Genomic DNA, 112,349 nt, shown 5'->3' with positions numbered 1-112,349 from the left:
CGACGACGGCGACATTTCCGGCACCCGGGTCGTGGCCGAGGGCGAAGCGCCTTCGGCGTCCGACTGGTGCCCGGCCAATGTGTGCGACTGAACGGAGGCGAGGATGATTCGCAAACCGATGACGATCCCGGCGGCGGTCCTCGCGATGCTGGTCGCCGCGCCGGCCGCGTCGGCGCAGACCGGCGCCGCCGGCCCGCCGGATCCGTGCGAGCGCGGACCCGGGGCGTTTCCGGCCGCGGCCGAGAATTCGCGGGAGGTCCGCGACGCCGACGCCCGGCGCGCGGCCGAGCGGCGGGCTCAGGCCCTGGAGGAGAAGGGACCGCGCTCGGCCGCCGCCGAACGCGCGAACCGCCGGGAGGCCGAACGCTGCGGCGCCGGCGCGTTGCCTTCGTCGGAGGCCGGGCCGGATCGGCGCCGCGGCGCCCCCGATCGCTGAGGCGCCGCGTTAACGTCGACCGGTCGAATCGGCGGACGGCTGAACGCGCCGCGCGTCTTCGACGGCGTCAGCCGTCGGCCTTCTCCACGCCCCACCGCGGCGCGTGGAACGCCCAGGCGTCGGCGATGATGGTCTCGGGCGTCGAGCGCGCCGGGCGGAAATCGAGCAAGTCCCGAGCCCGGCCGACATCGGCGTACAGCCGGGCGACGTCGCCCGGCCGGCGCGGATTGATCTCGTGGGGCACGGGCCGGCCGGTCGCGCGCTCGACGGCGTTCAGGATCTCGCGCACGCTGAAGCCGGCGCCGGTGCCCAGATTGCACACGATCTCGGGCGTTCCGCCGATCAGGCGCTTCAGCGCGGCGACGTGGGCGTCGGCGAGATCGGCGACGTGGATGTAGTCGCGGACGCAGGTCCCGTCGGGCGTGTCGTAATCCTCGCCGAACAGCCGCATCGCCTCGCCCAGTCCTGCGGCGGCCTTGAGCGCGTTCGGGATGAGATGCGTCTCGGGATCGTGCTCCTCGCCGATCTCGCCGTCAGGGCTGGCGCCGGCGGCGTTGAAATATCTCAGCGCGGCGTAGCGCAGGCTGTGGGCGCGGGCCGCATCGGCGAGCATCTGCTCGACGGCGCGCTTGGTGCGGCCGTAGACGCTCGCCGGCTTGAGCGGCTCGGCTTCCGAGATCGGCAGCGCCTCCGGCTCCCCGTAGACCGCGCAGGTCGAGGAGAACACGATCGACTCGCAGCCGGCCCGGCCCATCGCGGCGAGAAGCGAGGCGCTGCCGGCGACGTTGTTGTCCCAGTATTTGAGCGGCTCGCGCTCGCCCTCGCCGACCTCGATGCTGGCGGCGAAGTGCATCACCGCGGCGGGCCGGTGCTCGGCGAAGGCGGCGTCGAGCGCGGCGACGTCGCGGATGTCGCCGCGCACGAGCGGCCCCCAGCGCACGGCGTGTTCATGACCCGAGGACAGGTCGTCATACACGACCGGCCGGTATCCGGCCGCGTGAAGCGCCTTGCAGGCATGCGAGCCGATATAGCCCGCACCGCCCGCGACAAGAATGGTCTCGGCCACGCCGCCCGCCTCCGCTCGATCGCTGACCCCAGCCTCCTAATCCAGGCGCCGCGAACAGACAACAACGCCGCCGGGAACATCGAATATTCCATTCGCTGGACGTCGACTCACGGGGTGCTAGGCTTGACGCGGCAGCAATCAAGGGGACCGCCATGAAATTCGCAGCCATTCTCGCCGCGGGCGCCGCGGCAGCCGCTTTCGCGGCGACGCCGGCCGGGGCCCAGCAGCCGGGCCTTTCGGCCCAGATGCTCGAGCAGGTCCGCGACAGCTATATCTTCGTCTTCGACAACAGCGTCGCGCCGTCCGCCGTCGAATCGCGGGCGCAGGGCTTGGTCAATCGCGCCGGGGGCCAGGTCGGCCACGTCTACACGACGGCGATCCGGGGTTTCTCCGCGCGCATGCCCGCCCAGGCCGCGGAGCGCCTGGTGCAGCAAAATCCCAATATCGCCTATTACGAGCGCGACCAGGTCGCGTTCGCTTTCCCGCCGCCGCCATGCAAGGGGCCGAACGCCGGCGATCCCGGCTGCGATGACGGCGGCGGCGACGGCGGCGGGTCCGACCCCGCCCAGCAGACGCCGTGGGGGATCGAGCGCGTGAACGGCGGCGCGACCGGCTGGTCGGGCGCGGCCTGGGTGATCGATTCGGGCATCGATCTCGATCATCCCGACCTCAATGTCGACACGACGCGCAGCGCCAACTTCGTCAGCCGCGGCCCGAAGACCGCCGACGACGGCAACGGCCACGGCACGCATGTCGCCGGCACCATCGCCGCGATCGACAACAATATCGGCGTGATCGGCGTCGCGCCGGGCGCGCCGGTCGTGGCGGTCCGGGTGCTGAGCAATAGCGGCTCGGGGTCGTATTCGGACGTCATCGCCGGCATCGACTATGTCGCGGCGGAAGGCGCGCCGGGCGACGTCGCCAACATGAGCCTGGGCGGCGGCTTCAGCCAGGCCGTCAATGACGCGGTCATCGCCGCAGCCGGCAACGGGATCCGTTTCTCGCTCGCGGCCGGCAACTCGGGCGACGACGCGAACAACTACTCGCCGGCGAGCGCCAACCACGCGAACATCTGGACGGTCTCGGCCAGCGACTCCGGTGACGGCTGGGCGTCGTTCTCCAACTACGGCAACCCGCCCATCGAGTGCGCCGCTCCCGGCGTCGGCGTGCTGTCGACCTACAAGGACGGCGCGTACGAGACGCTGTCGGGAACCTCGATGGCCGCGCCGCACGTGGCCGGCATCCTGCTGTTCGGCAACCCGGGCAGCGACGGAACCGTCTCCGGCGACCCGGACGGCGATCCCGATCCGATCTGCGTGAACTGAGCGATCACAGCTCCTGGTCGAACTCGCCCACCTCCTCATGGCGGGCGAGTTCGGCCTTGATCGCCTCGAAGACCGCCTTCACGTCGTCGCGCGAGTTGGGGCTCTCCACCACGACGACCAGGTTGGGCGTGTTCGACGAGGCGCGCACCAGCCCCCAGGCCCCGTCCTCCAGCGTGAAGCGAACCCCGTTGACGGTGTTGACGTCGGCGATGGCGCGTCCGGCGATCTTCTCGCCGTCGGCCTTGCGCTTCTCGAAACTCTCGATCACGCGATCGACGACGGCGTATTTCTGCTCGTCGTCGCACGCCGGCGACATGGTCGGCGAGCCGTAGCTCACCGGCAGCGCCGCGCGAAGCTCGGCCATCGACTTTCCCGGATTGCGGTCGAGCATCTCGAGAATGCAGCGCGCCGCCACCAGGCCGTCGTCATAGCCGCGCCCGACCGGCGGCTGCAGGAAGTAGTGGCCCGACTTCTCGAAACCGGCCAGCGCGCCGATCTCGTTGGCGCGGCGCTTGATATAGGAATGGCCGGTCTTCCAGTACTCGGTCGTCGCGCCGTTCTCCTTGAGCACCGGATCGATCGCGTAGAGCCCGGTCGATTTGACGTCGACGACGAATTTCGCGCCCGGGTGCTCGGCGGAGAGATCGCGGGCGAGCATCAGCCCGGCCTTGTCGGCGAAGATCTCCTCGCCCGCATCGTCGACGACGCCGCAGCGATCGCCGTCGCCGTCGAAGGCCAGCCCGACATCGGCGCCGTGCTCGGTCACCGCCTCGCTCAGCGCGCGCAGCATGCGCATGTCCTCGGGGTTCGGATTGTAGCGCGGGAAACGGTGATCGAGCTCGCAGTCGAGCGGGATCACCTCGGCGCCCATCGCGCGCAGCGCCTTCGGCGCGAACGCGCCGGCCGTGCCGTTGCCGCAAGCTGCGACCACCTTCAGCTTGCGCTTCAGCGCCGCGCCCTTCGCGACGTCGTCGAGATAGGCTTCGGCGACGCCGGTCTCGCGCACGTACGATCCGCCGCCGCGCGGATCGAACTGCTCCTCGAGCACGATCTCCTTGAGCCGGCCCATCTCCTTCGGCCCGAAGGTGAGCGGACGCTCGACGCCCATCTTCACGCCGGTCCAGCCGTTCTCGTTATGGCTGGCCGTGACCATCGCCACGGCGGGAATGTCGAGATGGAACTGGGCGAAATAGGCCGTCGGCGACAGCGCCAGGCCGATATCGTGGACCTCGATTCCCGCCTGCATCAGCCCGACGGTCAGCGCCTGCTTCACCGACAGCGAATAGCCGCGGAAATCATGACCGGTCACGATCTTCGGTTCGACGCCGAGCTCGTGAATGAGCGTCCCCAGCCCGAGACCGAGCGCCTGGACGCCGTAGAGATTGATCTCGGGGGCGCGATCGGATTCCGGATGGCCGTACCACCAGCGCGCGTCGTACTCGCGGAAGCCGGTCGGCTTGACCAGCGCCTCGGTCTCGAACTCCCAGGTGTTGGGCGTCAGCGCGCTCTTCATGGCGGTCTCCGGTCGAAAGAATGCTCGCAGCGGTTAGCGGGACGGATGCGCGCCGGTCAAGACCGGCCCGCTCAGCTCACCCCGGCGCGCAGCAGGTCGTGAATGTGCAGCAGGCCGAGCGGCGCGCCGCCGGTCTCGCAGATGAAGAGCTGGGTGATCTTGCGTTCGCCCGCCGTCATTTCGCGCAACGCGTCGGCGGCGAGCATGTCGGGCCGGCCGATGCGGGGGTCGGGCGTCATCACCTCGCCGGCGCTGCGCTGCAGCAGGTCCGGGGCCATCTTCCGCCGGAGATCCCCGTCGGTGATGATTCCCGCGAAGCGCCCGTCGTCGTCGAGCACGCCGACGCAGCCGAAGCCCTTCTCGCTCATCTCGATGATCGCCTCGCCCATCGGCGTCGACCCGCGGACCAGCGGCATGGCGTCGCCCGGATGCATCAGGTCGGAGACGGTCGCCAGCGCCGCGCCGAGCGCGCCGCCCGGATGGAACATCGCGAAATCCGTCGCGGTGAAGCCGCGCGCCTCGATCAGGGCGACGGCGAGCGCGTCGCCATAGGCCATCATCAGCGTCGTCGAGGTCGTCGGCGCGCGGGTTTCGCCGCAGGCTTCCGGCGCGTCGGGCACGCGCAGCACGAGATCGGCGTCGCGGGCGAGCGAGCTCTCGGCGCCGGCGGTCAGCGCGAGCAGCGGCACGCCGAAGCGGCGGCAATAGGCGATCAGGTCGCCGAGCTCGCGGGTCTCGCCGGATTTCGACAGGGCGAGCACGGCGTCGTCGGGCGTGATCATGCCGAGATCGCCGTGGCTGGCTTCCGAGGGGTGGACGTACTGGGCGGGCGTGCCCGTCGAGGCGAGCGTCGCGGCGATCTTGCGCGCGACATGACCGGACTTGCCCACGCCCGCGCAGATCAGCCGTCCCTTGAGCCCGCCCAAAAGCGCGACGGCGTCGGCGGCCGCGGCGTCCAGCTCGGCCTCGAGGCGGGCGAGCGCGTCGGCCTCGAGCTTCAGCGTGCGGCGCATGGCCGCGAGGACGGCCTCGCGATCGACGGTGCGCAGGGAAGAATTCATCGGGCCAGCGGGCTGTGAAAACGGAGGCATTCGTCTAGCAGGGCGACGGCGGCGCCGCCAGCCCTCGCCGCGGCCTCAGCCGTCGATGCGCGCGATCGCTGGATCGACCAGCGCGACGAAGCGGTCGAGCGTGGCCTGGCTCTCGGTCTCGACGACGCGGGCGGGACGGCCCGCTCCCGGCTCGCTCATGTAGAAGACGCATTCGTCGGAGCCCGCCGCGACTTCCTCGGTGAATCGCGCGACCAGCCGATCCAGGGAATCGGCCGCGTTCTGGTCGCTCACGGTCAGCACGACGCGCTTCATCTGCGGCCCCCCGATCGCGGTCCGCCCGATCGCGGGCGGCGCAGACGGGAATGCTGGGAGATTCTCGCCGCGCGCGCAAGGGACGCCGTCACTGGCCAAGCACCGCCGGGATGCGTATGTCGTTGCGCGTCGATCATCCGTTGGAAGCCGCCGGAGCCGCCATGACCCGCCTCGTCCTCACTCGCCACGGCCAGAGCATCTGGAACCTCGAGAACCGGTTCACCGGCTGGGTGGACGTCGACCTGACGGACAAGGGCGAGGCCCAGGCCCGCCGCGGCGGCGCGCTGCTGCGCGAGGCCGGCTTCGCCCCCGAGCTCGCCTTCACCAGCGTGCTCAAGCGCGCGGTGCGCACGCTCTGGCTCACGCTCGAGGAGCTCGACCGGGTCTGGATCCCCGACCAGAAGAGCTGGCGGCTGAACGAGCGCCATTACGGCGCGCTCACCGGCCGCAACAAGCAGGAGATGATCGACGAGCACGGCGCCGAGCAGGTCAAGGTCTGGCGGCGCTCCTACGACACCCCGCCGCCGCCCATGCCGCTCGACGACGAGCGCCATCCCCGCTTCGATCCCCGCTACGCCGATCTCGGCGCCAGCGAGCTGCCTTCGACGGAGAGCCTGGCGCTGACCCTGGAGCGGGTGGAGCCCTATTTCCGCTCGACCATCGCGCCCGAGCTCGAGCAGGGCCGCGACCTGATCATCTCCGCTCACGGCAATTCGCTGCGCGCCCTGGTGAAGATGCTGTTCAAGGTCGGCGACGAGGAGATCGTTCATGTCGAGATGCCCACCGGCAATCCGCTGATGATCGAACTCGACGGGCTGCGCCCGGTCGAGGCGGCCTATCTCGACGAAGACCGCGCGCAGGACCTGCCGCCTTGTCCCTGAGCCCGGCCGATCTGCGCTTCATGGACGCCGCGCTGGCGCAGGCGTTCTCCGCGCTCGGATCGACCGCGCCCAATCCCGCCGTCGGCTGCGTGCTGGTCAGGGACGGCCGGATGATCTCCGCCGCCGCCACCGCGCCCGGCGGCCGGCCGCACGCTGAACGGATCTGTCTCGACAGGGCCGGCGCCGCAGCCGAAGGCGCGACGGCCTATGTCAGCCTCGAGCCCTGCGCCCATCACGGCGCCACGCCGCCCTGCGCCGACGCGCTCGCCGAAGCCGGGGTGGCGCGCGTGGTCATCGGCTGCCGCGACCCCTTCCCGCGCGTCGCGGGCGAAGGCGTCGCGCGGCTCGAGGCGGCCGGGATCGCGGTCGTCGAGGATGGGCGGCGCGACCGGGCCGAAGCGCTCAACGCCGGCTTTTTCACGCATGTCGCGACCGGCCTGCCCCTGGTCGGCCAGGATCCGCGGGCCGCGCTGTTCGACGCCGATCTCGAACCCCGGCCGGACGAAAGCGTCGAGCAGGCGCTCGAGCGCATGGGCCGCGAAGGCCTCACCCGGGTCAGGCTCAAGGCGCCGGCGAACTAGCGCAACCGGGCGTTAAGAGCCTGCGTCGTAGGGTTAATCGACCCGCGGGAGCCCCTCCCGACCGAGCCCGGACCCGACGCCCATGACCGGCACCGCCGACTATCAGCGCCTGACCCAGGACGAGGCCGACGCGATCTGCGACCGCCACGAGGATCTCATGAGCGGCCGGATGGGCGGCGCCCGGGCGAACTTCGCCTACACGAATCTCGCCGGGCTCGACCTGTCGCACCGCAATCTCGCCGACGCGGATTTCTCCGGCGCGGTGCTCGCCGGCTGCAATCTGTCGGGCGCGACGCTCACCAACGCGACGCTGTACGCCGTCGATCTCAGGCGCGCCGATCTCGCCGGCGCGCGGCTCAATCGCGCCGACCTGCGCGGGGCGATCCTGCGCGGCGCCGATCTCACCGCCGCCGATCTCACCCAGGCCGATCTGCGCGAGGGCGGAATCGCGCGCGCCGACCGCAAGCAGGGCTTCGCCATGCTGGCCCACGAGCAGAGCCCGGGCGAATACGCCGACGCCCGGCGCGGGGGCGATCTCGCTGCCGCCAGGCCGGCCGCCGGCCGCGCCCAGCCCGCCGATCTCGCCGACGCCGTCGCCGCCGGGGCGTGTTTCGTGCGCGCCAATCTCAGGGGCGTGCGGCTGGCCCGCGTCAATCTCGAGGGCGCCGAGCTCGCCGCGGCCGACCTCACCGAGGCCGATCTCTCCGATGCGATCCTGGCCGGCGCCGACCTCCAGGGCGCGCGCATGGACCACGCCTGCACCGAGGGGACGCTGGCCGATCCCGGCGACGCGGCCTCGCCGGAGAACATCGCCCGGCTGACGAAACTCCTCGACGCGCATGCCCGCTGGTGCGCGACCGGCGGCGCCGAGGGCGCGCCCGCCGTCCTGGACGGCGAGGACCTGCGCGGGCTCGCAAGCCTCGCCGGCCGCGACCTCACCGCCCTCCAGGCGCGCGGCGCGATCTTCTACGGCCTCGATCTCGACGACGCCCAGCTGCAGGGCGCCAGGCTCGCCGGCGCCGATCTGCGCGACGCCTCGCTGCGCAAGGCCGATCTGCGCGGCGCCGACCTCGAGGGCGCGCGCCTCGACAAGGCGCGGATGCGCGGCGCGCAGCTCTCGCCGCTGGTGCTGGGCGGCGAGCGTCGCCTGCCCGCGAACGTGACCGGCGCGGGATTGCGCTACGTCGATCTCGGCGGCGCCGATCTGCGCCAGGCCGATTTCTCCGGCGCCGATCTCGCCTTCGCCGAGCTGCGCGGCGCGGACGTCCGCGCGGCGCGCTTCCAAGCCGCGTGCTTCACCGCCGCGGCGCTGCCCGACGCGTTTTCCGAGATGGCCGAGGACCTGTCCGGCGCGATCGATCTCGACGCCGCCTGATGCGGTGTTGCCGGCGCGGTTCGCGCCGTATAAATACTCGGTTTGAGCATAAGGGTCCGGGCGGGCGGCCCGCTCGCTCTCGCCCCGCCCTTCGCGAGGCTTCATGGCCGTCTTCCAGAACATCTACCGTCACGGCATGGCGCGCATCGCCGCCTTCGCCCCGCGCGTCGCGCTCGCCGATCCGAAGGCGAACGCCGAGGCGATCGTCGCGCTGGCCGGCGAGGCCGACGCCGAGCGCGCCGCCGCGGCGCTGTTCCCGGAACTGTCCCTGACCGGCTACTCGCTCGACGACCTGCACCACCAGGCGCCGCTGCTCGACGCCGCGGAGACCGCCGCGCGGGCGATCATCGAGGCCTCGCGCGCGCTCATGCCGGTGATCGTGGTCGGCTGCCCGGTGCGCGCCCATTCCCAGCTGTTCAACTGCGCGCTGGTCATCCATCGCGGCCGGGTGCTCGGGATCGTCCCGAAGACCTACCTGCCGAACTATCGCGAGTATTACGAGAAGCGCTGGTTCGCCGCCGCGCCCGGCGCCCAGGTCGAGGCGATCGAGTTCGCCGGCCAGACCGCGCCCTTCGGCGCGGCGATGATCTTCGAGGCCGAGGACCATCCCGGGTTCGGGCTTCACGTCGAGATATGCGAGGACTTGTGGGCGCCGCATCCGCCCAGCATCGACGGCGCGCTCGCCGGGGCGACGGTGACGCTGAACCTGTCGGCGTCGAACGTCACGATCGGCAAGGCGCGCGAGCGCGCCGCGCTGTGCGAGGTGCAGTCCCAGCGCTGCCAGAACGCCTATGTCTTCGCCGCGGCCGGCCCTGGCGAGTCGACCAACGATCTGGCCTGGGACGGCCAGCTCACGGTCCACGAGCTGGGCGAGCCCCTCGCGGCGAGCGAGCGCTTCCACAACGATCACGGCCGGCTCGTGGTCGATGTCGATATCGAGCGCATCGTCCAGGACCGGCTGAGGCAGTCGACCTTCCGCGACGCGGCGGGACGGATCGCGGAGCGCCTGAAGGACTGGCGGCGCGTGGGCTTTTCCCTCGATGCGCCGCTCGACGAGACCCTGCCGCTGAAGCGCGCGATCGCCCGCTTCCCCTTCGTGCCCGACGATCCCCATCGCCTCGATGAGGACTGCTACGAGGCCTACAACATCCAGGTCCAGGGGCTGGCCCAGCGCCTGCGCGCGGCCGGCATCGCCAAGGCCGTCATCGGCGTGTCCGGCGGGCTCGACTCCACCCAGGCGCTGATCGTCACCGCGCGCGCCTTCGACCGGCTCGGCCGCGACCGCAAGGACATCCTCGCCGTCGTCATGCCGGGTTTCGGAACCGGGGCGGAGACCCGCGCCAACGCCGACGCGCTTATCGAGAGCCTCGGCGTGACGCGCCGCGAGATCGACATCCGCCCGGCGGCGGAACGCATGCTCGCCGATATCGGCCATCCCTATGCGGAGGGCGCCAAGCAGTACGACGTCACCTTCGAGAACGTGCAGGCCGGGCTGCGCACCGACTACCTGTTCCGGATCGCCAATCACGAGGGCGGGCTGGTCATCGGCACGGGCGACCTCTCGGAGCTGGCGCTGGGTTGGTGCACCTACGGCGTCGGCGACCAGATGGCCCACTACAACGTCAACGCCGGCGTGGCGAAGACGCTGATCCAGCACCTGATCGCCTGGTCGGCCCGGCGCGGCCAGTTCGGCCCCGACGCCTCGGCGACGCTCGAGCGGATCCTGGATACGGAGATCTCGCCCGAGCTCGTGCCCGCCGACGCCGCCGACGGGCCGCAAAGCACGGAAGCCGCGATCGGCCCGTACGCGCTGCAGGATTTCAACCTGCACTACGCCGCCCGCTACGGGCTCGGCCCGGCGAAGATCGTCTTCCTCGCCGAGGCCGCCTGGGGCGACGCCGAGGCCGGCGCCTGGCCGGCCCATGTCGCCGAGGCCGACCGGCGCGCCTATTCGCGCGCCGAGATCGTCCAGTGGCTGCAGGTGTTCGCGCGCCGCTTCTTCCAGACCAGCCAGTTCAAGCGCACCGCCATGCCCAACGGTCCGAAGGTGACCTCGGCGGGCGCGCTCAGCCCGCGCGGCGACTGGCGCGCCCCGTCGGACAGCGCCGCGACGGTATGGACCGACGCGCTCGCCGCCCTGCGCGCCGAGCTCGGCCTGTAACGCAAAGGGCGGCGCAGAGACTGCGCCGCCCTTCACGGTTGATCAGCGATGCGGGCGCCGCCTTCCGGCGGCGCCCCGCGAGGACTTCGGGTCAGGCCGCGTCGGCCTCCCTGCCCTCGATCACCTTCGCGCCGTCGCCGGCGTCGCTGTTGATGGCGATGCGGCGGGGCTTCTTCTCTTCGGGGATCTCGCGCTCAAGCTCGATCGAGAGCAGCCCGTTCCTGAGCTCGGCGCCGCGGACGCGGATGTGATCGGCGAGGTGGAAGCGGCGCTCGAAGGAGCGCTCGGCGATCCCGCGATGCAGGAAGTTGCGGTCTTCGCCGCTCTCTTCGGCGGCGCGCTTGCCCGACACCGTCAGGACGTTCTCCTGGACCTCGACATCGAGCTCGTCTTCGCCGAATCCGGCCACGGCCAGCTCGATGCGATAGTCGTTCTCGCCCAGCTGCTCGATATTGTAGGGGGGATATCCAGAGCCGCTCTCCTGGCGCGAAGCCGTGTCGATCATGTCGGCGAGCCGGTCGAAGCCGACGATCGTGCGGTAGAGCGGCGACAAGTCCATCGTACGCATGTTGCGATCCTCCATTCGAAGCGATCAGGCGCCGCGCCGCGGCGCGCCTGGTTTCTGGTCCGGCCTGAAGCCCAGCGCCGGAGCGATGTTCGAGACCCCGTTCGGCGGCCTCGAGGGACGATATGGGCGCCTGGTCGCGCGGCCGCAAGGATCCGGCGGGACGGCGCCGGGGCCTTGTCAAACGGCGCGACGCCCGGTGAATTAGCGCCCGGTCGGGCCGCGCTTCGCCGCGCGTCCCCCAGCTTCCGGAGATCATCATGCGACGCCGCCTCGCCCTCTGCCTTCTCGCCTCCGCGTTCGTCGCCGCCTGCGGCGAGGGTCCCGAACCCGCCGAACCCGAAACGCCGGGCGCGGACGCCCCGGCGGCGGAGACGGATCGGTCCGGCGAAACTGACAGCGCGACCGAGGGACCCCAGACGGGCACGCTGAGCTGGGCGGTCGCCGGCGACTGGCGCGGCGGCCAGGCAGCGCGGGACGAATGGCGCCACCCCGCCGAAACGCTCGGCTTCTTCGGCGTCGACCCGTCGGCGACGGTGGTCGAGATCTGGCCGGCGGCGGGCTGGTACACCCAGATCCTCGCGCCCTGGATCGCCGCGAACGAGGGAGAATACGTCGCCGCGAACCTGCCCTCGGACGGCTCCGAACGGATGGAGGCGTTTCTCGATGACTATCGCGAGCGCTTCTCCGAGCCGCGCTACGGCGCGGTCCGCATGGTCAGCTTCGAACCGGGCGGCGGGGACATCGTCGAGCCCGGTACGGCCGACTTCGTGCTGACCTTCCGCAACGTCCACAACTTCATGGCGCGCGGGCTCGCCGAGGAAGCCTTCGCGCAGTTCTACGAGGCGCTTCGTCCGGGCGGCGTGCTCGGGGTCGTCGAGCACCGCCTGCCGGCCAATCGCGAGCAGGATCCGCGCGCGGCCTCGGGCTATGTCCAGCAGGACTATCTCGTCGCGCTCGCCGAGGAGGCCGGCTTCGAGCTGGAGGCGGCCAGCGAGATCAACGCCAATCCCGCCGACGACGCCGATCATCCCTTCGGCGTGTGGACGCTGCCGCCGGTGCGCCGGAGCTCGAATTTCGGCGAGGAGCCGGATCCTGAGTTCGACAGCGCGCCCTATGAGGCGATTGGCGAGTCTGATCGCATGACCCTGCGCTTCCGGAAGCCGGGCGGGGAGGCCGAAGACGAGGCGGCGGCCGAAGACGAGGCGGCGGCCGAAGGCGACGGCGAAGAAGCGTCAGGCGCTGACGGCGACGACGACTCGGACAGCTAGTCCGCCGCTCCGGAAAGCAGCGCCAGGGCTTCGGCGTGCAGCGCCGGATCGGCGGCGGCGAGCACCTGGCCGCCCTCGTGGCAGGGCCGCCCCGACCAATCGGTGATGACCCCGCCCGCGCCCTGCACGACCGGCACGAGCGCGGCGACGTCCCAGGTCTTGAGCCCGCTTTCGACCACCAGATCCACGCCGCCGAGCGCCAGAGCGGCATAGGCGTAGGCGTCGAGCCCGTAACGCGCGATCGCCGCGCGCCGGCGCAGCCCCTCGAAGGCGGCGGCTTCCGCGCCGGCGAACATGTAGGGATCCGTGGTCGAGACGATGGCGGAGTCGAGGCTCGCGCCCGCGCGGGCGGCGAGCGGGCGCCGATCGCCGGCGCGGTCGAGCCAGGCTTCGCGGCGCTCGCCGGCGACGAGGCCGGAAAAGCGCTCGCCGGTATGGGGCTGATCGATCACCGAAAGCGTCGGCCCGGATTCGTCTACGAGGCCGATCAGCACGCACCAGGTGGGCAGTCCGGCGAGGAAGGCGCGGGTCCCGTCTATCGGATCGAGCACCCAGCGCCGCCCGGACGCGCTCGGCGCATCCTCGCCCTCCTCGCCCAGAACCCCGTCCTCGGGGCGGTCACGGGCGATGAGATCGCGCATCGCGGCCTCGATGCGGCGGTCGGCCTCGGTGACGGGATCGAAGCTGTCGTCGCGCTTGCTCTCGCCGGCGAGTCCGGCGCGGAACAGCGGCGCGGCGATCTCCCGCGCAGCGTCGGCGAGCGTATGAGCGAAGGCGAGGTCGGCGTCGGGCGCAGGCGTCCGGCTCGGCACGATCAGGCGGCGTCGGACCCGCTGGAGCCCGCGAAACGGTCCTTCGGGTCGAGCGAGCGGGCCAGCTCGAGCAGCCGGCGGCGCGGCCGTTCGTTGAGCTTGTAATAGGCCCGGATCAGGTCGACCGTTTCTTTCTGCGAGAGCACGTCGGGCGCCAGCGCCTCCTCGGAGGTGGCGGCGGGCTCGCCGCTGCTCTGCAGGCCCTCGTAGAAATACTGCACCGGCACGTCGAGCGCCTCGGCGAGTTCGAACAGCCGGCTCGCGCTGACGCGGTTGGCGCCGCACTCGTATTTCTGGATCTGCTGGAAGCGGATGCCGACGGATTCGGCGAGTTGCTGCTGGGTCAGGCCGAGCAGACGGCGGCGGCGGCGCAGCCGCTTGCCGACGTGATGGTCGATTTCATTGGTCATGTCGGTCCATCCTCGTTTCCCTGCCCGACGCGTCCTCGCCGATCATGCCCGCTGATCCCGGACAGCGCCACGGTTCATAAGAATATTTATGCCCCCGGGCAATGGCGCCTGCAATCACGGATAGCTGAAGTCGCTGATAAATATATTATTCTGCTGCGGCCTGGACTTCATCCTCAAGCGTCATCCACTGGATCCAGCGGGAGAAAGCCGCCTGCGCGGCCTCGAATCGGGCGCTGCGTTCGACCGCCGCCTCCTCGAGATAGAGGCCCCGATTGATCTCGACCTGGAGCACGTGAACCCCGGCGGACGGCCGTCCGTAATGCTCGGTCGTGTAGCCGCCCGCATAGGGCCGGTTGCGGACCACCGAGAAGCCGAGATCGCGAAAGCCCCGCTCTGCGCGCGTCACCACGGCCTCGCTGCACGAGGCGCCGAAGCGGTCGCCGAGCACGATGTCGGCCCCGCGCGCACTGGCCGAGGGCATGGAATGGCAGTCGATCAGCACCGCCTCGCCCCAGGTCTCGCAGGCGCGCTCGATCTCCCGCTTCACGGCCTGGTGGTAGGGGACATAGCCCCGCTCCACGCGGCGCCGGGCCTCCTCGAAGGCGATCGGGCCGCCATAGATCGCGCGGCCGTCGGCGGCCAGGCGCGGCACCACGCCCAGCCCGGCGGCCGCCCGCGCCGTGGCCGGGCCGGCCTCGGGCGGAAGGGGCCCGTCGAACATGGCGGGATCGAACTCCCAGCGGGCCCTGTTGGCGTCCACCCAGGTGCGGGGGAAGTCGGCCTCGACCAGCGACGCGCCGCACGCCGGCGCGGCGGCGATGAGCTCGTCGACATAGGCGTCTTCGGACCGGCGCAGCAGGGCGAGCGGCAGGCGCACGAGCGCGAGGAAGGCGTCGGGATAGTTGCGGCCCGAATGCGGCGACGCGAAGACGAGCCGGCTCGTCCGGCGCTCCGGCGCATGGACGCGGACCGGCAGTTCGGCCTCGAAATCGGGCGACCCCTCGCTCATGACGCCATCATCCCGTCCGGCCAGCGCACGTCAACAACTGCGCGAAACGGTTGAACCGCAGCGCGTTCAGCAGACTTTTACCACGGATCGAATAGTCTGATTCCGGTTCGAACACCGACAAGGGGGGCGTGGATGGCCCGGATTCTTCTCGCCGAAGATGATGATTCGATGCGCGACTTCCTCGCGAAGGCGTTGCGCCGCGCCGGCCACGAGGTCGACGCCGTCGCCGACGGCGAGGAAGGCCTCGACGCGCTGGGCGAAGCGCCGGGGGCCTACGAGCTTCTGCTCACCGACATCGTGATGCCCGGCATCGACGGCATCGAGCTGGCCCGCCGCGCCGCCCAGATCGACAAGTCGCTGAAGATCATGTTCATCACCGGCTTCGCCGCCGTCGCCCTGCGCGCCGGCGAGGAGGGCCCGAAGGACGCCAAGATCCTGTCCAAGCCCTTCCATCTGCGCGATCTCGTCGACGAGGTCGCCCGGGTGATGGACGCCGCCTGAGCCGCAGCCGATCCCGCAATGAAAAAGGCCCGCCTCCGTTCGGAGGCGGGCCTTTTCATGATCCGGCCGGGCCTCAGAGGCCGCCCGGTCCGCAATCCTCCGCGAGGAAGCGCTCGATCGCGGCGAGCGTCTCGCGGTGATGCCGCGGGTACCAGGGCAGGCTGTGGGGCATGTCCTCGACGACGAGCAGCTCGGCGTCCACGCGGTCCTCGATCGCGTTGTAGAAGTTCCGCGAATGGAACAGCGGCACGCGCACGTCCCGGTCGCCGTGATAGAGCAGGATCGGGATGTTGGCGCGCTCGGTGTTGCGCATCGGGTCCATGCCCGTGACGGTCTGGCCCTGGATGATCCGCTGGAGCCGGTTGTCGCTCCAGTTGTTGCCGAGGCGGGTGAGATCGCTGACGCCGGCCCCGGCGATGGCGCACTGGAACGGCCCGTCCTCGCGCACCGTCGCGGCGATCGCGGCGAAGCCGCCGTAGGAATAGCCGAAGATCGCGATGCGGTCGGGATCGGCGATGCCCTCCTCGACCAGCCAGGCCGCGCCGTCGTCCTTGTCGTCCTGCATCGACAGGCCCCACTGGGCGTCGCCGGCGAGCCACAGCTCGCGGCCCCAGCCGGTCGAGCCGCGATACTGCGGCTGCAGGACGGCGTAGCCCCGCGTCGCCAGGAATTGCGGCCAGCCCGAGGCGTCCCAGCTCGTCGAGTCCCGCGCCCACGGGCCGCCGTGCGGCAGCACCACGGCCGGCAGGGGCCCGTCCTCGCGGGTCCAGCCCGCCGGCAGGGTGAGGATGCCCGGAATGCGCATGCCGTCGCGCGCCTCGTAGTAGACGAGTTCGGGCTCGCGCATCTCCACGTCGTCGAACCAAGGCCGCGATTCGCCGAGCGTCTGGACCTGCGAGCGGTCGCGCAGGATGTGATAGCTGGTCGGATTGGCGCCGTCGCCGGTGGCGAAGAGCACGCGCGAGAAGTCGTCGCTCCAGTCGATCAGCGACACGCCCGTGTCCGGGTAGGCCTGCTCAAGCCCGGTCTGGATGGAATCCAGCGTCGGATCGAGCCAATAGGTCCGCGTGCTCGGCCCGGCGTAGCTGAAGCCGAGCAGCTGGTTGTAATTGTCCGGGCTGGTCCCGAGGACGACGCCCGTCGCGCTGTACTCGGGATGGGCCAGGAGCGGCTCTTCGCTGAATTCGCGCGCTTCCGGGTCGTAGAAATAGACCGCCGCCTTGTCGGAGAACTTGTCGGTGACGACGTAGTAGTTGCCCGTGGCCTCGTCGATTCCCTGGATGCTGATGTTGAACCGGTTCGACGCCATTGAACTCAGGGGCTCGTGCGCATCGAACGAGCCGGTCTCGGGATCCTTGATGAGGTAATCGATCCGGTAGTCGCCGCCGGTCGGAACGAACTCCTGCTGAACGAGCAGCTCGCCGTCGCGCGGATCGAAGAAAGCCGCCGAGGCGCGCCCGCCCTCGCGATAGACCAGCTCGGTGGCGCCGGTGCGCAGGTTGTAGCGATAATAGTTCGCCGAGAGGCTCGCGATATTGAGCTGCTGGATGAGCACGCGCTCCGGGTCCAGCGGCAGGCTCGAGACGAGATTGGCCGTGCCGGCCAGCTCGAAGCAGCGCTGGGTCGCCTCGCTGACGCCGAGCTGGCGCGTATTGGCGGCGAACGCCTCTTCGAAATCCGAATGCTCGGAATCGGTGAGATAGGCCCGCGTGACGAAGGTCGCCGTGGCGCCGGTCACCCGGCCCTCGCCGCACCCGCCAAGGCGGCCGGTCCACTCCTGGCGGCCGAGCACGAGCAGCCGGTCGGCCTTGAGCGCGGAGGCGGCGATGAACTTCATCTCGTCGCCGCTCGGCGTGACCACCGGCGCGGCGCCGGCATCCTCGAGATTCCAGGTCGCCAGCGCGGTTTCCTCGTTCTCCGAGCCCGGCATCGCGATGATGGCGGCGATCATGTCGCCCTCGTCGCTCATCGACACCGACTGGATGTTGGGCACCTGCGCGAAATGGTCGATCGGCGCCGGTTCCGCCGTGATCTCCGCCGTCGCCGCGGCGGTCAGACCGCCGGCCAGGACGACGCCGGCAAGCGTCATGCGAAGCATGGGCCCGCTCCCCTCATGTCTGCATCTTCATTTGTCGTCGATCGTAGGTCGGAAGTCGAGCCGCGGTCAACGCGAGCGACGCGCGCGCCGCTGCATTGCCGCATTTCATATTCAGTCCTTGCGATCAACGGCGCGCCCGAAGGGCGCTGAAAGAAAAAGGGGGCGGCGCAATCGCCGCCCCCGATCAGTCGCCTCCAGCCTGCGGCTAGAAGGTCTTGTTGATGCGCAGGAAGCCGGTGCGTCCGCGAAGGTCGTACTGGCTGCCCACGAGCGGGATATTCCCGCGACGGGTGGCCGCGCCGGTCGAGACGATCGGCGGCTCCTCGTCGAAGACGTTGGACACGCCCGCCAGGATCGAAATCGTCTCGCCCTGCCAGCGCACCGAGGCGTCGTGATAGATCGTCGTCTCGGCGTGCAGCTTGCGCGTGCCGACCTGGCCGAAATAGTTGAAGTCGACATTGGCGAAGTCGATGTTCGACGTCCGGCTGATGATGTCGCTGAACCAGCTGAAGGTCCAGTCGCCGCGCTGGAACTGGACGCGGGTGTTCGCCACGAAGTCCGGATCGCCGATCGACCCGTTGAAGTCGTTCGTGTCGAAGCCCGACGCCAGGCTCGGATCGAAGAGGAAGGTCACGTCCTCGAACGTCCAGGTGCCCTGGCCCTCGATCAGCAGCTCGCCGAAGTCGAACTCGTGCTCGTAGCGAACCGTCAGGTCGAGACCCGAGGTCACCTGCTGGTTGATGTTCACGAACGAGTCGCGGACCTCGGTGATATTGTAGGGCGCGACGGGGTCGGAGCCCGGATTGCGATCGAACAGGTTGCAGAACTCGTTCGGGAAATTATCCGCCCCGTAGCAACCGGCGAGGATCGCGCCCGCGCCCAGCTGGGTCACCTGGTCGTTCACTTCGATGTCGAAGTAATCCAGCGCCAGGCTCAGATTGAGCTGGGTGGGCGTGAAGATCAGGCCGAGCGTCTCGGCTTCCGAGGTCTCCGCCTCGAGCACGCCGGCGCCGCCGCCGCTGACGATCGTCGCCGACGAGCCGACGCCCGTATACGTCGACGGGACGCCGTCGGCCGCGCAGTTGTCGCGGATATTCTCGTTGGTGCTGTTGCCCCAGTCGACGCACGGATCGATCGCCGTCTGGCCGAGGAAGCCGGTCTGGTTGCCGAGGAACAGCTCGAACAGCGCCGGGGCGCGGTAGGAGATGCCCTTGGTGCCGCGCAGGCGCACCAGCGGCGTGATCTGCCAGTTGAAGCCGCCCTTCCAGACCGAGTCGTTGCCGTAGGAGTCGTACTCGAACACGCGCCCAGAGGCGTTCAGCGTGAACTCCTCGATGAAGGGCCGGCCCGCGATCACCGGAATCTCGACCTCGGCGAAGGCCTCGGCCACCGTGTCCTCGCCTTCCGTGATCAGGGCGCTGGTCGTGCCCCAGAGCTCGCCGGCCTGCGAAAGCGGATCCGGCGTGTCCTCGATCGAGAAGTTCCGGTACTCGGCGCCGACCGCGAGGCCCAGCGGACCCGCCGGCAGCTGCATCAGCTCGCCGGTGATCACGCCGTTGATCACGACCTGTTCGTAGATCGTGTTGCCTTCGGACCAGTGCGTCAGCCGGTTGTAGAACTCGTCCGAGTAGTTGCCCGACAGGAATTCGGGCGAGAACGGATCATAGGTCGGCGCGTCCGGATCGAACTGAACGTCGCCGCTCTCGGAGTTGAGGATGTCGTTACCCTCGTAGGTGCCGTCCGAGTAGGAGTAGGTGCCCGTCAGCGACCACGACCAGTTGGCGCCGAGATCGCCGTTCAGCTGCGACGAGAACGAGTAGTAGTCGACCGTGATCTCGTTGTTGGACGGCCAGATCGTGACCGGCTGCGACAGCAGGAAGGCCGGCGTGTAGGTCGGGTCGTTCGCATAGGCGAGTCCGAAACCGGCGAGCGGCGCGCTGCCGATCAGCGGGAAGAACTGGCGCCACTGCTCGGATTCCGTCTTGCGGCGGGTGAACAGGAACTCGTTCTCCCAGTCGACGCCGCCGAGGATGTCCAGGTTGAAGTTCGAGCTGGCGAACAGGCTGAACCGCTCCTGGCGGTTGATCGCGTCCGAGCTGGCGTAGCGCGGATCGTTCAGCACGTCCTCGTAGAACGCCTCGTTCGGATCGCCGACGGCGTAGCTCTCGTTGGCCCGCGGGCGGTAGCCCGGGATCGGGCCGATGGTCACGCCGTCCGGCGCCGGGATGTACCGGAGACCGGTGAACGCGTCGATGACCGTGTTGAAGTAGATGTTCGAGCAGCCGCCGAGATTGGTGCCGCCAAGAACGGAGCGGTCCTCGCGATCGATGAACGAGCCGTCCGCGCCGCGGATCAGGTCCTGCTGGCAGGACAGGTAGTCGCGGTCGCCGACCGACAGGTCCTCGCGCAGCTGGTACTGGCCGGCGAAGACGATATTGCCGCGGTCGAAATTGAGACCGAAGGCGCCGCTGGCTTCCCAGCTCTCGCCGCCGCTCTCGAACGGCTGGTTGATGGTGAAGTTCAGCTCGGGACGCTCGACGGAGTCGCGCGTGATCAGGTTGACCACGCCGGCCACCGCGTCCGAGCCGTAGATCGAGGACGCGCCGTCCTTGAGGATCTCCGCGCGCTGCACGATCGAGGACGGGATCACGTTCAGGTCGAACGCGCCGACCTGGCCGCGCACGCCGGCCGGACCGGGACGCCGGCCGTTGAGCAGGACCAGGCTGCGCTGGGCGCCGAGGCCGCGCAGCGAGATCGAGTTCACGCCGGTGCCGCCCTGGACGATGAAGCCGCCGAACTGGTTGTTGAACTGGACCGAGCCCGAGGCGACGCTGGTCGACTGCAGGATCTCGGCGGTGTCGATGAGACCTTCGAGCGTCGCCGCTTCGGCGGTGACCACCTGGATCGGCGCCGACGAGGTGAACTCGTCGCGGCGCAGCAGCGAGCCGGTGACGACGATGCGCTCGCCGGTCTCGGCCTGCTGTTCTTCCTGCTCCTCGGTCGTCTCGACCGGTTCCTCTTCCTGCGCGAACGCCGCGCCAGCCGAGAGGCTGAACGCGGCGAAGCCCGCAAGGACGCTCGAGCGCAGCAGGCGCTCCTTATCCCAATTGCTCACGATCGTTCCCCTTTGATCTTGTCAGTTCCCGCCCCTTGTGACCGGAGCGACCCCGGGTCGGATTCCCGAACCTGGCGACATCATGAAACCTTGTTCACATTCTCGTAAAGCGTGTTCACTGCCCTTGTGTCGCCTGAGTATTCCGCCGGCGCCGAGTTGTTGCAGAAATGCCATAATCTGCGTTCGGCGGGCCCGGCGCTCGCCTGAAGAATTTGCATAAAAAATGAATTCGACTTGCGCTGCATTGCGCCGGACCGCGTCCGCAGCGGCGGCCCGGACCCGCCCGGCGGCGGGTCGATGAAACGCCCGGTCCGGGCGTCTTGCGCCGCTCACGCCGCGGGGTTATAGAGCCCGCCTGCTCACACGAGCGGGCGCGTAGCTCAGTTGGTCAGAGCACTACGTTGACATCGTAGGGGTCACAAGTTCGAATCTTGTCGCGCCCACCATTACCCTACTGAAATCAAAGCATTGGCTTTAGCCGCCCGCGATGGCGCGCGACTTCGGTCGGCCTGACGCAGGCGGTCGCGGCGGACCGGCGGCGGCGCTCCCCGCGCAATCTGCATCCGATCGCGGGGCGCCGCGCATCATGGGATCGAAAGACTGGCGCTTCGCCAGAGCAGAAGGCGCGCTCCCATGTCCGCACCCGCCGTCACCGCCCTCGTCGTCTCGACCGCCGTCACGGCCGCCGCGCTGGCCGGCCTGCTCACGAGCGGGCCGCCGCGCAGCGACGCCTGGATCGAGCTTCAAACCGGCCCGGTCGTGGTGACCGTGGCCGCGCCCGGCGACCCGGTCGGGCTGGATGTCGACGCGGGCTGCGCCCCGGCCTGTCCCGTCTTCGCGCTGCGCTCGCGGCTAGGCCTGGCCGCGCCGCAGGGCGCGCATGAGGAAGCGCGCCGGGTGCAGCGCCTCCCGGCCGCCGCGCTCGAGGCCGCCGGGCTCCCCGCACAGCTCGCCGGCGAGCTGCTCGGCGAGAAGCGGCGCGTGAGCGAAACCCCGCGCGCCGAAGCCGGAAAGAACGCATAGGCCCGCATCCGCCGGCGCGTCGCCCGGCGCCGCGCCGCCGCGGGCGAAATCCCGCCACGCCTCGGCGAAGTCCGGGCCGGGCATGGGGCCGGCGGCGGGCAGACGGTCGGCGAGCGCGGCGCGCACCCCGCCCCAGCCTTCCAGCGCCAGACCCAGCCGCTCGGCGAGCTCGGGAAAGCGCGCGACGGCGTCATCGCGAAGCGCCGCCTCGGCGGCGCTCGCATCGACGGGATCGTCGCCGCGTTCGTGCGTCGCTCCGATCAGGACGCCCCCCGCGCGAGCGGCGGCGAGATACCCGCCCCAGGCGATCGGCGCCGTCGGCGCCGGGCCGTCCAGCGCGAAGCGGCCGACGCGCCCGGCGACGGGTTCGAGTTCGAGCCCGACGCTGCGGGCGAGCGGAATGGACGCCGCGCCGCCGGCCAGCACGACGGTCTCGGCCTCGATGGCGACGTCGCCGGCGGCGTCGCGCAGCCGCCAGCCGCCCGCCCCGCGCTCGAGCGCGGCGATGCGGCGATCCTCCGCCGGCTGATCGCCGGCCAGCTCGGCGACGAGCGCGCCCGGCGCGAAGCGGCCCGCGCGATCCATCCACAACCCGCCGGGCGCGGAGTCGAGGCCGGTGCGCCGGGCCGCCTCGGCGGCGTCGATCATCGTGAAACCGGCGTCGAGCATGCCCGCCAGGCGGGCCAGCCGCTCCCGCCCGGCGTCATCCCCGGCGAGGCGCAGCGCGCCCTCGGCGTGAAATCCGTCGAGCGGACCGTACAGGTCGCGGGCGTGATCGAAGGCGTTGAGCAGGGCGCGAACATGGGGCCGGTCGGCGGCCTCGAGCCGCGGGGTGAGCAGCCCCTCGATTCCGCCCGAGGCGCCGGCCGCCCAGCCGCCCTCGGCGAACACGCGGACGGCGCGGCCGCGCCGGCGCAGCGCATGGACCAGGCTCGCCGCGGCGACGCCGCCGCCGATCACCGCGACCGGGCCTTCACGCGGCGTCGCGCGCGCACAGGGCGAGACCGACGGCGCGACGGGCGACGGCCCCTCATAGATGGCTTCGAGGCGTTCGCGCTTGGCGCCGAAGCCGGACTTCTTCTCGACCTTGAAGCCCGCCGCAGCGAGCCCGCGGCGGACCGCGCCGGCGACGGTGAAGGTGGCCAGGCGCGCCCCGGGCCGGCTGCGCGCGGCGATCCGTTCGAACACGGCCTCGCGCCACATCTCCGGGTTCTTCGCCGGCGCGAAGCCGTCGAGGAACCAGGCGTCGGCGGCGCACTCCATCGAGTCGAGCGCGGCCAGCGCCTCGTCGTGGAAGACGGTCAGCGTGACGCGTCCGTCGTCGAAGACGCGCCGGTGCGCGCCCTTGAGCGGGCTCGGCCAGGCCGCCAGAAGCGCCTCGGCGAACGGGGCGAGTTCGGGCCAGGCCGACAGCGCGCGTCGCGCGTCGGCGGCGGCGAGCGGGAAACCCTCGACGCTGACGACATGCAGCCGGGCTCCGGCCGGGGCCGTCCGTCGCCACAGGTCCCAGAGCGCGAGGAAGTTCAGCCCGGTCCCGAAGCCGAGCTCGCCGACGGTGAACAGGGAGCGGCCGGCGAAGCCCTCGGGCAGGCCGGCGCCGCGCAGGAAGACGGCGCGGGTCTCCTCCAGCCCGTCAGCGGTCGAGAAATAGACGTCGCCGGACTCGGTCGAGCGCGGCCCGTCGCCGGCCGACCAGTCGAGGCAGGCCGTCGGCCGGGCGAGGCCGGTTTTCGCGGCGCCGGACGTCACGCGCGCCTCAGCACGCGCCGCGCGCGGCGCGCTGGGCCGGACGCCTCAGAGAAACGGGATGCGCCATGCCGCGCCGTATGCGTCCGGGCCGAGCCGGGCGTCAAGGCGCGCGGGAGCGCGGGACGGGCCGGCGCGCAGCCGGCCCGTCCGGCGAACCGATCAGTTCGGCGAGTCTTCGCCTTCCTCGTCGGAGGACGGCTCTTCGTCTTCGCCGGTCATCGCGTCGCCGGCCTCCTCCATGGTCTCCTCCGCCTCGTCGGCGGCCTCCTCCATGGTCTCGCCGGCCTCTTCCATGGCGCCTTCCATGGCCTCGCCGGCTTCGTCCATCATGGACTCGCCTTCGGCGGTCGGCTCTTCCTCGGAAGCGGCCTCGTCCATGGACTCCTCAGCCTCGTCCATGGCCTCTTCGGCGCCGTCCATGGTCTCCTCGGCCGCGTCCATGGTCTCTTCAGCGGCCTCGTCCATCGGCTCCTCGCCGCCCTCGGGCTGGCAAGCCGCCAGCGCCAGGCCGGCCACCGCGAACGGAATGGAAGCGAAATATTTCATGAGTTGATGTCCCCTTTCTCGTCCGATTCGCACAACCAGACTTAACCCACATTAGGGCAAATCGCCCGCCGCCGTCTATTCGGCCGGTATATCGGCGAGCGATTCCTCGAGCTCGATGAAGCTCGGCTGCATCTTCGAGGGCACGCCGGTGCGCCCGATCTCGACGGAGATCTGCGCGGCGTTGCCGTGGAGATGGGCCACCAGCACGTTCTGGATGATCTTGTAGAAGATCGCCTCCTCCTCGTAGATCTCGTTGAGCCGCGAGGCGAACGGCCCGACGAATCCGTAGGCGAGGAACACGCCCAGGAAGGTGCCCACCAGCGCCGAGCCGATCTTCGCGCCCAGCACGACCGGCGGCTGGTCGATCGCGCCCATCGTCTTGATGACGCCGAGCACGGCGGCGACGATCCCGAGAGCGGGCAGCGCGTCGGCCGTCGACTGCAGCGCATGCGCCGGCGCGGCGGCCTCGTGATGATGCTTCTCGAGCTGCTTCTCCATCGCATCCTCGACCTGGTGGGGGTCCTCCAGGTTCATCGTCATCATGCGCAGCGTGTCGCAGATGAAGTCGACGGCGAAGTGATCCTTCACGATGCGGGGATACTTGGAGAAGAGCGTGCTTTCCTGCGGCTTCTCGATATGGCTCTCGAGCGCGATCACGCCCTTGGTCTTCATCGTCTTGGTGAGCTGGAAGAGCAGGGTGAGCAGATCGCGATAGTCCTGCGTGTTCCACTTCGGACCGCTGACGATCTTCGCGAAGTCGCCGACCGTCTTCATGACGGTCTTCGACGAATTGCCGATCAGGAAGGCGCCCGTCGCCGCCCCGCCGATCATCATCATTTCGAAGGGCAGCGCCTTGAGAATGACGTCGAAATGACCGTCGGCGAGCCAGAAGCCGCCGAAGACCATGACGAACACCACGGCGACGCCGATCAGCTGGAACATGACCCACCATCCCGTCTTTCTTGCGGGCGCTTGCCGCGGGCCCGGCGGTTTCTCCGCTCTCATCGCCCCGCGCGTCCGTTATCGAAACGCACTGTACGCACGGATGCTTAAGGCCCGGTTTGCCGGGGGTTAGGCGGGCGTTTACCGCGTTGAGAGCCGCCCCCCGCATGGACGCTTCGGCGCTCGCGGCGTATGTCCTCGCCGGATGAGCCCGCCCTACGATCCCGACCGCCCGTCCAGTCCCGCCCAGCGCCGCAACTCGTTCCGGCTGCTGTTCGCCTGCCTGGTCGCGACCGGGGTGGGCAACTCGATGCTGTTCGCGATCCTGCCGCCGCTGGCGCGCGAGCTCGGCGTGCGCGAGGTCTGGGTCGGCGCGATCTACACGCTCTCGGCGCTGATGTTCCTGACCATGAGCCCGGTCTGGGGCGCGCTGTCGGATCGCTACGGCCGGCGGCCGCTCATCGTGTTCGGGCTGTCGGCCTTCGCCGTCTCGACGCTGATCTTCGCCGCCGGCGCCTGGGCGGGACAGTCCGGCCTGTTGCCGCCGATGGCGGCGATCGTGGCGATGGCGCTGGCGCGCACGCTGTTCGGCGGGCTGGGCTCGGCGACCAATCCCTCGGCCCAGGCCTATGTCGCCGACCGCACCAGCCCGTCGGAGCGCACCGAGGCGCTGGCCAGCCTGACGGCGGCCTTCGGGCTCGGCGGGGTGATCGGCCCGGCGCTGGCGGCGGCCTTCGCCGACCGCATCGGCATCGCCGGCTTCATGATCGCCGTGGCCGCCGTCGTCGGCTCGGGCGCGGTCGCGGTGCGGATGCTGCTGCCCGAGCGCACCCCGCCGCAGCGCAAGGGCCGGCCGATCAATCCCTTCGTCCAGTTCCGCTTCGCCGGCGATCCGCGGCTGACCGCCTTCGTCGCGTTCGGCTGCGCGGTGTGGCTGAGCCAGGCCGCCAGCCTGCAGGCGGTGTCCTTCTACATCATGGACCGGCTCGACCAGACGCCCGAGCAGGGCCTGCAGCTGGCCGGCGTGGCGCTGACCGCCGGGGCGGGCGCGCTGATCTTCGCCCAGCTCGTCGTGATCCCCGCGCTCAAGACCAGCCCGCGCGTGCTCATGGCGGCCGGCGCGGCGCTCGGCGTCGTCGGCAATATCGAGCTGGTCTTCTCCGACTCCTACGCCTCGATCGTGTTCGGCTTCATGCTGGCAAGCTTCGCCTTCGGCCTGTCGCGCTCGGGCTTCACCGCCGGCGCCAGCCTGTCGGTCGAGCCCGAGGAGCAGGGCCGCGCGGCGGGGCTGACCACTGCGACGGCGGGCGTGGGCTTCATGATCGCGCCGGTGACCGGGCTCTGGCTCTACCAGACCGTCGCGCCCTCGGCGCCGTTCCAGCTCAACGCCGCGCTGGCGTTCGCCGCCTTCATGATCGCGCTTCTCCACCCGCGCGTGCGCCGCATCGCGGTGATCGTCGAGGAGGATCGCGGCGATGACCGCGACGCGCCGGTGTAGGGCGCCTCAGCTGTCGCCGGCGGCCGAGGCCGCCATCACCGCGTCGAAGGCCTGGCGGCCGGCATAGCCGTCGGCGGGCAGGCCGCGATCGGCCTGGAAGGCCTGCAGCGCGCGGCGCGTGTTCGGCCCGATGATCCCGTCGACCCCGTTCGTCGAATAGCCCAGCGCGGTCAGCGCGCGCTGCAGCGCCTGCGACTGCGTGTAATTGATCGGCGGGTTCGCTTCCGGCCAGCCGCCGGGAAGCGTGGCGCCGGTCTCGATGCGGCGGGCGAGATAGCTCACGCCGAGCGCGTAGGCCGTCGAGTTGTTGTAGGCCATCAGCGCGTCGAAATTGTCGAACACCAGGAAGGCCGGTCCGCCCGCCCCGGCGGGCAGAACCAGGCGGGCCCGGGCGTAGAGATCGTCGGTCTCCCAGTCGCCGCCGACGCGCTCGACGCCCGTCATCGACCAGTCGGAGACCCGACGGGTTTCGCGCTCGCTCCAGCTCGCGAAATCGAAATCCTCCGGCAGGGCGACTTCCTGGGCCACCAGTCCGCCCTCGCGCCAGCCGGCCTCGGCGAGCAGGTTGGCCGCCGACGCCAGCGCGTCGGCTTCGTCGGTCCAGATATTCCGCTTGCCGTCGCCGTCGAAATCGACCGCGCGGGAAAGATAGGTGGCCGGGATGAACTGGGTCTGGCCCATCGCGCCGGCCCAGGAGCCGGTGAGCTGGTCGCGCTCGGCGTAGCCGGCCGCGAGCATGTCGGAGACGGCGCGCAGCTGGCGCTCGGCCCAATTCCGGCGGCGGCCCTCCCAGGCCAGCGTCGCCAGCGAGCGCACCACGTCGTTTCCGCCGGTGATCGCGCCATAGGCGCTCTCCAGCCCCCACACGGCGGTCAGGATGTCGGCGTCGACGCCGTAGCGCGCCTCGATCGCGGCGAGATCCGTCGCCACGCGCGCCTGCGCGGCCCGCCCGTTCGCGGCGCGCTCCTCGGAGGCCGCGCCCTGGAGATACTCCCAGACCGGCCGGACGAACTCGGGCTGGGAGCGGTCGCGCTCGATGATGCCCATGTCGGGCTCGAGCCCGTCGAACATCGACGACACGATCGCGGGATCGACGCCTTCCTCGCGCAGCTCGGCGGCGAAGCCGGTCTTCCAGTCCGCAAAGCTCTCGCCGGCGGGCTGGGCGTGCGCGCAGGCGGCGAGACCGAGCGCTGCGACGAGACCGGCGAACAGGCGGGGAAGCGGCATGGACGGAACTCCTCCGGGACGGATCAAGAAACACCAGATGCGAATCCTACAGGCGCCGCGGACGGCGCGCGAGAGCTGGAATGCGCCCGGTCTGCGTGTTGACTTCGCCGGGGGCCTTGTGTAGCTAGCGCGCTTCGTATTTCCGGCATGTCGACAACGGCCCCGGCCGAGACCACAGAGGCGAAACGATGAAAGTGCGCAGCTCGCTCCGCTCGCTGAAGAACCGCCACCGCGGCTGCCAGGTCGTTCGCCGCCGCGGCCGCGTCTACGTGATCAACAAGCGCGACCCGCGCTTCAAGGCCCGCCAGGGCTAGTGACGCCCGCACGCGCGGTCCTCTGGGACCTGGGCAACACCCTGGTCGACTGGGATCCGCGCCGGCTCTACGCGAAACTCCTGCCCGACGAAGCGGCCGTGGACGATTTCCTCGGCCGCGTCTGCACTATGGACTGGCACGGCGCGCACGATCGCGGCGCGACCATGGCCGAGAACCGTCGCGGCCTGATCGCGGCTCATCCCGACAAGGCCGATCTCATCCGCGCCTGGGACGCGCGCTGGGACGAGATGTTCGACGGCTGGGTCGCGGGCATGGACGCGCTCTTCACCGAACTCGACGCCGCCGGCGTGGCCCAGTACGGCCTGTCCAACCTGCCCGCCGAGAAATGGCGTCCGCTGCTGGACCTGTACCCGGAACTCGAGCGCCTGCGCGAGACGGTGGTGAGCGGAGCCGAAGGCGTCGCCAAGCCCGATCCGCGCATCTACGCCATCACCGCGGAGCGCATCGGCCACCGCCCCGACGAGACGCTGTTCGTCGACGACAAGGCGGAGAACGTCGCCGCCGCCGCCGAGGCGGGCTTTCCCGGCCTCGTCTTCACCGATGCGGCGAAGACACGCGCCGCCCTGCGCGAGGCCGGCCTGCCGGTCTGAGGCCGGCCGCGCTCTTGCCGCATTACGCGACAGGATTATGGTCACGATGATGATCTGGCTCGCCGCCTGTCTCGCTCTCGCCGCCCAGGAGGCCGACGCCGCCCCGGGCGAGGCGGGAATCGACCTCACCGGACGCGAAGACGCGCCGCGGATGACGCTCGACGAGCGTCTCGACGTCCGGCTCGCCGATCTGCGCGCCGCCGAGACCGACGAGGAAGCCGCCGCGATCGCCGACGAGGTGCGCTCGCTCTGGCGCCAGAAGGCCGGCCCGACGGCCGATCTCCTTTTGCAGCGGGGCGCCGAGGCGGCCGCCCAGGGCGACATGGCCACAGCCGAGCGGCAATACACGCATCTGCGGCGGCTCGAACCGGATTTCGCCGAGGCCTGGGTCGTCTCCGCAGAGGCCGCCGCGGCGGCCGGCGACTGGCCGTTCGCGCTGGAGGCGCTCAACACGGCCATCGAGCTGGAGCCGCGCCGCTTCGACGCCTACGCCATGCTCGGACAGGCGCTCGAGCAGGCCGACGAGCCGGAAGCCGCGCTCGCCGCCTACGAGGAGGCGCTCCGGCTTTATCCCCGCCACGAGCGCGCCCGCAGCGCCCAGGCCCGTCTCGAACGCCGCCTCGCCGGGCGCGCGCTCTAGGACGCCGGCCGGCGTGATCCGCATGACCCTCCTCATCGCCACGCTGACCGCCGGCGCGGGGCTCTTCCTGCTCGCCGCCTGCGCGACCGGCGCCGGCGCGGGACGGACGCTGGCCGAGCGCTTCCCGCCGGAGGGCCGCTTCATCGCGGTCGAGGGAACGCGGCTTCACTACCGCGAGACCGGCCCGGCCGACGCCGAGCCCGTCCTCGTCCTGCACGGCGCGTCGAGCAATCTCAACGAGCCGCGCGTCGCGTTGGAGGACGCGCTCTTGGAATACCGCGTGATCTGGCTGGACCGGCCCGGCCTGGGCTGGAGCGAGCGGCCGGACGGGGACTGGAGCCCCGAGCGCGAGGCCGCGCTGATCGCGGCCTTTCTCGACGCCGTCGGGATCGAGCGCGCCGCGGTGATCGGCCATTCCTGGGGCGCGGCGATCACGCTGCGCCTGATGATGGATCACCCCGACCGGACGAAGGGCGCCGTGTTGATCGCGCCGGCCGTCCGCGCCTGGGTCGGCGAGGCGGCCTGGTACAACCGCGTGACGCTGTGGCCGGTCGCGGGAACGGTGATGACGCGGGCGATCGCGCCCACGATCGGGGCGTCCCGGCTGGCCGACGGCGCGGCCGAGGCCTTCAGCCCCGAGCCGGTGCCCGAGAACTATGTCGAGCGCACCCGCCTGCCGCTCATCCTGCGCGCGTCGGCCTGGCGCGCCAACGCCGCCGACATGGCCAACGTCAACGAACACCTCGCCGTCCAGGAGACGCGCTACGCCGAGATCGACCAGCCGGTGATCCTCATCGCGGGACCGAAGGACACCGTCGTCTCGACGCGCCGCCACGCCGTCCCGGTCGCCGAGACGCTGCCCCGGGGCGAGCTCGTCCTGGTCGAGGGCGCGGGCCACAACCTGCACCATCACCATCCCGGCCGCGTCGCCGAGGCGCTGGCTGCGGTGATCGCGCGGAGCGAATAGGCGGCGCCGGGGCTTGCGCAGGCCCGCGCTGCTCGCCTATGCCCACGGTCCCGACCCGGTCTAGACTGGCCGGCCCGTCCCCCTTCCACGACGCCAGAGGATCCGCCATGGCCGACACCAGCCCCGCCGCCGCTCCCCAGACCGACCAGTCCGACGCCGTGGGCGGGGTCGCCCGCGACCAGATCAAGAGCTTCGTGGCGCGCATCGAGCGGCTGGAGGAGGAGAAGGCGGGCATCGCCGCCGACATCAAGGAAGTCTACGCCGAGGCCAAGGCGATGGGCTTCGACACCAAGGTCCTGCGCAAGGTGATCTCGCTGAGAAAGCAGGACCGCCAGGAGCGCCAGGAGCAGGAAGCCCTGCTTGAGCTGTATCTCGGCGCCCTGGGAGAAGACTGACGGCGGGGGCGATGGCGCGCGAGGTCGACGACCGCAAGAAACGCCGCGCGCTCAACCGCCTGCGCCGGGCCAAGGGCGCCGCCGAGAAGGCGATCGCCGAAAGCGACGACCCCGAAGCCGCCGAGGAGGCGCGCCGGCTCCTGTCCGACTGGGAGGCGGAGTTTCTCGATTCGGTCGAGGACCGGCTCGAGGAGTACGGCTCGGCCTTCGCCGATCCCGAGAAGGGCGATCTCGACGAGCCGCTCTCGCGGCTCCAGCTCATGAAGCTCAAGGAGATCGAGAAGAAGGCGAAGGGCAAGGGAGCCCAGCCGAAGCGCTCGAGCTTCAAGTCCCGCGGCTCCGGCTTCAAACGCAAGACGCCGCCGAAATCCCGCGCCCGGGACATCAACGAGGATGTCGAGGACGCCGACGCGCCGGAAGCCGCCGAGCCGACGCCCGAACCCGATGAGAAACCTGTCGGAGAGCGCCCCGTCTTCCGCGTGATCAGGGGCGGCAAGGACGAGGGCTGAGGCTCAGGCCGCCGAGGACTTGCGCGCGTACATCGCCGCGTCGGCCTTGGCCATGGCGGTCTCCACGCCAAGCCCGCTCTCGAGCGGCTGGACGCCCCACGCCGCGCCCACGCGCAGTTCCCGGTCGCCCTGCATGATCGGCGTCGACTCGATCGCGCGGGCGAGTTCGGCCGCCTTGCGCTCGGCCGCCTCGGTCGGCGTCAGGGTGAGCACCACGCCGAACTCGTCGCCGCCCAGCCGGCCGACGGCGTCGGTCTCGCGGACATGGGCCACCAGCAGGTCGGCAACGCCCTTGAGCACGGCGTCGCCGGCGGCGTGGCCGTGGGCGTCGTTGATCTGCTTGAAGCCGTTGAGATCGAGATAGACCAGCGCCGAGGGCGCCTCGTGGCGCTCGGCCAGCGCCAGCGCCTTGGAGACCTCGCGCAGGAAGGCGCGGCGATTGAGCACGGGCAGCATGGCGTCGCGATCGGCCAGCGCCTCGAGATCGCGCACCTTGGCGCGCAGCGCGTCGGTCTCCTTCCGCAGCGCGTCGACCTCGCCCATCAGGCTGAGCAGGGCGCGCTGGACGTTCACGGTGAGCTCGCTTTCCGGCACGCCCATGATGGACGCCGTGTCGCGCGCAGCCCCGGCGGACGCGGACTCGGCGGCGCCGGCGGCGCCGGCGGAGTCTTCGGTCTTGCGATCGGCGCGTCCCGCCGGCGCGGCGCCGGAGACGGGATCGCTGGAGCGAATGCGCATGGCGCGCCCTCTTGTCTCCCCAGAGGCCCGCAGACTCGCCCGGCGCGGTTAAGAAAGGGTCAAGCCTAACAAGGCGTTTCCGCCCGTCTTGACGCGGTCCGGCGCACGACTACCCTGCCGCGCTTCCTTTCGCTGAGAGCGCGAACGCCATGAGCGAGACTGACGCCCAAGCCGCCCCGGTCGCCATCGTGATGGGATCGCGGTCGGACTGGCCGACCATGAAGGCCGCCGCCGAGGCGCTCGACGCGCTCGGCGTGGATTACGACGCGCGCGTCGTCTCCGCCCACCGCACGCCCGACCGGATGAGCGAGTTCGCGAAGACCGCCAGGGCGCGCGGGGTGAAGGTGATCATCGCCGGCGCCGGCGGCGCGGCCCACCTGCCGGGCATGATCGCGGCGATGACGCCCCTGCCCGTGCTCGGCGTGCCGGTCGAGTCGAAGGCGCTCAAGGGCCTCGACAGCCTGCTCTCCATCGTGCAGATGCCCGGCGGCGTGCCCGTCGGCTCGCTCGCCATCGGCCAGGCCGGCGCGAAGAACGCCGGCCTGCTGGCGGCCTCGATCGTGGGGCTCGCCGACGACGCCGTGATGGCGCGCGTCGAGGCCTGGCGCGCCGAACAGACCGCCGCCGTGCCGGACACCGTCGAGGACTGAACCCGTGAGCGACTATCTCGAGCCCGGAGCGCGCGTCGGGATCCTGGGCGGCGGGCAGCTCGGCCGCATGCTGGCCATGGCCGCCGCGCGGCTCGGTCTCGACGCGGTGATCTTCGCCCCCGAGCACGACAGCCCCGCCTCCCGCGTCGCCGCGGAGACAATCGTCGCCGAGTATGACGATCTCGACGCCGTTGCGCGCTTCGCCGGCAGCGTCTCGGCGGTGACCTACGAGTTCGAGAACGTGCCGGTCGCGACCGCCGAGGCCGCCGCCGCCGAGGCGCCCGTGCGCCCCGGCCCGAAGGCGCTCGAGGTCGCCCAGGACCGGCTCGTGGAGAAGACCTTCCTCAACGATCACGCTGCGCCGACGGTCGCGTTCGAGAACGCCGAATCCGCCGCCGAGGCGCGCGCCGCCTTCGAGACGCTGGGCGGGCCGGCGATCCTCAAGACCCGCCGCTTCGGCTATGACGGCAAGGGTCAGGCGGTGGTCCGCTCCGCCGAGGAGGCCGGGGCGGCCTTCGACGAGATCGGCGGCCATCCCGCCATCCTGGAAGCCTTCGCCGATTTCCGCCGCGAGATCTCGATCGTCGCCGCGCGCGACGTCGAGGGTCATGTCGCCGCCTACCCGGTCAGCGAGAACCTGCACGGCGAAGGGATCCTGCGCGAGTGCGCCGCCCCGGCGCGCGCCGACGCCGCCGTCGTCGCCGAGGCCGAGCGCATCGCGGCGACGCTGCTGGAAGCGCTGGACTATGTGGGCGTCATCGCCGTCGAGCTGTTCGAGCTCGACGACGGAAAGCTGCTGGTCAACGAGATCGCGCCGCGGGTGCACAACACCGGCCACTGGACCATGGACGCCTGCGCGTGCAGCCAGTTCGAGCAGCATATCCGCGCCGTCGCCGGCTGGGGGCTGGGCGATCCCGCGCCGCATTCGGCCGCGCGCATGATCAACCTCATCGGCGACGAGGCGAACGCGTGGAAGCGCTGGCTCGCCCACGACGACGCCGTGCTGCACCTCTACGGCAAGCGCGGCGTCCGCCCCGGCCGCAAGATGGGCCATGTGAATATTCTGAGCCGATTGCCGTAGCCGCCCCGCCCTTCTCGGCCCTTGGACTTGATCCAAGGGCCCATGGCCAAGGCCTTCGATTGCTGACGACTGGGCCCTTGGATCAAGTCCAAGGGCCGAGACGGTGATGCGCCGGAACCCCTAAACCCGTCGCCCCGGCCCGTATCTCAGCCGCGCGGCGAGGCCGGCGAGATCGGGCAGGCCTGACGTCGCCTTGCGCCAGCCCGCCTTGGCCTTCTCGAACTGCATGACGTTGTCGATGCGCCGGTCGAGGAAGGTGCGCGTCTTCGGCTTCTCGGGATCGGACTCCTCGAGCCAGATCGCCAGCGTCGAGGCGTAGACGCCCGAAAGAATGGCGCGCTTGGAGTAGAAATTCCCGTCCGTCGACGTATCCCCGATCGCCCGCCAGATCATATCGGCGGTCGCCCAGAGCAGGCGCGCGCCCCGATCGGCGGCGTCGGGCAGCATGAGCCGGGCGCGGGCGCGCGCGGCGGCCTCCTCCTCGCCGGCCATCTGGTCGAGCCGGATCATCACCGCGTTCGCGACCTTGTCGCGGATGCGGTTGGGCGGCGGGGCGGCGGCGATCGCGGCCTCCGCGCCGGCGTCGGCGCGCCGCGACCAGGTCTCCAGGATGTCCAGCACGCCGCCCGGGCAGTAGAGCTCGACCTCGCCTTCGCTCAGCCCGGCGGCCTCGGCGGCGCGGGCGAGCGTCGCCTCGCTCCAGCCGTCGAAGGCGGCTTCGGGCAGCGCCGCGGCGAGCAGGGCGTCGCGAGCGGCGTCGGCGCGGGGGTGGTCGTGAAATTCGCTCATGGCTTCCTACATAGTCCTCGAAAGCCGGCGCGTCACGCGGGCGCGCCTTCCGCGCCTGCTATGGACAGCGCGCGGGGGCTCTGCTAAAGCCCGCGCCTCATTGAAGCGATCCGGCGCGGACGCGAAGGACGAATGCAGCTCTTCGCGCCCGTCGTGTGTTATTCTGACGAGCGCGGTCCCGAACCGCACCGAAGACAAGGGAGAGAGAGCCATCGTCCAGATCGTCGTGCGCGATAACAACGTCGAGCAAGCGCTCAAGGCGTTGAAAAAGAAGATGCAGCGGGAGGGCACCTTCCGCGAGATGAAGCGCCGGAACCACTACGAGAAGCCCTCCGAAAAGCGTGCGCGACAGAAGGCCGAGGCGATCCGCCGGGCCCGTAAGCTGGCCCGCAAGCGCGCCCAGCGCGAAGGTCTGATCCCGAAGAAGGGACGCGGCGGCCGCCGCTAGACCGTCCGCGCCGAAAGGCGTCGCTTCACGGAATTCGAACGCCGCGCCCGACCGGGCGCGGCGTTTTCGCTTGTGGGAACTCAGCCCTGCTTCTTGAAGGAAAAGAAGCGCTTGACCGATTCCGCGTCGGCCATGTTCAGCGCGCCGCGGCGGAAGATCGCCGACGAGCCCCACAGCGTCGCGGCCATGGTCGCGACCATCAGCCCGATCGCGCCGGCTACTTCCCAGAGCGGCGGCTCCGAGGGCAGCCGCGCCATCATGATGAAGGGGGTCCATAGCGGGAACCAGGACGCGGCCTGGACGATGGCCGAATCCATCGCCTCGATGGCGAAGACCAGGATCAGCAGCGGCGCCATCAGCACCAGGATGATCGGGGTCATCAGCGTCTGGGCGTCCTGCATCGACTCGCACAGCGAGCCGAGCGCGAGGAAGATCGAGCCGAACATCAGATACCCGACGACAAAGAAGAACGCCGCCGCGAGGATCAGGCCGGGGTCGAACAGGCCGGTGATAAGTTTGACGATCTCGGGATCGACCGCGGCCAGCGCCGCCCCGCCGATCACGGAGACGACCCCGCCGACCGCGCCCCACACCGCGAACAGGGTGAAGGAGACGGCCGCCACGCCGGCGAGCTTGCCGATCAGGATCTCGTGGAAGCGCGCCGAGGAGAGCAGCAGCTCGATCACCTTGCCGCCCTTCTCCTCGATCAGGCTGGTCAGCAGCATGTTCGCCACCGAGAAGATCGTGCTCCACAGCAGGAAGGCGAGCACCAGCGACAGGATGAAGGGTGCGCGGTCGGCCAGCGTCACCTCGGAGTCGACGCCGGCCGCCGCGCTCGGGTCGAGTACGCGCAGGGACGGCTCGATCCCGCTCACCGAGGCGATGTCGGCGTCGCTGAGCCCGCGCGCGCGCAGCGCCTCGCGGCGCAGGTGCGCGCCGAGCGCGTCGCGCAGATCGCTGCGCAGGCTCGAGTCGGTGACATTGGTCGAATAGTAGACGAGCTCCATCGGGGCGGACTCGCCGTTCTCGCGGATGAAGGCCGCCGCGAACAGCGGTCTGGGCCCCTCGGGCGTGTCGATCAGGCGCTCTCCGGTGAGCCAGGGCCGCAGGCTCTCGGCGTCCGACGCCGGCGCTTCGACCCGGACCCGCCGGCCCAGCCCGGCGGCGAATTCCGAGGCGCTTTCCTCGATCCCGATCGCGGCGAGCGCGTCGTCGAGCCCCCCGAGCCCGTCCGGATCGGCGTCGAAGGCGGCCAGCGCCTCGCGCGCCGTGTCGGGATCGCCGCGCAGGCGGGCGGCGGCCTCGACCGCGGCGCGGGCGGCCTGACGGCGCTCGGCCTCGACATTGGCCTGGATGATGTCGTCGAGCCCGCCGCCGGTCTCGTCGATGACCGTGTAGTAGCGCGTCGGCTGGGCGGATTCGATCAGGTAGGGAATGAAGGCGCCGAGCGTCATGAAGATCGGCACCGACAGCAGCGACAGCCAGAACCCCCACGTCGCCACGTAGGACAGGTATTCCCGGCGGGCGATGAGGTAAATCGCACGCATCGCTCAGGCCTCCTCGGGTTCGACGGCCGCGGGATCGGCGACGAGCTGGACGAAGGCGTCGTGAAGATGCGGCCGGCGCGGCTCGAAGCGCGCCAGCCGCACCCCGGCGTCGACGCAGGCCTTGAGCACCTGCTGGGCGTCCGCGCCGGCGTCGAGCTCGATGCGCCAGGTCTCGGCGCCCTCGGCGTCCGGTCCCATGTCCTCGACCTCGCCGAACCCGCCGAGCAGCTCGGGAATGTCGTGATCGGACGTCACGCCGAGCGTGACCTGGCGGGGCACGGCGGCGAGCGCCTCGTCGACCCGGCCGTCGAACACCTTCTCGCCGCGCGCCATCAGCACGATGCGGTCGCACAGCCGCTCGGCGTGCTCCATGACGTGGGTCGAGAACAGGACGGTCCGGCCGGCGGCGGCCTGCTCGCGGATCATCGCCTCGAGGACGGCCTGGTTGACCGGGTCGAGGCCGGAGAACGGCTCGTCGAGAATGATGAATTCGGGCTCGTGGGCGATCGACGCGATGATCTGGACCTTCTGCGCCATACCCTTGGACAGCGATTTCATCTTCAGCTGCGCGGCCTCGGCGAGCCCGAAGCGTTCCAGGTAGGCGCGCGCGCGGCGGCGCGCCTCGCCCGCCGACAGACCCTTGAGCCGGGCGAAGAAGGCGATCACCGCCTCGGCGGTCATCTTGCGATAGACGCCGCGTTCCTCGGGCAGGAAGCCGACGCGGTCGAGGCTGCGCCGGTCGGGCGGACGGCCGAACAGGCGCGCCGTTCCCGAGTCGGGCCCGATGATCCCCAGCGCCATGCGCAGCGTGGTCGTCTTGCCCGCGCCGTTGGGGCCCAGGAATCCCGTGATCTCGCCGCGGCGCGCCTGGAAGGTGACGTCCCTGACGGCCTGCTTGCGGCCGAACGTCTTGGAGATCCGCTCGACCTCGAGCGCGAATTCGCTCATCCGGGGCCCCGATCACGGCTGCCGAAGGGTTGCGTTCTCTCTAGGCGGTCGTCGCATGGCGTTCCAGCTACAAACCACCCTTGAGTGATTTATTTTGATTCGACGGAGGGACCCGTCATGCCGCGACAGCCGTTTCCAATTGATTTCTCGACGCTCGAGCCCGACCGGCGGCCGCGGCGCTGGCTGGTCCTGCCCGAGGGCTTCGACGCGGCCGCCGCGCCCGATCAGGTCAGCCCCGTCTTCGACGCCGCCCCGGCCGCCGCGCTGGAGACGTTCATCGCCGCGGGGCTCGCGCAGCCGCGGGTGAAGCTTCTGCGACAAGAGGGCGGCCAGGCCGAACTCGTCCAGCGCAGCCTCGTCTTCCGCTTTCCCGACCATGTCACGGTCGAGGCCTTCGCCGCGGATTCGGGCCGCTCGGCGCTCGCCGTGTACTCGCGCGCCGTCGTCGGTCGCTATGATTTCCGGGTCAACGAGAAGCGGGTGAAGGCCTGGCTCGCGGAGACGGCGCGGCGCCTCGACGGGTCTCAGCCCGTCGGCAGCGCGAAATAGAGCAGGTCCAGCGCCGGCGGCTCGGCGACGCCCAGCTGGCGGAGGATGTGCGTCGCCTGGCCGCGATGATGGGTCTGGTGGTTGAACAGGTGGGCCAGGATGACCTGCAGCGGCAGGGCGTGGGTCTCGCCCCGCGTATTGCCGTACTCGATGACGCGCTCGAAATCCGGCTCGTCGAGCCCCGAGACGAAATCGATGATGCGGCGGTCTTCGGCCTCCCGCGCCTCGCGCAGCTCGGGGAACTGCTCGAACACCGTCTCGTCCAGGCGTTTCGGCGCAGGCCCGTCCCCCGTGATCCGGCGCAGCCAGATCCGGTCGGCGACGAGCAGATGATTGAGCGTGCCGTGAAGGCTGCGGAAATAGGCCTTCACGTCGCGCTTGCGCTCGAAGTCGCTCAGCGCCGTCGAGGCGTCGTAGAGCCGCGCGTTCGCCCAGGCGTTATACTGCGCGAACCGCATGAAATGATCGTGCACGGGTGTCCCTTCGCTCTTCCGGCCGTGTTAGGTCTCTTAACCCATGGCGTTTGACGAACCAACGGTCCGGGCGCGGCTGGAAGCGCTGCGCGCCGAACTCGAGAAACTGTCCGAATCCGCCGCCGAGGACCGCAAGCCGGTCGCGCTCGACCAGCAGTCCGTGGGGCGCCTGTCGCGCCAGGACAGCCTGCAGGTCCAGGCTATGGCCAAGGCCGCCGACGATCGACGCGCCCAGGAGCTGCGCCGCATCGAGGCGGCGCTCTCGCGCCTGGACGAGGGCGAGTACGGCTATTGCGTGGAATGCGGCGAACAAATTTCCGAGAAGCGTCTCGAGATCGATCCCGCCGCGCCGCGCTGCGCCGATTGCGCCGGCGGGTGAGATCGCGTCACCGCCGGCTGGCCGATCCGGCGTAGTTGTACGCTGCGATCTTCGGCGATTTCGGCAGATAGTCGGCCTCCATCCGGTCGATCGCGAAGCCGGCGTCCTCGATGAGCTGGTCGGGCTTGCGCGTGAGATGGCAGCCGCCCGCGATCGGCTTCCAGATCGGCTCGATGCGCCGCTGCCACTTCGCCACGCCGGGGTCCGGCGCCGCGCCGTGCTCGGAGAAGAGCAGCCGGCCGCCGGGCTTGAGCACGCGGCGCATGCCCTCGAGCGCGGCGGCGACGTCGGGGATGGTGCAGGCGGTGTAGGTCAGCACGACCGTATCGACGCTCTCGTCGTCCAGCGGAATCGCCTCGCCGGGCAGGTCGAGCCACTCGATCTCGAGCGGGCTCGCCGCGACCGCCTTGGCCGCCTTGCGGCGCATGCCCTTCGACGGCTCCAGCGCGAACAGGCGCTCGACGCGGACCGGATCGTAGAAGCCGAGATTGGTCCCCGAGCCGAAGCCGACCTCCAGGACGCGGCCCTCCGCGGCGGGCACGACCTGGCTGCGCTTCTTCATGATCTGGGGCTGGGAGCAGGCGAAGCCGATGAGATGCGGCAGGACGTGATCGTCGTAGAAGGACATGCGGTCAGCCCCTTCCGCGGCGTCGAGCCCGGCGCGCGGCGCGCTCCGGCCGGGCGTCCTCGTCCGGCAGGACGGGATCGATGACGCTCGCCTCGCCCTCGCGATCGGACGCGCCGGCGGCGCACGCGACGCTCTCGGCGAAGAAGCGGATATGCTGGTTGAACACCTGCTGGGTGTAAATGCCGAAATGGTTCGCGCCCTTGACCAGGGCGGCGTATTTCGGCCCCGGCGCGGCGTCGTAGAGCCGCCGCCCGCGCGCCAGCGGGATGAGCCGGTCGTCGTCGCCGTGGATCCACAGGATGGGCGCGGTCACCCCGGCGATCTGGCGGATGGAATCGTAGCGGTCGCGGAACACCAGGCGCGGCAGCAGGAAGGCCGTGCGCGAGCGCACGATGTCGCGGAAGCTGTCATAGGGCGCGTGGAGGATCACCCCGCCCACCGGTCGCGCCACGGCGACCTGGACGGCCGTGCCCGAACCCAGCGACTCCCCGTAGACGACCAGCTTCGACAGGTCGACGCCGGCCTCGGCCAGCCGGTCGCAGACCAGGATGGCGTCGCGGACATTGTTCTTCTCGCTGGGCCGGCCGGTCGAGCCGTTGAAACCGCGATGGGCGAGCGCGGTGAGCCCCCAGCCCGCGGCCAGGAACATCCGGAAGAAGCGCGCCCGGCGCCACAAAGCGCGGCGGTTGCCGTGAAGATAGACGATGTGCGGCGCGCCCTCCCAGGCCGGATCCGCCCGCCACAGCACCAGCCGCTCGCCGTCGGGGGTCTCGATCTCGTCCTCGCGCGCGTTGTCGAGCCCCGCCTCCTCGGGGTGGGTGCGCGTGGGATCGGTGAAGTAGATGATCCGGCTCTGCCAGATGAACAGCGCCGCCCAGAAGACGTAGACCGCGCCCAGCGCGACGACGCCGGCCCGGCCCCACGGCCCGATCCAGAGCCAGGCCGAGCCGACGAGCTCGGCGATCTCCCCCCAATCCACGGCTGCGCCCTCCCTCGCGAACCGATGCGCGGAGGATTAGGCGACGCGCGGCGGGGCGGAGTCCATGGCCGAGGGCGCCTCGAGAACGCGAGCCGGGCTCAGGTGCGGCGGGATTGCATCGGAAGCTGTCGGTCAGTCGATCGCCTTGACGATGGACTCGGTCATCTTCTTGGCGTCGCCGAGCAGCATCATCGTGTTGTCGCGGAAGAAGAGCGGGTTCTCGATACCCGCATAGCCCGAGCCCAGCGAGCGCTTGACGAAGAAGACGGTCTTGGCCTTCCAGACCTGCAGCACGGGCATGCCGTAGATCGGGCTCGAGGGATCGTCCTCGGCGGCCGGGTTGGTGACGTCGTTGGCGCCGATCACGAAGGCGACGTCGGCGGTCGAGAACTCCGAGTTGATGTCCTCGAGCTCGAACACCTCGTCATAGGGCACCTGGGCCTCGGCGAGCAGCACGTTCATGTGGCCGGGCATGCGCCCGGCGACGGGATGGATGGCGTAGGAGACGTCGACGCCTTCGGCCTTCAAGAGGTCGGCCATCTCCTTGAGCGCGTGCTGGGCCTGGGCGACCGCCATGCCGTAGCCGGGCACGATGATGACCTTGCCGGCGTTCTGCATGATGAAGGCCGCGTCGTCGGCCGAGCCCTGCTTGATCGTCCGGTCGACGTCGTCGCCGCCGGCCGCCGCGGCGGTCTCGCCGCCGAAGCCGCCGAGGATCACCGAGATGAAGGACCGGTTCATCCCCTTGCACATGATGTAGGACAGGATCGCGCCCGAGGAGCCGACCAGCGCGCCGGTCACCAGCAGCGCGGTGTTCTCCAGCGTGAATCCGAGCGCGGCGGCGGCCCAGCCCGAATAGCTGTTGAGCATGGAGACGACGACGGGCATGTCCGCGCCGCCGATCGGCACGATCAGCAGCACGCCGAGCACGAGCGCGACGATGGTGACGATCCAGAAGGCGACCTTCGCCTCGCCGCCCGAGGCGGTCAGGAAGGCGATGAACACCGCGACCGCGATCCCGAGTCCGAGATTGAGCCAGTGCTGGCCGGCGAACACGATCGGCTTGCCGCTCATGATCCCCTGCAGCTTCATGAAGGCGATCACCGAGCCGGAGAACGTGATCGCGCCTATCCCCGCGCCAAGCGACAGCTCGACCAGGGAGAGCGCCCTCACGTCGCCCATCGCCGTGGCGATGTGGAAGGCCGCCGGCGCGTAGAGCGCCGCCGCCGCCACCAGCACCGCGCTCAGCCCTACGAGCGAGTGGAAGGCGGCGACGAGCTGGGGCATCGCCGTCATGGCGATGCGCCGGGCGACCACCGCGCCGATCCCGCCGCCGATCGCGACGGCTGCGGCGATCATCAGCAGCCCCGCCCCGTCGAGCTCGATGACCAGCAGGGTGGTGACGATCGCCAGCGCCATGCCGGCCATGCCGAAATAGTTGCCGCGCCGGGCCGTCTCCGGGCTCGACAGCCCCCTCAGGGCGAGAATGAACAGGATGCCCGAGCCGAGATAGAGCAGCGCGGCGAGATTGGCGGACATGATCGCTCCGATGTTTCCGGCGTTGGGCGGGGGTTCGGACCTAACCTCCGAGCGAGATCACCCGGGCGCAGCGGCCTTCCTCGAACATGCCGCCGTAGCGGGTGTAGTCGACTTCCTGGCAGATCGCGTTGTCGGCGACCGGCTGGTAGCGCACGAACGCCTGGGCCTCCTCGGCGCGATGCCGGGCCAGCACGGCGTGGGCTGCGGCGATGCCGCCCGGGCGCGAGCCGCCGTCGAACGTCATCGCCCAGCCGTTGCAGTGAAACAGCAGGCCGGATTCAGCCATCCAGACGCGGAAGATCGGGCATTGCTCGACCGCGATCGGCTCCTGCGCGGCGTACTGGCCCTGCTGGGCGGGAGCGGCCGGCGTCGCGCGCTGAGGCTGGGTCTGGACGCGCTGCTGGGCTTCGGCGGCGGCCCCGAGGCCGGCGGCGAGAAGGATCGCGGCGAAGGCCGCGAAGACGACAGGCTTCATTTCGACTTCTCCTTCTTCCGGTACATCGCCAGCATGCGCTGGGTGACCAGGAATCCGCCGAAGATGTTGACGCTGGCGAGCAGAACCGCGAGCGCGCCCGCGCCCTTGGCGAACTGCCCGCCCGCGCCGGTCGCGGCGGCGCCCGCGGCCAGAAGCGCGCCCACGATGATCACCGAGGAGATGGCGTTGGTGACGCTCATCAGCGGGGTGTGCAGCGCAGGCGTCACCGACCAGACCACGTAGTAGCCCACGAAGATCGCGAGCACGAAGACGGCCAGCCGGAAGACGATCGGGTCGACGGCTTCCATGCCGCTACCGATCCGTGGTTTCGACGGCCGCCGGCTGGGCCGGCCCCATCGCCGTCCACAGCGCGCTGCCGCCGGCGCTGAGCGTCACGATCGCCGCGCTGGCGATGACGATCTGTGCGATCCTGCGTTTCATGGGCCTTTCCTCCTCTATTCGCCGTGGACGACCGACCCGTCCCGGGTCAGCGCCATGGCCTTGATGATCTCGTCGTCCCAGTGCGGCGCGCAATTCCCCTCCTCGTCGAGGAGAAGCGGCGCCAGGCTGACGAGATTCTTCGCGAACAGCTGCGAGGCGTCGGCGGCGAGCCGGCCCGGCAGGTTCGTGAAGCCCGCGATTTTCACCCCGCCATGCTCGACGACCTCGTCGGGCCGGGTGAGTTCGCAATTGCCGCCCTGGACGGCGGCGATGTCGACAATGACCGAGCCCGGGCGCATGGACTCCACCATCGCGGTGTCGATCAGCCTTGGAGCCGGCCGGCCGGGAATGAGCGCGGTGGTCACCACCACGTCCTGCTTGGCCAGGTGCGCCGCGACCAGCTCGGCCTGCTTGGCCTTGTACTCGTCGCTCATCTCCTTGGCGTAGCCGCCGGCGGTCTCGGCTTCCTTGAATTCCTCATCCTCGACGGCGACGAACTTCGCCCCCAGCGACGCCACCTGCTCCTTGGCGGCCGGGCGCACGTCGGTCGCCGAGACGACCGCGCCGAGACGCCGCGCCGTGGCGATGGCCTGAAGCCCGGCGACGCCGGCGCCCATCACGAAGGCCTTGGCGGGCGCGATGGTTCCCGCCGCGGTCATCATCATCGGGAAGGCGCGCCCGTAGAGCGCGGCGGCCTCGATCACGGCGCGGTAGCCGGCGAGGTTCGATTGCGAGGACAGCGCGTCCATCGACTGGGCCCGCGTGATGCGCGGGGTGAGCTCCATCGCCAGCGCGTTCACGCCGGCCTCCGCGCAGGCCTTGGCGAAGGCCTCGTCGCCGTGCGGTTCGAGAAGGCCGAGGAGCAGGCAGCCCTTCGGCATCTTGCCGATCGTCTCCTCGTCGGGCCGGCGCACGGCGAACACCGCCTCGGCGTCCTTGAGCGCCTGCGCGCGGGTGACGAGCTTCGCTCCGGCGTCCTTGTAGAGATCGTCAGGCAGATCGGCCCCGGCGCCGGCGCCCTTCTCGACGCGCAGCTCCGCGCCGAGCTTGATCAGGGATTTCACGCTGTCGGGCGTGGCGGCGACCCGGCTCTCGCCGGACTGGCGTTCCCTGAGGACGGCGATTCGCATGCGGACTCCCGCGGAGGCGGACACGGGGAATGGTTAACCCGCCTCAAGCATGCGCGAATCGGCCCGCAGGGCAAAGCGCGAATTTGTGAGCGCGCGGTGAGGCCGCGCCGCCTGTCAGGCGCCGAACGCCGTCACCAGCACGCCGCCGATCAGCGCGATCCCGGTGAGCGCGACGAGCGACGCCCAGTAGGCCGCGCCGCGCTTGAGCGCCGCGCCGGCCGCGCCGCCGGCGATCAGCGTCACGACCAGGGACGGGAACCAGGCCACGTCGGTGGCGAAGACCAGCGTGAGGAAGAGGATCGTCACCCCGGTGATCAGGGTCGCCAGGACCCCCGCGCCCATCACGCCCTCGAAGGTGCGCTTCTGCATCGTGATGTCCATGTCGCCGCGGGTGTGCTCGGCCGCCATCGGTCTCTCCCTGCTCCAGACGGTTCGATCGGCTGTTATCACGGCCGCGCGCGGCCGCCAAGCCGGCGTCGCGCTCAAGCCTTGGCCCAGCCCTCGACGAGCGCCTCGATCGCGGCGACCGCGGCGAGCGGCTGGTCGAGAATGAGATGATGCTCGGCGTTCGGAACCGACACGAAGGGCGCGCCGGAAAACTTCGACTTCATGAAGTCCCACGTCTCCGCCTGCATCAGCTTCGAGCGCGCGCCGCGGATGAAGGCGAGCGGACAGCCGGCCTCGGCGGCGACCTTATCGGGGTCGCGCGGCTCGTAGGTCAGCTTGCGCCAGAGATCGGGATCGAACAGCCAGGTGAAGCCGCCCTCGACGGCCTTCAGCGAGCCGCGGGCTATGTGGTCGACGAGCCAGATTTTCTCGCATTCCTGCTCGGGCAGCAGCCGGAAGCGCGCCAGCGCGGCGGCGAGATCGGGATAGACCCGCCCGCCATGACGCGGGGGATTGCCCGAGCGCTGCTGGTCCAGCGGCCGGATCGGGCTGTCCATGACGATCGCGCCGGCCAGCGCGTCGCCGAACTCGGTGGCGGCCTTGAGCGTGACGAAGCCGCCGAAGGAATGGCCGGCGAAGACCGGCTTGCCCGCCTCGAACGCGCCGGCGTCCGTCGCGGCGGCGCGCATGTCGGCGGCGTGCTCGGCCATGGCGTAGACGTCGCGCCAGCCCGACTCGCCCATGCCGGCGATGTCGGGGGCGACGACCCGGCGGCCGGATTGCGCCAGGAACGGGCCGATCGCGTCCCACCAGCCCTTGTGGGCGGTGCCGCCGTGGATGAGCACGAGCCCGGGATCGCCGCGCTCGCCCCACGCCTTCCACGCGAGCTTGATCCCGTCGCGCTCGGCGGCTCCGGTTTCGACGGGTTGCTCGAGCGCCTCGGCGAACCAGGCCGGCGCGTCGGGCGCGGCGCCGTTGAACGGCGCCAGGGGCGGCGGGAGGCGGTCGGACTTGGTCATCGCGCGATCTCTTCGGGGCGGGCCGGAAGGGGTTAGGCGCGCCGGGCCGCGAGGTCAATCACCTCCCGCCGGGCGCACGCCAAGACATTGTTTACCCTAACGATCTCTCACCACCGCATACACGCGGCCTTTACGGCGCCTGTCCCATAACGGTTCGCAACAAGGCGAAGCCGGCCGCCGCCGATCACGCGGAAAACCGCGGACCGGAGACCGAGGCGGCGGGTTTCGGACAAAGACCGAAAAGGCGTGGGTGAGATGGCGAAAACCGTACTGATCGTGGACGACGATCCGACGCAGCGCCGCCTGATGCAGGCGGTCCTGGAGAAGCAGGGGCATCATCCCGAAACCGCCGACAGCGGCGAGGCCGGGCTCGAACGCGTCCGCCGCGGCGGCGTCGACGTGGTGCTGCTCGATCTCGTCATGCCGGGGATGGACGGCATCGAGACGCTGGAGGCGATCCACGCCCGCTCGCCGGAGCTGCCCGTCATCGTGCTCACCGCCCATGGCGGCATCGAGACGGTGGTCAAGGCGATGCGCGCCGGCGCGGTCGACTTCTTCGTCAAGCCGGCCAGCCCGGAACGCATCGCGGTGTCGATCCGCAACGCCTTCAAGGTGCGCGACCTGTCCGGCGAGGTGAGCCGGCTCAAGCGCGCCCAGTCCGGCCAGCTCGGCTTCAAGGACATGGTCGCCGAGGCCCCGGCGATGCGCCAGGTCGCCCGGCTGGGCGAACGCGCCGCGCGGTCGAGCATCCCGATCCTGATCACCGGCGAGAGCGGCGTGGGCAAGGAGCTCGTCGCGCGCTCGATCATGGCCGCCTCGGACCGCGCCGGACGGCCGTTCGTCGCCGTGAATTGCGGCGCGATACCCCAGAACCTCGTCGAATCCACCCTGTTCGGCCACGAGAAGGGCGCGTTCACCGGCGCGGTGGCCAAGCACATGGGCAAGTTCCAGGAGGCCGACGGCGGCACGCTCTTCCTCGATGAGATCGGCGAGTTGCCGCTCGACATGCAGGTCAAGCTGCTGCGCGCGCTGCAGGAGGGCGAGGTCGACCCCGTCGGCTCGAAGAAATCGGTGAAGGTCGACGTGCGGATCATCTCCGCGACCAACCGCGATCTCGCCGAACAGGTGAAGCAGGGCGAGTTCCGCGAGGACCTGTTCTACCGGCTCAACGTCTTCCCGATCGAGGTGCCGCCGCTGCGCGAGCGCCGCGACGACATCCCCGCGCTCGTGCGCCACTTCATCGCGCGGTTCAACGCCCAGGAGGGCAAGTCGGTGCTCGACGCGACGGGCGAGACGATGGACCTGCTCGCCGGGCACGAATGGAAAGGCAATGTGCGCCAGCTCGAGAACGCGGTGTTCCGCGCCGTCGTGCTGTGCGACGGCGATTATCTCACGCCCGAGGACTTCCCGCAGATCTCGGGGCTGACGCCCGGCCTGAAGGACGACGCGCCGGCCGACGCCGCGAAATCCGCGCCGGCGGCGCCGGAAGCGGACGCCGAACCGGCCGACGGCGCCGAGATCGGTCCGATCGACATCACCGATCCGGGCGGTCATATCCGCTCGCTGGAAGACATCGAACGCGACCTCATCGCCTTCGCCATCGAGACCTATTCAGGCCGCATGGCGGAAGTCGCGCGCCGGCTCGGCGTCGGCCGCTCGACGCTGTATCGCAAGGTCCGCGAATACCATCTCGACGTGGACAATTTCCGCGAGGCGGGCTGAGCCCGCCTCAGGCGATGATGTCGGGATTGAGCTGGTCCTCGATCGCGTAGATGCGGTCCTTGAGGGCCAGCTTCTCGCGTTTCAGGCGGACCATCTTGAGCTGATCGTTGACGCCGCAGGCCTGCAGCGCCTCGATGCGCGCGTCGAGATCGCGATGCTCGCGGCGGAGCTCCTCCAGCTTGGCGCGCAACGCGGCTTCGTCGAGTTCACCGTACATCAGGCGCAACGCCCTCTCGTGTCAGCGTCTGCAGCGGACGCGACAGCTTGTCTGAAGATCGATCGCGCGCCGCATCGCAGACCCCGCGCCGGCGCGAATATGAAATCATATTACACCGTTTCGGCCGCAGCGAAAACGGCCGCGACGAACCCGTCGGTCTCGGCGCGCGCGCCGATGCGGGCGCCGTAATCGGCCAGCGCGGCGGCGCAGACACGCGCGGGCGCGTCGCCGCGCGCCATCGGGCACAGGCGCCCGAGGGGTTCGAGCGCGGCCTGCTCCAGCCGCTCGGCCTCGAGCTCGGCGGCGAGGACGGACTTCCTCAGACCGCCCGCCCCGGCGGGATCGACGAAAGAGGGCGCGCGCTTGAGCAAGTCGCGCGCCGCGCGCAGGGGCTTCACCACGCGCGCCGACCACAGCGCGGAGATCTCGAGCGCCCGGCCCAGGGCCGGCCGCGGATCACGGCCGGCGGCGGCCACCCAGGCGATCCAGAGCGCGAGATTGACGTCCATGCCCCCGGCCTGGATCGCCAGGCAGGCCGGCTTCACGCCCTCGGCGGCGTAGACCTTCACCGAGAAATCCCAGAACCGCGCGCTGTCCGCTCCCGGGCTCATGGCGCCCCTTTCCGTCGCGATGGTTCACCGTGTCTTCACCGTGGACGCAGGCGGCTGCGTCGCCGGCTGATTTGTGAATTGAACACCGCGCCTCCCCGGTGCTTCAATCGCAATCGTCAACCTAGCGAAGGAGGCAAGCATGCCAACTGAAGCGCGTATTCGCGAACTCGATGCTAGGCACCACAAGCTGGATGCCCGGATTGAACAAGAACGCAAGCATCCCTCCGCAGACACGCTTCAACTGGCCGCCCTCAAGAAAGAGAAACTTCTGCTCAAGGAGCAGATCGAGAAGCTTCGAAGTCGACCGTGACGGCGCCTGAGGCGCCGCCGTCGAGAGGAAGGGGCGGATCGCCATCCGCCCCTTTCTTGTTTCACCCGCACCGCCGCAAAGCGACCGCCGCCCATGATTCGACTGCTCGTCCTCTGCACTTTCGCGCTCGCCGCGGCCTCCGCGGCCGCCCAGCCCGTCGATCAGCGCCGCGCGGTGTGCCCGGCCGGGTATGACGCGCTCGAGGCCGAAGATCCCGCCGGCGCCATCGAGGCGTTCCGCGACTGCCTGGCGGCGCGCGAATACGAGTGGACCGTCGAGGCCGAGCTGCGCGCCCGCCTGGGCGCGGCGCATCTCGCGCTCGGCGAGGCCGATGCGGCGCTGCTCGCCTACAACCAGATTCTCGGCCTGGTCGAGAACAATGGGGGCGACGAGAACAACCCGCTGGTCCGGCGCAATCGCGCCGTCGCCTTCCTCCAGCTCGAACGCTACGAGGACGCGCTCGACGATCTCGAGATCGCCGCGCGGCGCACGCCCGAGGACCCCTTCGTCCGCACACTGCTGGGTTCGGCGCTGCTCGATCTCGAACGCCATGCGGAAGCCGCCGAGGCCTTCGACGCCGCGGTGCGGCTGGCGCCCGACGTCGCGACCGGCTGGATCGGGCGCTCGGCGGCCTTCATCGAACTCGGCCTGACCGACCGCGCCGTCGAGGACGGCCGCGAGGCCGTCGCCATCGCGCCGGAGAACCCGGGCGCGCTCAACGCGCTGTGCTGGGCGCTGGTGCAGGCCGAACGGGCCTCCGAGGGGCTCGACATCTGCCGGGCCGCCGTCGAGGCCGATCCCGAATCCGGCGCCATCGTGCACTCGCTCGCCGCCGCGCTCGAGCAGACCGGCGAGACCGGCGAGGCGCGCGATCTCTACGCGCGCGCCCACGAGCTGGCGCCGGACGATCCGGAGATCACCGAAGACTACGAGCGCGTCCACGGCGGCTGAGCCGACGCGACGATCCGGTTTACACGCGCCGCAGGCGGGGGTTTGATCGCGCCTCGCCGATCGGGATCGGGGGAAGAGACCATGCCGGCATCGGATCGCGTCGCCATCGTCACCGGAGGCGCCAAGGGGATCGGCGGGGCGTGCGCGCGCCGCCTCGTCGAGGAAGGCCTCCGGGTCGTCATCGCCGACATCGACGAGACCGCCGGAGAGGCGCTCGCCCGCGAACTGGACGGGGGCAAGGACCGCGCGCTCTTCGTCGATTGCGACGTCTCCGACAAGCTCGCCGTGGCCAACCTGATGGCCGAGACGCGCTCGGCCTTCGACCGCGTCGACGTGCTGGTCAACAACGCCGCGATCGTCTCGTCCGGCGACGTGCTGTCGCTGGAGCTCGCCGATTTCGACAAGGTGATGGGCGTCAATCTGCGCGGCGCCTTCCTCGTCGCCCGCGCGGCGGCGCGCCAGATGGTCGAACAGATCGAGGCCGAGAACACGCGCGCCGAGGACGCCCGCCGACGCTACGCCATCATCAACATGTCCTCGGTCAACGCGGTCGTCTCGATCGCCGACCAGCTCGCCTACTCGACCTCGAAGGGCGCGCTCAACCAGATGACCAAGTCGATGGCGCTCACGCTCGCGCCCTGGGGCGTGCGCGTGAACGCGATCGGACCGGGCTCGATCAACACCGACATCCTCAAGGCGGTCGCCGAAGACAAGGCGGCGATGCGGACCATCCTGTCGCGCACGCCGCTGGGCCGGCTCGGCGATCCCGACGAGATCGCCGGCGTGGCCTGGTTCCTCGCCTCGAAAGACGCGAGCTACGTCACCGGCGAGTGCGTCTACGCCGACGGCGGACGCCTCGCGCTCAACTACGTGATGAAGCCCGAGGACTACGAGGACTGATCATTTCAAGCGATCGCGTGATCGAACCGGCGAACCGGTTCCCACTTCGCCTGATCACGCTCTAGTCCAGCCGCTCGACCTGCGGGACGTCGCCGCTCCCGGCCGGGAGCACCCGCCAGCGCGTGTCGACATGGCTGGAGAAGTCGCGGGCCTTGATCGTGCTCACGGAAATCAGCTCGGCGATCGCCTCCTCGCGGCGCAGCGTGAGGACCAGATAGCCGCGCTCGTAGGGGTTCTGGTGCAGGACTTCCGGATTGCGTTCGACGATGTAGGCGCCGAAATCGACCCCCGGCGCCGCGACCATCTCGTAGTCGGACGGGCTGGTGACGCTGGTCACGCCGAATTCGGTCCCCACGCGCGTTCCCGCCTCGTCGTGAAGATCGAGGCACCAGTGGCAGTGCGAGTCGCCGGTGAGCGTGATGAAGTCGGCGCCGGCGGCGCGGGCGGCCGCGTAGAGCCGCTCGCGCTCGGCGGGGAAGCCGTTCCAGTCGTCCATGGTGATCGGCACGTCGAAGCGCGAGCGCAGGACGTAATCCCACACCTGGCCGCCGCGCATGCGCATCGCCCAGCGCAGCCAGAACGGCGTCACCTCGGCGTAGTTCGGCGCGTCGGTGCGGCCCATGATCACCTGGTTGGCGAAGATGCGCCACGGCTCGCCCCGGGCCGCGGAGTCGGCGAGCGTCGCGGCGACGCGGGCGAACTGGTCCTCGCCCAGCAGCGTGCGGTCGGGATCGCCGATCACGTCCTCGCGCCAGCGCCGGACGGCGGCGCGGACCTCGGGATCGTCCGGGTCGGCGTCGGCGGGGACGGGAAAGCTCGTCCAGTCGATCTCGTCCGACCGGGCGGTCAAGCGCGTCTCAAGCAGCAGCACGGTCCCCAGCTCGCCGATGCGCAGATGCGGCGACCGCGCGTGCATCGGATCGGACTCGCGCACCGGCAGCCAGGCCCGCCAGGCCGCCAGCGCGGCGTCGCGGCGTTCGACCCAGTCGCCCTCGTCGGGCTGGTGGTTCTCCGCGCCGGTCCGGTAGGCGTTGTTGGCCGTCTCGTGATCGTCCCAGACCGGCGCGAAGGCGGCGGCCGCCTTCAGCGCCTGCAGGTCGGGATCGAGGCAGTACTGGGCATGACGCCGCGCGTAGTCCTCATAGCTGACGATCTCGTGCTTCGGGTCGGGGACGCGAGACAGCCGCTCGGCGTCTTCTGTCGCATAACCGCCCATCGGGTATTCGTAGAGGTAGTCGCCGAGATGCAGGACGAGATCGATGTCGCCGCGCCCGGCGGCGTCGCGATAGGCGTTGAAGAAGCCCGCCGGGTAGTTGGCGCAGGAGAAGGCCGCGATGCGGAATTCGTCCACCCGCCCCTCGGGCAGGGTCCGCGCCCGGCCGGCCGGGGAGACGTCGCCGGCGTGGCGGAAGCGGTAGAAATACGTCCGCCCCGGCTCGAGCCCTGCGACAACCGCCTTCATCGGCGTCGCGCCGTTCGTCGCCGGTCCGGCCGCTCCCAGCTCGCCCGCGTACACGATCTGCGAGAAGGCCTCGTCCGTCGCGATCTCGTAGCCGACCGGCTCCGCCGGATCGGTGACCGCCGTCCACAGCACGAGGCTGGTCTGGTCGGGATCGCCCGCGGCGACGCCGTGCTTGAACGGCCCTTCGCGAGCGGGCGGCGGATCGAAGCGCTCCTCGCCGCAGGCGGCCAGGCCCAGCCCGGCGCCGCCGATCAGCGCGTCGCGCCGCGTCAGCCCATCGAAATCCATGCTCCCCTCCTCGCTCCCTGTGCGTCCCGCGAACTCTTCCTTCCGGCCGCGGCGATGGCAAGCGCGCGATTGCGACGCTTCCCTGACAGGCGGCTTGAGGCTAGGGGAAGGCGATGACCGAGATCGCCGAGACCCGAACCGAGACCGCGCCCGACGAGGCGGCGGGCGAACGCCTCGATCGCTGGATGGCGGCGATCTGGTCCGACTTGTCGCGCTCGCGCTGCAAGGCGCTGGTCGAGGCCGGCCGGCTCTTCCTCGACGACGCGCCGCTGACCGACCCATCGGCGAAGGTGCGCGCCGGCGGCGTCTACCGTCTCGACGTGCCCGTCCCCGAGACGGCGACGCCGAAACCCGAGGCGATCCCGCTCGACGTGCTCTACGAGGACGACCAGCTCATCGTCGTCAACAAGGCCGCAGGCATGACCGTCCACCCCGCGGCGGGCGCCTGGACGGGCACGCTCGTCCACGCCCTGCTGCATCACTGCGCGGGCTCCCTGTCGGGCATCGGCGGCGTCGAGCGGCCGGGCATCGTCCACCGCCTCGACAAGGACACCTCGGGCGTGATGGTCGTCGCCAAGACCGACGCCGCCCACCAGTCGCTGCAGAAGCAGTTCGCCGACCACACCGTGGAGCGGGCCTATCTGGCCTTCGTGCGCGGCGCGCCGATCCCGCGGGCGGGCCGCCTCGAGACGCGGCTGGCGCGCTCGTCCCACGACCGCAAGAAGTTCGCCGTCGTGCGCGATCCCGACAGCACGGCCGGCAAGATCGCGGTCACCAATTACAGGACGCTGGCGACCTACGGCCAGGAGCCGAGGGCCGCGATCGGCGCGCCCATGGCCGCGCTCGTCGAATGCCGGCTCGAGACCGGGCGCACCCACCAGATCCGCGTTCACATGGCCCATCTCGGCTGCCCGATCCTGGGCGATCCGCTCTACGGCCGCGGCCGGTCGACGCCGCTGGCGACGGCCGAGAACGGCAAGGTGTTCAGGGATTTCCGCCGACAGGCGCTGCATGCGGCCGTGCTCGGCTTCGATCATCCCGCGACCGGCGAGCGCCTGCGCTTCGAGACGGAGACGCCCAAGGACATGCAGAGGCTGCAAGGGTTTTTGGAGCGGCTCTAGGGGGCGGCCGAGAACTGTCCGGGACGTGATCGAACGTAACCGCCGCTTCCAGCGGTCCACTTTCTCGAGGCGCGCGGGGCGTGTAGCGTAAGCTGATGCTGACCGCCCCGGAACCCGCGCACGCGCTCGCCGCGCCCCTTCTGGCCGCGTACACCCATACGCCGGCGCCCGGCGACATCGCCGCCGACGCCACGCTCTATGACGAGCGCGGCCGGACGCTGAACCTGTTCGAGGACGCCTTCGCCGGCCGGACGCTGCTCATCGCCTTCTGCGGGTCGCTGGCCGATGACGCGACCCGCGAGCGCCTGACCGCGCTGGCGGCTCGAGAGGCTTCGCTCGAGGCGCTGGGCGCCAATCTGGTGGTCGTCAGCTCCGACACCAGCGCGCCGGCCGCGCGCGAGGCGAAACGCGCGAGCGGGCTCCAGGCCCCGATCTGCGGCGACGCGACGGGGGCGGTGTTCGCCCAGTATGGGCTGTGCAAGGGGCGCGACATTCCCGAGCGGATCGCATTGCGGCTGGTCGTCGTGACCGCGCAGCGACAAGTGAGGCTGATCATGGAAGATGATCCCGCGATCGAGGCCGCCGAGAACGCGGCCCGCGATCTTCACGAGGAAGGCCGCCGGGCGGAAGGCTGGATTCCCGGTCACGCGCCGGTGCTGATCGTGCCGCACGCGCTGGATCCGGAGGATTGCCGCGATCTGATCGCGCATTTCGAGAGCCAGGGCGAGTTCCGCATCGACAAGCCTCCCGCCGGCGACGCGTCCGACTACAAGCTGCCGGTCTATGACTACAACCGCCAGGACCGCGTCGATCACGTGATCAAGGACGCCGCGCTCGCCCGGCGCATCGACGAGAAGCTCAATGCGCGCGTGATCCCGATGATCGCCAAGGCCTTCGCCTTCCAGGTGACGCGCCGCGAGGATCTGCACATCGCGCGTTACGCCGGCGCCCGCGAAGGCGTCGAGGTCGGCCATCGCGACAATGTCGCCCCGGCGACGGCGTATCGGCGCTTCGCGCTGTCGATCAGCCTCAACGACGATTACGAGGGCGGCGAGCTGGTGTTCCGCGAGTACGCCGAGCAGGGCTATCGCGGCGCGCCGGGCACGGCTCTGGTCTTCTCCTCGGCCCTGCTGCACGAGATCGCCGAGACCACGCGCGGCGTGCGCTACAACCTGATCAGCCACTTCTTCAACGATCAAAGCCTGCAGCAGGCCGGCCGCGCGACAGGGTGAGCGGCTAAACCGCCTTGGCCATCACCCAGTCGGAATAGATGCGTCCGCCGACCTCGAACTCGCGCTCGCCCACGGCCTCGAACCCGGTCGCGCCGTAGAAGGCCAGCGCGCGCTCGTTTCCCTTGTAGACGCCCAGGAAGAGCGTGCGCTTGCCCGCCGCGCGGGCGTGGTCGACCGCGGCGTCGAGCAGGCGCCGGCCGAGGCCGGAGCGCTGCAGCTTCGAGAGCACGTAGATGCGCTTGATCTCGACGTCGTCCGGCCCCGTCGGCACGGGCAGGTCCGGCGGGGAAAGATGGAGATAGCCCACCGGCGCGGCGCCAGGGTCCATCTCGGCGATCCACAGGGCCTGGCGCGCGTCGGCCAGCGCGGCGGCGTAGTAGTCGGGCGTCTGGCGCTCGGCGCAATGGCGCACGATGGCGTCGCCGTCGATGACGCCGGAATAGCTCTCGAGAAAGGTCGCCGCGCCGACGAGGGCGAGCGCGGCCTCGTCGCCGGGCGCGCAGGATCGAATGGCGGCGATCATGGCCGCACGGTTAGGCGGGCCGGCGGCGGCTGGCAAGACGACCTTTCCGAAACGTCACTTTCCCGCCGCCTTCGCGCCTGCAAAAATGAACAGGCGCAAAAAGGTCACACCCGGTTTCAATACAAAGTGAGAACCTCGCGCCGCCGCGATGCGTTACATACATGGCCGGTTCGCTGCGATGCAGCGAACGGGGAAGGCCCCGCCGGGGGCGGGTCTTCAAGGGAGAGAGGAAGAATGGCGAACGCGCCCGCATTGTCGATCTCGCCGGAAGCCGGACTGTCGCGCTATCTCGCCGAGATCCGGAAATTCCCGATGCTGGAGAAGGACGAGGAGTTCATGCTCGCCAAGCGCTGGCGCGAGCACGAGGACGCCGAGGCCGCCCACAAGCTCGTCACCTCGCACCTGCGCCTGGTGGCCAAGATCGCCATGGGCTATCGCGGCTACGGCCTGCCGGTGGCCGAGGTGATCTCGGAGGGCAATGTCGGGCTGATGCAGGCGGTCAAGAAATTCGATCCCGACAAGGGCTTCCGCCTGGCGACCTACGCCATGTGGTGGATCCGGGCCTCGATCCAGGAATACATCCTGCGCTCCTGGTCGCTGGTGAAGATGGGCACGACGGCGGCGCAGAAGAAGCTGTTCTTCAACCTGCGCCGGATGAAGAGCCAGATGAAGGCGCTCGATGAGGGCGATCTGCGCCCCGAGCAGGTCGAGGAGATCGCCACCAAGCTCGGCGTCACCGACGACGACGTGATCTCGATGAACCGCCGGCTGTCCGGTCCCGACGCCTCGCTCAACGCGCCGCTGCGCGCCGAAAGCGAGGCCGAGTGGCAGGACTGGCTCACCGACGAGGCCGCCGAGACCGCCGAGGAGGAACTCGTCCAGTCCGACGAGTTCGACACGCGCATGACGCTGCTTCAGGAGGCGATGGGCGTGCTCAACGAGCGCGAAAAGCACATCATCGAGGAGCGCCGGCTCACCGAGGAGCCCAAGACGCTGGAGGAGCTCGCGCAGGTCTACGGCGTCAGCCGCGAGCGCATCCGCCAGATCGAGGTGCGCGCCTTCGAGAAGCTGCAGACCGAGATGAAGCGCCTGGCCGAGGAAGAAGGCCTGATGCCGGCGTAATCGCCGGCGCTCAGTCCGCCTCGTCGTCGGCCTTCGCTCTCACGATCCCGACGGCGAGCGCGGCCTGGGCGAGATAGTAGGTCGTCCACACCGCCGCGCCGTCGAGGTCGAAGCGTCCCCAGGCGACGTTGAGTTCGCGGAACCAGCTCGCCCCGAGGATCGAATCCGAGATCACGAAGAGCAGCGCGCCGAGCAGGATCAGGCGCGGGCCGCGCACCAGCGCGGCGCAGATCGCCATGGCGAGAATGATCACGTTGTAGGCGATCGCCGGGCCGGCCAGCCCGCCCATATAGGGCCTCAACCACCAGATCATCGCCGCGCCGTAGACGACGAGCGCGCCGGCGAGCACCAGCCCGTCGCGGCGCCAGCCCCTTCCGAGGATCAAGCCGGCGAAGATGGCGATGTAGGCCAGATGCGCCGCGCCGAAAAAGCCGATCCCGGCGGCGAGCCGGGCGGGCTGCATCTCGAGCGCGTAGTCGCCGCACGCCGACAGGACGAGCGCGAGCGCCAGAAGCGGCGCCCGGCTGAACCCCGCATAGGCCGCCAGCATCACGATCCCCACCGCCTTCAGGGCGGCCATCCCCGGCATCGACGTGGTCGTGAGATCGAGCGCGAGGAAGGCGAAGGCGCAAGCCGCCGAGACGACGAGATAGACCGGCGCGGCCCAGTCGGGAATCAGGGTTTCCTCGGTTTCGCGTGCAGTCATGTCGCGCTCGACGCCTTAAGCGTCCTCCCATCCCCGGTCGTTCTCAGGCTAATCGACGCAGCCGAAAGGCGAAACTCTTTCGATTTCCGGAGCCGGCGCGAATTCTAGTCGCCCGACCGGGGCGGCTTGCGCGTGACCGGCGCGCCGGGCTTGCCCGGCCCGGCGGGGCGAAGTCCGCCCGCGCCGATGCGGCCGGCGGCGAAATCGTCAAGATAGTCGATCCAGGCCTCGCTGCGCGCGGCGATGTAGATGAACGGCCCGTCCGGGTTGGAGCGGAAGTTCGAGTCGGTGGCGACGACGAACCAGTCGCCGTCGGCCTCGACCATGAAGGGCGAGCCCGAATCCCCGCGCGTGGTGTCGCAGTCATGGGCCATGGTGTCGTCGTCATAGACGGTCAGGATCCGGCAGTCGGTGTTGCCCGACAGGCTGTCGCCAGTGTCCCAGGAATAGCCCGCCTGCCATATGCGCGCCCGCCGGGCGCCGGCCTCGCCGCGGGCGCGGACGAGATCGAGCGCGCCGACATGGCCGAGCTCGTCGCCAAGGCGCCGGTCAATGCGCAACAGCGCCCAGTCCGTGCCGTCGGCCTGGTCGGTCTCGGAAAACCGCGCGCCGTCCCAGTCGGGGTCGATCAGATGATCGATGACGCGGGCGGTGCGCGGCCCGCCGGGCAGGTCCTCGCCGGTCGTGAACTGACCCGCCGGCGCCAGCCGGCCGTCGTCATGGACGCAGTGCGAGGCCGTCACCAGCACGTCCGGGGCGACGAGCGTCGCCGTGCAGGTCCCGCCGGCCTCGAACGTCACGTAGCCGACCACGCTCCACGGAAACTCGCCGGTGTCCATCAGCACCCGGTCGTCGCGGCCGAAGAAGTGGTCGTTGATCGTCGCGGGCCGGTCCCGGCCGGCGCAGTCGGCGCGGTCGGTGCGCTCTTCGCACGTTCCGTCGCCGAGGCCGGGCTCGTTGCAGACGCCGTCGAAGGCCGTGTCGCAGGTGTCGTTGCGAAAGCGCAGATGGGAGACGTCGCCGCAGTCGGACAGGTCCGTACCCTGCGTGCACGCCCCGGTGCCGAAGCGCGGCTCGTCGCACTCGCCGTCATTGGACCAGCGGCAGGAATCGTCCTCGCGGCCGGTCATGATGCGCCAGCAGTCGGAATGGTCCGTCCCCGCCCGGCAGGCGCCGGTGCCGACGCCGGGCTCGTCGCATTCGCGGTCATTGGCGAAGCGACAGGAATCGTCGCCGACCGGCGCGGTGACGCCCGGCTTGGCGGGCTTGGCGACGCGCTGCAGCAGGCGGGCGAAATCGCCAGAGCCGAGCCGTTCGCCCGCTTCGGGCGGCGAGCCGAGAAGCTCGGCGGACTGGGCGAAGCCGGGCGCAGTCGCTCCAAACGCCAGGACAAGAAGGCTGAAAAGCGCAGCGCGCATGGCGGTCTCCCCTCGTGACGCCCAGCCTAGCCCGCACGGCCGGCCGCGCAAATCATCCCCTTTCGCCCAGCCTCGTTCAGCTAGGTGAACCCCCGGTGAACCGGACCGCCACCCGCGGTTCAGGCGCGGTTTGCGAGTCTGCGCGGCGATATCGGCGACCCGAAGTCGCGAAGGAGCCCAGACATGATCAAGCTATCCACGCTCGCCGCATCCGCCGCGCTGGCCTTCGCCGGCGCCGCGATGCTCGCCCCTGACGCCGAGGCCCGACATTCCGGCTCGCGCGGCTGGAACGGCCCGGAAGGCCATTTCGTCGTCAACGCCGCGGCCTGTCCCGACCTGCGCGACGATCGCCGCGACCGCCGCTACGGGCGCCATCACCGGGGCTATAATCGCTATGGCCGTCATCACCGCGGCCACGACCGGCGCGACCGGCGCGTGCTGCGCTGTCCCGAATGGGCGTGGGACTACGTGCCCAGCCATCGCGAGCGCCGCATGGGCCGCACCGGCGACCGGCTGCGCCCCGACACGGCCTACTGGAGCCGGCGCGCCGGCGGCTATTACGTCCAGACGCGCTGGGGTCCGGTCCGCGTCGAGGTGCGCTACGGCCGCGGCCGCCATCACGGCCGCTACGGCCGTCACACGACCTTCAGGTTCCGCTACTAGAGCCGGATGACGCCCTCGTGGCGGCGCGCGGCCGTGTCGCCTTCCAGGCATGGCCGTGCGCTCAGCCGCGTCACTCCGCGGGGCCGCCGAACGCCTCGTCGGGGTCCGGCGTCCGCACCGCGGAGACGGCGTAGGCCCGGTGATCCCGGGCGAAAGGCGCAACCGCGCCGGGCGGGAGATCGCGCGGCGCGCGCTGAACGACCGAGGACGCCACGCCGATGATCGCCCAGTCCTCGCCGCGCCGCACGAGAAGCGGCGAGCCGGAATCGCCGCCCACGATGTCGCAATCGTGCCCGATCAGGCCGGACGGCCTGAAATCCAGTATCCGGCAATCCGTATTGCCCGACAGGTTGTCGCCGGTGTCCCAGGAATAGCCCGCCTGCCAGACGCGCTCGTCGCGCGGGTCGTAGCCGAACACGGCGCGATAGCCGAAAACGCCCAGCGCGACGGCCGCGAGCACGGCGAACGCCGCGAACCCCTTGCGCGTCCCGCCCTCCGTCGCGGCCGCGGCCACGACGGCGATGACGACGAGGGCGAGCGCGCTGACGAGGTCGCGGCGGAGGGGCCGGTTGTCGCGCACGACCTCCACCGGGAGATAGCCGAGCTCCTCGCCCAGCGGCCGGTCCAGCCGCACCAGGGCCCAGTCGATGTTCTCGTACATCAGGGCGTCGAAATCCGCGTCTTCCTCGAGCATTGCGAGCACGTGGGCGTCCAGGACGCGCGCCTTAAACGGGCCGCCGGGATGATCGCGCGCGGTGACGAACTCGCCCTCGGGCGCCAGCCCGTCCTCGGCCACCACGCAGTGGGCCGCCGTCAGAACCGTGCTGGGGCCGATCAGCGCGCCGCTGCACCCCGCGCCGGCCTCGAACCGAAGCGAACCGATCGCCGACCAGGGATAGACTGCGGTGTCCATGAGGACGCGGTCGTCGCGTCCGAAGAAGACGCCGCCGACCTGCACCGCGCGGTCGCGCCCGCGGCAGTCGGTGCGGTCGGTTCTCGCCGCGCAGCGGGCCGGACCGCCGAGCGCGGGATCCTCGCACACGCCGTTGAACGCGGTGTCGCACCAATCGGTCTCGATCCCCTCGGGCGGCGCCTGGGCGACCGCCCGGGCCGCCGCGAGCGCCACGAGAACAATGACCAGCAGCACGGCCCGGCTCGCCATCTCGATCCCGATCGCCTCTTCAACGCCGCGTTTCACGCTAGCGCACAGCCGGCCGCCTGCAAGCCGCCGACGCGTCTCAGAGACGGATGACGCCGTCGAGATAGCGCCGCGCCGTCCCGATCAGCTCGACCCGGCCGTCATTCCTGGCGCGCACCCTGAGCGCGCCGGGGCGGCGGCCGATCTGGCGGGCGGCGAGCTCGGCGCGTCCGAGCCGCTCCGCCCAGTAGGGCGCGAGCGTGCAGTGCGCCGAACCGGTGACGGGATCCTCGGCCACCCCGGAGGCGGGGGCGAAGAAGCGCGAGACGAAGTCGGCGCTCGCCCCCGGCGCGGTGGCGATGACGTTGACCCCGGCGGCGGCGAGCGCGGCGATGTCCGGGTTCAGACCGGCGACCGCCGCCTCGTCGGCGTAGACGAACATCCGGTAGGCGGGGCCGTGGACGCGGTCGAGATCGAAGGCGGCCTCCGGCGCGCCGGCGCCCAGCGCGGCGACAACGTCCGGATCCGGCTCGGCGGGCCGGAAATCGACGCGGGGAAAGTCCATGACGAAGGCGTCGTCGGCCTCGCGCGTCACGGCGAGCCGCCCCGACGCGGTGTCGAAACCGGCCGTCTCGCCCGCGACCCGTCCGGTCTCGAACAACCAGACCGCCGCGGCCAGCGTGGCGTGGCCGCACAGGCTCACCTCGCAGCCCGGGGTGAACCAGCGGAGATTCCAGACATCGACCGCCTCGCCCGGAACGAGGAAGGCCGTTTCGGACAGGTTGTTCGACTGGGCCAGGCCGAGCATGTCGGCGTCGCTGATCGGTACTTCGAGCAGCGCCACCCCGGCGGGGTTGCCCGTGTGCGGCCGGTCGCCGTCTGGAAAGGAATGAAGCTCGGCGTAGGGAATTTCCAGCATCGTGCTCACCTGTATCGGTCGAGGAAGCCGCGATCGATGCGGCGCTTGAGCCAGAGCGCGGGCGCGCCGTCGAAGACGACGCCGTCATAGCGCGCCAGCCCGGTTCCGTCGCCCATGTCGAGAATGGACAACCAGCGTCCCTGCGGCCGGTAGCGCTGAAGCGCGCCCTCGCCGGTCGCCGCGGCGATCAGGTTGTCGACCAGGATCGGCGCGGCGCGCACGCCGAACACGCCGAGCTTGGGGCGCGGATGGCCGAGGATCGCCGCGCAATCGCCCGCGGCGAAGACGCGCCGGTCCTGCATTGCGCGCAGCGTCTCGTCGACCTCGACGCCGCCGGCGGCGGTCTCGATTCCCCCTGGGACCTGCGCCTTCAGCCCGGCCGCCAGCACCGCGATGTCGGCTGCGATCGCGTCTCCGTCGTCCAGTTCGATCGCGTCGTCGCTGACCGTGCGCGCGGCGCCGCGGACGATCGTCACGCCCCGCGCCCGCAGATTTTTCTCCGCGAGCCGGCCGCCGCGGGCGGGCCAGTCGGCGAGCAGCGGCCCGTCGGAGATCAGGGTCACGGCGTGTTCCGCCTCGCACGCGCCGACCAGCGCGGCGAGATTGGCCGCGACTTCGCAGCCCGTCGCCCCGCCGCCAATGACGGCGACGGACAGGGGCGCGCCCGCAGCGAGCACCCGCTCGCGCAGTCTTGCGAGATTGGCGATCGGCTTGACCGGCACGGCGGCCGCCGCGTCGATCCCGCCCGAGACCGCCCGGCTGCCGGTGTTGAGCGAGACGAAATCGAAGGCCTCGGACGCGCCGCTCGCCAGCCGCGCGACGCCGGCGTCGAGATCGATCGCCTCGACGGAGTCGCGGATAAAGCGGCCGGCGCCGGCCATCAGGTCGGCCGGGTCGATGGACGCCTCGGCCTCGTCCAGCGCGCCGGCGAGCACGGCCGTGGCCGAGCCCGAGTAACGGAACACGCCCGGATCGACGAGCGCGACGTCTATGCCGGCCTCCTCAAAGCGGGAAGCCTGACGGGCCGCCTCCATGTGGGCGTGGCCCGCGCCGACGAGGAGAACGCGCGGTCGCGACATGGGTCCGATCTAGACGCTCGGGGCCGCGGCGACCAGCCGGCTCGCAGGCTCGTGACCGATCGGCGCCCGGCGGTTAGACGCCGCCGTTCGATCGGTATATGTCTCGCGGCGAATACTGGATCGCGCGCGAAAGGACATCACCATGGCGGCTCTCGAGTCGGGCAAGGACGCGGCGCTCGCGTTTTCCTGGGAGGATCCGCTCCACCTGGACCTGGAGCTCTCGGAAGAGGAACGCATGGTCGCCAAGACCGCGCGCGACTACGCCCGCGGCAAGCTGCTGCCGCGCGTCATCGACGCCTTCCGCGAAGAACAGTTCGACCGCGCGATCATGACCGAGATGGGCGAGTTGGGCCTGCTCGGCGCGACGGTGGCCGAGGAGTATGGCGGCGCCGGGCTCAACCATGTCGCCTACGGGCTCATCGCCCGCGAGGTCGAGGCTGTGGATTCGGGCTATCGCTCGGCGATGAGCGTGCAATCCTCGCTGGTGATGTACCCGATCGAGGCGTTCGGTTCGGAAGACCAGAAGCGCAAATTCCTGCCGAAGCTGGCCAGCGGCGAGCATGTCGGCTGCTTCGGCCTCACCGAGCCCGACGGCGGTTCGGACCCGGGCGCGATGCGCGCCAAGGCGGTCAAGGCCGAGGGCGGATACGTGCTCAACGGCGAGAAGACCTGGATCACCAACTCGCCCATCTGCGACCTGGCGGTGGTCTGGGCCAAGCTCGACGGCGAGATCCGCGGCTTCATCGTCGAGGCCGGAACCGACGGCTTCGACTGCCCCAAGATCGAGGGAAAGATGAGCCTGCGCGCCTCGATCACCGGCTCGATCTCGCTCAACGACGCCTTCGTTCCCGAGGAAAACCTGCTGCCGAACGTGAAGGGGCTGCGCGGTCCGTTCTCGTGTCTCAACAAGGCGCGCTACGGCATCGCCTGGGGCTCGATGGGCGCGGCCGAGTTCTGCTGGCGCGCGGCGCGCGACTACGCCATGGAGCGCGTCGTCTTCGGCAAGCCGATCGCGGGCACGCAGCTCGTCCAGAAGAAGCTCGCCGACATGCAGACCGAGATCGCGCTGGGCTATCAGGGCGCGCTCCGGCTCGGCCGTCTGCTCGACGAGGGCGCCTTCGTGCCGGAGGCGATCTCGATGATGAAGCGCAATAATTGCGGCAAGGCGCTCGCCATCGCCCGCGAGGCGCGCGACATCCACGGCGGCAACGGCATCGCCGAGGAATACCACGTGCTGCGCCACGCGATTAATCTCGAGACGGTCAACACCTACGAGGGCACCCACGACGTCCACGCCCTCATCCTGGGCCGATCCCAGACCGGCCTGCAGGCCTTCAGCTGAGGCGGTCGCCGTGAGCGCGCCGGTCCGGCTTTCGATCGAGGGGCCGATCGCCCGGCTGGTCCTCGACCGGCCGGAGAAGCGCAACGCGCTCGACGAGGCGATGTGGCGCGCCCTGCCCGAGCGGCTCGCCGAAGCCGAGGCCGATGACGGCGTGCGCGTGCTGGTCGTCGAGGGCGCGGGCGAGGCCTTCGCCGCCGGCGCCGACATCTCCGAGTTCGAGGCGGTCTATTCGACCGAGGCGCGCGCGGCGGCCTATTCGGAAACCGTATCCGCCGCGCTCGAGGCGCTCGCCGCGTTTCCGCGCCCGGCGATCGCGAAGATCCGCGGCGCCTGCGTCGGCGGAGGCTGCGCGATCGCGCTGGCCTGCGACCTGCGCTTCGCCGCCCGCGACGCCCGCTTCGGGATCACCCCGGCGAAGCTGGGCCTCGTCTATCCGCTGGCCGACACGCGCCGCCTGGTCGAGGCCGTCGGCGTCGCCGCGGCCAAGGACCTGCTGTTCACGGGTCGGCTGGTCGACGCCGCCGAAGCCGCCGAACTCGGCCTGGTCGACCGGCTGGTCGAGGCCGACGCGCTCGAGACCGCCGTGGCCGAATACGCCGCCATGATCTGCGCGGCGTCGCGCAACTCCACCGAAACGATGAAGGCGCTGATCGCACGCATCCAGGCCGGCCGGGGCGAGGAGGACGCCGAGAGCCGGCGCATCTTCCTCGAGGCCTTCGGGGGCGCGGATTTCGCCGAGGGCTATCGCGCCTTCCTGGACAAGCGCCCGCCGCGCTTCCGGTGAAGCCGGCGGCGATCCGTCGCCGCGCACGGGGCTCGCCCCGACCGCCCTATGCGTCCAAGATGCCCCGGCGCCGACGGTCAGGAGCGGGACGCATGGCTGCAGGAAGCGATCATGCTCAGGCGAAGCCGCGCCCGAAGGACGCCGGCGACGCCGTCACGATCGACGACAAGGTCGCCTTCCTCTCCGCGCCTTCGGCCTACGGCGCGGGCGCGTCCCCCGTCGACGTCAGGGAGACCCACATGTCCTGGGTCTTCCTCGTGGGCGACGACGTCTTCAAGCTCAAGAAGCCGGTCAAATATCCCTTCCTGGATTTCTCCACGCTCGTCGCGCGCGAGGCCGACTGCCGCGACGAGGTGCGCCTCAATCGCCGCCTCGCCCCGGACGTCTATCTCGGGGTCCGCGCGCTCACGCGCGAGCCCGGCGGCGGGCTCGCCATCAACGGCCAAGGCGAGACCGTCGACTGGTTGGTGCACATGCGCCGCCTGCCGGAGGCGCGCATGCTCGACGCCGTCATCGCCGCCGGCGGGCCGGGCGAGGCCGAAATCGACGGCGTGGGCGCGCTGCTGACCGACTTCTACGCGGGGCTCGAGCCCGCCGACATCGCGCCTGACGCCTATGTGCAGCGCTTCCGCGACCAGCACGCCGAGGACTGGGCCGTGCTGGAGCAGCGCGCCTTCGCCGTCGACGGGACGCGGCTCGACGCACTCGGCGCGGCGATCGAGGGGTTTCTCGAACGGGAGGGCGACCTGCTGGAACGGCGCGTGCGCGAGGGCCGGGTCGTCGAGGGTCACGGCGACCTCAGGCCCGAGCATGTCTGCCTGATCGATCCGCCGGTCGTCATCGACTGCCTGGAGTTCAACCGGTCGCTGCGCCTGGTCGACCCGTTCGACGATCTCGCCTGTCTTCATGTCGAGTGCGAGCGCCAGGGCGCGGACTGGATCGGGCCGCGTCTCATGGCGGCGGCGGGGCGGCGTCTCGACGATGAGCCCCCGCGGCGCCTCCTCGACTTCTACACGGCCACGCGGGCCTGCCTGCGCGCGCGGCTGGCGCTGGCCCACCTGCTCGAGCCGAACCCGCGCACGCCCGAACGCTGGCCGATGATGGCGCGCGGCTATCTCGACATCGCCGAGGCCGCCGCCCGCCGGCTCAACGGGCGAGCAGCTCGCTGATCGACCCGCCCGCGTGAAGCCGGCGCACGGCGTCGGCGAAGAGCGGCGCGGCGGGGATCGTCTCGACGCGCTCGGCCGCGGCGGCGTCCAGCCGGAAGAGCGGGACCGTGTCGGTGACGGCGACCCGCTCGATATGCGGGCTCTCGAACAGCGGCCGCGCGCCGTCGATGAACAGGCCGTGGGCGGCGAAGGCCGCGACGCGCGTCGCGCCGGCCTCCTTCAGCGTCTCGGCGGCGCGGACCATCGTCCCGCCGGTGCTCACGATGTCGTCGATCAGGATCGCCGCCGCGCCGGCGACGTCGCCGGCCAGCTGCGAACCCGACACGACGCCCGCGCTGCGCCGCTTCTCCAGCCAGGCCGAGCCGATCTCGCGGCCGAGCTTCGCCTCGAGATGCTCGCGGAGGAGCTGGGCGCGCTTCACCCCGCCGGGATCGGGCGAGACGACGGCGAGCGGCGCGTCGCCGGCGAACGCCCGGGCCGGCTCCGCGAACAGGTCGTGCGGGACGAGATGGACGGCGGGGATGCGGAAGGCGTTGTCCCAGGCGGCGACATTGTGCGTCTCCAGCGTGACGACGGCGTCGATCCCGGCGGCCTCGATCAGCTGGGCGGCGTAGCGGCTGGTCACGGGATCGCGCGGCTTGGTGCGGCGGTCCTTGCGCGCATAGGCCATGTAGGGAATGACGGCGGTGACCCGCCGCGCGCCGTGATCGCGCAGCGTCGCGGCGAAGAAAAGCAGGCGGACGAGCTTTTCCGAGGCCGGGTCGTCCGGCCCGGCGTGCAGGCTCTGCACGACGTAGCAGTCGCGATCGCGAACAGAGACGAGCGGGCGGGCCTTGTGCTCGCCGTCCTCGAAGACGCGCTCCTCGTGGGCGTCGAGATCAACGCCGAGCGCGGCGGCCATGCGTTCGCCGAATTCGCGGGTCGCGTCGAGAGCGAAAAGGCGCATCGGGGCGGGCCTCCTTGCGGCGCGGAACAGACGCTAGCGCGGCCGCGGCCGCCGACCTAGGCGAAGTCGTCGAGCACGAGTTCGCGCTCCGGGACGGCGCGCACCCGCGCGCCGAAGCGGCGCGCCTCGCGATCCATCACCCCGCGCAGCCAATCGGCCTCCGCCCCCGAGGCCCGCTGAAGGCGGAAGCGATGGATGCGGAACGGCGCCATGACGAGCCGGCGCAACGCGCCCGAGCGCGCGTCGAGCTCGGGCCGGTAGAGCAGCACCAGCTCGCCGCGGAAGGTTTCGCGGCCGCGTATGCCCTCGTAGTCGTTCAGGAAGTCGCCGCATCCGTAGAGGACGAGCTTGCCGGCGTGGACCTCGACCGCCCGGGGGTGGTGCGAGGAATGGCCGTGGACGAGATCGATCCGGGCGCGGTCGATCAGCCCGCGCGCGAAGCGGCGATGGGCGTCGGGAATGTCGTAACCCCAGTTCGAGCCCCAGTGGATCGAGGCGATCGCGATGTCGCCGCGGCCCTTCCAGGCGTCGATCGTCGCGGCGATCTCCTCCAGCGAAGCATCGGAGAAATCCCGCAGGAAGTTGACGCCCGGCCGGTCCGACTCCGCCGCCCAGTCGGGCGGGATCCCGCTGTCGGCGCAGCCCCAGGCGAAGACCAGCGCGCGGCGGCCGTCGCCGAGCGGCAGCACGGCCGGCGCGGCGGCCTCGCCCGCCGTCCGGCCCGCGCCCGCGCCAGGAAGGCCGATCGCCTCGATCGCGTCGAGCGTGTCGGCGAGACCGGCGCGGCCCCAGTCGAGGACGTGATTGTTGGCGAGCACGGCGCAATCGACTCCGGCGGCGGTCAGCACGGGCGCGTTGGCCGGGGACATGCGGTAATTGATCGACTTCGGCGCGGGCTCGAGGGCGCCGGTGACGGCCGTCTCAAGATTGATGATGAAGGCGTCCGCCGGCCGCGCGGCGAGCTCGCCGAGGAGGTCGCCCCACACGTAGTCCCAGGCGACGCGGCGCGGAATCTCGCCGCCGGCCCGCTCGGCGAGCGCCACATAATCGGCCGCCGAGGTCATGTAGGGCTCGTAGAGGCGCGGATCGCCGGGATGGGGCAGGATCTGGTCGACGCCGCGCCCGGTCATGACGTCGCCGGCGAGCGCCAGCGATACCGTCGCGGCCCGGCCCGCCGCCGCAGCTGCTTCGGGCGACTCCTCGGCCGCGCCGCGACCCGCGCCCAGCGCCGCGCCGGCGGCCGCGCACGCGCCCGAGGCGACGGCGGCGCGGCGCGTCAGCGCGCACCGGAGGCGGGCCGCATGAGCATGGGTCGGCGGATCCATCATCGGGCGATCCTGCCGTGAACATCACGGTGCGATCCTTGAGCCGGATCAATCCGCCGCGCGGCGTGAATTGATCGAGCGCAAGGCGAAGTCGGCCGGGGCCGGCCTAGACTCGACTCACCCCCTCAAAACCGACCGCCGGAGATTCGATCCCATGTCCGAAACGCAAGGCGCCGCCGCCGAGGAAGCCGTCATCATCGGCCCCTATGCGCTCGAGGGCATGCTGACGGTCCCCGACGACGCCCGCGCGGTCGTCGCCTTCGCCCACGGCAGCGGCTCGTCGCGCCGCAGCCCGCGCAATCGCGCCGTCGCCCGCGCGCTCAACGAGGCGGGGCTGGCGACCTTGCTGTTCGACCTGCTGACGCCGGAGGAGGCCGCCGACCGGGCCAATGTCTTCAATATCGGGCTGCTGGCCGACCGGCTGCTCACGGCGATCGACGATCTCAAGGCGCGGCCCGAGACGAAGAACCTGCCGATCGGCCTGTTCGGGGCGAGCACGGGCGCGGCGGCCGCCCTCGTCGCGGCGGCGCGCCGGCCCGGCGACATCGCTGCGGTCGTCTCGCGCGGCGGGCGGGCGGACATGGCCGGCGACGACCTGCCGCAGGTCCGCGCGCCGACCCTGCTGATCGTGGGCGGCGACGACGCGCCGGTGGTCGCGATGAACCGGGAGGCGCGGGGGCGGCTCGCCGGGCCCAGCGCGCTCGAGATCATTCCCGGCGCGACGCATCTCTTCGAGGAGCCCGGCGCGCTCGAGGCGGTCGCCCGCCTGGCGGCCGACTGGTTCCGCAACCGCGCGCAACCCTCGCGGCCGAAACCGTTCGGCGTGGTCTTCCGAGATCGCGACGACGCCGGCCGGCGGCTCGCCGCCGAAGTCGCGGAATGCACCTATCGCGATCCGGTGGTCTACGCCCTGCCGCGCGGCGGCGCGCCGGTGGCCGCCCGGGTCGCCGAGGCGCTCGACGCGCCGCTCGACCTCGTGCTGGTGCGCAAGCTGGGCGCGCCCTTCCAGCCCGAGCTGGCGATGGGCGCCGTCGTCGACGGCGGCGAGACCGAGACCGTCCTCAACGAGCAGATCGTCGAGGCCGCGGGGATCTCCCGGGCCGAGATCGACCGCGTCCGGGAGAGGGAGGAAGTCGAGATCGAGCGGCGCCGGAAACTCTATTTCCGCGACCGCAAGCGGCCCGACGTGAAGGGCCGCGACGCCATCGTCGTCGATGACGGACTGGCGACCGGCGCAACGGCGCTCGCCGCGATCCGCGCCCTCAAGCGCAGAGGCGCGGCGCGCGTCGTCCTCGCCGTGCCCGTCGCGCCGCCGGACACCGTCGAGCGGCTCGCGGGCGAGGCCGACGCGGTGATCTGCCTTGAGCAGCCCGAGCCCTTCTTCGCCATCGGCGGCTGGTACGCCGACTTCCGGCAATTGAGCGACGGCGACGTCGTCGACATCCTCGACGCCGCGGCGAAGCGCGCGGGCGGCGGGTGATCGCGAAGGCGCGGCCGGACGCCGTCAGACCGGCGCCTGCCCCCCGGCGACGGCTTCGAACAACTCGGTCAGCGCGGCGTCGTCATAGCCGATCGCGTCGAGCCGGCGGTCCATCCGCTCCATCAGCGGTCGGGCGACCGGGCAGGTCCCGCGCGCGATCGCGCCGTCGTCATTGGCGAAGATCGGATAGGTGTTGCAGCCGCCGCGATACCGGCAGGCCCCGCACACCTTCTCGCGCGCCGCGTCGTCGTAATCGAGCGACGCCGCGTAAGGCGCTCCCGCCAGGATCTCGCCGATGGACTGCGTCTTCAGATCGCCCATCGGCGGCTCGGCCTGGTTGGCGCCGGGCGTGCGCAGCGTCCCGTCGATATTGACGATCATGACGTTGTCGCCGAAGCGCCGCCGGTCATAGGGCCGAACCTTCAGGCCGAGGCGCGTGTTGAGCACGGCGGCGAAATAGCGCTCCAGCGGATCGACCGACATCGAGCACCCTTCGTCGAGCCAGTGATCGAACAGATCGCCCATGGCGGCGACGATCGCCGCGTCGTCGGCGTCGCACGCCTCGACGGGGCGGGAGTCCGGCCCGTTGAACAGCGGCAGCAGCTTCATCTCGCGCACCCGGCCGCGCAGGTGCTCGTAGAGTTCGACCAGCTTCGGGGCGGTGTGGCCGGCCACGACCACGATGGCGCCGGGATCGAAACCGAGATCGCGGGCCCGCGCGATGTTCTCCATCACCCGGCCTTCGGTCTCCCGGCCGCCGGCGGTGAGCCGCGCGCCGGGCACGCCGTCATAGGAGACGCCGAGATTGAACCCGGCGCGCTTGAGCCGGCGAAGCTTCGCCTCGGGCGCCTTGTAGAGATTGGTCTGCATGGTGTTGCGGACCCGCCCGCTCGCCAGCCACGCGTCGGGGAAGATCTCGCGCTGCAGCGAGAGCACGGCGTCGAAATAGGAGTCCGGCAGCAGCAGCGGCTCGCCGCCGTGCCAGATGATGTCGGCCTGCGCCGCGCCGCCGTGGAAGTCCCACGACTCGGCCGCCTCGAGATGCTCGCGGATCGCGGTGAGCACGCGCCCCCAGAGCGCGAGACTCATGCGCTCGGGATCGGCGAGCTCCTCCCACTCATAGCAATACCGGCAGCGCAGATTGCAGAGCTTGGAGGCCTTCACCACCCAGTCGATCGCATAGGTCACCATCGACCTCCGCGGTCTGGAAAGACGTCATGCCGCGACGTTGCGCGCCTACTCGCCCGGGTCCCGGTTCAGCCGTCCCGGGTCGATCTGGTTGGGGTTGATCCGCTCGCGCAGCTCCGGCCGGACCTGCTGGAGATCGGAGGGGACGGCCCTGTCAATCGCGCCGCGATCGAGTACGCCGGAATCGAGCAGCAGTTCGCGCTGCGAGGCGAGAACCGGCTGGCGCCGCCAGGCCGGCTGCAGGGTCATGCGCCCGGCGCCTTCCGAAGTCACCTCGGTGTGCTGGGAATGCTGGGAGTGCTGGGAGAAGCCGCCCTCGCGGACCGTGCCGTCGAGCACGCGACCCTCGTCGAGCGCGAAGACGCCCGCCTCCTCGGTCTGCACGAGCCCGGTGGCCGCGCGCAGGTCCTCGCCTTCCGGCCCGACGACGCGGGCGTGCCAGAACTGCTCGCCGCGCTCGAGGACCAGATAGCCGCCGCGCCTCAGCGCGAGGCGGGCCTGCCGTTCCTGGCCGTAGGCCCGGTCGAGCATGGAGGTCATCGTCGCGCCCGCCGCGGCGGCCCCGAGCGCGTATTTGAGAGCGGTTCTTCGCGTCGCGTCCGTCATCCTGTCCCCCTTCGGATCTGTCGCTGGATCAGACTTCGCTTGAAAGGGAAGGGTCGAACACACGCCGCGCATGATCAAGCCCGGGCCGGAAATCGTCATCGGAGGGGGGCGTCGCGATCGCGTTGAAGCCCCGCCGCGGATCGGTCAGTCTGGGCCCTCTGGAGGACGCATGAGCATTCCCGTCTGGGTGCTGCTGGGCTTCGCCGCGTGGACGCTCGCCAGCCTGATGGCGAGCATCGGCGTCTATCGCTGGAGCCGCATCCTCACCGGGCGGGCGTCGATCAGCGAATGGCGCGCCGACCTCCCGCAGGGCGACGAACGCTACCGCCGCGCCATGCGCGCGCACCAGAACTGCGTCGAGAACCTGCCCGTCTACACGGCCCTGGTGGTCGCGCTGACAGCCTCGGGAACGGGCGGCCCCGTCGTCGATGGGCTGGCGATCGCGATCCTGGCGGCGCGGGTCCCGCACACCGTCATCCATGTCGCCCTCGAGCAGACGGAGCCCGTGGCGGCGATCCGTTTCGGCTTCTTCGCCGTGCAGGTCGCCTGCATGATCGGGATCGGCGCTATCATCGTCGCCGACGCGCTCGGCTGAGGAGCGCGGCGCCGAACGCTTGCCTCGGCGCGGCTCGCGCAGGATAAAAAATGCACCGGGGCCAGCGCGACCGACGCCGGCGCGCGGCGTCCGACGGGAGACGACGCCACGATGACGACGATCTATGACCGCTATGGCGGCTTCGCCAAGCTGCGCAAAGTGATCTCCGACTTCTACGAGCGCGTGCTCGACGACCAGCGCCTGTCGCCCTTTTTCGAGCATATCGAGATGGCGCGGCTGATCGATCACCAGACCAAGTTCATCGCCTCGATCACCGGCGGGCCGGCCTCCTTCACCAACAGCCAGCTGCAGCGCGCCCATGCCCGCCTCGGCATCACGAGCGGGGATTTCCGCGCCGTCGTCCAGCTGCTCGAGGAGACCTTCGAGGACCACGGGTTCGAGAGCGCCGACATCGCCCAGGTCATGCGCGAGGTGCGCCAGCGCGAGGGCTATATCGTCAGCGCGGACGTGAAATCCGATGCCTGACTCCGCGTCGCCGCCGGCCGGCGCCGAACGCGGCGACCTGGCCCTGCGCGCCGCCCAGGCGTGCGAGACGCCGCTGGCGGTCGCCGACCCCGAGAGCTTCGAGATCACGCTGGAGAACGCGCGCTTCTTCCAGCTCTTCGCCTCGTCGGGCAAGGAGACCGAGACGCTCGCCGACCGGGTGCCGGGCTTCGACGCCGACGCCGCGCGCCGCCGTCTCGAGGGCGGCCGGCCGTTCAAGCAGGAGCTCGAGGTCAAGTCCGGCCCGCGCACGCTGCACTTCCAGATGAATCTCCGCCGCGAGGAGGGCGACGGCGCGCCCTTCGTGCTGGCCGAATTCAAGGACCTCTCCAAGCAGCGCGAGGCGGAGTACATGCTCGACTCCTACTCGGCCATGGCCGAGCGCAACGCGCGCGAGCTCAAGCGCGAGAAGGAGCGCGTCGAGAAGCTCCTGCTCAACATCATGCCCCGGCAGGTCTACGAGGAGCTGCGCGAGTACGGCACGACGACGCCGCAGAAATTCGAAAGCGCCAGCGTGCTGATGCTCGACTTCGTCGACTTCACCGAGATGGCGGTGAGCCAGGACCCGGCGGCGGTGATCTCCGAGCTCAACGACATCTTCTCGGCCTTCGACCGGATCGTGGAGCTGTTCGACTGCGAACGGATCAAGACGATCGGCGACGCCTATGTCGCCGTCAGCGGCCTGCCCCACCCCAATCCCGATCACGCCACGGCGCTGGCGCGCGTCGCGCTGCGGATGAAGCGCTTCCTGGAGAAGCGCAACGCCAGCCACCCCAATACCTGGCGCTTCCGCATCGGGCTGGCCTCGGGCCCGCTTATCGGCTCGATGGTCGGGATCCAGAAATACGTCTACGACGTGTTCGGGCCGGCGGCGAACCTGGCCGCGCGCGTCGAGGATGCGTGCGAAGCCGGCGAGATCGCGATCTCCGACTCCTTCAACACGCTGATCGCGGGCCGCTTCGCCACCTCGGAGATCGGCGAGTTCGATCTCAAGGGCTTCGGGCCGACGACCCTGCACCGCCTCGACTACGAGGCGCCGCAGTAGCGCGGCCTACTCGCCGAACTCGGCGATCTCCTCCAGCGCCTCGCGATCGAGCACGCGCGCCCGGCCGCCCTCGAGCGCGATGAGCCCGTCGGCCGCCCATTCGCGCAGCTGCCGGTTCACGTTCTCGCGGCTGAGATCGACGAAGGCGCCGATCTCGCTCTGACTGACCGGAAAACTCATGCGTTCGCCGTCGGCGCCGGCCACGCCGTGCTCGTCGAGCAGGCGGAGCACGCCGCGCGCGAGCCGCGGACCCGTCGCCGAGCCCCGGCCGCTTTCCAGCAGCTCGTTGGTCCGCCGAAGCCGGCGGGCGAGATAGCCGAGCAGCGCCCAGGCGACCTCGGGCTCGGCCTCGCACAGCGCCTTGAGATCGCGCTTGTAGATGATTAGCACGCGGCCGGCCTCGATGGCGGCGGCGTTCGCCGTGCGCGGCCCGCCGCCGAGCACCGAGATCTCGCCGATGATGTCGCCGGCGGCGGCGTAGGCGAGCACGATGTCCTTGCCCGAGCGGCTGGTCGCGCCGATCCGGAAGACGCCCGACAGGACGACGATGGCCCGCTCGCCGGGATCGCCCTCGCGGAACAGCGTCTCGCCGCGCTTCACCGACTGCACGGTCGCGGCCTCGATCAGCCTGGCGCGCGCATGCCCCGGCAGCGCGCCGAGAAACGCGCCGGCGCCTTTCGCGATCTCCGCATCCTCCGGCGCCAGCTCCGCCATCGCGCTCTCCCGATTCAGTCCGCCGCCAGAATAGGCCCGCCGGCCCCGGCGAATCCATCGCGCGCGCCTGTGACGGGCGGCACAGCGCCGGGCGCGCAACCGGGCGATCAGGGTCGGGCGGGGCCGCGCGGCTCCGCCGGTTCGTCGAAACTACACGCGGAGACAGACATGACCCGGATATCGCGAGGCGGCGCCCGTTTGGCGGGCCTTCTGGTCAACGTGCTGCTGGTCGTCGGCGTCATCGCCGGCATGGCGGCGGCGCTGGGATCCCTCGTCGCCTGAGGCGGTCCTTGTCCGCCCGACGTCGAGCCCGCCGCCCCCGCGGCGGGCTTTTTCTTCGCCGGAGTCGCGGCCTGTGACGGGCGTCACAGCGCCGTCCTTCCTGGCGTGGGATCACCCCGTCGAAGGGCGGTGCTCCCCGCCGCCCGCAATGACTGGAAAGGACTGGACCATGACCATCAACGTCCCCGCCCCGGCCGAGGCCGGCCGCACCGAGAGCTACGCCCGCTGCATCGCCGCCTCCAAGCGCGTGCGGTGGGACATCGACGCCGACGTCATCCGCGGCCGGCGCTTCGACTTCTCCCACAAATTCCTGCCCGACGGGCTGTCGCTGGTGAACGAGCTCGACTTCCTGTCGGCCAACGAGAAGCGCTATCTCGGCCAGATCCAGGGCCGCACCTACGCCAATATCTTCGGGCTGGTCGAGCGCTTCATCAACGCCAAGGTGCTCGAGCTCAGCCGCGATCACTGGCTCGGCGACCAGACTGCGCTCGAGGGGCTGATCCGCTTCTCCGACGAGGAGCTCAAGCACCAGGAGCTGTTCCGCCGCATCGAGGCGCTCGCCGCCGAGCAGATGCCGGCGGGCTATGTCGAGACGCCCGATCCGAACGCGGTGGCCGGCGTGGTGCTGGGCAAGTCCACCTGGGCGGTGCTGGCGCTGACGCTGCACATCGAGCTGTTCACCCAGCTGCACTACCGCGAGAGCATCGATCCCGACGACAACCTCTCGCCGCTGTTCAAGGACGTCTTCCGCTATCATTGGAAGGAGGAGTGCCAGCACGCGATCATGGACGAGCTCGAGTGGATGCGCTGCGACGAGCAGCTCTCCGACGAAGAGCGCGACACGGCGGTCGACGAGTTCATCGAGCTGGTCGTCGCCGTCGACGGCATCCTCCAGGCCCAGGCCGAGGCCGACGCGAAATACTTCGCGAACACGTGCGGGCGTCGTCTCTCCGAGGCCGAGGCCGACGCCGTCGCTGCGGGCGTGCTCAAGGCCTATCGCTGGCAGTACATCCTCTCGGGCGCGGAGCATCCCCGCTTCCTGGAGGCGCTCACCAGCCTGATCACGCCCGCCCAGGGCGAGCGGATCATGGCCGCGCTGGCCACGCTGCGCTGAGCCCGACGCCGCGATCCTCCCGGCTCGTCGCGAGCGGCGGGCCGGGAGGCGCCATTACCACGCGGCCCGTCGCGACCCCCTACACGCCGCCCTTCAAGGCGCGGGCCTGATCCCCGGGCGCCGACGCCGAAACTCGACCCGCCGCGCTCCCCGCGCGGCGGGTCGCTTTTTCTATGCCTCTTGTGACGGGCGTCACAGAGTGCGACGGCGTAGGGTGGCATGAAACCGCAGATCCGGCCGAACTCGCCGGGCGATCCGGGAGACAGCGACGCCATGACTAACGCCGAGATCCTCGAAGCCGCCTTCCGCCGCGCTTTGGCGTATCGCGACGAGGCGAGCGATCGCCCGCCGCGGCCGGTGATCTCCCCGGAAGACCTCCAGGCGGCCTTCGACGGCGGCCTGCCCGAACACGGCGAGGACGGCGCGGCCGCGCTCGCCGCGCTGGCCGCCGCCGCCGAGCCGGGCCTCAACGACACGACCGGGCGGCGCTTCTTCAGCTGGGTGATCGGCGCGTCCGACATCGTCGGCGTAGCCGCCGACTGGCTCGCCGGCGCCTGGGGGCAGAACGCCGGCAATTACCGGGTCGCGCCCGCGGCCTCGGCCGCCGAGCAGGCCGCCGGCGCGTGGCTGGTCGATCTGCTGGAGCTTCCGCAAGGCTCCTCGGTCGGCATCGTCTCCGGGGCGACCATGGCGAATTTCACCGGCCTCGCCGCCGGGCGCAGCGAGGTGTTGCGCCGGGCGGGCTGGGATCTGGAGGAGGACGGCCTGCAGGGCGCGCCGCGCATGCGCGTGCTCGTCGGCGCCGACGCGCATTCCACCGTCCACGCCGCGCTGCGCTATCTCGGCTTCGGCCGCAGCCAGGTCGAGGCCGTCGCCACGAATGATCAGGGCGCGATGGACGCAGCCGACCTGGAGCGCCGGCTGGCCGCCGGCGACGGCCCGGCGCTGGTCGTCGCCCAGGCCGGCCAGATCAACACCGGCGCGTGCGATCCGTTCGATGCGATCGCCGACGCCTGCGCGAAGCGCGGCGCCTGGCTCCATGTCGACGGCGCCTTCGGGCTGTGGGTCCGCGCCTGTCCGGACCGGGCGCACCTGGCCGCCGGCGCCGAGCGCGCGGACTCCTGGGCGACCGACGCCCACAAATGGCTGCAGGCGCCCTACGACGCCGGCGTCGTCATCGTCCGCGATCCGGAGGCGCACCGCCGGGCGATGTCGATCACGGCGAGCTACCTGCCCGTTGACGAGCGTCGGCCGAACCCCTCAGATTTCGTGCCGGAGTTGTCCCGCCGGGCGCGCGGCTTCGTCATCTGGACCCTGCTGCGCCGGTTCGGGCGGGCGGGAGTCGCCGAAATGGTCTCTCGCCATTGCAGGCTCGCACGCCGCCTCGCCGACCGCCTCGACGGCGAGCCGGGGCTGCGCGTGCTCAACGATGTCGTCATGAACCAGCTCATCGTCGGATTCGGCGAGGACGGGCCGGCCGAGGGCCGCGACGCAGCCGCGCGCGCCGTGCTGGCCGAGCTTCGCAACCGCAACGAGATATTCGTCGAGGGCGCGCGCTGGCGCGACCGCGAGATCATGCGGGTGTCGGTCATCTCCGGCCCGCTCGAAGACGTCGACATCGACCGCGCCGCCGACGCGGTCCTCAACGCCTGGCGGACGGTGCGCGCCGACGCCCCCGCCAGGACCTGACCGGCGCCCGACCAGGAGGTCACCCATGGCCCGCATCCACGACGACATCGTCTCCACGATCGGCGGCACGCCCGTCGTCGAGCTGAAACAGCTCGCGCCGCCGCACGTTCGGCTCTTCGCCAAGATCGAGGCGTTCAATCCCGGCGGCTCGGTCAAGGACCGCCTGGCCATAGGCGTCATCGAGGCGGCCGAACGCGCCGGCGCGCTCAAGCCCGGTCAGACCGTGGTCGAGGCCACCAGCGGCAATACCGGCATCGGGCTCGCGGTCGTTTGCGCGGCGAAGGGCTACCCGCTGGTCGTGACCATGGCGGAGAATTTCAGCGTCGAGCGCCGCAAGCTGATGCGGTTCCTGGGCGCGCAGGTCGTGCTCACCCCGGCCGCCGAAAAGGGCACGGGCATGCTCAGGAAGGCGCGCGAACTCGCCGAGACGCACGGCTGGTTCCTCGCCCGCCAGTTCGAGAACGAGGCCAACGCCGACATCCACTCGGCCACCACCGCGCGCGAGATCCTCGACGACTTCGAAGGCCGCCGCCTCGACTACTGGGTCACCGGCTTCGGCACCGGGGGCACGCTCAAGGGCGTCGCCCGCGTGCTCAGGCAGGCCCGGCCGGAAACCCGCATCGTCGTCGCCGAGCCCGACAACTCGCCGCTCCTCGGAAGCGGGCTGCGCCAGGCGCGCGGCGACGACGGCGCGCCGACGGAGAGCCATCCCGTCTTCCGCCCGCACCTGATGCAGGGCTGGTCGCCGGACTTCATCGCCAAGCTCGCCGAGGACGCCGGAGACGCCGGCTGGATCGACCAGGTCGTCGCCGTCGCGGGCGAGGACGCGCTGGCGCGGTCGCGCGATCTCGCCCGCAAATGCGGCGTGTTCGCGGGCACCTCGGCCGGCGCGACGCTCGCCGGCGCGCTCGCCGTCGCCGAAGACGCGCCCGAGGGATCGGCCATCCTGTGCATGCTGCCCGACACCGGCGAGCGCTATCTTTCCACGCCGCTCTTCGCCGAGATCGCCGAGGACATGACGGACGACGAGATCGCGCTGTCGGAGTCCACGCCGTCGTCGCGCTTCGCCGCGCCGGCGCCGGCCAGGGAGCCCGAGCCCGCGCCCGAGCCGGAGGCGGAGCCTCTCGACGCCGAGGCCGAGGCCTATGTCGGCGACGTCGTGGGCGACGCCGACAAGCCGGTGGTCATGTTCGCGCTGGAGTGGTGCGAGTTCTGCTGGTCGGCGCGGCGCATCTTCGCCGCGCTCGGTGTCGACTATCGCTCCGTCGATCTCGATTCCGTCGCCTTCCAGAAGGACGATCTGGGCGGACGCATCCGGCCGGTCCTGAAAGCGCGGACGGGCGAACCGACCATCCCGCAGATTTTCGTCGGCGGCGAGCTGGTCGGCGGCTGCAGCGAGCTCGTCGAGGCCTGCGGCTCGGGCCGCCTCGACACCCTGCTCGACGCCGCCGGCGTCAAGCACGCCCCGGCGACGAGCATCGATCCCGAGCGTTTCCTGCCGCAATGGATCCAGCCGCGCGCGGCGGCGGTTCAGTAGGCGCGGCGCCAGCCGGGACGACGAGCCGCAGAACGCATCGCAATATTCGCGGCGGCGCGGGCAAACCCGGGGTTGCAGGCGAGGCGAATGCGTCGTCGGCGCACGCGCCCGATGAGCCGGAACGCTTGAAGATCAGAAACTTCCCCTCCGGCCCCGTTTGTCCGCAGCGATCAAGATCAGCGTCTATTTCGTAAGATTACCTATCGCCCCGGCTAGTAAAGATACGGGCCGATATTCAATAGACACGCGTTAACCATTTCTTAATTTTCTCGGCGGGCGGGGACGCAAGCGCGTTCACCGTCCGCGGGGGCCGAACCGGCGTCGCCAGACGGTACAGGCCGGAACGAACGTCCGGTTGTGACGGCCCGCGCTAATCATCCGCGAAAGCGAAGGAGACTCCCCAATGAAAAAGCTTCTTATCGCCACAGCCGCCGCCGCGTTCATCGCGCCGGCGGCTATCGCCCAGTCCGGCGGCGCCCAGATCACAGGCGTCGTCGATCCCGTCTGCGAGGTCTCGGACCTGTTCGCCAATCTGGGCTTCGCGTCCGTCACCCAGGGCGCGCAGATCAATGACGGCTTCGGCGTGCAGTGCAACGACGCCGACGGCGCGGTGCTGACTGTGATCTCGTCCGAGGGCGGACTGGAGTCCGACGACAACGAGGACTTCGCGGTGCCCTACACCGCGACCGTCTCGGGTCCGAGCTTCAACGGCTCCGGCTCGACTCCGGCGCAGCCCGGTCCGAATGACGTCACTCTGGTGAGCGACTTCAATGCATTCACGACCGGTCTGGCGGCAGGCGAGGCTCACAACCTCAACATTACGCTTGACGCGACCGGCCTCTGGGCCGGCGGCTATTCTGACACGATCTTCGTGCAGATCACCGCTCAGTAAGCCCGGACGTCACGCCTGAAGGGGGAGGCCCCGCGCCTCCCCCTGTTTTCCGCATGCCCGGTCCTCAGACCGGGCCGAACCGCACTCGTACGGGAGGTGACGTCGATGACGATCGCAATGCTGGCGAGGACTGCCGTCGTCCTCGCGCTGCTCGCCGCCGCCGCGCCGGCCTGGGCGCAGCGGGTCCAGCCGATGCGCTACGACCTGGCGCCGTCGGGCCCGGCCGCCCAGGAGACCTTGCGCGTGACGAACGGGCGCGACGCTCCGCTGACCATTGAGGTGTTCGCCTTCCGCCTCGACGTGTCCGAAGACGGCGAGGAGACGCTCACGCCGGCGGAGGAGGATTTCCTGATCTTCCCGCCGCAGGCCATCATCGACGCCGGCGCGACCCAGAATATCCGTGTACGGTATATCGGCGAACCCGACCTCGCCCGATCCGAAGCCTACCGCATCAACGTGCGGCAGGTGCCCGTCGAATTCACGGGCGAGGGCGCGGCCGGCATCGGCGTGGCGGTGAGCTTCATGACGCTCGTCAACATCGTGCCCGCCGGCGCTGCGCCCGAGCTCCGCGCCGTCGAGGTGGAGAATGCCGGCGAAGCGGGATGGCGCGTCCGCCTGCGCAATGACGGCGCGCGCTACGCCCGGCTCAGCGAATATGCATGGCGGCTCGGCAGCGCCGGCGAGACGCTGACGTTGCAGGGCGAGGCCCTCGCCAGGCGACTCGGCGAGATGCGCAACTTCATCGAACCCGGCGGCGCTGTCATCGTCGACATCCCGCGGCTCGACGAGCTGCGCGGCCCGGAGCTCGACGTCGCGCTGCAGCGACTGGAGGGATGACGCCGTGCCGGGCGTCGCCGGCATATTCCGGGCCTTGCCCGCAATGATCCTCGCGTGCATCGCCTTCGGTCAGGCGCGCGCCGCCGACCCTGATGCGTACATGCTCGAGCTGCCGGTCTCGCTCGACGGCGCCTATCTCGGCGACATAACCGCTTCGGTGACGATGGATGGTCGGGCGGAGATCGAGCGCGCACGCCTCCACGAGCTGCTCTTTGATCGCCTCGCAGCGGACGTCGTGGGCTCGTACGACCTTGCCGGACCCGGTCCGAACCTTGTCGCGCTTGAGACGCTGCGCGGGCGCGGCCTCGACATTCGCTACGATCCCGCGGCCCTGGCCATAAAGATCACCGCGGACGCTGAATCGCGCGCTCGCCGGAGAGTGCCGATCCGGCCGGATCCCGAGGCCGATCCAGACAGCGCCGCCGCCCCGGCGCGGCTGGCGAGCGGCGTCTCGTTCAACGTGCGCCCCGAATACGTCCACAAGGACCCGTCCGGAGAGACCGGCTGGAAGCCGACCCGGATCGATTATCGGGGCTTCTTCGCGCTGGGCGGATTCGACGGGCATGCGCTGGCCTTCGAGGGGCGGTACGACGAGGAGGAGGACGAGTCCTTCCAGCTCCGCGACCTCACCTTGATCCACGACGAATTCGAGGAGGCGATCCGCTACCAGGTCGGCAGCTTCCGCCCGCCGTCGGTTTCACGCTTCGCGATCACCGACGATGTCGTGGGGGCGAGCGTCGAGCGGGATTACCGGGCCATCCGGCCATTCCAGAATCTGCGGCCGCGCGGCGCGACCAGCTTCACACTGGAACGCGAGGCGCTCGTCTCCGTCGAGGTCAACGGCCAGGTCGTGGCGACCGAGCGCATCGGACCGGGCACGTTCGACATCACCGACTTTCCGCTCACCAGCGGCGCCAACGATGTCCGGGTTTATGTCGACGACGAATTCGGGCGGCGCGAGGTCGGCAGCTTCAACACCTATATCGACGCAAGCCTTCTCCCCGACGGGCTGACGCTGTTCGGCGTCAGCGCGGGTCTGACGCCGGAGACCTCGGCCAGCTCCGTCTGGGAGCTCAGCGACAAGTTCGCGTTCAACGCCTTCATCGAGCGCGGATTCTCTGATCAGTATACGGCGCTTTACAGCCTTCGCACGCTTGAAGACCGCGCCGAGCTCGCGACGGCCCAACGCTTCGGTCTGCCGCGCAACGGCGGCGTCATCTCCGTCGAGACGGCGGCGTCGTTCTCGCCCGACAGAAAGCCGGGTTATGCGGGCGGCGTGCTCTACGCCTGGCGCAGCGACGCGAGCGATGACCTCGTCCATCAGCTGAGCCTCCAGCAGACCTACGAGTCGGCGGCCTTCGGCATCGAGACGGCCGGGCCGGTCGCGGCGACGGAGCGGCTCTCCTCCCAGTTCGCCGGGCGGTACGGGATGACCATCGACGATTGGGGCTGGGGCGCGACGGTGCAGCGCCAGAGGTTCGGCGGCGACATCACTGAGACCTACGGGCTGGACGCGAACTATCAGTATGACGGACTTTCTTTCGGCGTTCAGCTTCAGCATGTGACCGGCGACGACGATGACACTCGCCTGCTGTTCAGCGTTTCGCGCAGCTTCGGCGACAACCGCGCGCGTGTGCGAGCGACCACCGACGAGGAGTACGAAGCCGCCTGGTCGCGCCGCCCGGGCCACTACATCCACGACTGGGGCGGCCAGGTCGTCGCCGCCCGCGACGAGCAGGACGAGTCGCTGAACGCGCGCGTCAACTACGTCGCGCCGCGCGCCGAAGCCGAACTCGACCACGTCACGATCGACAACGGGGCCGGCTCCCGGTCGAGCACGCGCGCCAATATCGGGTTCGGGATCGGCTTCGCCGACGGCGCGCCGACCCTGGGACGACCGTTCGACGACGCGTTCCTGATCGTGACGGCGCATGAATCGCTCGAGGACCGCCGCGTTCGGCTCCGCCGACCCGGCGCCGACGGCGTCGAAGCGATGACCGATCGCTTCGGCCGCACCCTCTACCCCATCCCGAGCACCTACCGCGCGCAGAACCTCCAGATCGAAGTCGACGATCTCCCGCCGGGTTACGACGTCGCCGCCGAGATCGAGACCTTCCCGGGCGCGCGCGCCGGCTACGCGGTGACGATCGGCTCAGCGGCCAACAACACGCTGATGGGCACGCTGCTCGGCGCGGATGGCGAGCCGCTTTCGCTCCGCGTCGGCCGCCTAGTGCGCGTCGGTGGCGACGGCGAGGCTGACCCCGTTCGCTTCTTCACCAATCGCACCGGACGCATGGTGGCCGAAGGGCTGGCGCCGGGGCGCTACGAGATCATCCTTCTGCCGGACGGGGACCCGGTCGCGACAGTGGATATCCCGGACGACGCTTCGGGGCTGGTCCGCTTCGGCACGATCATCACCGGAGAGACGTCATGACGATGCTGCGAAATCTCGCGGTTGCGGCGCTGGTCGTCGCGGCCCTCCCGACGGCCGGGCCCGCCGCCGCGGCCGAGCCCGCGCTCCTGTCGGCGCGCACCGACGGCGCGATCGGCTTCGATCCGTTCGAGGGGCGTGCCGGGCTGGGCGAGATCCACGTGCGGATCGATCCCGGGGACGCGGACGGACGGACGGCGCTCATTGCATTCGAGCCCGCCGACGGCGGGCGGTTCGCCCTGCAGGGTCCCGGAGGAGAACTCGCATTCGAAATCGATCTGCCGACGACCGCCGGATCTGACGGCGGCCTCGTTCCGACAGGCTCGGTCTTGCTGTCGGCCGGCGACGAAGCGACCTTCTCGGCGACGATCGTCGTCCCCGGCCATCAGTATGCTGATCCCGGTCTCTACGCTCGCCGCCTCGACGTGGTCGCGCGGGATCCGGCGAGCGGAGCAGAGCTGTCGCGCTACGAGGACGTGGTCGTCGAGGCGCGCGTTCCCTCCCGCGCCCAAGTGAACATCGCCGGCGCGTCGGGCGCGTTCGACTTCGCCTCGAGCGTGCCCTTCATCGACTTCGGCCGGCTCGAGACCGGCGAGCAGCGCCGGGTTTTCGTGCAGGTGCGCGCAAATGCGCTCACAGAGATAACGGTGTCCTCCGAGCACGGCGGGGTGCTCGCCCATGACGCGCAGCCCGCGCTCCACTCGGTGCCCTACGCGATCAACCTGGACGGCGAGCGCTCGACGCTCGAGGTCCCGCTGCGGATCGCCCGGCGGCCGGCGCGGTCGCTGGCCGGAACCTCCTACCCGCTGTCGATCACGATCGGCGAGGTGGCGGGCCGACCCTCCGGCGTCTATCGCGACTACCTCCTGGTCGAGGTGCGCCCCCAGTGAAGGCGCGGCGGCCTGTCGCGGGACGCATCGCCCAGAATACGTTTATAATGATTTGTTAATCATTGCGGGGACGCGCGCAGATCGTGTCGCAGGCCACTCGATCCGGTCGAACCGACCAGACGGTTCTCGACAACGCGCTGAGGCAGGCGCGACCGGGATTTATTGCGGTCGGCGTCTTCTCGCTCTTCCTCAACCTGCTCTACCTGACCGTTCCCCTCTACATGCTGCAGGTCTTCGACCGCGTGCTGGGCAGCGGCAGCCGCGAGACCCTGCTCTACCTCACCCTGATCGCGCTGGTCGCGCTGCTGGTGCTGGGCGCGCTCGACGCGGTGCGGGCCAACGTGCTCACCCGCATCGGCAGCTGGCTGCACGCGCGCTCCGCCCAGACCATCCTCGGCGCCACGATGAAGGCGCGGATGTTCCGCTCCTCCTTCGCCGGCCAGCCGCTGCGCGACCTCCAGCAGGTGCAGAATTTCTGCAGCGGCCCGACCGCCGGGCCCTTCTTCGACGCGCCCTGGGTTCCCGTCTTCATCGTCTTCCTGTGGCTGCTCCATCCCTGGCTCGGCCTGCTCGGGATCGCCGGCGCGATCGTGATGTTCATCCTCGCGCTCGCCAACGAGATCGCGACCCGGAAGCGGCTCCACGAGGCGTCGGAGTCCCAGGCGAAAGCGTTCGACCAGGCCCAGCGCCTGTCCGAGCAGTACGAGACGGTCCATGCGATGGGCATGGCCGACGCCCTCACGCGACGCTGGTCGGTGTCGGCCTCCGCCGCCCAGTCGAGCGGCGTGGCGGCGGCTGAGCGCGGCGGCTGGCTGGCGGGCCTTTCGCGCTTCGTGCGGCTGGGCCTTCAGGTCACGGTGCTCGGGCTCGGCGCGCTGCTCGTCCTGCGCGGCCATCTCTCGGGCGGCGCGATGATCGCGGGATCGATCATGCTCGGCCGCGCGCTCTCGCCGGTCGAGCAGAGCATCGGCGCCTGGCGGGCGTTCTCCGGCGCGCGCGAGAGCTTCGGCCGCCTGCAGACGCTGCTGCGCAATTTCGCCCCCGGCGCGGAACCGATGTCGCTGCCCGAACCGCGCGGCCAGGTGCAGGTCGAGAACCTCTTCGTCCGCGCGCCCGGGACGGACCGGCTGATCCTGAAGAATGTCAGCCTGTCGCTGAACCCCGGCCAGGCCCTCGCCGTGCTGGGACCGTCGGCCTCGGGCAAGACGACGTTGTGCCGAAGCATCTGCGGCGTCGCCGACCCCTTCCGCGGCTCGGTGCGCATCGACGGCGCGGAGCACGGCAAATGGCCGCGCAGCCAGCTCGGTCGCGCCATCGGCTACCTGCCCCAGGAGGTCGAGCTGTTCCCGGGCACGATCCGCGAGAACATCGCGCGGATGACCGACGCGCCGGCCGAGGACGTCCTGGCGGCGGCGCGGCTGGCCGGGGTGCACGAGGTCGTGCTGGCGCTGCCCGACGGGTACGACACGATGATCGGGCCGGGTCAGGCGCAGCTTTCCGGCGGCCAGCGGCAGCGTATCGGACTCGCCCGCGCCCTGTTCGGAGACCCGAAACTCGTGGTGCTCGACGAGCCCGCCGCCCATCTCGACCAGTCAGGCGAGCTGGCGCTGGCCCGCGCGATCGAGCGGATCAAGCGCGCCGGCGCCGCCGTCGTCATCGTCTCGCACAGCCGCCCGGCGCTCGAACTCGTCGACAACATCCTCGTGCTGAAGGAGGGCCAGGTCGACGTCTACGACTCCGCCGAGAAAGTGCTGGCGGTGCTTGACGAGCGTCGCCGTTTTCTCATTCGCCGCGCCGCGGAGCGGACCGCCGCGCAGAAGCACGCGGACGCGGCCGGCCGTACGTCGGGCCCGCCGCCCCCGCCGCCGGGAGGCCGCGCCGAATGACCGAAACGCGATCCGGCCTGCTTCCTCTCGAGTCCGCGCCCCTGCTGACGGCGATCCGGGCGCCCGCCCTCATCGGCGCGATCGTTCTGGGCGCCTTCATTCTCGTCTTCTTCGGCTGGGGCGCGCTCGTGCCGCTCTCGGGCGGGGCGATCGCCCAGGGCCAGATCAGCCCGGAAGGCAGCCGGCGAACGGTGCAGCATCTCGAGGGCGGGATCATCCAAAACCTGCGAGTGAGCGACGGCGACGTCGTCGAGGCCGGCGACGTGCTGGTCGTGCTTCAGGAGACCCGGGCGCGCAGCGGCGTCGAAGTGCTGCAAAGCCAGATGCGTCAGCTCGAAGCGCAACGGGCGCGCCTGCGCAGCGAGCAGTTCGGCCTCGACGCGCCGGACTTCCCCGATCATCTCGAGGCGTTGCGCGGCGACCCGGAGGTCGACGCGCTGCTCGAGGTCCAGACCGACCTGTTCAACCAGCGCATGGAGCTGCATCGCAACCGTCGCTCCATGCTCGACCAGCGCATCGGCCAGCTCCAGGCCGAGATCGAGGGGTTGCAGGCCCAGATGGCCGGCCAGCGCCGGCGCCTCGGCCTGATCGAAAGCGAGATCGCCGACACGCAATCGCTCGTCGACCGCGGCCTGGCGCCGCGGCCGCGCCTGCTCGCCCTGCAGCGCGAACAGGCCTCGATCCAGGAGCAGCTGGCCGGCAACCGCGCCGGCATCGCCCGGGCCAGGCAGGCGATCGGGGAAACCGAGACGCAGCTGCTCGCCCTCGACTCCCAGCGCCTGGACGAGATCTCCACCGAGCTGAACGAGATCCAGACCCGCATGGCGGAGACCGGCGGCGAGCTGCAGTCCAGCGAGGACGTGCTGCGCCGGACGCGGATCACCGCGCCGATCTCGGGCACCGTCGTGAACCTGCGCTTCCACACCGAGGGCGGCGTCATCCGGCCCGGCGCTCCGGTCCTCGACATCGTGCCGGACGAGGAAGCGCTGATCATCAGCGCGCGGCTGGCGCCGGTCCATATCGACTCGGTCGCGCCGGGCCAGTCGGCGATCGTCCACCTCACCGCGCTCGACCAGAGAACCCTGCCCCGGATCGAGGGCGAGGTGCTGTCGGTCTCGGCCGACGCCATCGTCGACGCCGACACCGGGGAGAGCTATTTCCTGGTTCGCGTGCGGGTCGACATGGCCGTGCTGGACGAAATTTCGGCGCGGACCGGCGAGGAGCTGCGGCTTGTGCCGGGCATGCCCGCCGGCGTGCTGATCGTGACCGGCGAGCGGACCATGCTCGCCTATCTCACCGCGCCCCTGCGCAAGTCGTTCCGCAACGCCTTGCGGGAGGCTTGAGAGAAACGCGCGGACGAACATTGCGGAACGCTGCCGGCGACGCGGCCCCGTCGCGCCGGCTGTGGGGTTTTACGGCGCAGATAAGAGAATATTCCTTAATAATATAATCGAGCGTCCCGTATTACTACGTAAACGCCAGGTTTTGCGTTTACAGATTGTTAACCTACTTGTTCACTTCGCTGCGTAGATGCGTCTCTGCTTGATGCAGCGAGATCCAGGCGTGCGCGCAACGTCACGCGCGTCATGCTGGAGGCTCCTCATCAGCCGCATGCGGCGCTCCGGCGGAACGCCTGGCCGGAGACGCCGATGACGAGTGTGCAGGCGGCGCGACGAGCGCGGGTCCCAAGCAGGGCGATCATCGCCTCCCCGCCTCCTCGACCCAGGGAGAACCAGCCATGGCCATCATCTTCAATGTCGACAAGGGCTTCGCCCAGATCGACGCAAGCGGCGACGGCGAGCTCGACAATGCAGGTGAAACGATCACCTACACGCTCGAAGTCACCAACAACAGCACGGCGGGAGAGCAGTTCGACGAGCTGTACCTGACTGACGATCTGCTCGGCCTGCTGGATTACGACCTGATCCAGGCCGTCAACGACGGTCATCTCACGCTGAGCGGCGACGACGGCGATTTCGTTCTCGAACCGGGCGAAACCTGGTTGTTCCAGGAAGCGGTCTCGTCCGACGTCTTCACCTACTCCGTCACGCAGGAAGACCTCGACTCGAACGGAACTGTCGAGCCCGGCGACGTCAATGAAGGCTTCATCGACAACCTGGCCTCCGTCGAGGGCGTGCGCGTCGCGGGCGGGACCTTCAGCGCGTCCGGCTCCGCCGGCGTCGAGGTGGTCCAGGACCCGTCGATCGACATCGAGAAGGCGACCAACGGCCAGGACGCCGACAGCCCCACCGGGCCGGAGATCGTGGTCGGCGGCGCCGTGAACTGGACGTACGAGGTGACCAATGACGGCAACCTCACCCTGACCGACGTCGTCGTCACCGACGACAACGGCACGCCCGGCGACACCGGCGACGACTTCAGCCCGACCGCGGTCGAGAGCGGCGGCTTCAATGTCGGCGACACCGACCAGGACGGCGCGCTCGACCCGGGCGAGACCTGGCTCTACGAAGCCAGCAGCACCGCGGAGAGCGGCCAGTACGCCAACATCGCCGACGTCGACGCGCTCGGGCCGCAGGACCAGGCGGTCAGCGACAGCGACCCGAGCCACTACAACGGCGTCAATGTCGATATCGACATCGAGAAGGCCACCAACGGGCAGGACGCCGACAGCCCGACCGGGCCGAATATCCTGGTCGGCGACACGGCGACCTTCACCTATCTCGTCACAAACCCGGGCGACGTCGCCCTGAGCAACGTGGTCGTCACTGACGACAACGGCACGCCCGGCGACACCGGCGACGACTTCAGCCCGACCGCGGTCGAGAGCGGCGGCTTCAATGTCGGCGACACCGATCAGGATGGCCTGCTCGATCCCGGCGAGACGTGGGAGTACACCGCCGACCGCACCGTCACCGAAGGCCAGTACACCAACGAGAGCTCGGTCTCCGGCGACTATGAGCAGACCACCGTCACCGACGACGACCCGAGCAACCATTTCGGCGTCGATCCCCAGATCGACATCGAGAAGGCCACCAACGGCGAGGACGCCGACAGCCCGACCGGGCCGGTGATCCCCGTCGGCGACACGGCGACCTTCACCTACGTCGTCACCAACGCCGGCAATGTCGAGATCGACAACGTGGTCGTCACTGACGACAACGGCACGCCCGGCGACACCGGCGACGACTTCAACCCGACCGCAGTCGAGAGCGGCGGCTTCAATGTCGGCGACACCGACCAGGACGGCCTGCTCGATCCCGGCGAGTCCTGGGAGTACACCGCCGACCGCACCGTCACCGAGGGCCAGTACACCAACGTGTCGACGGTCACGGGCTCAGACATCGTGCTGGACAGCCCGGTGTCCGACTCCGATCCGAGCAACCATTTCGGCGCCGATCCCCAGATCGACATCGAGAAGGCCACCAACGGGCAGGACGCCGACAGCCCGACCGGGCCCAATATCCTGGTCGGCGACACGGCGACCTTCACCTATCTCGTCACCAATCCCGGCAATGTCGAGATCGAGAACGTGGTCGTCACTGACGACAACGGCACGCCCGGCGACACCGGCGACGACTTCAGCCCGACCGCGGTCGAGAGCGGCGGCTTCAATGTCGGCGACACCGACCAGGACGGCCTGCTCGATCCCGGCGAGTCCTGGGAGTACACCGCCGACCGCACCGTCACCGAGGGCCAGTACACCAATGAAAGCTCGGTCTCCGGCGAGTTCGGGGAAACCACCGTCACCGACGACGACCCGAGCAACCATTTCGGCGTCGATCCCCAGATCGACATCGAGAAGGCGACCAACGGCGAGGACGCCGATAGCCCGACCGGGCCGGTGATCCCCGTCGGCGGCACGGCGACCTTCACCTATGTCGTCACCAACGCGGGCAATGTCGAGATCGACAACGTGGTCGTGACCGACGACAACGGCACGCCCGGCGACACCGGCGACGACTTCAACCCGACCGCAGTCGAGAGCGGCGGCTTCAATGTCGGCGACACCGATCAGGACGGCCTGCTCGATCCCGGCGAGTCCTGGGAGTACACCGCCGATCGCACCGTCACCGAGGGCCAGTACACCAACGTGTCGACGGTCACGGGCTCAGACATCGTGCTGGACAGCCCGGTGTCCGACTCCGATCCGAGCAACCATTTCGGCGAGGCGCCCTCCGAGCCCGGCTCGGCGAACACGCCGGGCTTCTGGAAGAACCATCTCGACATCTTCGAGTGCGAGACGGGCTACGACCGCGATGAAGAGTACGAGGTCGTCTTCGGTCTTCCCGACGGGGCGGTCGACGCCGACCTGGCCGCCAACGGCAGAAACATCAAGGTGCCGCAAGACCCGACCCTCGAGGAGGCGCTTGAAGCCAAGGGCGGCGGCCAGGCGGCGCTGCTGCGGGCCTCGACGGCCGGCATGGCCAACGCGCTCAGCGACGATACGAGCTACACCTACACCGACGACGACACGATGGCCGACGGCATCTACGAAGTCTTCGGCCTGATGCCGGGCGATCCGGGCTATGACGACGTTCTGGCCTCGGTGCGCGACGTGCTCGACGAAGTCGATCTCAATGACAACGGCGCGATCGAGTTCAACGAGCTGCAGTCGGCGGTGCAGGACGCCTTCGCTGACGAGGAGTACAACGAACTCGCCCAGGCGCTGGATGTGATGAACAACCAGCCCAGCGTCGAGGTCGAGGACTTCCTCGGCTGCTACACCGAGCCGAACGCCGATGCTGGCGGACCGCCTCCGTGGGCCGCCTCTTACCAGGGCCCCGAGGACGCCGATCTGTACGTGATCTGATCGCTCCCCTGACCGCGGCCGGCGACATCACGCGTCGCCGGCCGCGCTCAGCGGGCGGCGGCCGGACACATCGCCGTTTCCCCGCACGCACCCCCGCCGCGGACACGCGCCGCGCGCGGGGGTGCGTGAACCTGCAAGCGGTCGGACGCCCGGACGAACCTCGCGGAACGCGGCGGCCCGGCCTCGCATTCCCTCTTTCCAGCATCGGCCTGCTTCTACGGACCGAATTGCGACGGACCCGACGATGACCCGGAACATCTTCGTCATCGGTCTCGAGGCCTTCAATCTGGCGCTGCTGGAGAAGGTCCGGCGCGCCGACGAGTACGCCTTCCACGGCCTGCTCGATTTCCACGCCGTCGCCCAGGATCCAGACGCCCGCGTCGATGACCTGCTCGCCCAGGCGTTCGCGCAGCTGGACGCCTTCCCGGGTTCGATCGACGCCGTCGTCGGCTACTGGGATTTCCCGACCATCCTCATGGCGCCGATCATCCGGAGCCGCTACGGCCTGCCCGGCCCGTCGCTGGAGAGCGTGCTGGGCTGCGAGCACAAGTACTGGGCGCGGCGTCTGCAGAAGGAGACGGCGCCGGAGATGGTGCCGGACTTCGCGCTCGTCGATCCGTTCGCCGATGACGCCGCAGACCGGCCGCCCCTGCCCTATCCGTTCTGGATCAAGCCGGTGAAGGCCCATTCCTCCATGCTCGGCTACCGCGTGGACGGGCCCGACGAGTATCGCGACGCGCTCGCCGGCACCCGGGACGGCATCGAGCGCTTCGCGGTGAATCTGAACCAGATCATGGCCCGCGCCGACCTGCCCGCGGAGCTCACGGCGGCGGACGGCTGGCACTGCATCGCCGAGACGATCATATCGGCGGGCCGCCAGTGCACGCTCGAGGGCTATGTCTTCCACGGCGAGCCGCACGTCTACGGCGTGATCGACTCGATCCGGGGACCCAATCGCATCAGCTTCGCGCGCTACCAGTATCCCTCGACGCTGCCAGGCTCGGTGCAGCGCCGCATGGTCGAGGCGACCAAGCGGTTCATAACCCGCACGGGCCTCGACGACTCGCCGTTCAATATCGAGTTCTACTGGAACAGCCGGACCGACCGGCTGTCAGTGCTCGAGATCAACGCGCGCATCTCCAAGTCACACAGCCCGCTCTTCGAGAAGGTCGAGGGCGTCCCGCACAAGGAGGTCATGATCGACGTCGCGCTCGGCAGACGACCGGAGTTTCCCCTCGGCCAGGGCGCGTGGCGGCATGCGGCCAAATTCATGCTCCGGCGCTACGACTGCGACGACGAGGACGTCGTCGTCGCCGCGCCGTCCGACGCGGAGCTGCGCGCGATCGAGGCCGATTTCCCCGGCTGCGACATCGAGCTTCATGTCAGCGAAGGGATGCGCCTGAAGGACCTCCACTTCCAGGACAGCTACAGCCACGAGCTCGCCGACATCTTCGTCGGCGCCAACAGCCAGCGCGCGATGATGGAGACCTATCGCGCCATCACGGACCGTCTCGACATTCGCATCGAAACCCCGTCATGACGCCGAAACTGCAGACCGTCGCCGACACCCCGAAGCCCGTGCGCCGCCTGGAGAATGTCTGGATCCCGATGCCCGACGGGACCCGGCTCGCCGCGCGCATCTGGCTGCCGGAGGACGCCGAAGACCAACCCATTCCGGCGGTCCTCGAATACATCCCCTATCGCAAGCGCGACTTCACCCGACTGCGCGACTCCATCATGCATCCCTATATCGCCGGGCACGGCTACGCCTGCGTGCGCGTCGACCTCCGCGGCGCCGGCGATTCCGACGGGCTCCTGCGAGACGAGTACACCGAGCAGGAGCTGCAGGACGGCGTCGCGGTCCTTTCCTGGATCGCCGCGCAGGACTGGTGCTCCGGCCAGGTCGGCATGATCGGGATCTCGTGGGGCGGCTTCAACGGGCTGCAGATCGCCGCCCGGCGCCCGCCGGAACTCAAGGCGGTGATCACCGCCTCCTCGACCGACGACCGCTACGCCGACGACATCCACCACATGGGCGGCTGCCTGCTGGGCGACAACCTCTCCTGGGCGTCGGTCATGTTCGCCTACAACGCCATGCCGCCCGACCCCGAGATCGTCGGCGAGCGCTGGCGCGAAATGTGGATGGAGCGCCTGGAGGCGAACGATCCCTGGCTGATCGACTGGCTGGACCACCAGCGTCGCGACGATTACTGGCGGCACGGCTCTATCTGCGAGGACTTCTCGCGGGTGCAGTGCCCCGTCTTCGCCGTCAGCGGCTGGGCGGACGGCTATTCCAACGCCGTGTTCCGCCTGCTCGCCAACCTGCCCGGGCCCTGCAAGGGCCTGATCGGGCCGTGGAGCCACAAGTATCCCCATCTCGGCGTTCCCGGCCCCGCCATCGGCTTTCTGCAGGAATGCCTGCGCTGGTGGGACGCCTGGCTCAAGGGCGTCGACACCGGGATCATGGACGAACCCGCGCTGCGGGTCTGGATGCAGGACAGCGTCCGCCCGACGGCGCGCTACGCCCACCGCCCCGGGCGCTTCGTCGAAGAGCCCGCCTGGCCGTCGCCGAACATCCGCGAGCGCCGCTTCGGTCTCGACCAGGCCCGTCTCGTAGAGGGCGGGGAGCCGCCGCTCGCTCATCCGCTGACGATCCAGTCGCCGCTGACCGTCGGGCTGTTCGCCGGCAAGTGGTGTTCCTACGCCGCCGGTCCCGACCTCGCCCACGACCAGCGCGAAGAGGACGGCGGCGCGCTGGTCTTCGACACCGATCCCCTCGAGGCCGAGCTTGAGATCCTGGGCGCGCCGCGGGTCGAGCTCGAGCTGAGCAGCAACCAGCCGATCGCCATGCTGGCCGCCCGGTTGTCGGATGTCGCGCCCGACGACAAGGCCACGCGGATCAGCTACGGCCTGCTCAATCTCACCCACCGGGATTCGAGCGCCCACCCCGCCCATCTCGAGCCGGGCCGGGTCTATCGGGTGAGCCTCGACCTGAACGGGATCGCCCAGGCCTTCCCCGAAGGCCATCGTCTCAGGCTGTCGCTGTCGACGTCCTACTGGCCGCTGGCCTGGGCGCCGCCCAAACCGACGCGGCTGATGATCCACGCCGGCGCCTTCATCCTGCCGGAGCGGCCGCCGCGCGCCGAGGACGAGACCGTGCGGCCGTTCGGTCCGCCGCTGGGCGCGCCGGCCGAACAGCGCCGCACGCTCGATCCCCAGCACCACAACTGGCTCGTCCACCGCGATCTCGCCGCCGACGAGTCGACGCTCGAGGTGATCAACGATTACGGCCGCTTCCACATCGACGAGATCGACCTGACCATCACCAACCGCGTGCGCGAGCTGTATGTCTCGCGCGCCGACGACTTCAACTCGCTGCGCGGCGAGGTGACGTCGACGCGCGAGCTGGTCCGCGGCGGGTGGCGCGTGCGCACCGACACACGCACGGTGCTGACGTCGACGGAAACCGAGTTCCGGGTCCGCGCCGATCTCGACGCCTATGAGGGCGGCACGCGCGTCTTCTGCCGCAGCTGGGACCGGCGCATCCCGCGCGACTTCGTCTGACGCCGCGTCAGCCTTCGATCGTGAAGGGCAGGAACAGCGCCTTCTCGTCGGCCGCAGGGGTCTCCGAGATGAAGGCGTACTCCCCCGGCTCCAGATCGACGGTGAAATAGCCCGCGGCGCCCGCAGGCATCTCGTTGAGCCCGCCGACGAAAACCGCCGGCGCCGGCGTCTCGAGCCCGCCGGGCTGCGTCCAGTCCATCCAGTCGATCACCGCCTGGCGGTCGACGTCCTCGCCCAGCTGGACGACGTGGACGTCGTGGCCGACGAAATTGCCGTAGGCGGTCTGGTCGGCGAACTCGACGCGGATCGTGTTGGCGCCCGCCGCGAGGCTTCCCTCGCCCGGCGCGTAGCCCTCCGAGGAGACCGTCAGCGCGTAGTCGGCCTCGGGCTCGGGCGCGCCCGAGTCGTCCTCGGTCACGACCAGATCGTGCAGCATGGCCAGGACTTCCGGGTCGGGATTGTAGGAGTGGAAGACGCCGTTGGTCTTCACGTAGCACTCGATCGTGTAGCTGCCCGGCTCGAGATAGACGGTCGCCTCGGTCGTCTCGCCGCCCGTGACCATGCCGGGTCCGCCGAGAAACACGACGTCGGCGTACCAGGCCGGCAGGCCGCCGAACGTCTCCATGGCCGCGTCGGCCTCGCCGGCGGCGAGCAGGTCGAAGCCCGCCTGGAAGACCGAGGCGACTTCCTCGGACTGCTGCTCGATCGTGACGCCCTCGGGCCGCCGCTGGACGATCGCGAAATGCGCCATGTCCGAGGCGTTCTCCAGCCGGATCGTCGTCCAGCCGGACGCGATCTCGCCCGGCCCCTCGAACTCCAGGCCGACCGCGCGCAACTCCAGAACATTGGCCTCGGCGGCCGGCGCCTCGGTCTCGGGCGCGATGTTCGCGCGCGGTTCGGTGGACGCCGGCTCGCCGCAGCCGGCCGCCAGGGCGAGCGCGACCAGCGCGGCGCTCGCGGAAACAGGTTTCGTCATGATGATCTCCCCAGCCGGTGAATCGCGGCGCGCCGCGATCTCTCGATGGGCGCAGTATGACGCGGCGGCGGGGTGGGAAGAAAGACCGCGGCCGGGCTCGCGCCAAGCTAGAGCCGGTTGATCTCGAACTTTTCGAGCGAATAGCCGAGCGCGGACAGGCCCTCCTCGAGATAGTCGCTCGAGAGCGGCGTGCCCGCGACGTAGGCCGCCAGGTGCTCGTCGAGGGCGTCCTCCGCCTGCCGGCGCGCCTCGTCCCACTCGTCGGCGGCGTAATCGCCGCGCCCGACCCAGATCAGCGCCAGCAGGTCGGCCTTCTCGTCGACATTGCACGCATCGATCGCCTGGGTGAGCTCGTCGAACGTCGGGTCGTCCTTGGCGGACTCCAGGATCTGCACGGAGCGATCGTCGGCCGGGTTCGAGCCGGAGTCGGGATCGCTCTGCTCGACCTTCTCGTCGAACTCGCGCGCCTTCACCAGGATGTAGAAGGCGCGCTTGGGCGTGATCGTGAGCTCGACCGCCATCAGTCCTCTCCCGGCGTTTCGTCGCGCGAACGCATGCCGTGTCCGCCTTGCACGCGAACGGTGCTCGCCTGCGGACCCTTCTCGCCCATTTCCTCGGCGAAGGTCACCAAATCGCCTTCCTCCAGCCCGTCGAACGCATCGCCGAGCACGCTGTTCCGGTGGAAGTAGAATTCGCGGCCGTCAGTGCTCTCGATGAAGCCGTAGCCGTCGTCGGAGAAGAGCTTGCGCACGACGCCCGACGGCGGCGGCTCGTGATGCTTCACGTCGCCGCGCAGCTTGCGCGCTTCGTCCTGCAACTGGCGGCGCGCCGCCCGGAAGGCGTCGCGGATCGCCAGGGCGGGATCGGCGTGGCGCTCGTCCTTGGGCGGATTGCGCGTCGAGGAGACCTCGCGGCCGTCCGGAAGCGCGAGGAAGATGCGCGGTTCGTAGATGCCGCCGGTGCGCTTGTTGCCGTCGGGGGCCTTCACCGAAACCCGGCACGAGGTGATGCGGCCGAAGAACTCTTCGAGGCGCTCGACCTCCTCGTCGACGAGATCGCGGAGCTGGTCCGAGGGCTCCATGCCGATGAAGGCGATTTCCGGAGGCGTCTCCACGGCTTCGTCTCCCGCATTGCCGATGGGGGCAGCCTAGACGGCGCGCCTGCCGACGCGTTGATCCGGATCAAATCCCGCGGTCAGGACGCGGCGGCGAGGACGGTCCGGCGCGCCGGGCGGCCGTGCATGTAGGCGCCGTCGACGCCGAGCGTCATGACCGGCACGATGCCCTGCAGGTCTTCCGGCCGGAGGATGCGGTCGGTGCGGCTGTCCAGAAGGACGAAGCCCGATCCGTCGCGCACGGCCAGGAAGGCGTGCGAGGCCCGGGCGACCAGGTCGCGCACCACCATGACGTACATGTCGTCGCGATCGATCCCGGCCGCCGCCAGCGTCCAGTACTTCGCCAGCACGTAGTCCTCGCAGTCGCCCTGCATCGTCGTCATCAGACCCGTCGGAGTGATCCAGTGGTCCGTCCGGCCGGTCGCCGAAACGTCGGAGCGGTAGCCGACGAGCCCGTTGACGCGGCGATTGACCGCGGCGATCAGCGCGCCGCGATCGCGGCCGCGAACATCCTCGACCAGGCCGCGCCAGTCGCCCGCGGCGGAGCCGCATCCCGCGCCGGCGGCGAGACAGCGCTCGAACTGCGCCGCGGCGTCCAGGCGCCCCATCCAGCCCGCGGGCGCGCGGGAGGAGCGGCGGGCGACCGTGCCGAACAGGTTGGGCGGCGCGTCGCCGATCGCCGGCGCGATGTCGGGGACTGCCGTCTCGATGCGGGTGCGCGACTTGGGCTGGCTCCGGCCGAGGGCGTTCTCGCCGCCGCCGCGCCGCACCAGCACCGGGGCCGGCACCTCGGCGGAGGCGGCCTGACCCGGCTCGCGGGCGAGGGCCGTCCCGCCGGCGAGGCCGGTGGTTGAGACGATCACGGCGGCCGCAGCGGCCTTGAAGAAAGCGGGGAAGGTACGCGGCATCGGTCCAGCCTCGCGAGCAGTGAATCCCGAACTCGCGACTAGACTGACCTTTACCGAATAACATTCGGATAATTACTATAGTTTACGAAAGGTAATTTTTCATCTCGATAGCATTGATGTATTTTTTACTATAACAATTCGCCTGCGCTCAAAGCGAAAATCGAGATCAGGGTAAACAGGCCCATAACGGCACACCGGCCACGCGAATGCGTCTCGACCGCCCGCCGCCCGGGCGTCCCGCAGCGGCGCAGCGCCGGAGATCGAGCCCGCGCATTAACTATAAGCATATACGCGCGACGCGCTCGAAAGCGCCGAATCCTGTGCGCCATTTACCATCAAAAAGACTGGAAATATGTTCAATTTCAATATATTGGCTTGCGACACGCGGTCGCGCATACGTAATTATGTTAAGGCCTGTTCGCGGGCGAGAATCCTAACTAGGATATTAATCAGAGGTTAAACAGGCGCGGCGTGCGCCTTGCAGTTAGGCCTTTGTGAACCATCGACGCGACGGTCACCGAAGGTTGGAGAATTATGATGGACAAGCCGGCGAACTCCTCGACCCCCGCCACCGCGAAGCCCGACACGGGCGGTGACACCAAGCAGGCGACGCCCGAACCGGTGATCGTGCGCGACGGCATGATCGAAAGCCCCGAGACGACGGCCCGGCCCGAAGCCGAGCCGGCGGCCGAGGCGCCGGCCCAGATCGAGGGCGGCCAGGTTTACATCGCTCCGCTCGGCGTCGAACTCGCCGACATCGACGTCGCCGGCGACGACCTTCTGGTCAAGCTGCCGCACGGCGACGTCATCGAGATCGCGAACGGCGCGGTCGACTATCCCTTCGTCCAGATCGACGGCATGGTCTTCCCGCTCGGCGTCGGCGGCCCGGCCGCGCCGGCCGCGGCGATCCAGGGCGGCTCCGTCTATGTCGCGCCGGAATCGGTCGCGCTGGAGAATGTCGACGTCGACGGCGACGATCTGGTGATCACGCTGCCGAACGGCGAAGAGGTCCGCATCGAGGGCGGCGCGCTCCAGTACCAGTTCATCGAGATCGACGGGCTGATCTTCCCGCTCGCCGTCGGCGGTCCGGAAGCCGCAGCCGGTTCGACCTCGTCGGGCGGCAACTTCGTCGTGGATCCGGGCAATATCGATCCGGCCTTCGACATCACCGACCTGCTGCCCCCGACGGCGCTCGCGTTCGGCCTGCCCGAGCAGGAGGAGCTGATCGAAGTCCTCGAAGTCGACGAGGACAGCCAGCCGCTTATCGTCTCCACCGACGACGCCAATAACGACGAGGACGGCCTCGGCGAAGGCGGCAATGTCAGCGGCGGCGGCATCAATGTCGACTTCGGCAGCGACGGCCCCGCGGACTCCGGCGAACTCGTCCTGTCGGCGCCCGGCCTGGACGGCCAGCTGACCGCGGGCGGCGCGCCCGTGACATTCACTGTCGACGAGAACGGCGATATCGTCGGCTCGGCGAACGGCGAGGAGATCATCCGGATCTCGATCACCGGCTCGACGACCAATCCCGACGGCACGGTCGACTACGAGTACACGGTGACCCTGTCCGGCCCGGTCGACCATCCCGACCCCAACAGCGACGACGACGTCACGCTCACCGGCGTCACGGTGACGGCGACGGATTCCGACGGCGACACCGCCAGCGGCACGTTCGACATCGTCATCAATGACAGCGTCCCGGCCGCGGCGGACGACCCCGCGACGCAGTCGGAGGAAGGCGCGCCGATCACCATCGACGTGTTCGCCAACGACACCCCCGGCGCCGACGGCGTGGACCTCGCCAGCGACGTGGAGTCCTCCAATCTCAGCGGGACCGGGACCCTCACCTATAACGGCGACGGCACCTTCACCTACGAGCCCGGCCCGGGCGAGGACGGCCAGGTCACGTTCGACTACACGATCACCGACGGCGACGGCGACACCGCCACGGCCACGGTGACGATCGACCTTCAGGACGACTCCGAGCCGGTCATCGAGGCCCAGGACGGAACCGTCGACGAGGCCGCGCTGGACGACGGCTCGAACCCGTCGAGCGACGCCGAACAGACCTCGGGCGGCATCTCCATCGGAACGGGCGGCGACACGGTCGCCTCGCTCGTCATCAACGGCGTCGACGTCACCGGCGGCGGCGTGGTCGACGGCGCCTACGGCACGCTCACCGTGACCGAGACCGACGGCGTCTACACCTGGACCTACACGCTCGACGACAACACCACCGATCATCCCGATGACGCCTCGACGGGAACCGACGAGGGCGTGTTCGATCAGTTCGACGTGGTCGTGACCGATTCCGACGGCGACGAGGCGAGCGACACGCTCGACATCGCGATCAATGACGACGGCCCGACGGCGCTCGACGACCTCTTCGTCCAGGACGAGGAGAACGCGCCGGTCTCCGGCAACGTGCTCGACAATAACGGCTCGGGCGCCGACACGCCCGGCGCCGACGATCCGGCGACGGTCTCGCTGGTCGACGGTTCGCTGACGGGGGCGGGCGAGCTGACGCTCAACGCCGACGGCTCCTTCACCTATGAGCCGGCGCCCGGCGAGGACGGCGAGGTCAGCTTCCAGTACACGCTCACCGACGCCGACGGCGATGAATCCGTCGCCACCGCGACGATCGAGCTGCAGCCGGATTCCGTCCCGCAGGGCGGCGAGTCGAGCTCGCTGTTCGTCGACGAGGATGATCTCGTCGGCCAGGAGCAGAGCTACCCGGGCGACATCCAGTTCGAGCAGGGCGTTCTGTTCCCGAGCCTGGTCGGACCAGGCGTCTCGACGGACTCCGGCTCGGCGATGTTCGACTTCGGAAACGACACGCCCGACGACATCGCCGGCGCGGCGGTCCTGTCCGCCGACGGACTGGACGGCCAGCTGCAGACGCCCGACGGCGATCCGGTCACCTTCACCGTCGACGAGAACGGCGAGCTGGTCGGCTCGGCGAACGGCGAGGAGGTGATCCGCATCGCGATCACGGGTTCGACCGACAATGGCGGCGGCTCGGTCACCTATGACTACGAGGTGATCCTGTCCGCGCCGGTCGAGCATTCCGACCCGAACAGCGAAGACAATGAATTCCTGAACGGCGTCACGCTCACCGTCACCGACTCCGACGGCGACTCGGCCTCGGTCCAGTTCGACGTCACCATCAATGACGACGTGCCGGAGGCCTTCGACGACAGCTTCACGCAGTCGGAGGAGAACGCCGACGTCACCGGCAACGTGCTCGACTTCAACGGCTTCGGCGTCGACGCCGCCGGCGCCGACGGCGAGGGCGCGCCCTATGTCGAGCTGGTCGACGGTTCGCTGACCGGCGCGGGCGATCTCACGCTCAATGCCGACGGCTCCTTCAACTACGAGCCGGGCGACGGCGAGGACGGCGTGGTCACCTTCGACTACACCATCACCGACGGCGACGGCGACACGTCGCAGGCCACCGTCACGATCGATCTGCAGGACGACTCCGAGCCGGTGATCGGCGAACCGACCAGCCTCGGGCTCGACGAGGACGGCTTCGAGTTCGCCAATGACGACGATACGACCTCGCGCACCGACGAGACCGCCGCCGGCGAGAACCTGTCCGCGGACGGCCAGGTCGTCGTCGATTACGGTTCCGACGTTCCCGCCGACGCGATCGGCGCGATCGCGCTGCTCGACGACCCGGCCCTGGACGGCCAGCTGAGCTCGGGCGGCCAGTCGGTCACCTTCGCGCTCGACGGGAACGGCGATCTCGTCGGCACGATCGACAACGGCGACACCGAGGTCATCCGGATCTCGATCACCGGCGCGACCGACAATGGCGACGGCACGGTGACCTATGATTACACCGCGACCCTGTCGCAACCGCTCGACCATGACAGCGGCTCGCTGGAGAACATCGAGACGCTGCTCGGCGTCGGCTTCGAAGTGACCGACGGCGATGACGGCGACACCGCCCAGGGCTCGTTCGACGTCTCCATCGTCGACGACGTGCCCCAGGCCAACGACGACACGGTCAACCAGGCCGACCAGGGCGGCGAGAACACCGCCGTCAGCGGCAACGTGATCGACAATGACGCATTCGGCGCCGACGGCGACGCGAGCGATCCGCAGGTCTCGCTGATCACCGACGTGTCCGAGGGCGATCTGCAGCTGAACAGCGACGGCAGCTTCACCTTCATCCCGGCCGCCGGCCAGGAAGGCTCGGTCGAATTCACCTACCAGATCGTCGACCAGGACGGCGACGTCTCGCAGGCCACGGCCACCATCAATCTCGAGCCCGACTCCACGCCGGAGATCTCGGCGGCGGCGACGGACCTGAACACCGACGACGACGACACCGACGGCGGCGTCTCGACGGATACGGGCTCGGTCACGATCGATTACGGAAACGACGCCGGCGGCGCCACGTTCGCGCTGTCGGCCGACGGCCTGGCGGGCGAACTGCAGACGCTGGACGGCCAGGACGTGGTCTTCGCCATCGAGGGCGGCGTGCTCGTCGGCCGGGCGCAGTCTGACGACTCGATCGTCATCGAGATCGAAGTCACCAACTCGACGCCGAGCGGCGACGAGGTGACCTACGACTATAAGGTCACCCAGCACCAGCCGCTCCAGCACGCCGATCCCAACACCGAGGACGACGACTCCATCACGGTGAGCTTCACCGGCGCGGACGGCGACGACGGCGACGAGGTTTCCGGGACGTTCGACGTCACCATCAATGACGACGTGCCTGAGGCCTTCGACGACAGCTTCACGCAGTCGCAGCCCAACGCCGACGTCACCGGCAACGTGCTCGACGACAACGGCTCGGGCGCCGATACGGCCGGCGCCGACGGCGAAGGCGCGCCCTATGTCGAACTCGTGGGTGGTTCGCTCAGCTCGACCGATCCGTCGGGCCCCGGAACGCTGACGCTCAACGATGACGGCTCCTTCACCTACGAGCCTGCCGACGGCGAAGAAGGCTCGGTCAGCTTCGACTACACCATCACCGACGCCGACGGCGACACCTCGCAGGCCACGGCGACGATCACGCTGCAGGACGACGACGTTCCGGTCGTCGATTCCACGGACGACGTGACGGTCGACGAGGACGGCTTCGAGTTCGCCAACGATGACGACACGACGTCGCGCACCGACGAGACCGACTCCACCGAGAGCCTCGTCGGCAACGGCCAGGCGGTCGTCACCTTCGCCTCCGACGTTCCGGGCGATCTGCTCGGCTCGATCAGCCTGCTGGATGACGGCGCGCTCGACGGCCAGCTTCAGACGCTCGACGGCGACGCCGTCAACTTCTCGCTGGAGGGCGGCGATCTGGTCGGCCGCTCCGCCGGCGACGACTCCGAGGTGATCCGCATCTCGATCACCGACGCCAACGTCACCAACGCCGGCGACGGCGAGGTGACCTATGACTACGCGGTCACGCTCTCCCGGCCGGTCGAGCACGTCGACGGCGGTCTCGAGAACATCGAGCAGCTGCTCAATGTCGGCTTCGAGGTCACCGACTCCGACAGCGACACGGCCCAGGGGTCGTTCGACGTCTCCATCGTCGACGACGTCCCGCAGGCCAACGACGACAGCTACAACCAGGCCGACCAGGGCGGCGAGAACACCGTCGTCAGCGGCAACGTGATCGACAACGACGCATTCGGCGCCGACGGCGATGCGGGCGATCCGCAGGTCTCGCTGATCACCGACGTGTCCGAGGGCGATCTGCAGCTGAACAGCGACGGCAGCTTCACCTTCATCCCGGCCGCCGGCCAGGAAGGCTCGGTCGAATTCACCTACCAGATCGTCGACCAGGACGGCGACGTCTCGCAGGCCACGGCGTCGATCACGCTGCAGCCGGACTCCACGCCGGAGATCTCCGCCGCGGCGACGGACCTGAACACCGATGACGACGACACCCAGGGCGGCGTGTCGACGGACACGGGCTCGGTCACGATCGACTACGGAAACGACTCCGCCGGCGCGACGTTCGCGCTTTCGGACGCCGGACTGGCGGGCGAGCTGCAGACGCTCGACGGCCAGGACGTGGTCTTCGCCATCGAGGGCGGCGCGCTCGTCGGCCGGGCGCAGGCTGACGACTCGATCGTCATCGAGATCGAGGTGACCGGCTCGACCGACAACGGCGACGGCACGGTGACCTATGACTACGAGGTCACGCAGAGCCAGCCGCTCCAGCACGCCGATCCGAACACGGAAGACGACGACTCCATCACGGTGCAGTTCGACGTCTCCGACGGCGATGACGGCGATGCGCTCGCCGCGCCGGGTTCGTTCGACGTCACCATCAATGACGACGTCCCCGAGGCCTTCGACGACAGCTTCACGCAGTCCGAAGAAAACGCCGACATCACCGGCAATGTGCTCGCCGATAACGGCAACGGCGCCGACAGCGCCGGCGCCGACGGTGAAGGCGCGCCCTATGTCGAGGAAGTCGCCGGATCGCTGACGGGCGCGGGCACGCTCACGCTCAACGCCGACGGCTCCTTCACCTACGAGCCTGCCGCGGGCGAAGAGGGCGATCAGAACAACCAGGTCACGTTCGACTACACGATCACCGACGGCGACGGCGATGTCTCCCAGGCGACCGCCACGATCACGCTGCAGCCGGACTCCACGCCGGAGATCTCCGCCGCGGCGACGGACCTGAACACCGATGACGACGACACCCAGGGCGGCGTGTCGACGGACACGGGCTCGGTCACGATCGATTACGGAAACGACTCCGCCGGCGCGACGTTCGCGCTTTCGGACGCCGGACTGGCGGGCGAGCTGCAGACGCTCGACGGCCAGGATGTGGTCTTCGCCATCGAGGGCGGCGCGCTGGTCGGCCGGGCGCAGGCTGACGACTCGATCGTCATCGAGATCGAGGTGACCGGCTCGACCGACAACGGCGACGGCACGGTGACCTATGACTACGAGGTCACGCAGAGCCAGCCGCTCCAGCACGCCGATCCGAACACGGAAGACGACGACTCCATCACGGTGCAGTTCGACGTCTCCGACGGCGATGACGGCGATGCGCTCGCCGCGCCGGGTTCGTTCGACGTCACCATCAATGACGACGTCCCCGAGGCCTTCGACGACAGCTTCACGCAGTCCGAAGAAAACGCCGACGTCACCGGCAATGTGCTCGCCGACAACGGCAACGGCGCCGACAGCGCCGGCGCCGACGCTCCGGGCACGGTGGCCTATGTCGACAGCTCACTGACGGGGTCGGGCGATCTCACGCTCAACCCGGACGGCTCGTTCACCTATGAGCCCGCCGCGGGCGAGGAAGGTCAGGTCAGCTTCCAGTACACGCTGACTGACGCCGACGGAGACGCCGACACCGCCACGGCGACCATCGATCTCGCCGACGACTCCACGCCGATCGCGACGGCCAACGACTCCAACGTCGACGAGGACGGCCTGATCGGTCTCGGCGGCGAAGGCCCGGCCTCGCTGGCGACCGACAGCCAGACCTTCACGGTCACCTACTACAACGACGTGCCGGCCAACGCGCTCGACGCGGTCGCCTTCGACCCGGCGACGGTGACGGCGCTGAACGGCGCGGGCTACGAATCCGGCGGCGACCCGGTCACCTTCGAGATCGAGGCCGGCACCGGCGATCTGGTCGGCTCGGCGGGCGGATCGGAAGTCATCCGCATCCATATCGCCAACGCGGGTTCGCCCGGCGTCGACGGCGCGGTGACCTACACCTACGAGACGACGCTCTCGGGTCCGCTCGATCACCCGCTCGCGGATGTCGAGGACGACGTCACCCTGTCGAATATCGGCGTCATCGCCACCGACAGCGACGGCGACACGGCGAACACCTCGTTCGACGTCACCGTCAATGACGACATCCCCGAAAGCCTCGAGGGCGACGTCCTGCTCATCCAGAACAAGGCGGTCGCCAACACCTCGGGTGACCTGAACTTCGAGGCCGGCGCAGACGGGATCGGCGAGGTCGTTTTCACCGGCGATCCGAGCATGGATGGGACGCTCGCCACGGACGTCGACGGCAACACGCTCTTCGACGGCGGCGAGCCGATCTTCCTCTACGGCTTCGGCACCGACACGCTCGTCGGCCGCCTCGGCGACGGCGGCGCGCCCGATTCGACGGGCGACGTCGCCTTCACGATCACGCTCGACCCGGACACGGGGACCTGGTCCGCCCAGATCGACATCGATCTGAAGAACGGCACCGAGATCTCTGTTACCGATCTGACGTCGGTCGGCGGTGGCAATAGCGACATTCGCGTAATCGGCGCCGACGATGCCGACAACAACACGTCCAACTTCGATGTCGTGCTCGACGGCGATCCCGGCTCGGTGAACACGAGCGCCGACGGCATCGGCGTGGGCGGAGGCCAGAGCTTCGACGCCGGCGAATCCGTCCAGATGGAGTTCGTGACCAACGCCGTGACCGATGGATCAACGACCACGGGCTTCGCGTGGGATTCGATCGTCGAGGCCAGCGCCTTCCGCCAGGAGATCCAGCAGGTCCAGGGCAACCAGAGCCAGACCACGTCGATCCGCGTGACGGCGCTGGCGACGGACGGTGACCAGACGCTGTTCGGCGATCCGAGCGACACGGTCGTCGAAATAACCGACGTGAAGATCTACGACGCCCTCGGCAACGACATCACCGACTCTTTCGGCGGCACGATCACGCTCAATGGGGACGGCACCGCCTCGATCACGGGTCTCCAGGAAGGCGAGTTCTACGAGATTCACACCGACGAACTCTTCAGCGGCGTCAAGGTCGCCTCGGAGTTCGGGCCCGGCGACAGCAATTTCGACCTCGGCGTGTTCTCGATCTTCACGGCGACGGACACCGAGCCGTTCGACCTGAACTTCGACATCACCGGAACCGACGCCGACGGCGACTCGATCGGCAGCGCGCTCGATCTGCGCATTTCGCCGGACGGGAACGAGGTGAACGACTTCCCGACCGCCAATGACGACTTCGTCGCCCAGGATGGCCCGAACGACCTTGATCCCGCGAGCACGCTGGTGACGGTCAACGCCGTTCTGAACGACGCGGCCGGCAATGAGGGCGTCAATCTCAGCGACGACGTCAGCTGGCAGAATCTGACCGGGACCGGCACGCTCACCTATAACGGCGACGGCACCTTCACCTACGAGCCGGGCGTCGGCGAAAGTGGCACGGTTTCGTTCGAGTACACGCTGACCGACACGAACGGCGACGACTCCACCGCCATCGTCACGATCGATCTCGACGGCGCGGCCGCGGCCGCCTCGACGAGCGACACCAGCGTCCAGCTGCTCGACACGAGCACCGACGGCTCCTTCTCCTCGACCTCGTTCGAGGGCAATGGCGGCGGCAATGGCGGCGGCCAGGGCGGCCCGCAGAACTTCAGCCTCGACGCCTTCGGCGGCGCGCTGATCGGCGAGGACGCCTTCGGGGCGATGAACTTCGACCCGTCCGGCCTCGGCGGCGGCGACAGCTTCGGCGACCTGGACCCGGCCTTCGCCAGCGTCTCGAGCCTCGGCTTCGAGGGCGGCGGGGCTCCGTTCGAGGACGGCCTGTCGCCGCTCGGCGGCGGATCGTCGCAGGCTTCGACGACCGATATCGGCCGCGAGGTGATCGGCGGCGGCGACAACGGCGACGCCACTGTCGAGCTGTCGCTGGGCGACTTCATGGAGACGGGGTCCGTGGACCTCTCCGAGCTTCTTCCGGGCGCTCCGCAGGACGGCGCGTTCGGGGCGGATTCCCTCGGCCACGGGGCGGGTTACGCCGGAAGCGGGGAAATTACTTCTGGCGCGGTCTCCTCTCTGGATGATATACTTTCTATTAACGCAGGCATTTCGTCCTAGGCTGAACGGGACGAGGATGGATTGGGGGATTTCTCATGCGTAGCCTCTGGCTGAGCAGCGCGCTGCTTGGAGCGATCGTGATCGGCGGGCCCGCGCAGGCGCAGCAGGCCGACCTGTTCTGCTCCGGCGCGGAGCCGTCCGATCTCCTCGGCATGAACAACCGCTCGCTGATGAGCGAGTTGTCGAGCCGGTATTCGAGCGCGGCTTCGACGTCGTCGGCCGACGACGTCATCGACTCCGAATCGACCGTCTACACCTGGGCGACCGAGACCGCCGCGCACTGCGCGATCGCGATCGGCTATCTGCGCTCGGGCGAGCAGGACGCCGACAGCATCAATCGCTGCGACTGCTTCTCGAACCGGCTCGAGCCGATCCGGATCGCGCAGCCCGAACCCGAACCCCAGACCGACGATCTGTGCTCGGACGAGCTCGCGGTGACGGTCTATTTCGCCTGGGATCGCTCCGACCTGAACGACCAGGCGCGCGACGCGCTCGACCAGGCGTCGAGCGAAGCCGCCCAGTGCGGGCTCGACCGGGCGCTCATCGCCGGGCACACCGACCGGTCGGGTTCGGACAGCTACAATCGCGGCCTCTCGCAGGACCGCGCCGACGCCGTCGCGTCGTATCTGATCGGGGCGGGCTTCAGCCGCGACCTGATCGAGACGCGCGCCTTCGGCGAAACGCGCCCCGCCCAGCCGACGCCGGACGGCGTGCGCGAGCCGCTGAACCGCCGCGTCGAGGCCGAGATCACGTTCGTGCCGGACGAGCAGAGCTAGAAGGACAACGGCTGGCGACCGCCGGACATCCCACGATCATCCGACGCCGCGTCGCCGCTGCTTGAAAGAGGTCACCATGTTCCGCCTTACCGCGTGCATCACCGCTTCCGCCGCCGCGCTCCTCGGAGCCGCCTCGGCGCAGGAGCCGGTGAACCTGCCCACCGCCGTCGAGATCGCCCTGAACTCGAACCCGGAAATCCACCAGGCCATCCAGAACCGCGAGGCGATCGCGTTCGAGGAGAACCAGGCCCGCGGGCTCTACCGGCCCCGCGTCCTGTTCGAGGCCTCGGCGGGTTATCGGGAGCTCGACAATCCCTCGCGCGACGCCGCCGGGCTCGGCGACCAGACGCTCGAGCCGCTCGAAGCCTCGCTGTTCGCCGAACAGGTGCTGTTCGACGGCTACGGCCGCCGCGGCGAGCTGGAGCGCCAGGCCGCCCGCGTCGACGGCGCCGCGGCGCGCGTGCTCGAGCGCTCCGAGTTCATCGCGCTCGAGGTCGCGCGCGAGTACATCAATTACGGCCTGCAGACGCGGCTCGTCGAGCTGGCCCAGGAGAATGTCGACTTCCACCGCCAGACGGTGGAGCGGCTTGAAGAGGGCGTCGCCGGCCGCACGATCTCCGAGACCGATCTGCGTCAGGCGCAGGAGCGCCTCTCGGCGGCGCGTCGCCGCCTGACCGAAGCCCAGCGCGACCGCGTCTCGGCGGACATCACCTTCCGCCGCCTCGTCGGCATGCCGGTCGTCGGCTACGAGGAGCCCAGCGCCTACATGAACGTGCTGCCGTCCGACCTGGACGCCGCGATCGGTGGCGCGCGCCGGGGCAATCCGGAGATCGGGATCGCCCAGGCCGACATCTCCGCGGCCGAAGGCGTGCTGAAGACGGCGCGGTCGGAATACTATCCCACGATCTCGATCGAGGGCCGCGCCCGCGCCGGCCAGGACCTCGACGCCTTCGAGGGCGACACGACCGACTTCCAGATCCGCGCCGTGATGCGCTGGACGCTCTATAACGGCGGCATCAACCAGGCCTCCGCGCAGGAGAACCTGCGCCGGGTGAGCGAGGAGCGGTTCCGTCTGCACCAGGTCTCGCGCGAGATCGAGGAAGAGGTGCGCCTGTCCTGGGACCGGCTCGAGCGCGAGGAGGAACTCCTCGAAGTGCTCCGGGAGCAGGCCGACTTCTCCAACGAAGTCGTCGACGGCTATCTCTCGCAGTTCGACGCCGGTCAGCGTTCGCTTCTGGACTTGCTGGACGCGCAGAACACGCGCATCAATGTCCTGGAGGCGCTCGCGACGTCGCGGCACGCCCATCTGTTCGCGCAGTATCGCATGCTGGCGTCGATGGGCGACCTCGTCGAAACGATGGGCCTCTCGGCTCCCGACGCCGCCCGCGGCGGTCATCGGGAGGCCGTCGGCGCACCGGCGCTCGGGGCGGGCGAGGACGATCATCGCCGCTATCCCTGATCGCTAGGCTGCGCCGCGTTACGTGGAGCAGCCGGCGGGGGACGCCATCTCAGAGTCCGAGTCCGTGAGTTCCAGCCTGCGCGCGGGGTACATGATCCTCGCGCGCGAACTCGCGCCGTCCAGCGACGCGGAATCGATCGCGCGCGGCGTCGAGGACGCCTGGGACACCGAAGCCTTCATCGATGCGTGCCGCTCCAGCGGCCTCGCCGCCCGGCCGGTCAGCGGCAAGCCGGCGAAGCTGTTCAAGGAGACGAAGGCCGAGTGCTTCCTGCTGGAGACGGTCTCCGGCGAGTGGCGCGTCGCCCGGCGCCTCGACGAAAAGACCCTCGCGCTTCTGGCGGAGGACGAGACCCAGCGCGCCGAGCGCGTCGAGGTCGGCGACTTGAAGGATCGCCTCACCGGTCGCGTCTTCGAGGTGACGCCGCCCGAGCCCGGCCGCGCGGCGGCGGGCGGCGACGCCCAGCCCGACAAGCCGCGTGAGTGGTTCTGGGGCGTGATCCGCGAATACCGCGCGAGCTTCGTCTACATCGCCATCGCTGGTCTCGTGATCAACACGCTCGCGCTGGCGATGCCGCTGTTCATCATGAACGTCTATGACCGGGTCTTCCCCAACCAGGCGTTCGCCACGCTGTGGGTGCTCGCCTTCGGCGTCATGGCCGCGATCGGCTTCGAGCTGGTGCTCAAGCTCGCGCGCGCCGGCCTGATCGACGCCATCGGCAAGCGCGTCGACTACCGCATCTCGACGCGATTGTTCGAGAAGATCCTCAACGCGCCGCTGCTCGCCCGGCGCGAACCGACCGGCGCCTATATCAGCCGGTTCAACGAGTTCAACTTCGTCCGCGACTTCTTCACCTCGGCGACCGTCTCCTCGATCGTCGATATCGGCTTCATCATCATCTTCTTCGGCGTCATCGCGCTGATCGCGGGCTGGCTGGTGCTGGTGCCGATCAGCGGCTTCCTCGCCGTGCTCGGGCTGGGCTTCATCCTGCAACAGCTGAACACGAAGGTGATCGAGGACGCCCGCGCCAACGACTCCGCGCGCCACACCATGCTGTTCGAGACAGTCGCCGCGCTCGAGTCCGTGAAGACGCTGGGCGCCGAACGCAGCCTGACGCGGCGCTGGCGCGGCCATGTGAAATCGGGCGCCGAGACGAACGAGCGCCTGCGCCGGCTGACCAGTTTCGGCATGTCGGCCTCGGCGATGGTCCAGCAGCTGATCACCGTCGGACTGGTGGTCGGCGGCGCCTATCTGTTCGCCGCCGCCCAGCTCTCGCTCGGCGCGATCATCGCCGTGGTCATGCTGTCGAGCCGCGCGCTCGCGCCGGTGGGCACGATGGCGCTGCTGATCACGCGCGGCCGCCAGGCCTTCTCCTCGCTCAATGCGCTCGACCGCCTGATGGAGCTGCCCAGCGAGGCCCAGGCCCGCGCCGTCAGCCGGCCCGTCACGCAGGCGCGGCTGGAGCTGCGCGAGGCGTCCGTGCGCTTCGAGGGCGCCGACCGCGACGTGCTCCACGACGTCACGCTGAAGATCGAGCCCGGCGAGCGCGTCGGCGTGATCGGCCGCGTCGGGTCTGGCAAGACGACGCTGTGCCGCCTGCTCGGCGGGCTCTATCCGCCCGACGCCGGCGGCTATCACATCGATGGTCTCGACGTGCGCCAGTACAATGTGCGCGACGTGCGCAAGTCGATCCGCCTGGTCGCGGCGAACCCGGAGCTGTTCTCGGGCACGGTCCGGGAGAACCTCACGCTCGGCGACGCGTCCGTGCCGAACGAGCGGCTGATGCAGGCCGCGAAGCTCTCGGGCCTGCTCGACTTCCTCGCCGAGGGCGAGGCGGGCTTCGAGCTCGATATCGGCGAGCGCGGCGAGCGCCTGTCGAGCGGCCAGAGGCGCATCCTGGCGCTCGCGCGCGCGTTCGTGCACCCGTTCCGCACGCTCATCCTCGACGAGCCCACCGCCAATCTCGACAACTGGACCGAGGGCCAGCTCGTCAAGCGCCTGAGCCAGGCGATCGCGCCCGACCAGACCCTGATCGTGGCCACCCACCGCCAGCCGGTCCTCGAGCTGGTCGACCGGCTCATCGTGCTCGACAACGGCAAGGTGATGATGGACGGCCCGCGCGACGACGTGATCGCCAGGCTGCAGGGCCGCCGGGACCAGGAGGCCGCCGGCCAGGCGGCTGAAGCCGACGAGGCGAAGTCCGCCGGACGCAGCCGGCGCAAAGCGGCGAGCGGCAAGACCAAGGCGAAGACCGCGAAGTCCGGCGACGACGCTTCCGAGAGCGAGGAGACGCAGTCCGGATCCGGATCGGGCCGCCGCGGCGGGCGGCGCACCGCCTGACGTCCGCCTATTGCTGGATGAAGCCCACGAGCCGGCGCATCATCGTCCTGCGCGGTCCCGTCACGGTGAGCCGCGCCCGGCCGGGCACGATCGCGCCGTCATAGCTCAGCGAGAAATTGACCAGCGCCGGCGCGCCGCGCGCGTCCTCGAGCTCCTGCTCGATGACGGCGAGCGGCCGGGCGAACTGCAGCTCCAGCTTCGCGGTGGGATTGGCCGGCCGGCCCTCGAAGGCCACCCGGATGAAATGGGCCATCTCGTCATTGTAGTCGCACAGCTCGCCGCGGCTGTTGAGCACGAAGACCGGCGAGGGCGCGGCGCGCACCATCGAGCGCAGATCGGCGAGGTCGAGCCGGTCCTGCATCGCTTCCTGGAGAAGCTCGGACGCCACGCGGGCGCGAATGAACGCCGAGCGGTTGGGCGCGCCGGCGCTGTCGCTGTCGGCGAGCGCCTGTTCGAGATAGCGCCGCGCGGGGATCGACCGGCTGCGCGCCAGCCAGGCGATGCCGTCCCAGATCGCCTTCTCCAGCCTCAGCGAGGTCCGCTTGCCGCGCCAGGTGAGCGTCTTGAGGATCGGATCGGCGAAGTCCTCGCCGGAAGGAGGGTCCGCCATCCGATCGCTCACCGCTCGCGCAGCGCCTCGCCCCAGGCCCGCGTCACGGGCTTCAGCAGATAGTCGAGGATCGACTTCCGCCCGGTGACGATCTCGGCCTGCGTGATCATGCCCGGCGAGATCGGGAACTGTTCGCCGCGCATCTCCAGGAAGGCGCGGTCGGTCTGCAGGTGGACGACGAAATAGGTCTCGTCGCGCTCGGAATTGTAGACGCTGTCCGACGAGACATAGGTCACCTCCGCGTCGAGCCCGCCATAGATGGTGAAGTCGTAGGCGGTGATCTTCACGTTGGCGTCCTGGTCGGGGCGGATGAAGGCGATGTCGCTCGGCGCGACGCGCGCCTCGACCAGCAGGGTGTCGTCGCGGGGCACGACCGACAGGATCTCCTGGCCCGGCGCGACATAGGCGCCCAGCGTGGTGATCCCGATCGCGTTGACCGTGCCCGAGACCGGCGAGCGGATCTCGGCGCGCGAGACCCGGTCCTCGGCGCCGCGCAGCGTCTCGCGGATCACGTTGATCTCGTCATTGACCTCGTTGAGCGTGGTCTGGACCTCCTCGCGGAAGCCCGTCGTGATCTCGCTGAGCTGGGCCTCGGCCTCTCGCACCGCGGCCTCGGCGCCCTGGGCGGCCTCGCGCGACGCCGACAGCAGGCCGCGCTGCTCGGACGCGACGCGCTCGGCCTCGATCAGGTCGGTCTGCGGCAGCACGTTGGTCTGCGCCATCGGGCGGACGAGCTCGAGCCGCTCCTCGGCCAGGGCCAGCGCCTCGCGATGGGTGCGGATATTGGTCCGCGCCTCGTTGAGCTGGCGGCGGCGCTGCTCCAGGCGCTGCTCGACGATCTCGCGGCGGTCGCGGATCGCCGCCAGCCGGGCCTCGAGCAGCGAACGCTCGGAGGCGCAGACCTCCGGATCGGCGGCGGCGACCTCCTCGGGACACAGGAAATCCTCGAGCGTTCCCCCGGACGCCTCGACGCGCAGGCGCGCCTGCTGGGCGCGCAGCGCGCGCAGGCGGGATTCCAGTTCGCCCAGATCGGAGCTCGACAGCGTGTCGTCGAGGCGGACCAGCACCTGGCCCTCCTCGACCTGCTCGCCGACGCGCACGAGCATCTCGCGGATCGTGCCCGGTTCGCTCGACTGGATGGATTGCGTATTGCGCGAGGGGATGACCCGGCCCTCGGCGCGGGTCACCTCGTCGAGCTTGGTCAAGCCCGCCCAGAGCAGGAAGAAGATCAGCGCGCCCAGCAGCGCCAGGATCACCCAGCGC

Annotated in this window: 100 protein-coding genes and 1 tRNA gene (2 of these 101 running past the window's edge); 53 read left to right on the top strand and 48 right to left on the bottom strand. The window is 70.0% G+C overall.

What is annotated here, in order from left to right; translation table 11 throughout:
* A protein-coding gene (locus tag DDZ18_RS03575; protein ID WP_109251957.1) for a right-handed parallel beta-helix repeat-containing protein crosses the window boundary here: on the top strand, positions 1-91 show its final stretch. It extends 920 nt beyond the left edge of the window; only the last 91 of its 1,011 coding nucleotides appear in the window; the start codon falls outside the window, past its left edge; it ends in the stop codon at positions 89-91.
* Between the two features lie 12 nt (positions 92-103).
* On the top strand, positions 104-436 hold the full coding sequence (locus tag DDZ18_RS03570; RefSeq protein ID WP_109251956.1) for a hypothetical protein: 333 nt from the start codon (positions 104-106) through the stop codon (positions 434-436).
* Between the two features lie 67 nt (positions 437-503).
* On the opposite strand, the gene galE is transcribed toward DDZ18_RS03570, so the two are convergent.
* Positions 504-1,502 carry a UDP-glucose 4-epimerase GalE gene (gene galE / locus DDZ18_RS03565; RefSeq protein ID WP_109251955.1) on the bottom strand — a complete coding sequence of 333 codons (999 nt, stop codon included), beginning with the start codon at positions 1,500-1,502 and terminating at the stop codon, positions 504-506.
* 152 nt (positions 1,503-1,654) lie between these two features.
* On the opposite strand from galE, the gene DDZ18_RS03560 reads away from it, so the two are divergent.
* The gene (locus DDZ18_RS03560; RefSeq protein WP_109251954.1) at positions 1,655-2,827 is read left to right on the top strand and encodes a S8 family serine peptidase; all 1,173 of its coding nucleotides are present in this window, start codon (positions 1,655-1,657) and stop codon (positions 2,825-2,827) included.
* A 4-nt stretch (positions 2,828-2,831) separates the two neighbouring features.
* On the opposite strand, the gene DDZ18_RS03555 is transcribed toward DDZ18_RS03560, so the two are convergent.
* The 3 genes from DDZ18_RS03555 to DDZ18_RS03545 form a co-directional block, all read right to left on the bottom strand.
* Positions 2,832-4,340, bottom strand: a complete 1,509-nt coding sequence (locus tag DDZ18_RS03555; protein ID WP_109251953.1) for a phosphomannomutase/phosphoglucomutase — start codon at positions 4,338-4,340, stop codon at positions 2,832-2,834.
* Positions 4,341-4,411: 71 nt separating this feature from the next.
* Complete coding sequence (locus DDZ18_RS03550) at positions 4,412-5,401, bottom strand: KpsF/GutQ family sugar-phosphate isomerase (RefSeq protein WP_109251952.1); 990 nt, start codon at positions 5,399-5,401, stop codon at positions 4,412-4,414.
* Between the two features lie 75 nt (positions 5,402-5,476).
* Entirely contained in the window at positions 5,477-5,704 is a 228-nt protein-coding gene (locus DDZ18_RS03545; protein WP_109251951.1) for a hypothetical protein, read from the bottom strand.
* Positions 5,705-5,865: 161 nt separating this feature from the next.
* Here DDZ18_RS03545 and gpmA point away from each other — a divergent pair, with 161 nt between their 5' ends.
* The 4 genes from gpmA to DDZ18_RS03525 all read left to right on the top strand — a co-directional run bounded on the left by gpmA (position 5,866) and on the right by DDZ18_RS03525 (position 10,702).
* Entirely contained in the window at positions 5,866-6,585 is a 720-nt protein-coding gene (gene gpmA, locus DDZ18_RS03540) for a 2,3-diphosphoglycerate-dependent phosphoglycerate mutase (protein ID WP_109252227.1), read from the top strand.
* The gene (gene ribD, locus DDZ18_RS03535) at positions 6,576-7,166 is read left to right on the top strand and encodes a bifunctional diaminohydroxyphosphoribosylaminopyrimidine deaminase/5-amino-6-(5-phosphoribosylamino)uracil reductase RibD (RefSeq protein ID WP_233245688.1); all 591 of its coding nucleotides are present in this window, start codon (positions 6,576-6,578) and stop codon (positions 7,164-7,166) included. The genes gpmA and ribD overlap by 10 nt, the downstream gene beginning before the upstream one ends.
* A gap of 82 nt (positions 7,167-7,248) precedes the next feature.
* Positions 7,249-8,541 carry a pentapeptide repeat-containing protein gene (locus tag DDZ18_RS03530; protein ID WP_109251950.1) on the top strand — a complete coding sequence of 431 codons (1,293 nt, stop codon included), beginning with the start codon at positions 7,249-7,251 and terminating at the stop codon, positions 8,539-8,541.
* Positions 8,542-8,644: 103 nt separating this feature from the next.
* The gene (locus DDZ18_RS03525) at positions 8,645-10,702 is read left to right on the top strand and encodes an NAD(+) synthase (protein WP_109251949.1); all 2,058 of its coding nucleotides are present in this window, start codon (positions 8,645-8,647) and stop codon (positions 10,700-10,702) included.
* Between the two features lie 91 nt (positions 10,703-10,793).
* Here the strand turns inward: DDZ18_RS03525 and DDZ18_RS03520 are convergent, their stop codons facing one another.
* On the bottom strand, positions 10,794-11,270 hold the full coding sequence (locus DDZ18_RS03520) for an Hsp20 family protein (RefSeq protein WP_109252225.1): 477 nt from the start codon (positions 11,268-11,270) through the stop codon (positions 10,794-10,796).
* Between the two features lie 257 nt (positions 11,271-11,527).
* Here DDZ18_RS03520 and DDZ18_RS03515 point away from each other — a divergent pair, with 257 nt between their 5' ends.
* Complete coding sequence (locus DDZ18_RS03515) at positions 11,528-12,538, top strand: class I SAM-dependent methyltransferase (protein ID WP_199241122.1); 1,011 nt, start codon at positions 11,528-11,530, stop codon at positions 12,536-12,538.
* Here DDZ18_RS03515 and hisN read toward each other — a convergent pair.
* The 3 genes from hisN to DDZ18_RS03500 form a co-directional block, all read right to left on the bottom strand.
* Positions 12,535-13,350, bottom strand: a complete 816-nt coding sequence (hisN, locus tag DDZ18_RS03510) for a histidinol-phosphatase (protein ID WP_109251948.1) — start codon at positions 13,348-13,350, stop codon at positions 12,535-12,537. The two genes, DDZ18_RS03515 and hisN, sit on opposite strands and share 4 nt — an antisense overlap.
* Positions 13,351-13,352: 2 nt before the next feature.
* A complete protein-coding gene (locus DDZ18_RS03505; RefSeq protein ID WP_109251947.1) occupies positions 13,353-13,760 on the bottom strand; it encodes a helix-turn-helix domain-containing protein in 408 nt (135 codons plus the stop codon).
* Between the two features lie 145 nt (positions 13,761-13,905).
* Positions 13,906-14,769 carry an N-formylglutamate amidohydrolase gene (locus DDZ18_RS03500; RefSeq protein ID WP_109251946.1) on the bottom strand — a complete coding sequence of 288 codons (864 nt, stop codon included), beginning with the start codon at positions 14,767-14,769 and terminating at the stop codon, positions 13,906-13,908.
* A 132-nt stretch (positions 14,770-14,901) separates the two neighbouring features.
* Here DDZ18_RS03500 and cpdR point away from each other — a divergent pair, with 132 nt between their 5' ends.
* Positions 14,902-15,270: a cell cycle two-component system response regulator CpdR gene (gene cpdR / locus DDZ18_RS03495; protein ID WP_109251945.1), complete on the top strand. Its 369-nt coding sequence runs from the start codon at positions 14,902-14,904 to the stop codon at positions 15,268-15,270.
* Positions 15,271-15,343: 73 nt separating this feature from the next.
* Here cpdR and DDZ18_RS03490 read toward each other — a convergent pair whose 3' ends face one another.
* Together DDZ18_RS03490 and DDZ18_RS03485 are read right to left on the bottom strand one after the other, a co-directional pair.
* Entirely contained in the window at positions 15,344-17,368 is a 2,025-nt protein-coding gene (locus DDZ18_RS03490; RefSeq protein ID WP_109251944.1) for an alpha/beta hydrolase family protein, read from the bottom strand.
* A 205-nt stretch (positions 17,369-17,573) separates the two neighbouring features.
* A complete protein-coding gene (locus DDZ18_RS03485) occupies positions 17,574-20,483 on the bottom strand; it encodes a TonB-dependent receptor plug domain-containing protein (protein WP_233245687.1) in 2,910 nt (969 codons plus the stop codon).
* A gap of 369 nt (positions 20,484-20,852) precedes the next feature.
* Here DDZ18_RS03485 and DDZ18_RS03480 point away from each other — a divergent pair.
* A tRNA-Val gene (locus tag DDZ18_RS03480) sits at positions 20,853-20,929 on the top strand.
* Between the two features lie 406 nt (positions 20,930-21,335).
* Here DDZ18_RS03480 and mnmD read toward each other — a convergent pair.
* The 3 genes from mnmD to motA all read right to left on the bottom strand — a co-directional run bounded on the left by mnmD (position 21,336) and on the right by motA (position 24,743).
* A complete protein-coding gene (gene mnmD / locus DDZ18_RS03475) occupies positions 21,336-23,255 on the bottom strand; it encodes a tRNA (5-methylaminomethyl-2-thiouridine)(34)-methyltransferase MnmD (RefSeq protein WP_109251942.1) in 1,920 nt (639 codons plus the stop codon).
* A gap of 159 nt (positions 23,256-23,414) precedes the next feature.
* Positions 23,415-23,801: a hypothetical protein gene (locus tag DDZ18_RS03470; RefSeq protein ID WP_109251941.1), complete on the bottom strand. Its 387-nt coding sequence runs from the start codon at positions 23,799-23,801 to the stop codon at positions 23,415-23,417.
* Positions 23,802-23,876: 75 nt separating this feature from the next.
* Complete coding sequence (gene motA, locus DDZ18_RS03465; protein ID WP_109251940.1) at positions 23,877-24,743, bottom strand: flagellar motor stator protein MotA; 867 nt, start codon at positions 24,741-24,743, stop codon at positions 23,877-23,879.
* Between the two features lie 205 nt (positions 24,744-24,948).
* Between motA and DDZ18_RS03460 the strand changes: the two genes are divergently transcribed.
* Positions 24,949-26,241: an MFS transporter gene (locus DDZ18_RS03460; protein ID WP_109251939.1), complete on the top strand. Its 1,293-nt coding sequence runs from the start codon at positions 24,949-24,951 to the stop codon at positions 26,239-26,241.
* Between the two features lie 6 nt (positions 26,242-26,247).
* Here the strand turns inward: DDZ18_RS03460 and DDZ18_RS03455 are convergent, their stop codons facing one another.
* Positions 26,248-27,468 (bottom strand): lytic murein transglycosylase, encoded by a 1,221-nt coding sequence (locus DDZ18_RS03455; RefSeq protein WP_109251938.1) that lies wholly within the window; start codon positions 27,466-27,468, stop codon positions 26,248-26,250.
* 188 nt (positions 27,469-27,656) lie between these two features.
* On the opposite strand from DDZ18_RS03455, the gene ykgO reads away from it, so the two are divergent.
* The 6 genes from ykgO to DDZ18_RS03425 all read left to right on the top strand — a co-directional run bounded on the left by ykgO (position 27,657) and on the right by DDZ18_RS03425 (position 30,904).
* Complete coding sequence (gene ykgO / locus DDZ18_RS03450) at positions 27,657-27,782, top strand: type B 50S ribosomal protein L36 (protein ID WP_109251937.1); 126 nt, start codon at positions 27,657-27,659, stop codon at positions 27,780-27,782.
* Positions 27,782-28,393 (top strand): HAD-IA family hydrolase, encoded by a 612-nt coding sequence (locus DDZ18_RS03445; protein WP_233245686.1) that lies wholly within the window; start codon positions 27,782-27,784, stop codon positions 28,391-28,393. The genes ykgO and DDZ18_RS03445 overlap by 1 nt, the downstream gene beginning before the upstream one ends.
* Positions 28,394-28,439: 46 nt before the next feature.
* On the top strand, positions 28,440-29,033 hold the full coding sequence (locus DDZ18_RS03440) for a tetratricopeptide repeat protein (RefSeq protein WP_158272051.1): 594 nt from the start codon (positions 28,440-28,442) through the stop codon (positions 29,031-29,033).
* Positions 29,034-29,055: 22 nt separating this feature from the next.
* On the top strand, positions 29,056-30,000 hold the full coding sequence (locus DDZ18_RS03435) for an alpha/beta fold hydrolase (RefSeq protein WP_109251935.1): 945 nt from the start codon (positions 29,056-29,058) through the stop codon (positions 29,998-30,000).
* A 107-nt stretch (positions 30,001-30,107) separates the two neighbouring features.
* A complete protein-coding gene (locus DDZ18_RS03430; protein ID WP_109251934.1) occupies positions 30,108-30,395 on the top strand; it encodes a DUF2312 domain-containing protein in 288 nt (95 codons plus the stop codon).
* Between the two features lie 11 nt (positions 30,396-30,406).
* Positions 30,407-30,904, top strand: a complete 498-nt coding sequence (locus DDZ18_RS03425; protein WP_199241121.1) for a hypothetical protein — start codon at positions 30,407-30,409, stop codon at positions 30,902-30,904.
* A 3-nt stretch (positions 30,905-30,907) separates the two neighbouring features.
* Here the strand turns inward: DDZ18_RS03425 and DDZ18_RS14200 are convergent, their stop codons facing one another.
* Positions 30,908-31,642 (bottom strand): GGDEF domain-containing protein, encoded by a 735-nt coding sequence (locus DDZ18_RS14200; RefSeq protein WP_199241120.1) that lies wholly within the window; start codon positions 31,640-31,642, stop codon positions 30,908-30,910.
* 149 nt (positions 31,643-31,791) lie between these two features.
* On the opposite strand from DDZ18_RS14200, the gene purE reads away from it, so the two are divergent.
* Together purE and DDZ18_RS03410 are read left to right on the top strand one after the other, a co-directional pair.
* A complete protein-coding gene (gene purE, locus DDZ18_RS03415; RefSeq protein ID WP_109251933.1) occupies positions 31,792-32,292 on the top strand; it encodes a 5-(carboxyamino)imidazole ribonucleotide mutase in 501 nt (166 codons plus the stop codon).
* A gap of 4 nt (positions 32,293-32,296) precedes the next feature.
* Positions 32,297-33,373 (top strand): 5-(carboxyamino)imidazole ribonucleotide synthase, encoded by a 1,077-nt coding sequence (locus tag DDZ18_RS03410; protein ID WP_109251932.1) that lies wholly within the window; start codon positions 32,297-32,299, stop codon positions 33,371-33,373.
* A gap of 120 nt (positions 33,374-33,493) precedes the next feature.
* Here the strand turns inward: DDZ18_RS03410 and DDZ18_RS03405 are convergent, their stop codons facing one another.
* Positions 33,494-34,162, bottom strand: coding sequence for a COQ9 family protein (locus DDZ18_RS03405; RefSeq protein ID WP_109251931.1), 669 nt, complete (start codon positions 34,160-34,162; stop codon positions 33,494-33,496).
* 163 nt (positions 34,163-34,325) lie between these two features.
* Between DDZ18_RS03405 and rpsU the strand changes: the two genes are divergently transcribed.
* Positions 34,326-34,610 carry a 30S ribosomal protein S21 gene (rpsU, locus tag DDZ18_RS03400; protein ID WP_109252222.1) on the top strand — a complete coding sequence of 95 codons (285 nt, stop codon included), beginning with the start codon at positions 34,326-34,328 and terminating at the stop codon, positions 34,608-34,610.
* Between the two features lie 80 nt (positions 34,611-34,690).
* Here rpsU and DDZ18_RS03395 read toward each other — a convergent pair whose 3' ends face one another.
* Positions 34,691-36,157 (bottom strand): ABC transporter permease, encoded by a 1,467-nt coding sequence (locus DDZ18_RS03395; RefSeq protein WP_109251930.1) that lies wholly within the window; start codon positions 36,155-36,157, stop codon positions 34,691-34,693.
* A gap of 3 nt (positions 36,158-36,160) precedes the next feature.
* Entirely contained in the window at positions 36,161-37,105 is a 945-nt protein-coding gene (locus tag DDZ18_RS03390) for an ABC transporter ATP-binding protein (RefSeq protein WP_109251929.1), read from the bottom strand.
* A gap of 117 nt (positions 37,106-37,222) precedes the next feature.
* On the opposite strand from DDZ18_RS03390, the gene DDZ18_RS03385 reads away from it, so the two are divergent.
* Complete coding sequence (locus DDZ18_RS03385; protein WP_109251928.1) at positions 37,223-37,654, top strand: DUF1499 domain-containing protein; 432 nt, start codon at positions 37,223-37,225, stop codon at positions 37,652-37,654.
* Here DDZ18_RS03385 and DDZ18_RS03380 read toward each other — a convergent pair.
* Positions 37,630-38,112 (bottom strand): DinB family protein, encoded by a 483-nt coding sequence (locus DDZ18_RS03380; protein ID WP_109252221.1) that lies wholly within the window; start codon positions 38,110-38,112, stop codon positions 37,630-37,632. The genes DDZ18_RS03385 and DDZ18_RS03380 overlap by 25 nt on opposite strands.
* Positions 38,113-38,170: 58 nt before the next feature.
* Between DDZ18_RS03380 and DDZ18_RS03375 the strand changes: the two genes are divergently transcribed.
* A complete protein-coding gene (locus DDZ18_RS03375) occupies positions 38,171-38,506 on the top strand; it encodes a TraR/DksA family transcriptional regulator (protein WP_109251927.1) in 336 nt (111 codons plus the stop codon).
* Positions 38,507-38,513: 7 nt separating this feature from the next.
* On the opposite strand, the gene DDZ18_RS03370 is transcribed toward DDZ18_RS03375, so the two are convergent.
* The 9 genes from DDZ18_RS03370 to DDZ18_RS03335 all read right to left on the bottom strand — a co-directional run bounded on the left by DDZ18_RS03370 (position 38,514) and on the right by DDZ18_RS03335 (position 45,104).
* A complete protein-coding gene (locus DDZ18_RS03370) occupies positions 38,514-39,134 on the bottom strand; it encodes a class I SAM-dependent methyltransferase (RefSeq protein ID WP_109251926.1) in 621 nt (206 codons plus the stop codon).
* A gap of 4 nt (positions 39,135-39,138) precedes the next feature.
* A complete protein-coding gene (locus tag DDZ18_RS03365; protein WP_109251925.1) occupies positions 39,139-40,113 on the bottom strand; it encodes an alpha/beta hydrolase in 975 nt (324 codons plus the stop codon).
* Positions 40,114-40,245: 132 nt separating this feature from the next.
* A complete protein-coding gene (locus tag DDZ18_RS03360) occupies positions 40,246-41,652 on the bottom strand; it encodes an NAD(P)(+) transhydrogenase (Re/Si-specific) subunit beta (protein WP_109251924.1) in 1,407 nt (468 codons plus the stop codon).
* A gap of 40 nt (positions 41,653-41,692) precedes the next feature.
* Complete coding sequence (locus DDZ18_RS03355) at positions 41,693-42,127, bottom strand: hypothetical protein (RefSeq protein ID WP_109251923.1); 435 nt, start codon at positions 42,125-42,127, stop codon at positions 41,693-41,695.
* On the bottom strand, positions 42,124-42,435 hold the full coding sequence (locus DDZ18_RS03350) for a proton-translocating transhydrogenase family protein (protein WP_109251922.1): 312 nt from the start codon (positions 42,433-42,435) through the stop codon (positions 42,124-42,126). The genes DDZ18_RS03355 and DDZ18_RS03350 overlap by 4 nt, the downstream gene beginning before the upstream one ends.
* A 4-nt stretch (positions 42,436-42,439) precedes the next feature.
* The gene (locus DDZ18_RS14195; protein WP_269845054.1) at positions 42,440-42,568 is read right to left on the bottom strand and encodes a hypothetical protein; all 129 of its coding nucleotides are present in this window, start codon (positions 42,566-42,568) and stop codon (positions 42,440-42,442) included.
* A gap of 14 nt (positions 42,569-42,582) precedes the next feature.
* Complete coding sequence (locus DDZ18_RS03345; RefSeq protein WP_109251921.1) at positions 42,583-43,698, bottom strand: Re/Si-specific NAD(P)(+) transhydrogenase subunit alpha; 1,116 nt, start codon at positions 43,696-43,698, stop codon at positions 42,583-42,585.
* 114 nt (positions 43,699-43,812) lie between these two features.
* Positions 43,813-44,106 (bottom strand): aa3-type cytochrome c oxidase subunit IV, encoded by a 294-nt coding sequence (locus DDZ18_RS03340; protein WP_109251920.1) that lies wholly within the window; start codon positions 44,104-44,106, stop codon positions 43,813-43,815.
* Positions 44,107-44,180: 74 nt separating this feature from the next.
* The gene (locus DDZ18_RS03335; RefSeq protein WP_109251919.1) at positions 44,181-45,104 is read right to left on the bottom strand and encodes an alpha/beta fold hydrolase; all 924 of its coding nucleotides are present in this window, start codon (positions 45,102-45,104) and stop codon (positions 44,181-44,183) included.
* Between the two features lie 255 nt (positions 45,105-45,359).
* Between DDZ18_RS03335 and DDZ18_RS03330 the strand changes: the two genes are divergently transcribed.
* Entirely contained in the window at positions 45,360-46,826 is a 1,467-nt protein-coding gene (locus DDZ18_RS03330) for a sigma-54-dependent transcriptional regulator (RefSeq protein ID WP_109251918.1), read from the top strand.
* A 7-nt stretch (positions 46,827-46,833) separates the two neighbouring features.
* Here DDZ18_RS03330 and DDZ18_RS03325 read toward each other — a convergent pair whose 3' ends face one another.
* Together DDZ18_RS03325 and DDZ18_RS03320 are read right to left on the bottom strand one after the other, a co-directional pair.
* Positions 46,834-47,043 carry a YdcH family protein gene (locus tag DDZ18_RS03325; RefSeq protein ID WP_109251917.1) on the bottom strand — a complete coding sequence of 70 codons (210 nt, stop codon included), beginning with the start codon at positions 47,041-47,043 and terminating at the stop codon, positions 46,834-46,836.
* Between the two features lie 110 nt (positions 47,044-47,153).
* Complete coding sequence (locus tag DDZ18_RS03320) at positions 47,154-47,654, bottom strand: TIGR02444 family protein (protein ID WP_109251916.1); 501 nt, start codon at positions 47,652-47,654, stop codon at positions 47,154-47,156.
* 139 nt (positions 47,655-47,793) lie between these two features.
* On the opposite strand from DDZ18_RS03320, the gene DDZ18_RS03315 reads away from it, so the two are divergent.
* The 3 genes from DDZ18_RS03315 (at position 47,794) to DDZ18_RS03305 (ending at position 49,815) form a co-directional block, all read left to right on the top strand.
* Positions 47,794-47,964 (top strand): DUF465 domain-containing protein, encoded by a 171-nt coding sequence (locus tag DDZ18_RS03315; RefSeq protein ID WP_109251915.1) that lies wholly within the window; start codon positions 47,794-47,796, stop codon positions 47,962-47,964.
* Between the two features lie 93 nt (positions 47,965-48,057).
* Positions 48,058-48,915, top strand: a complete 858-nt coding sequence (locus DDZ18_RS03310) for a tetratricopeptide repeat protein (RefSeq protein ID WP_109251914.1) — start codon at positions 48,058-48,060, stop codon at positions 48,913-48,915.
* 81 nt (positions 48,916-48,996) lie between these two features.
* Positions 48,997-49,815 carry an SDR family NAD(P)-dependent oxidoreductase gene (locus tag DDZ18_RS03305; RefSeq protein WP_109251913.1) on the top strand — a complete coding sequence of 273 codons (819 nt, stop codon included), beginning with the start codon at positions 48,997-48,999 and terminating at the stop codon, positions 49,813-49,815.
* 61 nt (positions 49,816-49,876) lie between these two features.
* On the opposite strand, the gene DDZ18_RS03300 is transcribed toward DDZ18_RS03305, so the two are convergent.
* Complete coding sequence (locus DDZ18_RS03300; protein WP_109251912.1) at positions 49,877-51,565, bottom strand: alkaline phosphatase D family protein; 1,689 nt, start codon at positions 51,563-51,565, stop codon at positions 49,877-49,879.
* Between the two features lie 113 nt (positions 51,566-51,678).
* Here DDZ18_RS03300 and DDZ18_RS03295 point away from each other — a divergent pair, with 113 nt between their 5' ends.
* Positions 51,679-52,686, top strand: coding sequence for an RluA family pseudouridine synthase (locus DDZ18_RS03295; RefSeq protein ID WP_109251911.1), 1,008 nt, complete (start codon positions 51,679-51,681; stop codon positions 52,684-52,686).
* 95 nt (positions 52,687-52,781) lie between these two features.
* Positions 52,782-53,918: a redoxin domain-containing protein gene (locus DDZ18_RS03290; RefSeq protein WP_109251910.1), complete on the top strand. Its 1,137-nt coding sequence runs from the start codon at positions 52,782-52,784 to the stop codon at positions 53,916-53,918.
* Between the two features lie 4 nt (positions 53,919-53,922).
* Here the strand turns inward: DDZ18_RS03290 and DDZ18_RS03285 are convergent, their stop codons facing one another.
* On the bottom strand, positions 53,923-54,441 hold the full coding sequence (locus DDZ18_RS03285) for a GNAT family N-acetyltransferase (RefSeq protein ID WP_109251909.1): 519 nt from the start codon (positions 54,439-54,441) through the stop codon (positions 53,923-53,925).
* 234 nt (positions 54,442-54,675) lie between these two features.
* On the opposite strand from DDZ18_RS03285, the gene rpoH reads away from it, so the two are divergent.
* Positions 54,676-55,563 carry an RNA polymerase sigma factor RpoH gene (rpoH, locus tag DDZ18_RS03280; RefSeq protein WP_109251908.1) on the top strand — a complete coding sequence of 296 codons (888 nt, stop codon included), beginning with the start codon at positions 54,676-54,678 and terminating at the stop codon, positions 55,561-55,563.
* A 10-nt stretch (positions 55,564-55,573) separates the two neighbouring features.
* Here the strand turns inward: rpoH and DDZ18_RS03275 are convergent, their stop codons facing one another.
* Together DDZ18_RS03275 and DDZ18_RS03270 are read right to left on the bottom strand one after the other, a co-directional pair.
* Positions 55,574-56,269: a lysoplasmalogenase gene (locus DDZ18_RS03275; RefSeq protein ID WP_109251907.1), complete on the bottom strand. Its 696-nt coding sequence runs from the start codon at positions 56,267-56,269 to the stop codon at positions 55,574-55,576.
* A gap of 104 nt (positions 56,270-56,373) precedes the next feature.
* On the bottom strand, positions 56,374-57,687 hold the full coding sequence (locus DDZ18_RS03270; protein WP_109251906.1) for a trypsin-like serine peptidase: 1,314 nt from the start codon (positions 57,685-57,687) through the stop codon (positions 56,374-56,376).
* Between the two features lie 183 nt (positions 57,688-57,870).
* Here DDZ18_RS03270 and DDZ18_RS03265 point away from each other — a divergent pair, with 183 nt between their 5' ends.
* On the top strand, positions 57,871-58,350 hold the full coding sequence (locus DDZ18_RS03265) for a hypothetical protein (protein WP_109251905.1): 480 nt from the start codon (positions 57,871-57,873) through the stop codon (positions 58,348-58,350).
* 70 nt (positions 58,351-58,420) lie between these two features.
* Here the strand turns inward: DDZ18_RS03265 and DDZ18_RS03260 are convergent, their stop codons facing one another.
* The 3 genes from DDZ18_RS03260 to DDZ18_RS03250 are packed head-to-tail and all read right to left on the bottom strand — an operon-like array spanning position 58,421 to position 61,486.
* On the bottom strand, positions 58,421-59,548 hold the full coding sequence (locus tag DDZ18_RS03260; RefSeq protein WP_109251904.1) for a trypsin-like serine peptidase: 1,128 nt from the start codon (positions 59,546-59,548) through the stop codon (positions 58,421-58,423).
* Between the two features lie 40 nt (positions 59,549-59,588).
* On the bottom strand, positions 59,589-60,407 hold the full coding sequence (locus DDZ18_RS03255) for a PhzF family phenazine biosynthesis protein (protein WP_199241119.1): 819 nt from the start codon (positions 60,405-60,407) through the stop codon (positions 59,589-59,591).
* A 5-nt stretch (positions 60,408-60,412) separates the two neighbouring features.
* Complete coding sequence (locus DDZ18_RS03250) at positions 60,413-61,486, bottom strand: NAD(P)/FAD-dependent oxidoreductase (protein ID WP_109251903.1); 1,074 nt, start codon at positions 61,484-61,486, stop codon at positions 60,413-60,415.
* Between the two features lie 142 nt (positions 61,487-61,628).
* On the opposite strand from DDZ18_RS03250, the gene DDZ18_RS03245 reads away from it, so the two are divergent.
* The 3 genes from DDZ18_RS03245 (at position 61,629) to DDZ18_RS03235 (ending at position 64,781) form a co-directional block, all read left to right on the top strand.
* Entirely contained in the window at positions 61,629-62,828 is a 1,200-nt protein-coding gene (locus tag DDZ18_RS03245; protein ID WP_109251902.1) for an acyl-CoA dehydrogenase, read from the top strand.
* 10 nt (positions 62,829-62,838) lie between these two features.
* Positions 62,839-63,612 (top strand): enoyl-CoA hydratase/isomerase family protein, encoded by a 774-nt coding sequence (locus DDZ18_RS03240; RefSeq protein WP_109251901.1) that lies wholly within the window; start codon positions 62,839-62,841, stop codon positions 63,610-63,612.
* Positions 63,613-63,704: 92 nt separating this feature from the next.
* On the top strand, positions 63,705-64,781 hold the full coding sequence (locus tag DDZ18_RS03235) for a hypothetical protein (RefSeq protein ID WP_199241118.1): 1,077 nt from the start codon (positions 63,705-63,707) through the stop codon (positions 64,779-64,781).
* On the opposite strand, the gene DDZ18_RS03230 is transcribed toward DDZ18_RS03235, so the two are convergent.
* Together DDZ18_RS03230 and DDZ18_RS03225 are read right to left on the bottom strand one after the other, a co-directional pair.
* Positions 64,759-65,727, bottom strand: a complete 969-nt coding sequence (locus DDZ18_RS03230) for a ribose-phosphate diphosphokinase (RefSeq protein WP_109251900.1) — start codon at positions 65,725-65,727, stop codon at positions 64,759-64,761. The genes DDZ18_RS03235 and DDZ18_RS03230 overlap by 23 nt on opposite strands.
* Positions 65,728-65,783: 56 nt before the next feature.
* Entirely contained in the window at positions 65,784-67,055 is a 1,272-nt protein-coding gene (locus DDZ18_RS03225) for a CapA family protein (RefSeq protein WP_233245685.1), read from the bottom strand.
* A gap of 151 nt (positions 67,056-67,206) precedes the next feature.
* Between DDZ18_RS03225 and DDZ18_RS14070 the strand changes: the two genes are divergently transcribed.
* On the top strand, positions 67,207-68,532 hold the full coding sequence (locus tag DDZ18_RS14070; protein WP_233245684.1) for a phosphoribosyltransferase family protein: 1,326 nt from the start codon (positions 67,207-67,209) through the stop codon (positions 68,530-68,532).
* A 24-nt stretch (positions 68,533-68,556) separates the two neighbouring features.
* On the opposite strand, the gene DDZ18_RS03210 is transcribed toward DDZ18_RS14070, so the two are convergent.
* Entirely contained in the window at positions 68,557-69,723 is a 1,167-nt protein-coding gene (locus DDZ18_RS03210; RefSeq protein WP_109251899.1) for a radical SAM protein, read from the bottom strand.
* 45 nt (positions 69,724-69,768) lie between these two features.
* Positions 69,769-70,326, bottom strand: coding sequence for a hypothetical protein (locus tag DDZ18_RS03205; RefSeq protein WP_109251898.1), 558 nt, complete (start codon positions 70,324-70,326; stop codon positions 69,769-69,771).
* Positions 70,327-70,495: 169 nt separating this feature from the next.
* On the opposite strand from DDZ18_RS03205, the gene DDZ18_RS03200 reads away from it, so the two are divergent.
* The 3 genes from DDZ18_RS03200 to DDZ18_RS03190 all read left to right on the top strand — a co-directional run bounded on the left by DDZ18_RS03200 (position 70,496) and on the right by DDZ18_RS03190 (position 72,470).
* Positions 70,496-70,921, top strand: coding sequence for an MAPEG family protein (locus tag DDZ18_RS03200; protein ID WP_109251897.1), 426 nt, complete (start codon positions 70,496-70,498; stop codon positions 70,919-70,921).
* A 111-nt stretch (positions 70,922-71,032) separates the two neighbouring features.
* Entirely contained in the window at positions 71,033-71,407 is a 375-nt protein-coding gene (locus DDZ18_RS03195) for a group I truncated hemoglobin (protein WP_109251896.1), read from the top strand.
* Positions 71,400-72,470: an adenylate/guanylate cyclase domain-containing protein gene (locus tag DDZ18_RS03190; protein ID WP_233245683.1), complete on the top strand. Its 1,071-nt coding sequence runs from the start codon at positions 71,400-71,402 to the stop codon at positions 72,468-72,470. Before DDZ18_RS03195 ends, DDZ18_RS03190 begins: the two co-directional genes overlap by 8 nt.
* A 6-nt stretch (positions 72,471-72,476) precedes the next feature.
* Here the strand turns inward: DDZ18_RS03190 and DDZ18_RS03185 are convergent, their stop codons facing one another.
* Entirely contained in the window at positions 72,477-73,184 is a 708-nt protein-coding gene (locus DDZ18_RS03185) for a Crp/Fnr family transcriptional regulator (RefSeq protein WP_109251895.1), read from the bottom strand.
* 451 nt (positions 73,185-73,635) lie between these two features.
* Here DDZ18_RS03185 and DDZ18_RS03180 point away from each other — a divergent pair, with 451 nt between their 5' ends.
* From DDZ18_RS03180 to DDZ18_RS03125, 12 genes are all read left to right on the top strand, one after another.
* Positions 73,636-74,580, top strand: a complete 945-nt coding sequence (locus DDZ18_RS03180) for a hypothetical protein (RefSeq protein ID WP_109251894.1) — start codon at positions 73,636-73,638, stop codon at positions 74,578-74,580.
* Positions 74,581-74,853: 273 nt separating this feature from the next.
* A complete protein-coding gene (locus DDZ18_RS03175) occupies positions 74,854-76,269 on the top strand; it encodes a pyridoxal phosphate-dependent decarboxylase family protein (RefSeq protein WP_109252215.1) in 1,416 nt (471 codons plus the stop codon).
* Positions 76,270-76,294: 25 nt separating this feature from the next.
* Positions 76,295-77,806 carry a pyridoxal-phosphate dependent enzyme gene (locus DDZ18_RS03170; RefSeq protein ID WP_109251893.1) on the top strand — a complete coding sequence of 504 codons (1,512 nt, stop codon included), beginning with the start codon at positions 76,295-76,297 and terminating at the stop codon, positions 77,804-77,806.
* Between the two features lie 403 nt (positions 77,807-78,209).
* Positions 78,210-78,698 (top strand): hypothetical protein, encoded by a 489-nt coding sequence (locus tag DDZ18_RS03165; protein ID WP_109251892.1) that lies wholly within the window; start codon positions 78,210-78,212, stop codon positions 78,696-78,698.
* 105 nt (positions 78,699-78,803) lie between these two features.
* A complete protein-coding gene (locus DDZ18_RS03160; RefSeq protein ID WP_109251891.1) occupies positions 78,804-79,535 on the top strand; it encodes a fimbrial biogenesis chaperone in 732 nt (243 codons plus the stop codon).
* A gap of 4 nt (positions 79,536-79,539) precedes the next feature.
* Positions 79,540-81,969: a fimbria/pilus outer membrane usher protein gene (locus tag DDZ18_RS03155; protein ID WP_146190594.1), complete on the top strand. Its 2,430-nt coding sequence runs from the start codon at positions 79,540-79,542 to the stop codon at positions 81,967-81,969.
* Positions 81,966-82,856 carry a hypothetical protein gene (locus tag DDZ18_RS03150; protein ID WP_109251889.1) on the top strand — a complete coding sequence of 297 codons (891 nt, stop codon included), beginning with the start codon at positions 81,966-81,968 and terminating at the stop codon, positions 82,854-82,856. Before DDZ18_RS03155 ends, DDZ18_RS03150 begins: the two co-directional genes overlap by 4 nt.
* Positions 82,857-82,939: 83 nt before the next feature.
* Positions 82,940-84,742 (top strand): type I secretion system permease/ATPase, encoded by a 1,803-nt coding sequence (locus tag DDZ18_RS03145; protein WP_158272050.1) that lies wholly within the window; start codon positions 82,940-82,942, stop codon positions 84,740-84,742.
* Positions 84,739-86,085: an HlyD family type I secretion periplasmic adaptor subunit gene (locus DDZ18_RS03140; RefSeq protein WP_109251887.1), complete on the top strand. Its 1,347-nt coding sequence runs from the start codon at positions 84,739-84,741 to the stop codon at positions 86,083-86,085. Before DDZ18_RS03145 ends, DDZ18_RS03140 begins: the two co-directional genes overlap by 4 nt.
* 395 nt (positions 86,086-86,480) lie before the next feature.
* Positions 86,481-89,513, top strand: a complete 3,033-nt coding sequence (locus DDZ18_RS03135; protein ID WP_109251886.1) for a DUF7507 domain-containing protein — start codon at positions 86,481-86,483, stop codon at positions 89,511-89,513.
* Positions 89,514-89,757: 244 nt separating this feature from the next.
* Positions 89,758-91,053 carry an ATP-grasp domain-containing protein gene (locus tag DDZ18_RS03130; protein ID WP_109251885.1) on the top strand — a complete coding sequence of 432 codons (1,296 nt, stop codon included), beginning with the start codon at positions 89,758-89,760 and terminating at the stop codon, positions 91,051-91,053.
* The gene (locus DDZ18_RS03125) at positions 91,050-93,077 is read left to right on the top strand and encodes a CocE/NonD family hydrolase (RefSeq protein WP_199241117.1); all 2,028 of its coding nucleotides are present in this window, start codon (positions 91,050-91,052) and stop codon (positions 93,075-93,077) included. The genes DDZ18_RS03130 and DDZ18_RS03125 overlap by 4 nt, the downstream gene beginning before the upstream one ends.
* A gap of 7 nt (positions 93,078-93,084) precedes the next feature.
* Here DDZ18_RS03125 and DDZ18_RS03120 read toward each other — a convergent pair whose 3' ends face one another.
* The 4 genes from DDZ18_RS03120 to DDZ18_RS03105 form a co-directional block, all read right to left on the bottom strand.
* Positions 93,085-94,053, bottom strand: coding sequence for a hypothetical protein (locus tag DDZ18_RS03120; protein WP_109251884.1), 969 nt, complete (start codon positions 94,051-94,053; stop codon positions 93,085-93,087).
* Positions 94,054-94,160: 107 nt separating this feature from the next.
* Positions 94,161-94,574, bottom strand: coding sequence for a DUF3775 domain-containing protein (locus DDZ18_RS03115; RefSeq protein ID WP_109251883.1), 414 nt, complete (start codon positions 94,572-94,574; stop codon positions 94,161-94,163).
* Complete coding sequence (locus DDZ18_RS03110; RefSeq protein WP_109251882.1) at positions 94,574-95,167, bottom strand: HPF/RaiA family ribosome-associated protein; 594 nt, start codon at positions 95,165-95,167, stop codon at positions 94,574-94,576. The genes DDZ18_RS03115 and DDZ18_RS03110 overlap by 1 nt, the downstream gene beginning before the upstream one ends.
* Before the next feature lie 80 nt (positions 95,168-95,247).
* Positions 95,248-96,075 (bottom strand): transglutaminase-like cysteine peptidase, encoded by an 828-nt coding sequence (locus DDZ18_RS03105; RefSeq protein WP_109251881.1) that lies wholly within the window; start codon positions 96,073-96,075, stop codon positions 95,248-95,250.
* A gap of 534 nt (positions 96,076-96,609) precedes the next feature.
* Between DDZ18_RS03105 and DDZ18_RS03100 the strand changes: the two genes are divergently transcribed.
* The 4 genes from DDZ18_RS03100 to DDZ18_RS03085 all read left to right on the top strand — a co-directional run bounded on the left by DDZ18_RS03100 (position 96,610) and on the right by DDZ18_RS03085 (position 110,476).
* Positions 96,610-105,903 (top strand): Ig-like domain-containing protein, encoded by a 9,294-nt coding sequence (locus DDZ18_RS03100; protein ID WP_146190593.1) that lies wholly within the window; start codon positions 96,610-96,612, stop codon positions 105,901-105,903.
* A gap of 35 nt (positions 105,904-105,938) precedes the next feature.
* Positions 105,939-106,679: an OmpA family protein gene (locus DDZ18_RS03095; protein ID WP_109251879.1), complete on the top strand. Its 741-nt coding sequence runs from the start codon at positions 105,939-105,941 to the stop codon at positions 106,677-106,679.
* Between the two features lie 76 nt (positions 106,680-106,755).
* Positions 106,756-108,138, top strand: a complete 1,383-nt coding sequence (locus DDZ18_RS03090; protein ID WP_109251878.1) for a TolC family protein — start codon at positions 106,756-106,758, stop codon at positions 108,136-108,138.
* A 91-nt stretch (positions 108,139-108,229) separates the two neighbouring features.
* The gene (locus tag DDZ18_RS03085; RefSeq protein ID WP_109251877.1) at positions 108,230-110,476 is read left to right on the top strand and encodes an ATP-binding cassette domain-containing protein; all 2,247 of its coding nucleotides are present in this window, start codon (positions 108,230-108,232) and stop codon (positions 110,474-110,476) included.
* 7 nt (positions 110,477-110,483) lie between these two features.
* Here the strand turns inward: DDZ18_RS03085 and DDZ18_RS03080 are convergent, their stop codons facing one another.
* Positions 110,484-111,086 (bottom strand): ribbon-helix-helix domain-containing protein, encoded by a 603-nt coding sequence (locus tag DDZ18_RS03080; RefSeq protein WP_109251876.1) that lies wholly within the window; start codon positions 111,084-111,086, stop codon positions 110,484-110,486.
* Positions 111,087-111,094: 8 nt separating this feature from the next.
* Positions 111,095-112,349, bottom strand: the 3' portion of a protein-coding gene (locus DDZ18_RS03075) for an HlyD family type I secretion periplasmic adaptor subunit (RefSeq protein WP_109251875.1). Its footprint extends 101 nt past the window's final position; the window shows 1,255 of its 1,356 coding nt (coding positions 102-1,356); its start codon lies beyond the right edge, outside the window; the stop codon is at positions 111,095-111,097.

The organism is Marinicauda salina (genome assembly GCF_003122085.1).
In the GTDB taxonomy this organism is placed as follows: Bacteria; Pseudomonadota; Alphaproteobacteria; order Caulobacterales; family Maricaulaceae; genus Maricicauda_A; species Maricicauda_A salina.
Note: the sequence above shows the minus strand (reverse complement) of the source record. Positions and strands in the feature narration are given on the sequence as shown.

Excerpts from the sequence above, each read along its gene's own strand:
- DDZ18_RS03570 (WP_109251956.1), top strand. The coding sequence starts at position 104 with ATGATTCGCAAACCGATGACGATCCCGGCGGCGGTCCTCGCGATGCTG.
- DDZ18_RS03560 (WP_109251954.1), top strand. The coding sequence starts at position 1,655 with ATGAAATTCGCAGCCATTCTCGCCGCGGGCGCCGCGGCAGCCGCTTTC.
- DDZ18_RS03555 (WP_109251953.1), bottom strand. The coding sequence starts at position 4,340 with ATGAAGAGCGCGCTGACGCCCAACACCTGGGAGTTCGAGACCGAGGCG.
- DDZ18_RS03550 (WP_109251952.1), bottom strand. The coding sequence starts at position 5,401 with ATGAATTCTTCCCTGCGCACCGTCGATCGCGAGGCCGTCCTCGCGGCC.
- DDZ18_RS03545 (WP_109251951.1), bottom strand. The coding sequence starts at position 5,704 with ATGAAGCGCGTCGTGCTGACCGTGAGCGACCAGAACGCGGCCGATTCC.
- gpmA (WP_109252227.1), top strand. The coding sequence starts at position 5,866 with ATGACCCGCCTCGTCCTCACTCGCCACGGCCAGAGCATCTGGAACCTC.
- DDZ18_RS03530 (WP_109251950.1), top strand. The coding sequence starts at position 7,249 with ATGACCGGCACCGCCGACTATCAGCGCCTGACCCAGGACGAGGCCGAC.
- DDZ18_RS03525 (WP_109251949.1), top strand. The coding sequence starts at position 8,645 with ATGGCCGTCTTCCAGAACATCTACCGTCACGGCATGGCGCGCATCGCC.
- DDZ18_RS03520 (WP_109252225.1), bottom strand. The coding sequence starts at position 11,270 with ATGCGTACGATGGACTTGTCGCCGCTCTACCGCACGATCGTCGGCTTC.
- DDZ18_RS03515 (WP_199241122.1), top strand. The coding sequence starts at position 11,528 with ATGCGACGCCGCCTCGCCCTCTGCCTTCTCGCCTCCGCGTTCGTCGCC.
- DDZ18_RS03505 (WP_109251947.1), bottom strand. The coding sequence starts at position 13,760 with ATGACCAATGAAATCGACCATCACGTCGGCAAGCGGCTGCGCCGCCGC.
- DDZ18_RS03500 (WP_109251946.1), bottom strand. The coding sequence starts at position 14,769 with ATGAGCGAGGGGTCGCCCGATTTCGAGGCCGAACTGCCGGTCCGCGTC.
- cpdR (WP_109251945.1), top strand. The coding sequence starts at position 14,902 with ATGGCCCGGATTCTTCTCGCCGAAGATGATGATTCGATGCGCGACTTC.
- DDZ18_RS03490 (WP_109251944.1), bottom strand. The coding sequence starts at position 17,368 with ATGCTTCGCATGACGCTTGCCGGCGTCGTCCTGGCCGGCGGTCTGACC.
- DDZ18_RS03470 (WP_109251941.1), bottom strand. The coding sequence starts at position 23,801 with ATGAAATATTTCGCTTCCATTCCGTTCGCGGTGGCCGGCCTGGCGCTG.
- motA (WP_109251940.1), bottom strand. The coding sequence starts at position 24,743 with ATGTTCCAGCTGATCGGCGTCGCCGTGGTGTTCGTCATGGTCTTCGGC.
- DDZ18_RS03460 (WP_109251939.1), top strand. The coding sequence starts at position 24,949 with ATGAGCCCGCCCTACGATCCCGACCGCCCGTCCAGTCCCGCCCAGCGC.
- DDZ18_RS03455 (WP_109251938.1), bottom strand. The coding sequence starts at position 27,468 with ATGCCGCTTCCCCGCCTGTTCGCCGGTCTCGTCGCAGCGCTCGGTCTC.
- ykgO (WP_109251937.1), top strand. The coding sequence starts at position 27,657 with ATGAAAGTGCGCAGCTCGCTCCGCTCGCTGAAGAACCGCCACCGCGGC.
- DDZ18_RS03440 (WP_158272051.1), top strand. The coding sequence starts at position 28,440 with ATGATGATCTGGCTCGCCGCCTGTCTCGCTCTCGCCGCCCAGGAGGCC.
- DDZ18_RS03435 (WP_109251935.1), top strand. The coding sequence starts at position 29,056 with ATGACCCTCCTCATCGCCACGCTGACCGCCGGCGCGGGGCTCTTCCTG.
- DDZ18_RS03430 (WP_109251934.1), top strand. The coding sequence starts at position 30,108 with ATGGCCGACACCAGCCCCGCCGCCGCTCCCCAGACCGACCAGTCCGAC.
- DDZ18_RS03425 (WP_199241121.1), top strand. The coding sequence starts at position 30,407 with ATGGCGCGCGAGGTCGACGACCGCAAGAAACGCCGCGCGCTCAACCGC.
- DDZ18_RS14200 (WP_199241120.1), bottom strand. The coding sequence starts at position 31,642 with ATGCGCATTCGCTCCAGCGATCCCGTCTCCGGCGCCGCGCCGGCGGGA.
- purE (WP_109251933.1), top strand. The coding sequence starts at position 31,792 with ATGAGCGAGACTGACGCCCAAGCCGCCCCGGTCGCCATCGTGATGGGA.
- DDZ18_RS03405 (WP_109251931.1), bottom strand. The coding sequence starts at position 34,162 with ATGAGCGAATTTCACGACCACCCCCGCGCCGACGCCGCTCGCGACGCC.
- DDZ18_RS03395 (WP_109251930.1), bottom strand. The coding sequence starts at position 36,157 with ATGCGTGCGATTTACCTCATCGCCCGCCGGGAATACCTGTCCTACGTG.
- DDZ18_RS03390 (WP_109251929.1), bottom strand. The coding sequence starts at position 37,105 with ATGAGCGAATTCGCGCTCGAGGTCGAGCGGATCTCCAAGACGTTCGGC.
- DDZ18_RS03385 (WP_109251928.1), top strand. The coding sequence starts at position 37,223 with ATGCCGCGACAGCCGTTTCCAATTGATTTCTCGACGCTCGAGCCCGAC.
- DDZ18_RS03380 (WP_109252221.1), bottom strand. The coding sequence starts at position 38,112 with ATGCGGTTCGCGCAGTATAACGCCTGGGCGAACGCGCGGCTCTACGAC.
- DDZ18_RS03375 (WP_109251927.1), top strand. The coding sequence starts at position 38,171 with ATGGCGTTTGACGAACCAACGGTCCGGGCGCGGCTGGAAGCGCTGCGC.
- DDZ18_RS03370 (WP_109251926.1), bottom strand. The coding sequence starts at position 39,134 with ATGTCCTTCTACGACGATCACGTCCTGCCGCATCTCATCGGCTTCGCC.
- DDZ18_RS03360 (WP_109251924.1), bottom strand. The coding sequence starts at position 41,652 with ATGTCCGCCAATCTCGCCGCGCTGCTCTATCTCGGCTCGGGCATCCTG.
- DDZ18_RS03355 (WP_109251923.1), bottom strand. The coding sequence starts at position 42,127 with ATGAAGCCTGTCGTCTTCGCGGCCTTCGCCGCGATCCTTCTCGCCGCC.
- DDZ18_RS03350 (WP_109251922.1), bottom strand. The coding sequence starts at position 42,435 with ATGGAAGCCGTCGACCCGATCGTCTTCCGGCTGGCCGTCTTCGTGCTC.
- DDZ18_RS14195 (WP_269845054.1), bottom strand. The coding sequence starts at position 42,568 with ATGAAACGCAGGATCGCACAGATCGTCATCGCCAGCGCGGCGATCGTG.
- DDZ18_RS03345 (WP_109251921.1), bottom strand. The coding sequence starts at position 43,698 with ATGCGAATCGCCGTCCTCAGGGAACGCCAGTCCGGCGAGAGCCGGGTC.
- DDZ18_RS03340 (WP_109251920.1), bottom strand. The coding sequence starts at position 44,106 with ATGGCGGCCGAGCACACCCGCGGCGACATGGACATCACGATGCAGAAG.
- DDZ18_RS03335 (WP_109251919.1), bottom strand. The coding sequence starts at position 45,104 with ATGACCAAGTCCGACCGCCTCCCGCCGCCCCTGGCGCCGTTCAACGGC.
- DDZ18_RS03330 (WP_109251918.1), top strand. The coding sequence starts at position 45,360 with ATGGCGAAAACCGTACTGATCGTGGACGACGATCCGACGCAGCGCCGC.
- DDZ18_RS03325 (WP_109251917.1), bottom strand. The coding sequence starts at position 47,043 with ATGTACGGTGAACTCGACGAAGCCGCGTTGCGCGCCAAGCTGGAGGAG.
- DDZ18_RS03320 (WP_109251916.1), bottom strand. The coding sequence starts at position 47,654 with ATGAGCCCGGGAGCGGACAGCGCGCGGTTCTGGGATTTCTCGGTGAAG.
- DDZ18_RS03315 (WP_109251915.1), top strand. The coding sequence starts at position 47,794 with ATGCCAACTGAAGCGCGTATTCGCGAACTCGATGCTAGGCACCACAAG.
- DDZ18_RS03310 (WP_109251914.1), top strand. The coding sequence starts at position 48,058 with ATGATTCGACTGCTCGTCCTCTGCACTTTCGCGCTCGCCGCGGCCTCC.
- DDZ18_RS03305 (WP_109251913.1), top strand. The coding sequence starts at position 48,997 with ATGCCGGCATCGGATCGCGTCGCCATCGTCACCGGAGGCGCCAAGGGG.
- DDZ18_RS03300 (WP_109251912.1), bottom strand. The coding sequence starts at position 51,565 with ATGGATTTCGATGGGCTGACGCGGCGCGACGCGCTGATCGGCGGCGCC.
- DDZ18_RS03295 (WP_109251911.1), top strand. The coding sequence starts at position 51,679 with ATGACCGAGATCGCCGAGACCCGAACCGAGACCGCGCCCGACGAGGCG.
- DDZ18_RS03290 (WP_109251910.1), top strand. The coding sequence starts at position 52,782 with ATGCTGACCGCCCCGGAACCCGCGCACGCGCTCGCCGCGCCCCTTCTG.
- DDZ18_RS03285 (WP_109251909.1), bottom strand. The coding sequence starts at position 54,441 with ATGATCGCCGCCATTCGATCCTGCGCGCCCGGCGACGAGGCCGCGCTC.
- rpoH (WP_109251908.1), top strand. The coding sequence starts at position 54,676 with ATGGCGAACGCGCCCGCATTGTCGATCTCGCCGGAAGCCGGACTGTCG.
- DDZ18_RS03275 (WP_109251907.1), bottom strand. The coding sequence starts at position 56,269 with ATGACTGCACGCGAAACCGAGGAAACCCTGATTCCCGACTGGGCCGCG.
- DDZ18_RS03270 (WP_109251906.1), bottom strand. The coding sequence starts at position 57,687 with ATGCGCGCTGCGCTTTTCAGCCTTCTTGTCCTGGCGTTTGGAGCGACT.
- DDZ18_RS03265 (WP_109251905.1), top strand. The coding sequence starts at position 57,871 with ATGATCAAGCTATCCACGCTCGCCGCATCCGCCGCGCTGGCCTTCGCC.
- DDZ18_RS03255 (WP_199241119.1), bottom strand. The coding sequence starts at position 60,407 with ATGCTGGAAATTCCCTACGCCGAGCTTCATTCCTTTCCAGACGGCGAC.
- DDZ18_RS03250 (WP_109251903.1), bottom strand. The coding sequence starts at position 61,486 with ATGTCGCGACCGCGCGTTCTCCTCGTCGGCGCGGGCCACGCCCACATG.
- DDZ18_RS03245 (WP_109251902.1), top strand. The coding sequence starts at position 61,629 with ATGGCGGCTCTCGAGTCGGGCAAGGACGCGGCGCTCGCGTTTTCCTGG.
- DDZ18_RS03235 (WP_199241118.1), top strand. The coding sequence starts at position 63,705 with ATGGCTGCAGGAAGCGATCATGCTCAGGCGAAGCCGCGCCCGAAGGAC.
- DDZ18_RS03230 (WP_109251900.1), bottom strand. The coding sequence starts at position 65,727 with ATGCGCCTTTTCGCTCTCGACGCGACCCGCGAATTCGGCGAACGCATG.
- DDZ18_RS03225 (WP_233245685.1), bottom strand. The coding sequence starts at position 67,055 with ATGATGGATCCGCCGACCCATGCTCATGCGGCCCGCCTCCGGTGCGCG.
- DDZ18_RS14070 (WP_233245684.1), top strand. The coding sequence starts at position 67,207 with ATGTCCGAAACGCAAGGCGCCGCCGCCGAGGAAGCCGTCATCATCGGC.
- DDZ18_RS03210 (WP_109251899.1), bottom strand. The coding sequence starts at position 69,723 with ATGGTGACCTATGCGATCGACTGGGTGGTGAAGGCCTCCAAGCTCTGC.
- DDZ18_RS03205 (WP_109251898.1), bottom strand. The coding sequence starts at position 70,326 with ATGACGGACGCGACGCGAAGAACCGCTCTCAAATACGCGCTCGGGGCC.
- DDZ18_RS03200 (WP_109251897.1), top strand. The coding sequence starts at position 70,496 with ATGAGCATTCCCGTCTGGGTGCTGCTGGGCTTCGCCGCGTGGACGCTC.
- DDZ18_RS03195 (WP_109251896.1), top strand. The coding sequence starts at position 71,033 with ATGACGACGATCTATGACCGCTATGGCGGCTTCGCCAAGCTGCGCAAA.
- DDZ18_RS03190 (WP_233245683.1), top strand. The coding sequence starts at position 71,400 with ATGCCTGACTCCGCGTCGCCGCCGGCCGGCGCCGAACGCGGCGACCTG.
- DDZ18_RS03185 (WP_109251895.1), bottom strand. The coding sequence starts at position 73,184 with ATGGCGGAGCTGGCGCCGGAGGATGCGGAGATCGCGAAAGGCGCCGGC.
- DDZ18_RS03180 (WP_109251894.1), top strand. The coding sequence starts at position 73,636 with ATGACCATCAACGTCCCCGCCCCGGCCGAGGCCGGCCGCACCGAGAGC.
- DDZ18_RS03175 (WP_109252215.1), top strand. The coding sequence starts at position 74,854 with ATGACTAACGCCGAGATCCTCGAAGCCGCCTTCCGCCGCGCTTTGGCG.
- DDZ18_RS03170 (WP_109251893.1), top strand. The coding sequence starts at position 76,295 with ATGGCCCGCATCCACGACGACATCGTCTCCACGATCGGCGGCACGCCC.
- DDZ18_RS03165 (WP_109251892.1), top strand. The coding sequence starts at position 78,210 with ATGAAAAAGCTTCTTATCGCCACAGCCGCCGCCGCGTTCATCGCGCCG.
- DDZ18_RS03160 (WP_109251891.1), top strand. The coding sequence starts at position 78,804 with ATGACGATCGCAATGCTGGCGAGGACTGCCGTCGTCCTCGCGCTGCTC.
- DDZ18_RS03150 (WP_109251889.1), top strand. The coding sequence starts at position 81,966 with ATGACGATGCTGCGAAATCTCGCGGTTGCGGCGCTGGTCGTCGCGGCC.
- DDZ18_RS03140 (WP_109251887.1), top strand. The coding sequence starts at position 84,739 with ATGACCGAAACGCGATCCGGCCTGCTTCCTCTCGAGTCCGCGCCCCTG.
- DDZ18_RS03135 (WP_109251886.1), top strand. The coding sequence starts at position 86,481 with ATGGCCATCATCTTCAATGTCGACAAGGGCTTCGCCCAGATCGACGCA.
- DDZ18_RS03130 (WP_109251885.1), top strand. The coding sequence starts at position 89,758 with ATGACCCGGAACATCTTCGTCATCGGTCTCGAGGCCTTCAATCTGGCG.
- DDZ18_RS03125 (WP_199241117.1), top strand. The coding sequence starts at position 91,050 with ATGACGCCGAAACTGCAGACCGTCGCCGACACCCCGAAGCCCGTGCGC.
- DDZ18_RS03120 (WP_109251884.1), bottom strand. The coding sequence starts at position 94,053 with ATGACGAAACCTGTTTCCGCGAGCGCCGCGCTGGTCGCGCTCGCCCTG.
- DDZ18_RS03115 (WP_109251883.1), bottom strand. The coding sequence starts at position 94,574 with ATGGCGGTCGAGCTCACGATCACGCCCAAGCGCGCCTTCTACATCCTG.
- DDZ18_RS03105 (WP_109251881.1), bottom strand. The coding sequence starts at position 96,075 with ATGCCGCGTACCTTCCCCGCTTTCTTCAAGGCCGCTGCGGCCGCCGTG.
- DDZ18_RS03100 (WP_146190593.1), top strand. The coding sequence starts at position 96,610 with ATGATGGACAAGCCGGCGAACTCCTCGACCCCCGCCACCGCGAAGCCC.
- DDZ18_RS03095 (WP_109251879.1), top strand. The coding sequence starts at position 105,939 with ATGCGTAGCCTCTGGCTGAGCAGCGCGCTGCTTGGAGCGATCGTGATC.
- DDZ18_RS03090 (WP_109251878.1), top strand. The coding sequence starts at position 106,756 with ATGTTCCGCCTTACCGCGTGCATCACCGCTTCCGCCGCCGCGCTCCTC.
- DDZ18_RS03085 (WP_109251877.1), top strand. The coding sequence starts at position 108,230 with ATGATCCTCGCGCGCGAACTCGCGCCGTCCAGCGACGCGGAATCGATC.
- DDZ18_RS03080 (WP_109251876.1), bottom strand. The coding sequence starts at position 111,086 with ATGGCGGACCCTCCTTCCGGCGAGGACTTCGCCGATCCGATCCTCAAG.